Here is a 115,343-nt window from a genome sequence, read left to right as displayed (position 1 = left end):
GACCGGACCGGCCTGAGATGTCCCCGCCGGTCCAGGGGGAACTATGAGAACGCCCAGACCCAGTACCGCCGTGCTCGGGAGCGATCCCGGGACGGGCGGCGCCTCGTCCTCCGGGGACGGATGGATACGCAGGCTCTACGAAGAGCACCACGGCCCCCTGCTGCGCTATGTGTCGAGCCTCGTCCGGGGCGACCGACAGCGGGCCGAGGACTTCGTCCAAGAGACCCTGGTACGTGCCTGGCTGAACACCGGGAACCAACCCTCGGGCTGGTCACCTTCGCGGGCCTGGCTCATGAGGGTGGCGCACAACCTGGTGATCGACTGGTCCCGGCGCGAACGGGTGCACACCGAGATCCAGCACGAGAACACCCTGGACAAGCACGTCGAGCCCGTTGACCCGATGAGCCAGGCCGTCCAGCGCCGCTTCATGGTCCACGCCCTCTCCCGGCTCTCGCACCCGCACCGCGAGGTCCTCTTCTACGTCTACGTCCTCGGCTGCACCGGTACCGACGCCGCCGACGCCCTGGGGATCCCGCCGGGGACCGTCAAGTCCCGGACCCACCACGCGATACGGGAACTGCGCCGTCGGCACCGCGAACACGCCCTGGCGGCGGCATGACCGGCCCTGCCATGACCAGCGGCGCCATCACAGCCGCCGACCCGACGCAGGGCCTCGGTCCCGCGCAGGGCCGCCTCGGTCCCGCGCAGGGCGTCGATCCCACGCAAGGCCTCGATCCCACGCAGAGCCTCATCGTCGCGATCGGAAAGCCCAGCGACTCGATGCTCACGGGCATCATCGTCGCCGTCGTCGTCCTGATCCTGCTCTTCCTGCTGCTGCGGCACATGATCCGTAAGCGGGGTGGCTGGCGACGCTTCCGGCGCCGCGTCGGCCGGGAGCTGACCCTGACCCGGCAGGCCTTCGGCGAACCCCTGCGCGCCTACCGCCGCCACCGCCGAGGCGTACGCGCCCTGGCCCGGCAGCTCTCCGACCCACGGGGTGGTCTGCTCGTACGACGACTGTTCGACGCGGCGGCCGCCGCACTGGCCGACACCCCCGGCGCCGTACCGCACGCCGTGCGCCTGGAACCCGGACGGGCGTCCGTGCAGATCGCCGCCCGCCGACTGCCCGAGCCGCCCGCCCCCTGGGAAGCGGCCGCCGAGTCCGGACCGCAGCGCTGGGAACTGCCCCTGGACGACGAGGACGCGCTACCGCCGGGCCGCACCCGCGCCGGTGCGCACGTCCGGCCGCTGCCGGTCGCCGTCGGCATGGCGGACGACGCCTGTGTCCACCTCGATCTCGCCGCCGGGCCACGGGTGATCACCGTGGAGGGTGACACCGCCGCCCGGACCCGGCTGCTCCAGGCCCTCGCCGCCCAGTTGGACCGGCCCGGCAGCGGCGCCTCGGTCGTCGTCGCCGACGGGGTCCATCCGCAGCATCGGGGGGAGCGGCTCGACACGCTGCTGCGGGAACTGGAAACGGCCGTCGCCGAGCCCGCCGAGGGCCACGACCCCGATGAGTTCGGGGAGTCCGGGAGCGCCGCCACCACCGTGATCGTCTGCGCCGCCCCCGCGCCCGAGCAGGCTCGCAGACTGACCGTGCTCGCCGCCTCCGGTGCCCTGGTCTGTCTGGCGGACGGCCGCCTCGCAGGGCACACGTGGGCCCTCCGGGTCGACGGACGCGGCCGGGTGACCGCGCCCGAGTTGGAACTCGACGCCGACTCCGGTCCGCTGGGCCGCGCGGTCGTCGCCGCCGTCCGCGCCGACCGCCGTCGCCTGCGCCGCGAGTCGACGCCACGCCGGGGGACGTCCATGAGGGAAAGCCGGCCGGAGGAGGCCGAGGAGACCCGGGAGCTCCAAGAGACCCGGGAACTTCCGGAGACCCGGCTGTCCGACGAGACGGAGGCCCTCCGAGAACAGCCGACGGAGGTCACGGCCCCCGTCCGCACCACCACCGGCCCCGACCTTCTCGCCGAACCGGCCACGGCCGGCACCCGCACCACGGCGGCCTCTTCCGGTTCTTCCGGCACCGGGGAGGACTGAACGACGGCGGGAACGTCGTGGAGGGGAGCGACGCGGTCCGGCCGACCGGCAGGAGGACCCGCTGAACGGGAAGACGGCCGAAGAAGGGCCGGACCCGGACAGCGGGCCCCGAACCCCGAGAAGCGGGCCGGACCCCTCCCGACGGCCCCCGGCCTCCCGAGTGGGTCGGCCACGGCAACCGGCCCATCCCACCACCGCGCACCACTCCGAAAGCACCCCCCGAAGCCGGCCCGATCCCACTACTCCGAAAGCATCCGCCCGGAGCCCGGTCCGGTCCCCGCCACCGGCGTCCGGCCTCACCACCCCGCGCCACTTCGAAGCACCCGTCCCGATGCCACTCCGGCCCACCACCCGCCCGTACGCGCACCACCCTGAAGCACTGCGAAGCACCCCCAAGCCCCCACCCCCGAACCACCCGCAAGGGGAGACGTGAAACTCCTCATCACCACCGTCGCCGACGACGATGCCCGTGGCAGCCAGGACGTTCTGCTCACCGCGTCCGGCAGCACACCCGTCGAGGACGTCGCCGCTCATCTGGCCCAGTTGCGCGCCGGCGACCCGGACGGGCCCGGCGGCTCGCTGACCGCTCCGGGTCCTGCTCCCGCCTGTTACCTGGGCGACGAGCCCCTCGCCCCGGGCACCCCGCTGGCCGACACCCCTCTGATGGACGGCAGCGTCGTCGCCCTCGGCGCCCCGCAGGCCCCGGCCGTGACCGCGTACGGCCCCGAGCGTGACGCCATGCCGCAGCCGCACCGGCTGGACCACGCCCCGGTCGTCGAACTCCAGGTGGTGGGTGGCCCGGACGCCGGACGCGTGTATCCGCTCGGCCTCGGCACCCACGGCATCGGCCCCTCAGAGGACGCCGCAGTGCCCCTCGAGGGCCGAGGCCTGCCGGGCGAGGGCATCCGGGTGACCGTACGCCCGGACGGCTCGGCCATCGTGGAGCTCCGCGAGGGCGGACCGGCCCGGCTGTCCGTGCCGGAACCGCCGGAGCACCGGGGCAGGCCCGACACCCCGCTGCTGCCGCTCGTCGAGCAGGACGAGGACGAGGTGGTGGCGGAGCCTGAGGAGACCGACCGCGCGGTGCTCCCCGACGGGTGGCAGGTGTGGGCCGTCGGCGCCGAACTGTCCGTCGGCGAGTACCTGCTGCGGCTGGTCGAACCGACGCCCCGGGACGCCGCCGTGGTGCCGTCCGAGGGCGGAGGCGGCCTCGACTACAACCGGCCGCCGCGCATCCTGCCCCATCTGGCACCGGAGCGGTTCCGGCTGCCCGGCCCGCCCGACCCGCCGGGCCGCCGACCGATCCCGTTGCTGGTGGCGCTTGCGCCGATGGTGTTCGGCGTCTCGATGATGCTCTTCCTGAACTCGTACTTCTATCTCATCTTCATGTTCCTCTCGCCGGTGCTGATCGCCGCGAACTACGTCAGCGGACGGCGCCAGACGCGCAAGGACTACGAGGAGAAGTCCCGCATCTACCGGCAGCGCCGGGCCTCGCTGGAGGAGGACGTCCGCGAGAAGGTCGCCACCGAGCGGCGGCTGCGCACCGAGAGCGCGCCCGACCCCGCGGTGGCCGGACTGTGGGCGGTCGGCCCGGGCCGCAGGCTGTGGGAGCGGCGCCGAGGCGACCCGGACCACCTCGCCCTGCGCCTCGGCACGGCCCCGCAGCCGTCCCTGCTCGGCATCGACGACACGGCCCGTGAGGACAACCACACCTCCGTGCACTGGACCATCCCGGACGCCCCCGTCAGCGTCGACCTCGTCGACAGCGGAGTGGTCGGACTGGCCGGCGCTCCCGGACCGGTGCAGGCGCTGGCCCGCTGGATGACGGCCCAGGCCGCGATCCTGCATACCCCGCGCGACCTGCGCATCGTCGTGCTCACCGACAAGGGATCACGGGACTCCTGGCACTGGGCGCGCTGGCTGCCCCACTCCCGCGACGGCCTGCCCGGCACCCGGGGAGGCGCCGTCACCCTCATCGGCAACGACCCCGAGACGGTCGCCAACCGCGTCGCCGAACTGGTCTCCACCCTGCGCACCCGGCAGCGGGCCGCCGAGTCCACCATGAGCAAGGCACTGCTCAGCGAACCGGACGTCCTGGTGGTGATGGACGGCGCCCGGCGCCTGCGTGACGTACCGGGGGTGGTGTCGATCCTCAAGGAGGGCCCCGGCGTACGGATCTTCCCGCTCTGCCTGGACCAGGAGGAACGGCTGCTCCCGGAGGAGTGCACCGCCGTGGTCCGCCACGAGAACCACCGCCTCACCCTGCGCCGCACCGGGCTGCCCGACATCACCGACATCCGCCCGGACCTGGTCGAACCCGACTGGTGCGAGCGAGCGGCCCGGGGCATCGCCCCGATCCGGGACGTCACCCCGGACGCCTCCGAGGGCCTGCCCACCCGGGTGGGCCTGCTGCAACTCCTCGGCCTGCCGCAGCCGACCCCCGAACTGATCACCGCCCGCTGGTCGCAGCGCCCGGCGTCCACCGGCGTCCTGCTGGGCGCCGGCTACGACGGCCCGGTCGCCTTCGACCTGGTCAAGGACGGCCCGCACGGACTCGTCGCCGGCACCACCGGCTCCGGCAAGTCCGAACTGCTGCAGACGTTCGTGGCCTCCCTCGCCGCGATGAACCGGCCGGACGAACTCACCTTCGTCCTCGTCGACTACAAGGGCGGCAGCGCCTTCAAGGACTGCGTCGACCTGCCCCACACGCTCGGCATGGTCACCGACCTCGACAGCCACCTCGTGCAGCGCGCCCTCACCTCGCTGTCCGCCGAACTCACCCGCCGCGAGCACATCCTGGCCGAGGTCGGCGCCAAGGACCTGCCCGAGTACCAGGGCATGCGCCGCCGGAACCCCGAACTGGCGCCCGTACCCCGGCTGGTGATCATCATCGACGAGTTCGCCACCCTCTTCCGGGAGATCCCCGACTTCATCCCGGGTCTGGTGAGCATCGCCCAGCGCGGCCGTTCCCTCGGCATCCATCTGATCCTGGCCACCCAGCGCCCCGCCGGAGTGGTGAACGCCGACATCAGGGCCAACACCAACCTGCGCATCGCGCTCAGGGTCACGGACTCCTCGGAGAGCATGGACGTCATCGACACCAAGGACGCCGTCAGCATCTCCCCGGCCAACCCCGGTCGCGCACTCGCCCGCCTCGGCCACGGCACGGTCGTCCCCTTCCAGACCGCCTATGCCGGCACACCGAGGGCCGCCACGAAGCCGTCCGCCGAGGCAAAGGCCCGCCAGGAACGGCAGGCCGCCGAGGAATCCCGGATCTGGGGCACTCCGCTCAACTGGACCCGCCTCGGCCGTGCCCTCGGCCGCCCCGGCACCCCCGAGGGCGAGCAGCACACCGACCCGGCGGAGGACATGGCGTCCGAGGAGGTCCCCACCGACCTCAACACCCTGGTGGAGGCCCTCTCCGAGGCCGCCCGGCTCGCCGACTGCACCCCGCAGCCCAGCCCCTGGCTGCCCGCGCTCGGCCGGCACATCCTGATCGACGACCTGCCCCAGCCCGACGAACCCGGCGGCGCCCGACTGGCCCCGGTCTCCTGGGCCCTGTCGGACATCCCCGAGGCCCAGGCGCAGCTACCGGTCCGGCTGGACCTCGCCGAGTTCGGACACCTGTACGTCATCGGTATCCCCCGCTCCGGCCGCTCCCAGGTGCTGCGCACCATGGCCGGAGCACTGGCCCAGGCCCACTCCAGCGCCGACGTCCACCTCTACGGCATCGACTTCGCCGGTGGCGCGCTCACCGCGCTGGGCGTGCTCCCGCACACCGGTGCCGTGGTGCCCCGCGGTGACATCGAGCGGCTGGAGCGGCTCTTCGCGAGGCTCGACGCCGAGTTGGAGCGCCGTCAGGAACTGCTCACCGAGCACCACGCCGGCAACCTCACCGAGCTGCGCGACCTCGTAGCGGCCGGTACCCGCCCGGCCCACATCATGCTGTTCGTCGACGGCTGGGACGCGCTGATCGAGGCGGTCGCCGACCACAACGGCGGACGCCTGGTCGAGCAGGTCAACCGGCTGCTGCGAGAGGGCGCGGCAGCGGGCATCCACCTCGTCGCGACCTCGGAACGCGCCCTGCTGTCCGGCCGGGCCACCGCCCTCAACGACAACAAGCTGCTGCTGCGCCTGAACGACCGCACCGACTACCACGCCGTCGGCAAGCGTGCCCGCGACATCCCCGACCTCATCCAGCCCGGTCGGGGCTGGACCTCCGACAACGGCACCGAGATCCAGGTGGCCCTCCTCGCACCCGGCGCCACCGGCCAGGAACAGGCCGAGGCGCTGCGCAGGATCGGCGCCGAGGCCGCCGAGCGCGACACCGGGATCCCCGCAGGCCGCAGGCCGGCCGGGATCGGCACGCTGCCGGTGAAGGTGACCTTCACCGACGCCTACGACAAGGTCCCGGTCCCGTCGCGCCGGCCCATGTGGGGTCTGCTCGGCCTCGGCGGCGACGACGTGTCGCCCGTGGGCGTCGACTTCGCGGACACCTCACCGGCGTTCGCCGTCGTCGGCCCGCCCGGTTCCGGCCGCAGCACCACCCTGGCCTCGCTGGCGGTCTCGCTGCTGGCCTCCGGAACCCGACTCGTCATCCTCGCCCCGCGCGAGTCGCCGCTGCGTACCCTCGGGGCCCACCCCGGCGTACGGCTGATCACCGCGACGGAACCCACGGAGGAGGAGTTCACCGGGGCCCTGGAATCAGGCAGCGGACCCAAGGTCGTCATGGTGGACGACGCCGACCTGTTCGTCCTGCCGGACATCGACCAGAACCTTCGCTCCGTGTCCCAGTCCGGCAGGGACCGGGGGATGGGCATCGTCATCGCGGCGACCGCCGAGACCATGACGGGCGCGATGGGCTGGCTCGGCGCCCTCAAACGCCACCGCAAGGGCGTCCTGCTCGGCCCGCAGAGCATCCTGGAGGGCGACTACATCGGCGCCCGCCTGGCCCACGCCCACCTGCGCGGCCGCAAACCGGGCCGGGGCATCACCGTCGACCAGCGCACCGGCGAACTGATCAACGTGCAGATCCCGGAGACCGTGCTCGACGGCGACGGCGACGGCGACGGCGACGGCGCCGACACGACGGCCTGACTCCGGCCGACAGACCGCAGCGCCCGGGGACGAGGGCTCCCCGGGCGCTGCTTCGCTGCGGGACAGGGACCCGGGTGCCATCGGGGTCAGCGGGAGAGGTCGACCGAGAAGAGTTCGTTGTCGCCGGTGAGCGCGTAGGCGTGGCCGTCCGACACCATGGGGCTCGGGAGGCCGGCGTTCTCGACGGTTCTCGAGGCCGGGTGTTCCGAGGAGGCCCACCGCCGTGTACCGGATGCCGCGTCGAAGGCGAGGAGCCGGCCCTCCCCGTTCAGGACATGGAGCAGCCCCCCACTGACGGTGAGACCGCTGGTGAAGTCCTCCTCGTGCTCGGACCGCCACATCTGTCTGCCCGTCCGGCAGTCGGCGGCGAGGAGAGTGCCGGAGGGCGTCGCGACGTAGAACACGTCCTTGGACGTGGTGACCCGGGCCTGGGGTACGGGCTCGGGAAGCCTGACAGACTCCCACCCGAGATCGGGTCGGAACTGTGCTACGGCCACGAGATCGTTCAACGTCTTGTCGTAGGCGACGAAGTTCAGCACGCCCTTCGCCGTCACGCCGATCGGATTCCATCCCTCATTCGCATTGACGCTGTGTTTCCACAAGGCCTTCCCGCTGTGCGCGTCCTGGGCGGTTACCGCCGTACCCCGGTCGGTTGATCCGTACGAGTAGAAGGCGCTCGATGTGGCGCCGATGATTTCCGATCCGTTCGGCATCGTCCCTTCGCGGCTCCAGAGTTCTCTTCCGTCCCGAGCCTCGTAGCCGTGCGTTCGACCGTCGTCGTCCGCGGTCACCACCACCTCGCCGACGAGCACGGGATTGCCGTACGGCAGCGGCTTCTTCCACAACTGCTTTCCGTCGCCCTTGTCCAGGCCGACGAGTGTCTGTTCCTGCCCTGCAGTGGAGACCGCCAGGACGACGGCGGACGACACCCCGATGATGTGTGACGACCTCTGTGCCAGGGCGGATTTGTTGCGCCACACCGGTCGTCCCGAGTCCGGTGCCACCCTCAGCACCTGCCGTCCGGGCACGGCGCAGAACAGGGCTTCCTCCGCGAGGCTGCACGATGCCGCCCCGGCGTTGAAGGAGGAGGGTGCCAGAGGCCGCGTCCACTCCCCGCGGCCGGATGGTGACCACGGCAAGGATGCGGTGACCGCCGTGACGGTTGCGAGGGCCGCCCCGAGCACCGCGTACCTGCGCCGACGCAGGCTGCGACGTGGCCGTCGTTCGTGGAGCTGGGGCGCTGCGGGCGGTGCGGACGCTGCGGGAGATGCGGGCGCTGCGGGAGATGCGGGCGCTGCGGGAGGTGCGGGCGCTGCGGGCGGTGAAGAGGCGGCGAAGTCCGCGAACAGCGCGGTGAGTTGTGTCAGCAGGCTGTCCGCGGTGGGGCGGGCCTTGTGATCCACCACCAGGCATTGGGCCACGATGTCCCGCAGGGCATCGGGTACCTGGCGGAGGTCGGGTTCGCATTCCTGGATCTTCATCAGCACGACAAGCATGTCGGCGCAGCTCGCACGGAAGGGCTCACGGCCCGTCGCGGCGAAGACGACCGTCGACGCCCAGGCGAAGATGTCCACCGCCGGGGTGATCTCGCCCGGCTCCGCGGTTCCCCTGGCCGGAATCTGCTCGGGAGCCATGTAGAGGGGTGTACCGATGATCTCGCCGGTGCGGGTCAGTTGCGTCAGGCCCGGCGCCCAGGCGATTCCGAAGTCGACGATGCACGGCCCGTTGCCGGTCATCAGCACATTGTCCGGTTTGAGGTCCCGGTGCACCAGCCCGACCTTGTGGATGTCCTGCAGGGCCTCCGCTGTGCCCAGGGCCATGCGTAACAGGCTTTCTCCGGTCAGCGGTCCCTCCCGGACGACATCCGTCAGAGAGGGCGCCCGAACATAGGCGCTGGCCATCCAGGGACGCGGGGCCTCCGCGTCGGCGTCCAGGAACTGCGCCGTGTAGGGACTGCTCACCCGCCGGGCCAATTCGATTTCACGCGCGAACCGTTGACGAAATCGGGGGTCATCTGTTCGGTCGGCGTGGATGAGTTTGATGGCCACGGGCATTCCCGCAGGCGTACGAGCTTCGTAGACAACGCCCATCCCGCCTTTCCCGATCCTCCGCACCACGGAGTATTTGCCGATCGACGAGGGATCCCCGTAATTGCTCACGGCTTCAGGCTAATGCGTTTCTCCCGCTCGACGATCGGTGCGGTCACGCTCGGCTTCCTGGCATGGCGCCCTGCGTCCTCACCAGTTCGACACGGACCGCACCCGGCGACGGCTTGCAGGATGCCTGCCCGCGAACGGCCGGGGCGCGGGAGGCATCCGCCTCGGGGCATGCCGGAGCAGGGGCATCTCGGGAGCGCCTACCCTTGGGGCATGACCAGCAGCAGCGACCGGAGCCCGGCAGTGGACGTCCAAGAATCCAAGAGTTACGAAATCCGGACTTATGGATGTCAGATGAACGTCCACGACTCCGAACGGCTGTCCGGTCTCCTGGAGGACGCCGGCTATGTGCGCGCCCCCAAGGAGGCCGGCGAGGGCAACGCCGACGTCGTCGTCTTCAACACCTGCGCCGTACGCGAGAACGCCGACAACCGTCTCTACGGCAACCTCGGCCGCCTCGCCCCGATGAAGAACGCGCGCCCCGGCATGCAGATCGCCGTCGGCGGGTGTCTGGCGCAGAAGGACCGGGACACCATCGTCAAGAAGGCGCCCTGGGTCGACGTCGTCTTCGGCACGCACAACATCGGCAAGCTGCCCGTCCTGCTGGAGCGCGCCCGCATCCAGGACGAGGCCCAGGTGGAGATCGCCGAGTCGCTGGAGGCCTTCCCCTCCACGCTGCCGACCCGCCGCGAGAGCGCCTACGCCGCCTGGGTCTCGATCTCCGTCGGCTGCAACAACACCTGCACGTTCTGCATCGTCCCGGCCCTGCGCGGCAAGGAGAAGGACCGTCGCACCGGCGACATCCTCGCCGAGATCGAGGCCCTGGTCGCCGAGGGCGTCTCCGAGATCACCCTGCTCGGCCAGAACGTGAACGCATACGGCTCCGACATCGGCGACCGCGAGGCCTTCAGCAAGCTGCTGCGGGCCTGCGGCAAGATCGAGGGCCTGGAGCGGGTCCGCTTCACGTCTCCTCACCCCCGCGACTTCACCGACGACGTGATCGCGGCCATGGCCGAGACCCCGAACGTGATGCCGCAACTGCACATGCCGCTCCAGTCCGGCTCCGACACGGTCCTCAAGGCCATGCGCCGCTCGTACCGTCAGGAGCGCTACCTGGGGATCATCGAGAAGGTCCGTGCCTCCATCCCGCACGCGGCCATCACCACCGACATCATCGTGGGCTTCCCCGGCGAGACCGAGGAGGACTTCGAGCAGACGATGCACGTGGTCCGAGAGGCGCGCTTCACCCAGGCCTTCACCTTCCAGTACTCCAAGCGGCCCGGTACCCCCGCCGCGACCATGGAGGACCAGATCCCCAAGGAGGTCGTCCAGAAGCGCTACGAGCGCCTGGTCGCCCTCCAGGAGGAGATCTCCTGGGAGGAGAACAAGAAGCAGGTCGGCCGCACCCTGGAGCTGATGGTCGCCGAGGGCGAGGGCCGCAAGGACGGCGCCACGCACCGTCTCTCCGGCCGTGCCCCCGACAACCGCCTGGTCCACTTCACCAAGCCCGACCGGGAGGTCCGCCCCGGTGACGTCGTGACCGTCGAGATCACGTACGCCGCCCCGCACCACCTCCTCGCCGAGGGCGCCGTGCTCGACGTACGCCGCACGCGCGCGGGCGACGCCTGGGAGAAGCGGAACGCCGCCCCTGCGGAGAAGGCGGCGGGTGTGATGCTGGGGCTGCCGCAGATCGGGGTTCCGGAGCCGCTGCCGGTGGCGACGAGCGGTGGGTGCGGCGTCGGTCAGTAGCGGGTTCAGCTCGGTCGGCGGCGGTCGGCGGTCGGCGGTCGGCGGCGGTCGTCGGTGGTCGTTCGCGGGTTCGCGGGCTGGTGCGGGCCCCACGGATGTGGGGGTCCATCGCGCACTTGCCCGCGCCCCTCACGGGGGCGGCCGTTACTCTGCGGATCATGCTTGTAGCCGCCGCCGTGTGCCCCTGCCCTCCGCTGCTCGTGCCCGAGGTCGCCGCGGGGGCCACGCCTGAGCTGGATCCGGCGCGGGACGCCTGTGTGGACGCGCTCGGGGTGCTTGCCGCGGCTCGGCCCGATCGGCTGGTGGTCGTGGGCCCCGCCGGGCAGGACGGGGAGTATCCGGCGGGTTCACGGGGCTCCTTCCAGGGGTTCGGCGTTGACCTCGACGTCAGCCTGGGACGTGGGGCGGTGGATGCCGCGGACGCACGAGCCGTGCTCCCCGCCTCCCTCGCCGTCGCCGCCTGGCTGCTCGACCGCACCGACCGGGCCGACACCCCTGTGACGGGCCTCGGGGTGGGGGAACCGCTGGCCGCCGAGCGGTGTATCCAAAGCGGACGGGACATCGCCGGGTCCGCCGAGCGCGTCGCCCTGCTGGTGATGGGCGACGCCAGCGCATGCCGGACGTTGAAGGCCCCGGGATACCTGGACGACCGCGCGGCCGACTTCGACGCCTCGGTGGCGCGTGCGCTCGCCGGTGCCGATGTCGCCGCCCTGAAGGCGCTGGACGTCCGGCTGGCACACGAGCTGAAGGCCTCCGGTCGCGCCCCCTGGCAGGTCCTGGCGGGAGCTGCCGAGGACGCCGACCTGGACGGCAGCCTCCTGTACGACGACGCGCCGTACGGTGTGGGCTACCTCGTGGCCACCTGGTCGTAGACCGGACAGGCGGGTCGAACACGGCGGACGGCCGGGGAGCGCCAGGTGCTCCGCGGCCGTCCGTCGATGTGCAGGTGTTCAGGAAACCGGAGGCGGTGGTGTCGTGCCGCCGCCCGGTGTCGGGGGCGTGTGACCGCCGCCCGGTGTCGGGGGCGTGTGACCGCCGCCCGTGGGCGGGGGCGTCGTGCCTCCGTCGTCCTTGTGCGCGAGTCGGTCCATGGCGTGCTTCGCCTTGCCCGTGCCCGACTGGATCCTGTCGCTGTACTTCCCCTTGGTCCTCTTGTCGACCGCGTGAGCGGCCTTGTCGAGACCGTGCTGGATCCTGTCCTCGTGCTTGATCGCGAGGTGCGAGACCCTGTCCTTCGCCGGGGAGAGTCTGGATTTCAGATTACCCATCACGCCCATGGTTCACCTTCCCGCACGGGTCGGTCATTTGCGGGCGCTCTCACCGGCCTCGTTGTCGGCAGCCTGCTCGGCGGTCTGCTGCTTGGGGATTTCCACGTCGTCCGCCGCGTCGACGCCCTCGGCCGTCGTCCCGGCCGATTCGTCCGTGGCCTTCTCCTCGGCCTCGGGCTGGGCGGCCTCAACCGATCCCTTAGCCTCGTCCGACTCCTCCGCCTCCGTCTCGGCAGTCGACGCGGGTGCCGTCACGCCGGTCTCGTCCGCGTCCTTCGCCTTACGACGGAACAGTGAAAAAACGCCCATATCAACCTCAATGCTAATCATGCGGGTTAATTCCCGCGCTCTCCCGGAGCGTCCCATTGCGTCACCCGGGCCGCCGGTACTCGCATCCGGCGCTTCGGACTCGCAACACGCAACGACCCCGGACTGCTCGCGTCACGTCCCTCGTTCGGGAAGGCGCCCCGGCATTTGCGAGACTGGGGCGGTGAGTAGCGCAGTTCCCCCTCCGCGGGTCATCGCCGTCGTCGGACCGACCGCGGCCGGAAAGTCCGATCTGGGCGTCTTTCTGGCTCAGCGTCTCGGCGGCGAGGTCGTCAACGCCGATTCCATGCAGCTCTACCGGGGGATGGACATCGGCACCGCCAAGCTGACCCCCGCCGAGCGCGCCGGAATCCCGCACCACCTCCTGGACATCTGGGACGTCACGGTGACGGCCAGCGTCGCCGAGTACCAGCGCCTCGCCCGCGCGCGCATCGACGCCCTGCTCGCCGAGGGTCGCTGGCCGATCCTGGTGGGCGGCTCCGGGCTGTACGTCCGGGGAGCCGTCGACAACCTGGAGTTCCCCGGCACCGACCCCGAGGTCCGCGGCCGTCTGGAGGAGGAACTGACACTCCGCGGCTCCGGCGCGCTCCACGCCCGGCTGGCGGCCGCCGACCCGGAGGCCGCCCAGGCGATCCTGCCGAGCAACGGCCGCCGGATCGTCCGCGCCCTCGAAGTGATCGAGATCACCGGAAAGCCGTTCACGGCGAACCTTCCCGGCCATGACTCGGTCTACGACACCGTCCAGATCGGTGTCGACGTGACGCGCCCCGAGCTCGACGAGCGGATCACCCGCCGCGTCGACCGCATGTGGGACGCCGGACTGGTCGACGAAGTGCGCGCACTGGAGGCGAAGGGGTTGCGCGAGGGGCGTACGGCGTCACGTGCGCTCGGCTACCAGCAGGTCCTCGCCGCGCTGGCCGGGCAGTGCACCATGGACGTGGCGCGTGCCGAGACCGTACGTGCCACCAAGCGCTTCGCGCGCCGTCAGGATTCATGGTTCAGGCGCGACCCCCGGGTGCATTGGCTCAAGGGGGGCCTCGCCGACCTGACGGAACTCCCTCAACTCGCCATGGCCTTGGTCGAACGACCGGTCACAGCCTGATCACGTCATGGCATCGGGTCGCCCCGGCGGTCATCCCGGCCTGAGAAGGCGTGCCATCATCGAGCTTCGATCGACCAAGTGGAGTCCGAGTTGGGAGGGCGCGTGGCGATGGAGGCCGGCCCTCGCGACACCGCACAAGGCGCGCAGCGCGGCACCGCGGAGGACGCGGAGCAGCTGGTTACCGAGGGGTACACACTGGAGCCCGACGGAGGACCGCTGAGCCCCGACGGTCCTGAGGACCAGAGTCCCGATGGCGTGAGCGACGACGGACCGGAACCGGACGAGATGTCCGGGCCGGAGGTCGAGGTCGAGCTGCGCCCCCAGCGCAGGCTGCGGCTGTGGCAGCTCGCGCCCATCGTGGGTCTCGCCGCGGTCGGTTCCCTGATGTTCGCCTTCCCGCTCGCCTTCGAGTTCGGGGACGGCGGGGCCGTGGTCGCCATGCTCGGTCTGCTGATCTGCTCCACCGCGGCCGGCTGGGGCATGATGGCCGCCCGCCGCGTCGGTTACACGTGGCCCGGTCTTCCCCAGCGCGGCTCCGGCCGCCGCCCGGACTGGCGCCTCGTCCTCGCCTACGCCCTGGTCCTCGCCGCCGTGGCCTTTCTGGCGGTGTGGCGGGTGGCCCGCCTCCGCTGAGGTCCGGCGCCCACCGGTGTGTCGTGGTGACCCCGTACGATCGAGGAATGAGCACGCGGATCGCCTTCCTCAAGGGTCACGGCACCGAGAACGACTTCGTGATCGTCCCGGACCCCGAGAACGTCATCGACCTCCCCCCGGCCGCCGTCGTCGCCCTGTGCGACCGGCGTGCGGGCATCGGCGGTGACGGCCTGCTGCACGTCGTACGGTCCGCCGCGCACGCGGAGGCCGAGGAGCTGGCCGGCGAGGCGGAGTGGTTCATGGACTACCGCAACGGCGACGGGTCGATCGCCGAGATGTGCGGCAACGGCGTCCGGGTCTTCGCCCGCTACCTCGTGCACGCCGGTCACGCCACCGAGGGCGACCTCGCCGTGGCCACGCGCGGAGGTGTGAAGAAGGTCCACATCGACAAGGACGGTGACGTCACGGTCGGCATGGGCCGCGCACGCCTCCCCGAGGGTGATGTCACGGTGAGCGTGGGCGAGCACAACTGGCCCGCCCGCAACGTGAACATGGGCAACCCGCACGCGGTCGCCTTCGTCGGCGACCTCGCCGACGCCGGCGACCTGTACACGGCGCCCTCCTTCGGCCCCCCTTCCGCCTACCCGGACGGGGTGAACGTCGAGTTCGTCGTCGACCGCGGCCCCCGGCACGTGGCGATGCGCGTCCATGAGCGCGGCGCGGGCGAGACCCGCTCCTGCGGCACCGGCGCGTGCGCCGTCGCCGTGGCCGCCGCCCGCCGTGACGGCGCAGACCCGGCCGTCACGGGCATCCCCGCGACCTACACCGTCGACGTGCTCGGCGGCACGCTCGTCATCACCGAACGGCCCGACGGCGAGATCGAGATGACCGGTCCCGCGGTGATCGTCGCCGAGGGCGAGATCGAGGCCAAGTGGCTGGAAAACGTGGCACGTTGAGGTGTGGTAGGGCTTGATTTGGGGGTGTTCGGAGCGCGGATGACCCCTGCATCCAAGTCAACGGGCCGTTCGAAAGTGAGAATCCACGGCGTGTCTCGGGTGGGGTGACGCAAAACCGTAAACCTCCGAACCATCGCTCGAATGGGTGATCCGTTTCACGCTCGGCGAGAGGCGGTCGGACGGGCGTGGTGGGCTCGGTAGCATCAAGCACCGGCACGGACGGGGGAACGACACGATCCCCGAGCCGCCGCACGCCCTGGGGCACCCGTCCGCCGGTCCACGCAGCCGGAGGTGCCCATGAGCGCGGAGGCCACGAACCCCGCCGTATCGCCCGCCCCTGCGCCGCCCACAGCGCACCGCAGGAAGGGCCGACCTCGCATCGACCTGCGCCGTCTGGGCCGCGCCGCACTCCTGGGCCCGACGACCCGCGACCGGTTGCCCGACGCGATCAGCCATGTCGTCGAGGCCCACCGCGCCCACCATCCCGACGCCGACCTGGACCCGTTGCGCAGGGCGTACGTCCTCGCCGAGTCCTCGCACCGCGGTCAGATGCGCAAGAGCGGTGAGCCGTACATCACCCATCCCCTCGCGGTGACGCTGATCCTCGCCGAACTGGGCGCGGAGACGACGACCCTGACGGCCTCTCTCCTCCATGACACCGTCGAGGACACCGATGTGACCCTCGATCAGGTCCGCGACCAGTTCGGTGAGGAGGTGCGCTATCTCGTCGACGGTGTGACCAAGCTGGAGAAGGTCGACTACGGGGCCGCCGCCGAGTCCGAGACCTTCCGCAAGATGCTCGTCGCCACCGGCAACGACGTCCGCGTGATGTCGATCAAACTCGCCGACCGGCTGCACAACATGCGCACCCTCGGCGTGATGCGCCCCGAGAAGCAGGAACGCATCGCCAAGGTCACCCGCGACGTGCTGATCCCGCTCGCCGAACGGCTCGGCGTCCAGGCGCTCAAGACCGAGCTGGAGGACCTCGTCTTCGCGATCCTCCACCCCGAGGAGTACGCGACCACGCGCCGGCTCATCGCGGACAACGCGGCGCAGGAGAGCGACCCGCTCGCCGAGATCTCCGAAGAGGTCCGCGGCGTCCTGCGCGAGGCCGGCATCCAGGCCGAAGTCCTCATAAGGCCACGCCACTTCGTGTCCCTGCACCGGGTCTCCCGCAAACGCGGACGGCTGCGCGGCACCGACTTCGGACGGCTCCTGGTGCTCGTCAACGAGGACGCCGATTGCTACGCCGTCCTGGGCGAACTGCACACCTGCCTCACGCCCGTGGTCTCGGAGTTCAAGGACTTCATCGCCGTACCGAAGTTCAACCTGTACCAGTCGCTCCACACGGCCGTCGCGCGCGGCGACGGCCAGGTCGCCGAAGTCCTCATCCGCACACACCAGATGCACAAGGTCGCCGAGGCCGGAGTCGTGGCGCTGGGCAACCCGTACGCCTCTCCGCCGGAGGAACTGCCCGACGGCGAGCGGACCGGCGGCGAGGGCGAGCGCGTCGACCCCACCCGCCCCGGCTGGCTCTCCCGGCTCCTCGACTGGCAGGAGGCGGCCCCGGACGCGGACATGTTCTGGTCGACCCTGCGGGAGGACCTCGCCCAGGACCGTGAGATCACCGTGTTCCGGCCCGACGGAGGCACATTGGGGCTCCCCGAGGGCGCCAGTTGCGTGGACGCGGCGTACGCGCAGTACGGCGAGGACGCGCATGCCTGCATCGGGGCTCGCGTCAACGGCCGGCTGGCCACGCTGAGCACGGTGCTGAGGGACGGTGACACCGTCCAACTCCTCATGGGCCAGGACCCGGCCTCCGAACCCTCCCGGGAGTGGCTGGAGCACGCCCACACGCCCGCCGCCCGCATCGCCATCCAGCGCTGGCTCGCCACCCACCCCTCACCCGCCGCCGACGAGCACGAGGGGCACGAGGAGCGCGAGGGACGCGGGGGGCACGAGGGTGAACGCAAGGACGGGACACAGGCGCTCCGCCCCGCCCACGACGAGCCCGCCGCCTCCGGCACCGTGAACGCCGTGCTGGTCGTCGACCGGCCCGAGGCGACCGTACGCCTCGCCGGGTGTTGTACGCCCGTACCCCCCGACGAGGTCACCGGCTTCGCCGTCCGTGGGGGAGTGGTGACGGTTCACCGCGTCGAATGCGCCGCCGTGGCGCGGATGAAGGGTCTGGGGCGCTCGGAGATCGCCGTGCGCTGGGGGGACACCACCGAGTTCCGGGTCACCCTCGTCGCCGAGTCCTTCCAACGGCCCCATCTCCTCGCCGACCTCACCGAGGCCATCGCCCTCGAAGGCGTCGACATCGTCACCGCCACCGTAGAACCCCCGACCCAGCAGCGCGTCCGCCACACCTACACGCTGCAACTCCCGGACGCCGCCCAACTCCCCACCCTGATGCGGGCCATGCGGAACGTACCGGGTGTCTACGACGTCGGCCGCGCCCAGCACCAGACCACGTCCGCGCACTGACACCGGGAAACGGCCGCGCAGACAGCCCGCTGGCCGCCGGGTATGCGGTTCGACGGGTGGTGACGCAGGCGACTCGCCGGGCGTACGCACGCAGTTCGAGGGTGGCCGTAGCGGCGACCTGATGGGCGGCCGCACGCGGCTCACCAGCGGCGGCGCAGGCGGCTTGGCGGGGCGCGCGGTTCGAGGGGTGGTGGCTCAAGCCATCCGGTGGGTGGCCGGACGCGGCCGAAGGGCGGCCTGGGCGCGCGGTTCCACAGATGTTGGCGTGAGCACCCCGGTGGCGGCCGCAGCCAGCCCCATGGACGGCCACCCACCGTGGGCTTCCGCAACTCTGTGGGCTGTCGCGCACGCGGTTCGGCGGGGGCATCCACCGACGGCTCGGTTGGCCGCCGAGCACGTCATGTGACGGATGGCGGCACATGCAACCCGTGGGCGGTCGCCACCGGCACCTCGACAGGAGGCCGCACCCGGCTCGACGGGGGGCGCGCACGCGGCTTGCCGCGCGGCCACCGTGCGTGATGTCGGCGGGCGGCGGCGCAACGGTGGCGGCGCGTGCGTGATGTCGGCGGGCGCGCACGCGATCGGCGGACTGCCCGGCCGCGACGTCTGTGGGTGGGGCCGGGCAGTGACCACATCCCGAGGCCCCGGCGCCGACCTCGCGCGTGGGAGGGACACGGCAGACCGGGGGCCGCTCGTTCGGGTGGGGCCGCTGCGCGTCGGCCGCGCGGAGGGTGGGAGCACTGGTAGCCGTGGTGCATGTCGCTCACCCCACGCCCCAGGAGCCGTCGCGTCCAGACGGCGCTGCTCGCCTCCGCCGTCTCCGTGTGCCTGATCGCCGCGAGCGCTCCCTCACCCGCCGTGCCCCTCGGCGTCGGCGACCGGCTCTTCCCGCACCTCGGCAACCCGGGGTACGACGTGCAGTCGTACGACCTGGCCTTCACCTACCCCGGCAGCAACCGGGAGCCGCTCACGGCCGTCACCACGATCGACGCGCGCACCACCTCCCGCCTGAAACTCGTCAACCTCGACTTCACCCACGGCAAGGTGCGCTCCGTGGAGGTCGACGGAGATCCCGCCGCCTTCACGAGCGCCGGGGAGGATCTGGTCGTCACACCCCGGGAGCCGCTCGCCGAGGGCAGCCGGACGCGCATCACCGTGCGGCACACCAGCGACCCCGTCTACACCGGGGACGAGGAGGGCGGCTGGGTGCGGACCACGGACGGGCTCGCGATGGCCAATCAGGCCGACGCGGCCCACGTGGTCTTCCCTGGCAACGACCACCCCTCCGACAAGGCGATGTTCACCGTCCGCGTCACCGTCCCAGACGGCTACACGGCCGTCTCCAACGGCCTCGCCACCGGTACGGACCGCGCCCCCGGCACCACCACCTGGACGTACCGCACCCAGCACCCCATGGCCACCGAACTGGCCCAGATCTCCATCGGCCGCTCCGCCGTCCTCCACCGCACCGGACCGAACCGCCTGCCCGTACGGGACGTGGTCCCCGCCAAGGACCGCGAGAAGCTCGAACCCTGGCTCAAGAAGACCCCGGCCCAGATCGAGTGGATGGAGGACAAGGTCGGGCGCTACCCCTTCGAGACGTACGGGGTGCTGGTCGCCGAGGCGCAGACCGGGTTCGAGCTGGAGACCCAGACCCTTTCCCTCTTCGAGAGGAACCTGTTCACCCGCCCCGAGTACCCCAAGTGGTACGTCGAGTCGATCATGGTGCACGAGCTGGCCCACCAGTGGTTCGGCAACAGCGTCAGCCCCCGCACCTGGTCCGACCTGTGGCTCAACGAGGGACACGCCACCTGGTACGAGGCCCTGTACGCGGAGGAGACCGCCGGCAAGCCCCTGGCGGCGCGCATGAAGGCCGCCTACGGAGCCTCCGACCGCTGGCGCACCGCCGGGGGACCGCCGGCCGCGCCGAAGAAGCCCAAGGGGGGCCGGAAGATCGGCATCTTCCGGGCGAACGTCTACGACGGCGCGGCGCTCTTCCTGTACGCGCTCCGCCAGGAGATCGGCGCCCCCGCCTTCGCCCGGCTGCAACGGACCTGGGTCGCCGTCCACCGGGACGGCGTCGCCTCGACCGCCGACTTCCAGAAGCTCGCCTCCCAGATGGCCGGACGCGACCTCGGTGGCTTCTTCCACGCCTGGCTGTACCAGGAGAAGACCCCGCCCATGCCCGGCCATCCCGACTGGAAGCCGGTTCCGGATCCGGCTCCGGCGCGGGCCTCGTCCGAGCGATGACCGGGGGCCCTTACGGGTGTGACCCCGGTGGGGACGGGAAATAACCCGGGTGACGAGACGAGGCGTACCGTGCGACCATCTTCGAGTCGGCGACGGGAATCTCCCGGAAGCCCCGGGCGTTGTCGCCGATGACGAGTCGTGAACCGTCGTGATCCGTCACCTTTCGGTATCCCTTTCGACGTAAGGACCCAATGACCTCCTCTTCATCCCCTTCCCAGGCCGCACAGCGCGCCTTCGCGCAGAACACCCCCGAGGCTCTTCGGGCCGATGCCCTGATGGAAGAGGACGTCGCCTGGAGCTTCGAGATCGACGGAGAGCGGGACGGCGACCAGTTCGACCGCTCCGACCGCGCGGCCCTGCGCCGTGTCGCGGGCCTCTCCACCGAACTCGAGGACGTCACCGAGGTCGAGTACCGGCAGCTCCGCCTGGAGCGGGTCGTACTCGTCGGTGTCTGGACCACGGGGACCTCGCAGGACGCGGAGAACTCGCTGGCCGAGCTGGCTGCCCTCGCGGAGACCGCGGGCGCGCTCGTGCTCGACGGCGTGATCCAGCGCCGCGACAAGCCGGACGCGGCCACCTACATCGGTTCCGGCAAGGCCAACGAGCTGCGGGACATCGTTCTCGACTCGGGCGCGGACACCGTGATCTGCGATGGTGAGCTGAGCCCGGGCCAGCTCATCCACCTCGAAGACGTCGTCAAGGTCAAGGTCATCGACCGTACGGCCCTGATCCTCGACATCTTCGCCCAGCACGCCAAGTCCCGAGAGGGCAAGGCGCAGGTCGCGCTCGCGCAGATGCAGTACATGCTGCCGAGGCTGCGAGGCTGGGGTCAGTCGCTGTCCCGGCAGATGGGCGGCGGCAAGGGCGGCGGCCTCGCCACCCGTGGTCCCGGTGAGACCAAGATCGAGACGGACCGGCGTCGGATCCGCGAGAAGATGGCGAAGATGCGCCGGGAGATCGCGGAGATGAAGACCGGCCGCGAGATCAAGCGCCAGGAGCGCAGGCGGAACAAGGTGCCGTCGGTCGCCATCGCGGGCTACACCAACGCGGGCAAGTCGTCCCTGCTCAACCGCCTCACCGGCGCCGGTGTCCTGGTGGAGAACGCGCTCTTCGCGACCCTCGACCCGACCGTGCGCCGGGCCGAGACCCCGAGCGGGCGGCTGTACACGCTGGCGGACACCGTCGGCTTCGTACGCCACCTGCCGCACCACCTCGTCGAGGCGTTCCGCTCCACGATGGAGGAGGTCGGCGACTCCGACCTGATCCTGCACGTGGTCGACGGTTCGCACCCCGCGCCGGAGGAGCAGCTCGCCGCCGTGCGCGAGGTCATCCGTGACGTGGGCGCGACGGACGTGCCGGAGATCGTGGTCATCAACAAGGCGGACGCCGCCGACCCGCTGACGCTCCAGCGGCTGCTGCGGATCGAGAAGCGCTCCATCGCGGTCTCGGCCCGCTCCGGCCAGGGCATCGAGGAACTGCTCGCCCTGATCGACAACGAGCTGCCCCGCCCCTCGGTCGAGATCGAGGCGCTCGTGCCGTACACCCACGGCAAGCTCATCGCCCGTGCCCACACCGAGGGCGAGGTGATCTCCGAGGAACACACCCCGGAGGGCACCCTGCTCAAGGCCCGGGTGCACGAGGAACTGGCGGCGGACCTCGCTCCGTACGTCCCCACGGCTACGACGGCCTGACCGTCGCATCCGTACCCGAAGGCCCGCCCCCTCCGCCCGGCAGTTCCAGGCGGGGGCGGGCCTTCGGTCTGCACGGGCGCGCCCGCCCGAGCCGATGCGCACGGCCGTCTGGTTGCCGCGGCCGAACAGACAACCGGGTTCCGCATCGCGACCCGGCCGGCCATACACGACCGCTACCTGCTGACCATCCGGGACGGCAAGGCGGACTGCGTCCCGACCGGCCGGAAGCCAGACCTGTCCTGGACATCCGCGACCTGGGGTCCGTCTACCTCGGAGGCACTGCTCCGAGCACGGGGACCGCGCCCTTGGGTATGTGGACGAGGCCAGGCAACGTTGGGTCCTGGCAAGCAGTGGTGCTGGTGGAACGATGATCGTGCGATTGGACGAGGGGAGTCCGGGGTGGAGCAGCGGTTGAGCATCGCGGTGGCGCAGCCGAGGTGCACGGCCTACGACGTGACGGCCAACGCGGTGGCCCACGCGGCTGCCGTTCGGGCGGCGGACGCGCGAGTGGTGGTCTTCCCCGAGATGTCGCTGACGGGATACGAATTGGACGCGGCGCCGATCTCCCCCGACGATGAACGGCTGGCTCCGATCGTCGCCGCGTGCGCCGAAACCGGAACGCTCGCCCTGGTCGGCGCGCCCGTGCCAGGTCCGCACATCGGCATCCTGGCTGTCGACGGAGACGGCGTGCGCGTGGCGTACGGGAAGGTTCACCTGCACGGCAGTGAGGCCGTCGACTTCGTGCCCGGGCAGCCCGCCGTGATCGACGTGGACGGGGTGCGGCTGGGGCTCGCCGTCTGCCGCGACACGGGTATCCCCGCACATGCCGCGAGGACCGCAGCGCTGGGCATCGACGGATATGTGGCTGGAGTCGTCCACGCCGATCACGAGGCTGAGGTCCACGGCGAGCGCGCCCGCCGGGTCGCAGCCGACCACGGTGTGTGGGTCGCCATGGCGGCCTTCGCAGGTCCGACCGGTGGCGGCTTCGACCGCACGTCCGGCCGTTCTGGCATCTGGTCCGCCGACGGTGTACTGCTCGCGGAGGCGAGCCCCGCCCCTGATGAGGTTGCGCGGGCCGTTTTCAGCAAGTGAGTCCGAGTCCGACCGCGGAAACCGGGCTGACAGGCAGTCCTGTTGAGCAGCCGGGTGGGGTCATGTCGCGCTGGCCGAAGCCGTAGGCAACGACGGGGTTGGGCAGTGCGCGAGTTGCTGCCGGATGACGGCGCCGCGGGCGGGTGCGGCCGGAACGCCGATCTCCCAAGGCCAGGCCACCACCGTGGCCGCGGGCAATCACGGCGGAAGCCCGAACGCCATCGACGACGACATGCTGACCTTCACCGTGGTGCTCGAAGACAGGGGCGTCCTTGTAGGGGAGTCCGCGAAGAGGCGAGCGAGCCGATCAAGCCGAGGCGGACGCCGGCCAGCCGCTGCCGCGAGAGCGGCCCGCATCCGCCGACCGGCCTCCGAGGAGATCGACCTCCGCGAACGTCACAGGCCGAGCCATGCACCGGAACACAGAGATCTCATCCAGACCTCATGATCATTTTTAGCGGAACGGCTGTACCAACGTTCCCCGGCCGTGACCGTCAGCAGCGTCACCGTCATTGCCTGACTCATCTACGTGGCACTGGGACCATGGCCCTGGGGACGAGGTGATCGTCCCCAGGGCCATGGTCCCACCCACCCGCCCGGCCGGCCCGGCGGCCGGAGCGATCCTCGACGCATGCGAGCGCCGTGCGCGTCCTGGTCGACGGGGGCCCTGACACATCAGGTGCCTGACCCGGATACGCGCACGGCGCTCGCTCGGAACCCGCACGCCCTCCGACTGCCGCCCGTCCAGGGGCGGCACGACCACGGGTCAGCCCGGCGTCACTGCGACCCGAACTTGTCACTCACCGCCTGATACACACCCTCCGCCTCCTTGCCCAGCCGTGGGCCGGCCAGCCAGCCGGAGCTCGCCGGGCCGATGGAGGTGTTGGACACCAGTGCGGGCTCACCGTTCGCGCCGGTCGCCACCCAACCGCCGCCGGACGAACCGCCGGTCATGGTGCAGCCGATGCGGTACATCGTCGGGTCGGACTCGACGAGCGAGAACCGCCCCGGCTTGTCCGTGCACCGGTACATCGTCTCGCCGTCGTACGGAGCCCCCGCCGGGTACCCGGTCGCGGTGATGCTCTCCACCTGCGGCACGGCGGGCGCGTCGAAGTCCACCGGCAGTGCCGAACCGACCATCTCCTCGAGGGACCTGCCCCCGCTGCCCTCCTCGGGCGTCACATGGATCACCGCGAAGTCGTACGGCGCCCCGTCACCGCCCGTCTGGCCGCCCTGCTCGATCCACTGGTCCGACGTCTGTGCCCAGTCGGCCCACCAGACCCCGTACGGAGCGACCTGCTCCTTGGTGGCCGTCTCCAACTGGGACGCCGCCATCGCACCGTCGTTGTACGAGGGAACGAACGCGATGTTGCGGTACCAGCCGCCCGACTTGCCGGCGTGCACACAGTGGCCGGCGGTCCACACGAGGTTGGACCTGCCCGGGTTGGCCGGGTCCTGGACCACCGTCGCCGAGCACACCATCGTGCCCTCGGGTGCGTCGAAGAACACCTTGCCCGCCTCGGGCGCGCTCTCGTGGTACTTCGCCGACACCGCCTCCGCGTCGACGGACTCCGGCGTCGGGTCGGTCACCCCCTGGTCGCCGGTGAGGTCGCTCTCGTCGACCTCCTTCTCCGGTTCCTCGGCGTCCCGCATCCGGTCCGGGTTCCACAGGTCCTGGATGATCGGGTTGACGTAGTCCTCCGCCTCGCGGAGCCAGTCGTCCCTGTCCCAGTTCTTCCAGGCCCCGCCCCGCCACTTGTCGAGGTCGATCCCGTGTTCCTTGAGCCTGTCCTTGATGTCGTCCGGGATCCGGATCTTGCCGTCGCCCGCGCTGTCGCTGCCCTGAGCGGACGCCGACGCATCGGCGTTCGCCGTGGTGTCGCCCGAGCCGCACGCGGTGGCGGTCAACGACAGAACCGCGGCGAGGCCGACCGCGGCCAGAACGGGGGAGGTTCTCCTGTGCGTGCTCCTCCCACCACGAGCGGCGAAGAGCGGTCGTATGGGTCGCATGGTCTGGACTCCCCCTGGGGCGTAAGAAGAACTCTGTGCTGCCGACGCGGATCACGCACGGCACTTCACTTCTGCCTTTCGTACGTAGCGGTCGTACGCGTGGCTTGGTGAGGATCGGCGAGCCGCGTCCCTACGGAACGGCACCACACACTATGCGGTCGTTGTGGGGGACATCCGAGGGAACGGCAACGGTTTCGCTACGAGCATTCTGATCTGGCAATTCGTCCCGACGGCTGTCGATGCGACGTCCCCTCACTACCCCTCAGATCCCCACACGTCCGCTTTCGTCACACCGTCGTCGAACCGTGCGCCGAAGTCCCCACGCTCCTGCGCTCCCGCCTCGGCGCCCTCGACGACCGCATCGACACCCTCCAGCGCTCGCGCAGCGCCTTGCGTGCCTTCCTCACCACTGCCTCGCCGGCGCTCCCAACGGCAGGACGCCACCTACCGCACCCGGAGGACGTCCGCGACCACAGCCCTTCGTCGGCCACGGCCGGACCGTGGCCGGGAGCCGGTGTCCGTCCTGCCGCCGCCCCGGCGACGAGGGCTCCGGGGCGGCGACCCTGACGAGGGCTGAAGGACGCGGACAGGTGACTGGACGCGCCTTGCCGGAACCAAACCGATGTCTTCATCGGATGGCGAACACCGAGCGCCCGCACGTGTGTCGCACCCGCAACTGCTCCGTCACGGCAAGGATCTTCGTCTCACCCGCTTCCCCGTGCCCCTTGCGTCGTTGGTACGTACGGGGGACCCGCCGGTGCTCGGTGCCCTCCGTCAACTCGCCTCTGGACAGCGGGAGGAAGTGCAGTCGTGGCGGTGACCGAGTCTACGGCGACGCCGGTGGGGCAAAGGCCCGAGCGAGCCCGCTCGGGGTGTGAGGACGAGCGGGTGCGCACACGGGGGGATCGGGATGGGGCGCGCTCGGTGCACGCCGGGACCCTGCGGCGTCGGACCGTGCGAGAGTCGGCTGCTCGCACCTATGCGCGAGCTCTGCCCATCGTGCCGGTACGCGCTCGCGGGCTGACCATCGAGGGAGCCGACGGCCGCCGCTACCTCGACTGCCTGTCCGGCGCCGGCAGCCTCGCCCTCGGCCACAATCACCCCGTCGTCCTCGAAGCGATCCGCAAAGTCCTCGACTCGGGTGCCCCGATGCACGTCCTCGACCTCGACACCCCCGTCAAGGACGCCTTCACCACCGAACTGTTCCGCACCCTTCCGCCCGGCCTCGCGGACCGTGCTCGCGTCCGGTTCTGCGGGGCCACCGGCATGGACGCGCTCGAGGCCGCTTTCCAACTGGTCCGGTTGGCGACCGGCCGCACCGGAATGCTCGCGTTCACCAGCACCCACCACGGCATCACGGCGGGCGCACTCGACACGTCCGGAGGCACCCGCGACGGACGCGTGTCCCTCCTGCCGTATCCCCAGGACTACCGATGCCCGTTCGGTGTCGGCGGCGAACGCGGCGCCGAACTCGCCGCCCGCTGGGCCGAAGCCGTCCTCGGCGACACCACGTCCGGTGTACCGCTGCCCGCCGGCATGATCCTCGAACCCGTACAGGACGACGGCGGCGTCATCCCCGCCCCGGACGGCTGGCTGCGCCGGATGCGAGAACTCACCGCCTCCCGCTCGATCCCGCTGATCGCCGACGAGGCCCAGACCGGTGTGGGCCGCACAGGCCGCTTGTGGGCGGTGGAGCACAGCGGCGTCGTCCCCGATGTGATGGTCCTGTCCAAGGCCATCGGAGGCAGCCTCCCGCTGGCCGTCCTGGTCTACCGCGACGGCCTCGACACCTGGCAGCCCGGCGCCCACACGGGCTCCCACCGTGGCAACCAACTCGCCATGGCCGCCGGCACCGCCACCCTCGCCCACGTCCGTGAGAACGGCCTCGCTGAACGCGCCCGAACCCTCGGCGCCCACATGCTCGCCCAACTCCACTGCCTCACCGAGCGCTTCAGCTGCGTCGGTGACGTACGAGGGCGAGGGCTGATGATCGGCATCGAGATGGTCACCCCGGACGCACACCCTCCCCCCGACGACACGCGCCCACGCCCACCCGCTCCCTCCCTCGCCACCGCGGTCCAACGCGAGTGCCTCCGCCGCGGACTGATCGTTGAACTCGGAGGTAGCCACGCCGGTGTCGTACGCCTCCTGCCGCCCCTCACGATCACCGACGAACAGTCCGACGCCGTGCTCGACCGCCTGACGGACGCGGTCGCCTCCGTGGCCGCCACCGTGGTGTCGCGGGGCCCGAGAAGCCTGATGTCCGAGCGCGCCGAGGGCCACGGACGCTTGCCGGGCGGATGACCGCCGAGACAACCGGAGCAGCCGACCGGAACGGGTATCGCCCCATTCCCGAACCAGCCGCCCACCCCGGAGACGGCCCCAGCACGCCACCGCCCCGCACGCCTCCCGGCACCTCCCCCCGAAACCCGCGCCTAGCCTCCCCCACGAGCAACCCCAGGAACCGCCTTGAAGCCGCCGCCCGCCCCAGAGACACGCCCCCACGATCGCGAAGACCACGCGCACCATCACGAGACAGAAGCCCGAGCCCCACACGCACGGCGACCGCCCGATACCGAGCCACGTCATGAACGGGCCCATGCGGTCCCTCGGCAAGCCGACGGAACCCGGACCACCGAGCCGCTGCCCAGCCGGGCCACCGACGCCCCGCGCCACCCCGATCCGTACACGGCCGCCCAAGCGGCAACAGTCGAGAACCTGCTGCGTTGCTGGGTTCGCGAGCACAACCTCACCCCCCTGAACGAAGACACTCTTCACGTCCCTCTCCCCGCCACCGGCACGACCCTCCTCGCCCCGGTGCACTACCGGTCCGCGACCGGCTGGCACCGCTTCGGTCTCCCGCGCCTTGCCGGAACCCCGGACAGCGCACCCCCCGTCGACGCGGTGACCGTGGCGGCCCTGCTGGCCAGGGAGTCGGCCGCCCGGCCCGCCCAAGCGCCGGACACCCGCGAGCCCTCACCCACGGCACCACACATCCCCGCGCCCGACACCATGAGCCAGCCGGACCCACTCGACCAGCCGGACCCACTCGACCTGCTCTGCAGGGTCGCCGACTCCGCCCGACAAGTCGCCGTGTTCCTCACCGAGCACCGACCCGAGCCCGCCAACGATCCGGACCGTTTCCTAGCCGCCGAGCAGGCTCTCGTCCTCGGTCACCCCCTGCACCCCACCCCGAAGAGCCGGGAGGGGCTCTCCGAGACCGAAGCGCGGCTGTACGCGCCGGAGTTGCGCGGCTCCTTCCCCTTGCACTGGTTGGCGATCGCGCCTTCCGTTCTGTCGACCGACTCGGCATGGACCGAGCGCGGCCGTGTCATCCCCGCCGAACATCTGACCGCGAGGCTGGCCGGCACGGGTCTGTCGTTGCCCGACGGGCACGCCGCACTACCCCTGCACCCCTGGCAGATCCGAGAGGTCCGGCACCGCCCGGCCGTGGCCGCCCTCCTCGACGCCGGGCTGCTTCGGGACCTCGGCCCCCACGGGCCTCCCTGGCACCCCACGTCCTCCCTCCGTACCGTTCACCGCACGGGCGCCCCCGCGATGCTGAAACTCTCGCTGGGCCTGCGCATCACCAACTCCCGTCGCGAGAACCTCCGCAAGGAACTGCACCGCGGTGTCGAGGTCCACCGCCTGCTGCGCACCGGCCTGGCCATGCAGTGGCACGCGGCCCACCCAGGCTTCGACATCGTCCGCGATCCGGCCTGGCTGGCGGTCACAGCACCGGACGGCGCTCCCGTACCAGGCCTGGACGTGGTGATCCGCCACAACCCTTTCCGCCCGGCGGACGACGTCGCCTGTGTTGCCGGGCTAGTGTCTCCGCGGCCGTACGCCTCCGGCGAACGACAGGCGGACCGCCTCGGGGACGCGCGGCAGCGCTTCGCCCACCCATACCCGCGGCGCCCTGACGACCTCGTCCGAGAGCCTCAACACACGCCTCTCCACAACCTCCCTCCTCACGAGAGCCTCACCACGCGGTCGCGGCTCGCCGACCTCGTCATCCATCTCGCCGGACGGACCGGCCGACGCCCGGGCACTGTCGCCGTCGAGTGGTTCCTGCGCTACCTGGAGCAGGTTGTGCGGCCCGTCCTGTGGCTGGACAGCGAGGCGGGGATCGCTCTCGAAGCGCACCAGCAGAACACGCTCGTCCTGCTGGACTCCGAGGGGTGGCCCATGGGCGGCCGCTACCGCGACAACCAGGGCTACTACTTCCGCGAATCCCGCCGCGCGGACCTCGACGCCCGGCTGCCAGGCATCGGCGAGCACAGTGACACGTTCGTCTCCGACGAGGTCGCCGACGAGAGATTCGGCTACTACCTCGGCATCAACAACGTGCTCGGACTCATCGGTGCGTTCGGTTCCCAGCGCCTCGTCGACGAGCGCCTTCTGCTGGCCGCCTTCCGCCGTTTCCTCGTCGGTGTGGCTACCGGCCCCGCCCGCCTGACCACGCCCCTCCCGGCCCGCCTGCTCGACTCACCCGTCCTGCGCTGCAAGGCCAACCTGCTGACCCGCCTCCACGGCCTCGACGAACTCGTCGGCCCGGTGGACACCCAGTCCGTCTACGTCACCATCGCCAATCCCCTCCACCTCTGATCAGCCGCTCATCCCAGCCGCTCATCGCCCTGTCCAACCCGCCGTCCCGTACTCCGACTCCCTTCATCCCCGAGGCACATGACCTACCCGATCTCCTGAGAGGAGCGTCGCCATGCCTCCCACCGACGCGACCACCGACACCGGCACCGCCTCGACCCCGAGCAACGAGGACACGCTCGAACTGCGCCTGCCCGACGACTTCCTCGCTCTCATGGCCGAGGAGCGCTACTTGTGCGACAGCAGTGCCGAAGCCGGACGGGAGGCACCCTCCGCTCAGGGCGACCTGCTCGACCACCTCGCCGGCTGGGGGCCGGTCGATACCGCCGTGGGCACACTGCACCTCGTCCCCGTCCGCGTCGAACGGGACCTTCCACTACTCTCCCGCTGGATGAACGACTCCGCCGTGGCCTCCTACTGGAAGCTCGCCGGACCCGAAGAGGTGACCGGGGACCACCTCCGGTCCCAGCTCGACGGTGACGGCCGGAGCCTGCCCTGCCTCGGGCTGCTGGACGGCACCCCCAACAGCTATTGGGAGATCTACCGGGCAGACCTGGACCCCATCGCCCGCCACTACCCGGCCCGCCCGCACGACACCGGGATCCATCTCCTCATCGGCCCCGTGGCCGACCGGGGACGGGGTCTCGGCTCCACCCTGCTCCGCGCCGTCGCCGATCTCGTCCTCGACAGACGACCTTCCTGCGCCCGCGTCATCGCCGAACCCGACCTTCGCAACTTTCCCTCCGTCTCCGCTTTTCTGAGCGCCGGCTTCCGGTTCTCCGCCGAGGTCGACCTGCCCGACAAGCGGGCCGCCCTCATGGTCAGGGACAGGCTCCTGCGCGATCTGATGTAGATCCGATGTGGATCCGCTGTGACGCCGTCATTTCTGGTACACCGCCCGCGGCGGTCCGGTTCCCGGTAGGACCGACCCGATTTCGCACCCACGAGAATCAGCCGTCTCGGCGAGCCCTGCCGCACCCCCACCCCGCCCACCCTTGCCCCGTCGAAGAGAACCCGGTCTTGACCCCGTCCCTCATGCCCCACGCTTCCGCCTTGACCACCCGTTTGTCAGTGGTGAGTCGTAGGGTGGTCGCGCTATGACGAAGCCCTCACTCCACGAACTCCTGCACGCCGCCGTCACCGCTGTCGGCGGCACGGAGCGCCCCGGCCAGGTGACCATGGCCGAAGCCGTCGCGGAGGCGATCGACGACGGCTCCCATCTGCTCGTCCAGGCGGGCACCGGCACCGGAAAGTCGCTCGGCTACCTGGTGCCCGCGCTCGCCCAGGGGGAGCGGGTCGTCGTCGCGACGGCGACCCTGGCCCTCCAGAGGCAGCTCGTGGAGCGGGACCTGCCGAGAACGGTCGACGCGCTGCACCCCCTGCTCCGCCGCCGCCCCGAGTTCGCGATGCTCAAGGGCCGGTCCAACTACCTGTGCCTGCACCGCCTGAACGAAGGGGTACCGCAGGACGAGGAGGAGGGCCTCTTCGACCAGTTCGAGGCGGCCGCGCCCACCAGCAAGCTGGGCCAGGACCTGCTGCGACTGCGCGACTGGTCCCAGGAGACCGAGAACGGCGACCGGGACGACCTCACCCCGGGAGTGTCCGACCGAGCCTGGGCGCAGATCTCCGTGTCGTCCCGGGAATGCCTGGGCGCCACGAAGTGCGCGTACGGCGCCGAGTGCTTCGCCGAGATGGCCAGGGAACGGGCCAAGCTCTCCGATGTCGTCGTCACCAATCACGCGCTGCTCGCGATCGACGCCATCGAGGGCGCGCCCGTGCTCCCGCAGCACGAGGTGCTGATCGTCGACGAGGCCCATGAACTGGTCTCACGGGTGACCGGCGTCGCGACCGGCGAACTGACCCCGGGCCAGGTCAACCGCGCCGTGAAGCGGTCGGCGAAGCTGGTGAACGAGAAGGCCGCGGACCAGCTCCAGACAGCCGCCGAGGGCTTCGAGCGGATCATGGAGCTGGCCCTCCCCGGCCGCCTGGAGGAGATCCCCGAGGACCTGGCCTACGTCCTCATGGCACTGCGTGACGCCGCCCGTACGGTGATCTCCGCGATCGGCAGCACTCGCGACAAGTCCGTGCAGGACGAGGACGCCGTCCGGAAGCAGGCGCTGGCCGCCGTGGAGTCCGTGCACGACGTGGCGGAGCGGATCTCCAACGGATCCGAGTGGGACGTGGTCTGGTACGAGCGGCACGAACCCCGAGGCGGAGCCGCATATCGACACAGCGGCGCGTCCCTGCGCGTCGCCCCCATGTCCGTCTCCGGCCTCCTGAGGGAGAAGCTCTTCGCGGACCGTTCCGTCACCCTGACCTCGGCCACGCTCAAGCTCGGCGGCGACTTCAACGGTGTGGGGGCGTCGCTGGGCCTCGCACCCGAGGGCAGCCAGGGGGATGACCTCCCGCAGTGGAAGGGGGTGGACGTCGGATCGCAGTTCGACTACCCGAGGCAGGGCATCCTCTACGTCGCCAAGCACCTGTCGCGTCCCGCGCGCGACGGCGACCGGGCCGACATGCTGGACGAGCTCACGGAGCTGATCGAGGCGGCCGGCGGCCGTACGCTCGGCCTGTTCTCGTCGATGCGGGCCGCCCAACTGGCGGCGGAGGAGCTACGCGTCCGCATCCCGGAGTACCCGATCCTGCTCCAGGGCGAGGAGACGCTCGGCGAACTGATCAAGGGTTTCGCGGCCGACCCCAGGACCTGCCTCTTCGGCACGCTCTCGCTCTGGCAGGGCGTCGACGTGCCTGGGCCCAGTTGTCAGCTTGTCGTCATGGACAAGATTCCGTTCCCGCGCCCCGACGACCCTCTGATGAGCGCCCGCCAGAAGGCCGTCGAGGAGGCGGGCGGCAATGGCTTCATGGCCGTCGCCGCCACCCACGCGGCCTTGCTCATGGCACAGGGCGCAGGTCGCCTCGTTCGGGCGCAGGGGGACCGTGGCGTGGTCGCCGTACTGGATCAACGACTGGCGACCGCTCGGTACGGGAGTTATCTCAAGGCGTCACTGCCCGACTTCTGGTACACGACGGACCGTAACCAGGTCCGTAGGTCGCTCGCCGCGATCGACAAGGCGGCCAAGGACCTGGAAGAGGCCGAGACGGCGAAGGCATGAGGAACGGCCGTTGACCGGTCCCGCCCGGGGAGGCCAACGGCCGTTCTGCCACACCGGGCCCTGCGATCAGGCGGGGCCCCGGGACCAGAGCGTTGTCGCTCGTCGGACCCGGACAGGCCAGGGCCCCGGAACCGGCGCAGTGGATTCCGGGGCCCGGATCAGGGGCGGGGACGGTACGGGCAACCGTCCGCCGCGGGGCGTCAGACGCGGCGCAGGACCGCCACCACCTTGCCGAGGATGGTCGCGTCGTCACCCGGGATGGGCTCGTAGGCAGCGTTGTGCGGCAGCAGCCATACGTGGCCGTCCTCGCGCTTGAAGCGCTTGACCGTGGCCTCGCCGTCCAGCATGGCCGCCACGATGTCGCCGTTCTCGGCGACCGGCTGACGGCGGACCGTCACCCAGTCACCGTCGCAGATCGCGGCCTCGATCATGGAGTCACCGACGACCTTCAGGACGAAAAGCTCTCCGTCGCCCACCAGCTGGCGGGGGAGAGGGAACACATCCTCGACCGACTCCTCGGCGAGGATCGGGCCACCGGCGGCGATCCGGCCGACGAGCGGCACGTACGAAGCGGCCGGCTTTCCGGCGGTGTCCGTCGGCTGGGCCGAGGACTGGTCGGAGCCGCGGACCTCGTAGGCACGTGGGCGGTGCGGATCGCGGCGCAGGAAGCCCTTGCGCTCCAGGGCCATCAGCTGGTGCGCCACTGAGGACGTGCTGGACAGGCCGACCGCCTGACCGATCTCCCGCATCGACGGCGGGTATCCGCGCCGCTGCACCGAGTCCCTGATCACCTCGATGACCCGGCGCTGCCGGTCGGTGAGCCCGGAGCTGTCAGCCCTGATGCCTGGAGGTCGGCCGGGCAGGGCGCGCTTGGGCCCTTCATGGTTCGTGGCTTCGTTCATCGCATGCACCGGCTCGAGTCGGCTCTGGGAGCGGTCCTGGGCAGTGATGGTGGCACTGTCAGCGGTGGTGGTCACGTCGGCCCCTCTCGATGGTCTCCCGTGCAGCACAACGGTAGTTGCTTTCGAAAGGTTGCGCCAAACACACGTTCGAGTGAAAAACCGTGGATTACCGGACGTGGTCGGGGGTCTGGGTGTAGGGACTCTCGCGTCCGGCGGACAAAAGTGCTGATTGCTGTACTCTTCACCGCCGGGGTGACGGCCTTGTGGGCCGCTTCGCCGCGAGGCCCAGTCTGCCACCCGGTGCTTCGTTCGCCGGGGACCGCCCCCTTCCTCTGTGGCGCCTCACCGCATCCCCGTCCGTTCCGCGACGGTGTGGATGCGCTCCGCGACGGCGTCCCCCGCTGGCACATGCCAATACGGGGGCGACACGCGCGTCGTGGGCGGATTTACGAGCCAAGCCCTACATGTAGTGCTTGGATTGCCGTAACGGCCCAGAAGTTGTGGTGCCCCCGGTCCTCGGCTCCTTGGTCATCCCCTATGCTTGGGGCTGCTTCCGCGGGGCCCAAGTGGCCCGTGGGGCTATTGAGCCGTGCTGAAGAGGAGGGTTTGAGTTATGTACTGTCCCTTCTGCAGGCACCCCGACAGCCGTGTCGTCGACAGTCGTACGACGGACGACGGCACGTCGATCCGCAGGCGCCGCCAGTGTCCCGACTGCTCCCGTCGTTTCACGACGGTGGAGACGTGTTCGCTGATGGTGGTCAAGAGGTCCGGCGTGACCGAGCCCTTCAGTCGCACCAAGGTCATCAACGGCGTCCGCAAGGCATGCCAGGGACGGCCTGTCACCGAGGACGCTCTGGCCCAGCTCGGCCAACGGGTCGAGGAGGCGGTGCGCGCGACCGGAAGCGCCGAACTGACCACCCACGACGTGGGTCTGGCCATACTCGGCCCGTTGCAGGAGCTCGACCTCGTCGCCTACTTGCGGTTCGCCTCGGTCTACCGGGCGTTCGACTCGCTGGAGGACTTCGAGGCCGCCATCGCGGAACTCAGGGAAGAGCAGGAGAAGCGCCCCGGCGCGACCGACGAGGACGTCGACATCGCGGCCGCGGAGCGCTCGGGGAACGACCGCGGGTCCGGAGGGGCTGTTCAGGTCCTCGTGCCCGCCGACGCCGCCGACTGACGGCGGGCCGCACCGCCGGACCAGCGGGTCCGGGCGATCGGCGGCGATCCAGACCTGTCGCGGACGGCTGTGTCAGCCGGGTCGCGACACAAGACAGAACACCGTGCCACTGGAACAAAGTGGCACTTCAGGGCGTTTTCGCCCGTACAGGGAGGCGGCATGACAGAGACGGCGAGCGGTCCGGCACGGAGTTCCCGCGCCAAGGGCACCAAGGCGAGCAAGGGCCTGCGTATCGAGCGCATCCACACCACCCCCGGCGTGCACCCGTACGACGAGGTGGAATGGGCGCATCGTGACGTCGTCATGACCAACTGGCGCGACGGCTCGGTCAACTTCGAGCAGCGTGGCGTCGAGTTCCCCGAGTTCTGGTCGGTGAACGCGGTCAACATCGTCACCAGCAAGTACTTCCGCGGTGCCGTAGGCACCCCGCAGCGCGAGGTGAGCCTGCGGCAGCTCATCGACCGGATCGTGAAGACGTACCGGAAGGCCGGCGAGGACCACAAGTACTTCGCCTCGCCCGCCGACGCCGAGATCTTCGAGCACGAACTGGCGTACGCCCTCCTGCACCAGATCTTCAGCTTCAACAGCCCCGTCTGGTTCAACGTGGGCACCCCGCAGCCCCAGCAGGTCTCCGCCTGCTTCATCCTGGCCGTCGACGACTCCATGGAGTCGATCCTCGACTGGTACAAGGAAGAGGGCATGATCTTCAAGGGCGGCTCCGGCGCCGGCCTGAACCTCTCCCGCATCCGCTCCTCCAAGGAGCTGCTGTCCTCCGGTGGCAACGCCTCGGGTCCCGTCTCCTTCATGCGTGGCGCCGACGCCTCCGCAGGAACGATCAAGTCGGGCGGCGCCACCCGCCGCGCCGCCAAGATGGTCGTCCTCGACGTGGACCACCCGGACGTCGAGGACTTCATCGCCACCAAGGTGAAGGAAGAGGAGAAGATCCGAGCCCTGCGCGACGCGGGCTTCGACATGGACCTGGGTGGCGACGACATCACGTCCGTCCAGTACCAGAACGCCAACAACAGCGTCCGTGTGAACGACGAGTTCATGACGGCCGTGGAGAACGGCACCGAGTTCGGGCTCCGTGCCCGTATGACCGGCGAGATCATCGAGAAGGTCGACGCCAAGGCGCTGTTCCGCAAGCTCGCCGAGGCCGCGTGGGCCTGTGCCGACCCGGGCATCCAGTACGACGGTGTGATCAACAACTGGCACACCTGCCCCGAGTCCGGCCGCATCACCGCGTCCAACCCGTGCAGCGAGTACATGCACCTGGACAACACGTCCTGCAACCTCGCCTCGCTGAACCTGATGAAGTTCCTCAAGGACGACGGCCTCGGCCACCAGTCCTTCGAGGCCGAGCGCTTCGCCAAGGTCGTCGAGCTGGTCATCACCGCGATGGACATCTCCATCTGCTTCGCCGACTTCCCGACGCAGAAGATCGGCGAGAACACCCGCGCCTTCCGCCAGCTCGGCATCGGCTACGCCAACCTCGGCGCCCTGCTGATGGCGACCGGTCACGCGTACGACTCCGACGGCGGCCGCGCCCTCGCCGGGGCCATCACCTCCCTGATGACCGGTACGGCGTACAAGCGCTCCGCGGAACTGGCCGCGGTCGTCGGCCCCTACGACGGCTACGCCCGCAACGCCGACGCCCACAACCGCGTCATGAAGCAGCACTCCGACGCCAACGGCGTGGCCGTGCGCATGGACGACCTGGACACCCCGGTGTGGGCCGCCGCCACCGAGGCCTGGCAGGACGTGCTCCGCCTCGGCGAGAAGAACGGCTTCCGTAACTCGCAGGCGTCCGTGCTCGCGCCGACCGGCACCATCGGCCTCGCCATGTCCTGCGACACCACCGGTGTCGAGCCGGACCTGGCGCTGGTCAAGTTCAAGAAGCTGGTCGGCGGCGGCTCGATGCAGATCGTCAACGGCACGGTCCCGCAGGCCCTGCGCCGCCTGGGCTACCAGGAGGAGCAGATCGAGGCGATCGTCGCCCACATCGCCGACCACGGCAATGTGATCGACGCCCCCGGCCTGAAGCACGAGCACTACGAGGTGTTCGACTGCGCCATGGGCGAGCGCGCCATCTCCCCGATGGGCCACGTCCGCATGATGGCCGCGATCCAGCCGTGGATCTCCGGCGCCATCTCCAAGACGGTCAACATGCCGGAGACGGCGACCGTCCAGGAGGTCGAGGAGATCTACTTCGAGGCCTGGAAGCTCGGCGTCAAGGCGCTCGCGATCTACCGCGACAACTGCAAGGTCGGCCAGCCGCTCTCCGCCAAGACCAAGGAGGTGGAGAAGGCCGAGATCACCGAGAAGGCCGAGGAGACGATCCGGGCCACGGTCGAGAAGGTCGTCGAGTACCGCCCGGTCCGCAAGCGCCTCCCGAAGGGCCGTCCCGGCATCACCACGTCCTTCACCGTCGGCGGCGCCGAGGGCTACATGATCGCCAACTCCTACCCGGACGACGGCCTGGGTGAGGTCTTCCTGAAGATGTCCAAGCAGGGCTCGACCCTCGCGGGCATGATGGACGCCTTCTCGATCGCCGTCTCGGTGGGTCTGCAGTACGGCGTGCCGCTGGAGACGTACGTCTCGAAGTTCACGAACATGCGCTTCGAGCCGGCCGGTATGACGGACGATCCGGATGTGCGGATGGCGGCGTCGATCGTCGACTACATCTTCCGCCGTCTGGCGCTCGACTTCCTGCCCTTCGAGACCCGCTCCGCGCTCGGCATCCACTCCGCCGAGGAGCGTCAGCGTCACCTGGAGACCGGTTCGTACGAGCCGATCGAGGAGGAGGTCGACGTCGAGGGCCTCGCCCAGTCGGCGCCGCGCCAGTCCCTGAAGGCCGTGTCCGCCCCGAAGGCTGACGACGAGGCGGCCAAGCCCGCCCCGAAGCAGGCTCACACCAGCGCCGAACTGGTGGAGATGCAGTTGGGTATCCAGGCCGACGCCCCGCTGTGCTTCTCCTGCGGTACGAAGATGCAGCGGGCCGGTTCCTGCTACATCTGCGAGGGCTGCGGCTCGACGAGCGGCTGCAGCTGAGCATCGGGCGCCGCTGAGGCGTGAAGTACTGATCTTGCGGGGAGTCGCCGACGCGGCTCCCCGCACGGCTGCGCCCGGCGCCGGGAAAAGGCTTGCCGCACCTCGTGCCGTGCTGCGATGCTTCGGCGCATGATCAACAGAATCGAGCGCACCTGCCGCCGATGAGCGGGACGACCGGGACGGCGATTCCCGGATCCACGGCCCCGCTGTTCGAACACGCACTGCGGTTGCATCGGCGGACACCGGACGCACCGCTCCCGCGGGACGGCGAGCCGTACCCCGACGAGGCTCGCCGCAGGCGCCGGAAAGTGCCCGATCCGCCGCGCGACCGCAACCTCGTCGGTGTTGATGTCGCTCGCCTTCTCGACGCGCATTTCGCTGATCCGCATGCGGCGCCGAGAGACCTGACCGGCCGCTTCCGCGACGTTCACGTACCGATTCACCCCAGTGGGCATATCGCGGCGGCGGCCGGACGAGCCGGTGAGCGCGGCCGCGAGACCGGACGCTGGCTGGTCCGCCATGGAACCGAGACGTACGACGTCGTCGTCGGGCTGGCGCTGCTCGCGGCCGTCGGGACGGCACGCGACATCCCGCGCATCCAGACCGTCGGACTTCTCTCCTGCACCTTCGGCCCGCTCTCCGCCAACGCCCTCGAACGGCTGCCGCAGGGTGCCGACGCGCTCTTGTGGCTGGCCGAACGTGTGACCGGCTGGGGCCGGGTGTACGTGGTGGAGGCCCTGTGCCGGCTCGTCGAGGACCATCCCGCCGTGCGGTCCTGGCTGACCCGGAGGGCCGTCGACGGGGACGTGCTGAACGGGTACTTCGCGGGCAGGGTCGCGCAACTCGTCGGCCTGCACGAGGTCATGGCCCAGGACGACGTGCACGGCGACGTGGTCGACCACACGGGGCGAATCCTTCAGGAGATGTCCTGCTGCGAAGGCATGGGGCTGTCCCTCAAGCGATACCCGTACGCCTCGGTGGTCATGAAGGCTCATGCGCGGACGCTCGCCCGACTCGGGCCCTCGCCCGAGCGCTTCCTCGCTGTGGCGCTGCTCGTCCACAGCCTCGGCGACGCGGGCGACAGGCAGTCCGTGGGGCCGGTACACCTCTGGGAAACCGCGCGGAGCGACTACCTCGCGCTGCTCGATCGTGCGGACTGGTGCGAGGCGGCGAGGCAAGGACTCATGAAGGGGGACGAGCAGTCGGCATGGGCGGCTGACCTGGCGGGGGAACTCGATCTCCTGGCGTTCCGGATGGACTGAGGGGTGGCACGGTCGACAGCCGTGCCACCCCTCGGCGGTTTTTGGGCGCCCCGCGGGCGGTGCGTCAGGACTCGGGAGGACCGCCCATGACACGGGCGAAGGTCGCCGGGTCCTCGTCGTAGCCCTGGACGCCCGGGTGGAAGGTCCACTCACCCGTCGCGTCGCGGACGAACTCGGCGACCCTCGCGGCCGTGCAGCCGAGGACCCCGCCGAAGTCGTCCTCCGCCAGGACGGTGTAGTCCTCACGGATGCGAAGGCCGGGCTTGGTCACGTCGGCGAAGGTCTTCGGGCCGGATCCCTGCTGTATGGCCACACCGATGACGACGCGGCCGTACCGGCTGTCGAGGCGGTTCAGCTCGACCGTCATGACCTCGTCCCAGCCGAATCCCTGGCCGTTCTTGCTGTCGCGGTTGAGGGTGATGGTGCCGTCGGGCGAGCGGCTGTCGAAGTGCACCACATAGGCGGGACTGCCGCTCGGCTCGGCCGACAGGTAGGTCGCCGCGATGATGTCGAGATCCGTGGGCGACTGCCCGGCGGGGCTCGGGTCCCACTTCACCGACACCTCGACCTTGCGGATGCCCTTGTTGAGGCCGTTCAACAGAACTCTCCTCCCCGTTCTCCTGTGTGTGCGGGCCGAACTGCACGGCGGTCCGGGCCAGTTGCCCATCCTCGCATGTGCGCGGGGGCCCTCGCCCGGGTGTAACAGGTCGGAGAGTGACCGGCGCCACGCTCCGTGGCCTTACGATGGCGCGGTGCTGGTCAAGTGGATTCGCTGCACCGTGGTGGACCGCCGCGGTTTCGAACGGGGGCAGCGAAAGTGGGCGGGGCTACTGGGGGAGCCGGGATTCCGTGGACAGGGCGGGGGTTGGAGCCGGGCGCGGCCCGGGGTGGCGCACATCTTCTCCTTCTGGGAGAGCCGTGCCTTCTACGACTCCTTCATGGCGCGCTCCCACGACCGGCTCGCCGCCTCTCAGTCGGGTACCTACAAGGACCAGCAGGTCAAGCTCTTCGACCATCGCTTCGACGTGAAGACCGGGTTCGAGCCGCGCTTCGCGGACGCCGACCTGGTGCGGGTGGCCCACTGCCGTGTCCACGAGGAGCGTGCCGACCACTTCGCGCTGATGCAGGAGAAGGTCTGGAACCCCGCGATGGCCGGATCCCCGGGCATGCTCCGAGGGCTGTTCGGCGAGGCGCCGGGCCATGAGTTCATGATCCTCTCCATGTGGCTGTCGGCCGCCGAGCACGGCAAGTACCGCGTCGAACGCATCGAACGTCTTGCCCTGCGGGCCCAGCTCGAGGCTGATGTCGCCGCCCTGGCCGGTGACATCGTGGAACTGGAGCCGAGCTGGACGGTGTGATGTCCGGCCCGAGTGGGCCCGTAACCGGACGCGTCAACCTGGCCTCCCGATGTGCGGGACTTGTGTGACCTACGCCGTATGACACCCGGACGAGTGCTCGATCCGCCCTCGCCCCCTTTAGGGTTTTGGCATGGCACGACCACGGCGCATCCTCCTTGTCCGACACGGCGAGTCAACGGGCAATGTTGATGACACCGTGTACGAGCGCGAGCCCGACCACGCTCTCGCACTCACCGACCTCGGCTGGCAGCAGGCCGAGGAGACCGGTAAACGGATCCGCGACATCCTGGGACGCGAGCGCGTCAGCGTCTACGTCTCGCCGTACCGCCGTACGCATGAGACGTTCCAGGCGTTTCATCTCGACCCCGAGCAGGTGCGGGTGCGCGAGGAGCCCCGGCTGCGGGAGCAGGACTGGGGCAACTGGCAGGACCCCGACGAGGTACGGCTGCAGAAGGCCTACCGGGACGCGTACGGGCACTTCTTCTACCGATTCGCGCAAGGGGAGTCCGGCGCCGACGTCTACGACCGGGTGGGCGGCTTCCTGGAGAGCCTCTTCCGCAGCTTCGAGGACCCCGACCACCCGCCGAACGTCCTGCTGGTCACCCATGGGCTCGCCATGCGCCTGTTCTGCATGCGGTGGTTCCACTGGACGGTCGCGGAGTTCGAGTCGCTGTCGAACCCCGGGAACGCGGAGATGCGGATGCTCGTTCTCGGGGAGGACGGCAAGTACACACTCGACAGGCCGTTCGACCGCTGGCGAAACCCCGAATCGTACGGGGCCACCAGTTAGAGTGGCGGGGCGATGACCCCTGACTCCTCTTCCGACGGCCGCCTGAGGCGTGCCCTGGCCAGTCTGCGCGGACTCGCGGTGGGGGACGCGCTGGGCTCGCAGTACTTCGTGCCCGTGAACTACCCACTGCTCAAGCGCCGCGAGACCCCGCCCGGTCCCTGGCAATGGACCGACGACACCGAGATGGCCTGCTCCGTGGTGGCCGTCCTGGCGGCCCACCACCGAATCGACCAGGACGAGCTCGCCCGCTCCTTCGCCGTGCACCACGACTTCGACCGTGGCTACGGACCTGCTGTCAACCGCTTGTTGCGCCTGGTCCGCGAGGGCGGTGACTGGCGCGAGCTGGCCTCCGCGCTCTTCAACGGCCAGGGGTCCTGGGGCAACGGCGCGGCCATGCGTATCGCCCCGCTGGGCGCCTGGTACGCCGACGACCCCGAGCAGGCGACCCATCAGGCGGAGATCTCCGCCTACCCCACGCACCAGCACCGTGAGGCCGTCGTCGGCGCCATGGCCGTCGCCGCGGCCGCCGCCCTCGCGGCGGACCCCGCCGGACCGCCGAGTGCGGCGGCGCTGCTCGACGGCGTGATCGCGCTCGTGCCGAAGAGCGCCGTCGCCGCGGGACTGCGGCGCGCCCGTGACATGCTCGACTACGCCGACGCCGACACGGTCGCCGCCGTGCTGGGCTGCGGGCGGCGTACGACGGCGCACGACACAGTGCCGTTCGCGCTCTGGTCGGCGGCACGCGCCCTCGGCGACTACGAACGGGGCTTCTGGACGACGGCCCAGGTGGGCGGCGACGTCGACACGACCTGCGCCATCGTCGGGGGAGTGGTCGCATCGGGGGAGGCCGGGGCGCCTCCTGAGGCGTGGGCGGAGCAGACCGAGGGCTTTCCGGACTGGTTGCGGGTGGGATAGCCGACGGATGGGTCGTTTTCCGGGCCCGTCTGACCCAACCACCCCCACTGTCACAGGAGTGCCACAGTGTGCTCCGGGGCGGCCGGGTGTGCCCTCAGCCGCATAGCCTGTCCGCCACGCCGCCTGTTGATCATGACCGCGGCGACGAGGTACCGGCCACACGACCTCCGCCGCGGCTGCGCGTCGCACTCGGTGGGTGCTGGGCCGGTCGGGGGAGGGGGCCCATGTCCGAAGAACCGTCAGTACCCACAGGATCCGAGCGCGAAGGCTCGAAGCCCAGAGCGCGCGCCGCGAGTCACGAGGGCCGTTCCGGTACGGCGGCACCCACAGACGCCGTACCGGAACGCAAGGCGGGCGGCTCCGAGCCGATACCGGGCGGGCCTCCGCCCGCACCGCCCAGGCTGATCGACATCGGCCCGGACGATCCCGCGCCGATCCGCAGCGCCACCCTGTGGGCCGCCCTTGCGACAGGTCTGCTCAGCATGCTGCTGCTGGGCGAAGGACTGGCCGCCAACATACTCGTCGTCGCCGTGCCCGCCACGCTCGCCGTGTACGTCGCCGGGCGGCGGGAGGGCAGGCGCCCCCGCCCATGGGCGCTGGTCTGGGGCGGTGGCGGACTGGCACTGCTGACCGTTCCCGCGCTGCGGGCCGCCGAGTGGCCCACGTTCTTCGCCGTCGTCACCGCGCTCGCGGCGGGCTCGCTCGCGCTGCACGGCGGGCGGACCTGGCCCGGCGTGCTGCTCGGCCCCATCGGTGTGTTCACCTCACTGGTCACCGGGCCGGCCTGGGCCTGGCAGGGGTTGCGCGAACGGATGGACGGCGACCGGGGCCGCCTGGTGCCGCTGCTGCGCGCGGTGGTGGTGGCCGCGGTGCTGCTCCTCGTCTTCGGCACCCTCTTCGCCGGGGCGGACGCGGCCTTCGCGGACCTGCTCGCCGCCTTGGTGCCGGACGTCTCCGTGTCCGACGGCCCCTGGCGGATCCTGCTCTTCGCGTCGGGCCTGTTCGGGACCCTCGCGGCGGCTCGCACGGCGGCCGTGCCGACTCGCTGGGACCGGGTCCGGGTGCCTCCCGGACGCCCGCGCGGCCGCGCCGAGTGGGCGCTGCCGCTGGTCGGACTCGTCGCGCTCTTCGCCGTCTTCAACGCCGTCCAACTCGCCGTGCTCTTCGGGGGGTACGACGCCGTCCTGAAGGAGACCGGCCAGACATACGCCCAGTACGCGCGCCAGGGGTTCTGGCAACTGCTCATGGCCACGCTGCTCACCCTGCTGGTCATCGTGATCGCTCTGCGCCAGGCCCCGCGCACTCGAACGAGTGACCGGACGTTGGTACGGGGTGTCCTGGGAACCCTGTGCGCGCTGGCGCTCGTTGTCGTGGCATCCGCTGTACGGCGTATGGACATGTATGTGGAGGCCTATGGGCTGACGCGCCTGAGGATATCGGTGCTGACCGTGGAGCTCTGGCTCGGTCTGGTCATCGTGCTCATCATGGCCGCCGGGGTGTGGGGTGCCCGCTGGCTGCCGCGTGCCGTCGCGGCCAGTGCCGTCGCGGGAGTGCTCGCGTTCGGTCTCGTGTCGCCGGACGGGATGATCGCCGAGCGCAACGTCGAACGGTACGAGGCCACGGGGCGCTTCGACCTTCCCTACGCGGAGGGGCTGTCCGCCGATGCGGTACCCGCCCTGGACCGGCTGGAGGAGCCCATGCGGTCCTGCGCGCTGTGGGAGATCGAGGAAGAGCTGGACGAGCGGCGGCACATTCCCTGGTACGCCACGAGCTGGGGCGAGGCCGAGGCGAGGCGCATTCTGGACGAGCGGCCTCTGGTGCCCGGGGCGAGCGGGCCGGCGTGCGATGAGCTGGGGGCGGAGTTCTACCGCTGAGGAGTCACTGAGCTCCTGTGGACGGCCGGACCCGCACATCGGTTTCCCGGGCGTGGTCCGGCTGTCCGCGGTCGCGTCGGCGGTCGCCGGGTAGCCTCCGGCGGGTTCGGCCGTGCCGTCAGGCTCAGACGGCGGGTCCGGCCGTGCCGGAGAGCGCTTCCAGGTCGCTCTTGCGGACTCTGATCACCAACGCGGCGGTGGCCAGGGCGAGTACGGCCATCGCGACAGCCGGTATGAACGCCGTCGAGATGCCCTGGGAGAGCACTTCATGACTCCATGGGGCGGGGAGCTGTTGGGTTCTGGCGAACTCGGCCTTCTGTTCGTCCGTGGCCTGCGCCATGAAGAGCTGCACCTGCTTCTCCGCCTCGTCACGGCTGGCCGTGCCGAAGACCGTGGTGAGGATGGACAGGCCGAGCGAACCACCAACCTGCTGCGTGACGTTGAGCAGCCCGGACGCCGCACCCGCCTCGTGCGGCGCCACACCGGAGACGGCGGTCAGGGTGAGCGTCACGAAATTCAGTCCCATGCCGAAGCCGAACACCACCATCGGGCCGAGCACCCCGCTGAGGTACGAACTGTCGGGGCTGATGAAGGTCTGCCACACCAGGCCGAGCACGACGAATGTCGAGCCGACCACCATGAACGGCTTGGGTCCGAGCACCGGCAGGAAGCGCTGTGACAGACCGGCACCCGTGACGATAGCGACGGTCACCGGGAGGAAGGCCAGGCCGGCCTCGATCGGCGTGTACCGCAGCACGTTCTGCACGAACAGCACGATGAAGAAGAACATCCCGAACATGGCCGCGGCCAGGCTCAGCATGATCACATACGTGCCCGAGCGATTGCGGTCGGTGAACATCCTGAGCGGTGTGATGGGCTCCTTGGCACGGCTCTCGATGAAACCGAACGCCAGCAGCAGGATCACCGCCGCGGCGAAGGAGCCGATGGTGAGGCTGTCGCGCCAGCCCTCCTCCGCCGCGCGGATGAATCCGTAGACCAGTGAGGCCATACCGGCCGTCGACGTGAGGGCGCCCGTGATGTCGAACCGCCCCGGGTGTCGCTCCGATTCGCTGATGTACATCGGCGTGAGAACCGCGATCAGTACACCGATGGGCACATTGACGAACAGCACCCACCGCCAGTCGAGCCACTCGGTGAGCATGCCGCCGGCGAGCAGACCGATGGCGCCGCCACCGGCGGACACCGCGGCGAAGACGCCGAACGCCCGGTTCCGTTCAGGTCCTTCGGGGAATGTCGTGGTGATCAGGGCCAGTGAGGTCGGCGACGCGATCGCGCCCCCCACGCCCTGCAGGGCGCGCGCCGCCAGCAACTGCCAGGGCTCCTGTGCGAGACCGCCGAGCAGCGAGGCGAGCGTGAAGACGAGAATTCCGGTCATGAACACTCGACGGCGGCCGAGGATGTCGCCGGCCCGACCGCCCAGGAGCAGCAGACCGCCGAAGGTCAGCGTGTAGGCGCTGACGACCCACGTCAGGTCGGTGGTGCTGAATTCGAGAGCGTCTTGAATGTGCGGAAGCGCGATGTTCACAATCGTCGCGTCAAGTACCACCATGAGTTGGCAGGCCGCGATGACGGTGAGCGCTATGCCGGGGCGACCCTCCCTGCGGGCGGCTCCCGGCTTCTGATCCTGAATCAACGGAGAGGTTGTCACTTATGGGTCCCCCACAACTGCCTTAGTGAACGCCAGCGTTCACTGTCGCGCCCAACGGTAGTGAGTCCCCCTTAGTGAACGCAAGCGTTCACCGAAGTCGCCGCCGTGGCCCGCCTCGCCCCCTCGCTACCGCTTTTCCCACCCCCACCCCTCGGCTCAACGGAGAAACTCAGATGGTCACTTCGCGCTGGACGGCCGCTCCCGCTCGGACGGTCTCCCCGCGCCGGCGCGGCGCCGTGCTCGAGCGTGCGATCCTCGATGCCGCGCTGGAGCAACTCAGTACGGTCGGCTGGAGTGGCCTCACCATGGAGGGGGTCGCCGCGGGTGCTCAGACGGGCAAGGCGGCGGTCTACCGCCGTTGGCCCTCCAAGGAGGACCTCGTCGCGGACGCGCTCCGGGCCGGGCTGCCGCGCTTTGAGGAGGCGCCCGACTTGGGAAGCGTGCGCGAGGATCTGCTGGAGCTCTGCCGCCAGGCGCGCGAGGCCATGTTCTCGCGTCCCGGCTACGCCCTGCGCTCAGTGATTCACGAATGCGACACCATGCAGGCCGAGCGCTTCCATGGCGTGATCATCGGGGGTGTCGTGGAGCCGACGGTCAAGCTTCTGCGGGAGGTCGTGGAGCGGGGAATTCGCCGAGGTGAGGTGAGGCCGGACGCGGCCAACAGCTATGTCTTCGACGCGATTCCGGCCATGATGATGTACCGCTCGAAAATGTGCGGAAGCGAATGGAGTGAGCGGGACATCGAGGAGATGATCGACCAGCTGATGGTGCCGCTGCTGCGCCGACGGAACGTCTGAGTCCGGCCCGTGGCGGGGCTGAGGTCGCCCCGTGAAACCTGGGTGTCGCAGGGGGACGCGGGCGGCGTAGGCTAAGGGCGCCATGCCGTACGAACCACCTACTCACACCGTCGAGCGCTCCCTGCGTGCCACGACCGGAGCGAAGATCATTGCCGGTGTCGACGAGGTGGGGCGCGGAGCGTGGGCCGGTCCCGTCACCGTCTGCGCGGCGGTCACCGGACTGCGCCGACCGCCCGAGGGCCTCACCGACTCCAAGCTCCTGACGATCAAGCGCCGCGAGTCGCTCGCCGAGGAACTGCTGAAGTGGGTGACGTCGCACGCCCTTGGTCACGCCTCTCCGGAGGAGATCGACGACCTGGGCATGACGGCGGCGCTGCGGCTGGCCGCCGTCCGGGCCCTGGAAGCGCTTCCGGTGCGGCCGGACGCGGTCATCCTCGACGGCAAGCACGACTACCTCGGCTCGCCCTGGCGGGTCCGTACGGTGATCAAGGGCGACCAGTCCTGCGTCGCCGTGGCGGCGGCCTCGGTGATCGCCAAGGTTCAGCGCGACAAAATGATGGCCGAACTAGGTGTCGACCATGCAGACTTCGGTTTCGCGGCCAACGCCGGGTATCCGTCGCCTGTGCACAAGGCCGCGCTGGCGGAGCGGGGTCCCACCCCGTACCACCGGTTGTCGTGGGCGTATCTTGATGCGCTGCCCCAGTGGCGGCACCTCAAGAAGGCCCGCAATTGGGCGGACGGAAGCGTTCCGGAGATCGAGGGCCAGCTCGGCTTCGATTTCTGACGGATCCGTTCGCGCTCATGTGCCACCCGCCGACGCGAGTCGCACCGGCGTTTGATAAACATCAGCTCATGCCTCTCATTCCCGAGGAGCCTCAGATTCACGAGAGTGCCCAGGGCCCGCGTGCCACTCCGGCCAGCGGCCGGGTCGCGCCGACCCCCCGTCCCGTACCCGGTCCCCGTCCCGCGGCTCCGCCGCGTCCCGGTCGTCCGGGTCCTGCCCGGCCGGTGCTGGCCCAGCGCGCGGCGCACGCCGCGGCCAGGCCCGGGCCGTCCGCTCCCGCCGCCACCCCGCAGATCCAGCTGATCCCGGCTTCGGCCGAGGGCGCGCTGGACGCCGCCGAGGAAGCTGTCGACCTGCTGCTGGACTCTGGCCGAGCCCCCGGCGAAGTGCTGGTGATCACCACCGGCGAGTCGCATCCGTGGGCCGACCACGAGCTCTCCTTCGGCGAGGCCGCCTACTGGGCGCAGCACGACGCGGGCGACGACGTCTTCTACGCCGATGCCTCGGCCGCCGACCGGGCCGCGCCGCGTCCCGTGGTCGTGGTCGCCGTCAACGGTGGAACCGACGCCGTCACCGCCCAGGCGCTGCCCAAGGCCCTCGGCCGGGCCCGGACCCTGCTGATCGTGTGCGGCGACCCGCAGACGATCAACTCGGTGCTGGGCGCCGGAGTCTGAGCGACTGCGCAAGGCCCCGGTCGGCCCGCCAGGGCTCACCGGGGAGCCGTGCGCGCTCGGGCAGACGACCGGGGCACCACTACGGCCACACCCCGCGATGGGGCGCTTCGGCGTGCCGGCGGGGGTGATTCGGCGTGTCCGGGGGCGCGTTGTGCGGTCCGGGCGTTCGAGGGGCTTCGCGGCGGCGTCTGTGGGGCGGCGCCGCAGGGCTTGGCGGGTGCTGGGGGTGCGGGTCGGAGACGAGCGGCAGAGACGAGGGTGCGAGGGCTTGGCCTGAAGGCTGGGTCCAGCGCCGCACCCTCGCGATCGCAGCGCGGGTGCGGCCCTTGTATGAGGAGTGCCGGGATGCGGGACGGCTCAGCGTGCCGCTGCCCGGCGCAGTACCTCCGACGCGACACCGCCGGTGCGGGGCATGGGCGGCGGCACCATGGCCGTGGCGAAGGACTCGGCCGGTGAATCCGCGTGCGGCCGGCGTCCACCGCGGCCCTCGCCGAGGACCTGCCAGCCGTCACGTGTCAGTGTGATGTACGCCCCGCAGCGCAGGCCGTGCAGTGTGCAGGCGTCCCGGAGCCCCCACATCCACGCCCCGTCCTCCTCCGTCCAACGCGCGTCGCCGTCACGGCAGTAGAGCAACACGGCCGTACGCACCGGAGTGCGCCGACGCAGGTCGTGCGGAATGACTCGGCGCAGCTGGGCGAGGAGCGCGTTTCGGAACATCCAGCCGTCGGCCGGAGCCGCACGCCGGACGAACGAGGCACTCGCCCTCAACCGCTCGTCCGGATCCAGTACGGCGATGACCGCCGTCGCGGGCCGGGGCTGGTGCCGAGCGTGCAGCCCGCTGACGACCTCCCGGGGATTGCGCAGCAGCGGAATCCCGGCGGCGGCCCATTCCGCGGGCTCGAGCATCCGGTTGGCGGAAGCGGCGGACAGGTCGGCAGATGTCGACATGGAGGCCGCCGAGGACGGAGCGAATCCGAAGGTCACGATCCTCCCTTCGGCTACGCGCCCACACAGCGGGCGAGGGTCGGACTTGGGGGAGCGCACGCCGCAGCAGAAGCCCTACCGATTCACGGGTGGGCCGTGCGGGGAGCGGACTTCAATTCTTCCTGGCGAACTTGGTTGCGGCAACGAGCAATTGGGGCCACTGGCGGTTTTGTGGTGATCCACCGCTTATATCCCTGCGCAAGGGGCTCATCAGCAACGTCCAGGTGGCGCCCCGTCCACGTCCGGTTGACGGGCCGGTCACGCCCGGACGGCGAGAACGAGGGGCAACACCCCCTGTGCGCCCGCGCGCCGGAGCATGCGCGCTGCTACCGCGAGCGTCCAACCGGTCTCGGTGGCATCGTCGACGAGGAGCACGGGACCGCCTGCCTCCTCGAGGGCGACGGCCAACTCGGGCGGCACGGTCAGCGCCCCGTCCAGCGCCTTCAGCCGCTGTGCGCTGTTGCTACGGGTCACCTGGGAAACAGTGCCCGTGTACGCCAGCGATCCCAGCAGGGGAAGACGGCCGATCTCGGCGATCCGCGCACCCAGCGAGCCGATCAACTGCGGGCGGGAGCGGGACGCCATGATGACCACACCCACCGGTCGGGGCGGGGCGTCGGGCTGCCCGGAGGCCCAACCGCCAGGGCCCTTCGCCCAGTCGGCCAGCACAGTGACCACGGCCTTCGCCACATCGTCGGGGACCGGTCCGTCCGGTGCCTGCGGCGCGAGCATCGGCCGGAGCCGGTTGCCCCAGCCGATGTCCGACAGCCGTCCCAGCGCCCGCCCCGGAGCGGCCTGTTCACCGGCCGGAATACGTCCCTTCAGATTGACCCCCACCGCCGGCAGACCCGTCGGCCACATCTTGCGGGGCTCGACCTCCGCGCCCGCCCGCCCCAACTCGCCGCGTGCCGCGTCGAGCGCAGCCGTGGAGACGGAGTCCATGAACCTGGGCTTCGTACAGGTGTCGCACCGCCCGCAGGGGGCGGCGTCCTCGTCGTCCAACTGCCGTCGCAGGAACTCCATCCGGCAGCCCCGCGTCGAGACGTAGTCGCGCATGGCCTGCTGCTCGGTCGCGCGCTGCTTGGCCACCCAGGCATAGCGCTCGGTGTCGTAGTCCCAGGGGGCACCCGTGGAGACCCAGCCGCCCTGGACACGTCGGACCGCGCCGTCCACGTCCAGGACCTTCAGCATCGTCTCCAGCCGGGAGCGGCGCAGCTCCACCAGGGGTTCGAGGGCGGGGAGCGACAGCGGGCGCTCGGCGTGCGCGAGGACGTCCAGGGTGCGGCGCACCTGCTCCTGCGGAGGGAAGGCGACCGAGGCGAAGTACTCCCAGATCGCCTGGTCCTCCTTGCCTGGCAACAGCAGCACCTCGGCATGCTCGACACCACGGCCGGCGCGACCCACCTGCTGGTAGTAGGCGATCGGCGAGGACGGTGAGCCCAGATGCACCACGAAACCCAGGTCGGGCTTGTCGAAGCCCATGCCCAGCGCCGAGGTGGCGACCAGGGCCTTGACCCGGTTGGCGAGCAGGTCCTCCTCGGCCTGCTGCCGGTCCGCGTTCTCCGTCTTGCCGGTGTACGACGACACGGTGTGCCCGCACTGGCGCAGGAACGCGGTGACCTCCTCCGCGGCGGCCACCGTGAGCGTGTAGATGATCCCGGAGCCCGGCAACTCGTCCAAGTGATCGGCGAGCCAGGCCATCCGGTGGGCGGCGTCCGGAAGTTCGAGCACTGCGAGGCTCAGGCTCTCCCTGTCCAGGGGCCCGCGCAGGATCAGCGCGTCCGAGCCGCCGCCGGTGCCCAGTTGCTCGGCCACGTCGGCCGTCACGCGCGCGTTGGCCGTCGCGGTGGTGGCGAGTACCGGCACACCGGGCGGGAGGTCGGCCAGCATCGTGCGCAACCGGCGGTAGTCGGGGCGGAAGTCGTGTCCCCAGTCCGAGATGCAGTGCGCCTCGTCGACCACGAGCAGGCCGGTCGCGGCCGCCAGCTCGGGCAGGACCTGATCGCGGAACTCCGGGTTGTTGAGTCGCTCGGGGCTGACCAGGAGGACGTCGACCGTGCCCGCGGTGACCTCCTGGCGGATCGTGTCCCACTCCTCCGTGTTCGAGGAGTTGATGGTCCGCGCATGGATGCCGGCGCGGGCGGCCGCCTCCACCTGGTTGCGCATCAGGGCAAGGAGCGGGGAGACGATGACCGTGGGGCCGGCGCCCCGCCCGCGCAGCAGCGCGGTCGCGACGAAGTACACCGCGGACTTGCCCCAGCCCGTGCGCTGCACGACCAGGGCTCTGCGTTTGTTGGCCACCAGTGCCTCGATGGCGTGCCACTGGTCCTCGCGCAGCCGTGCCATGCCCGCCGTGGCGCCGACGAGGCGGGCGAGCACGGCATCGGCGGCCGTACGCAGATCTTGGCGGTTCGTGGTGGGCAGGTCTTCGTCGCTCATGGCCCCATGCAACCCGATGCCTCGGACATCGCGCGAACGGACGGGTCGACCTGTGAACAGCTTCTGACGTGATCACGATCGGACTTATCCACAGGCCAAAGCGGAATCTTGAGATCCGCGAGATGGTCGCCGCATGACGAATCACAGCGAAGCGGCCGGGACCTCCGGCAACGGTGACATCAGCGGGCAGACCGGATGCGGGGGGAGCCGCGGGCCGTCCGCCTACCTGGGGCACAGCGCGGTCGCAGTACCTCCCGGGGGCCAGCAGGTCACCCTCCGCACACCGGGCGAGCTCGCCGATGCCCTGCCGTACCTCCTCGGGTACCGCCCCGAGGACAGCATCGTCCTCGTCGCACTCCATGACCGCGACGCCGGCGGAAGGTTCGGTGGGCGCGCACGACTCGGCATCCCGGCCCAGACGGACGACTGGCCGTCCGTGGCCCATCAACTGGCCCACGGACTGGTGACAGGAAGCGAGCGCCGGGGCGCCAAGCCGGAGAGCATGGTCGCCTTCCTCTGCCAGGACCCGGCGAGCGGTGAGTCGCCACGAGACGTCATGGAACGCCTGCGGCCACTCGCCCAACTGCTGCGCAGGGCCTGCGGCACCCTCGACGTCCCGGTCGTCGAGGCCTTGTGCGTCTCCGGCAATCGATTCTGGTCCTATTGCTGCCCCGGCAACGGATGTTGCTCACCCGAGGGGGAGGCGATGGGGCTGCCCGGTACCTCCGTGCTGGCCGCCGCCGCGACCTACGCCGGCCTTCAGGTGCGCGGCACCCTGAAGGAGCTTCGGGGGCGGCTCATGCCCTGGGAGACAGCGGCCGCGCTGCAGCAGGAAGAGGCACTCGACGCCGCCCAGTCCGCTCTCGTCCCCCGCATCCTGGACGCGGAGAGCCGCGCGGACGTGGCCGAGGAGACGCTCGCCGTGGCGCGACGCGTCATGGGCCGCCTGACGGACACCCCGACCCTGTCGGGCACGCTGGACGCGGACCTCCGCGACGACGAACTCCTCGAGCACGACGACGCGGCCACCCTGATCCTCGGACTCCAGGACCGCGCTACCCGTGACCGTGCCGCCGAGTGGATGGAGGGCGACGAAGCAGGCCCGGCACTCCGTCTCTGGCGCGCCCTGGCCCGCCGCTGCGTCGGCCCCTACGGCGAGCACGCCGCCGCCCCACTCACACTCGTCGGCTGGGTCGCCTGGTCCTCAGGAGATGAACTCGAAGCCCGCGAAGCCCTGGCCATGGCTCTCTCCGCAGACCCCGACTACCTCTTCGCCCGTCTTCTCCACCAGGCCTGCAACGAAGGGCTCGACCCCGAGTCCATTCGCCGCTGTCTGCGCGCGGAGCGCAAGGGACGTGACCTGACGGCGGACCGTACGGAAACCGCTGCCGCCACCGAACCGACCCCTTCCGAACAGCCTCCCGGTGCGAAGCCGCCCTCGGACCAGCCCTGCGTCGCCACCGGCCCCCGACGCCGTCGCAGGCCCCGCCCAGAGGGCAGTCCCGACGCCCGTGCCACCCGGCGGTCCCCCGGCGCGGCCCATCCGCGCCGCTCACGTTCCACCGAAGGCGGTTCGCCCGTCGGTCGGCGGCAAGCACGTGCGGCCGACGGAGGGAATGACAGGACACGCGCCCGCCGTGGCGCTGGAGGGCAGGCCACGGAAGGAGAGACGTGAGCGAGGAGCAGGGCGTTCAGGTGCGCCCGGAACCGAGGCGGACCGTTCTCGTGCGCCCCAGGCCTGGCCTGTGCAGGCGACAGGGTGCGTCCCCAGCGGTGGGGCACCCGCGAGCCGCCCCGGTATGCCATCAGGTCGGCTCGCCGGGACGCAGGCGTGACCCGGAGCAGAGCCGTTCCGTTCACCTGTGTGGCGGTACCCGGGGCTCCGCCTCGCCGCCCTACCACCCTGTCCCTCTCCGGCTCCCCACCTGGTGCCGGGCGCACCACACGCGCGCCGAACACAGAAGAAGCCGCCCCATGCCCCTGCCCTCCACACCCGACGCCTACGACGACATCCCCACCTCCAGCAGGCTCACCCAGCCCTCCGCCCGGACTCGTGGGGAAGGCGTCGGCGCTCCACGGACGGACCTCCGCAGCCCGGCGGCGTCGCGCCCGACGGGCTCACGCACAGGAAGTCCCGGCGGCCCGGCGTCCCCCGCGACCCGCACGGGCGGCTCTCCAGGGCTGCCGTACCCACGGATCGGAGGCCGCCTCTCGCCCTCACAGGCACTGCCCGGCGCCGGGGGCCCGCGCCGCCCCGTGGAGCTGCCGCCGGCCCACACCACGCTGATCTGCGTCGCGCTGCCAGGTCTCGCGATCTCGACGGAGGCGGGTCAGCTCACCGGGCGCGGACTGGAGGGCTTCTACCGCGAGGGACGGCGCATGCTCTCGCGTTGCCAGGTACGGGTGGCAGGGCGGGAGCCGCTCGCCGTGCAGGCAAGGATGGTCACGGCCGACCGAGCCCGCTTCATGGGCACGCTGCGCACGACCGCCGACGCCGGACCGGACCCCGATGTCATGGTCGAACGCACGCGGTACGCGGACGGCACCGAGCGCATCACCCTGCGCAGCACGGCCCGCCGCCCGCTGCGCCTTCCCGTCGAGGTGTTCCTGGGGACGGATCTGGCGGAACTGGGCGCCGTCGCCTCCGGCCGCGCCGGTCCGGAACTGCCGGCGAGCGTCCATGACTCCGGCCTCCGGTGGTCCTGCATGGACGCGCACTCGACCGTGACCGCCACCCCGCCGCCCGCCGACGCGCTGGCTTCCGCAGGACTACTGCGTTGGGAGCTGGAACTCCTGCCCGGCGGCACCCGGAGCGTGGAGTTGCGAGTACGTCCGGACGGCGCGCGGCCCGTCAGACCAGTGGGACGGGGCGCCACGAGCCCCCTCTCTCAGCCTCGGGCCGCGTGTGACGACCCGACGGCGGAGGCGTTGCTGCAGACCTGTCTGCAGGACCTCGAAGCATTGCTGCTGCGTGACCCGGCGAACCCGTCCGACAGTCACCTCGCGGCGGGCGCGCCCTGGCGCTGTGGGATGGCTCCGGCCGACGCACTTGTCGCGGCCCGCATGACACTGCCGCTCGGCACGCGCCTCGCCGTAGGCACCCTGCGCACCCTCGCCCGCACCCAGATCACGGCCCCCGAACCACAGTCCGGCATGATCCCGGGGCCCAGACGAGACGCGGGCCCCCATCTGCCGCCGGGCTGCACCGGCACCGAGGCGACCCTCCTGTTCCCCGTCCTCCTCTCGGAGGCCCGGCGATGGGGACTGTCCGAGGCGGCGACCGAGGAACTGCTGCCTGCCGCCGAGCGCTGCCTGCGGTGGCTGCGGAGCGCCGTCGCAGACGATGCCTACCTGCCCGACCCGGGCCCCGGCGGACCACTGCGCTGCGAGACCCAGGCACACGCGCACCGGGCCGCGCTGCTGGGCGCCGACCTTCTCGACGCGTACGGCCGACCGGGCGGGGCGGAGTTGCGTGACTGGGCGAGAGAGCTGCGGACCCGGTTCGTGGCGGACTTCTGGGTCGAGGACCGGGGCGGCGGCAGACCTGCGGCAGCCCGGACCGCGGACGGTCGCCTCGTGCCACACCTGGGCGCCGGCGCCGCCCACCTTCTCGACACCGGGCTGCTAGGAGCGGGGGAGCGGGCCCCGGGACTTCTCGACAAGGTACGGACCGAGCAGCTCGCAAGGCTGCTCGGCGGGCCCGCCATGGACTCGGGGTGGGGGCTGCGGAGCCTGGGAGCGAAGGAAGCGGCGTACAACCCGTTCGGGCATCGCAGTGGTGCTGTGCGGGTGCAGGAGACGGCTGTCGCGGTCGCGGGGCTGGCGGGTGCCGGATACGAGAAGGAGGCGACTTCGCTGCTGCGGGGGGTGCTGGCGGCGGCGGAGAGCTTCGGGCACCGGCTGCCTGAGATGTACGCGGGGGAGCAGCGCAACGCGGGTAGCGCCCCGCTGCCGCACCCCGCGGCCTGCAGACCGGCCGCGACGGCGGCGGCCGCGGGGGTCCTGCTGCTCACCACCCTCGTCGGGATCCGTCCCGACGCTCCCGCCGGGACGGTGACGTTGCGGCCGGTGAGCAGTGCGCCGCTGGGCGAGATCGGCCTGACGGGACTGCGGGTTGCGGGCGCCCCGTTCGCCGTACGCGTCAGTCGGCTGGGACTGGCCATGGTCGAGGAGGCGGCCGACGGACTGCAGTTGGGAGTGTGACGCCGAGTGACGGGCGAGGGGACGGTCGACGGTGCCGCATCCATGAGGTCGGTGCGGTCGCCTCGGGAATCGGTACCGGACAAGAATGGATCAAGTGGGGAAGCGGCTGGCGAAGGGAGTGTTTATCGTCAGGCAGACGACTATGATCGCGGCATGCCCTACGACCCGTCGGACTACCCGCCCTTCGCCGTCACCGTGGACCTGGTCGTGCTGACCGTCCGTCGCCACGCACTCTGCGCGTTGACGGTTCGGCGGGGCGAACAGCCGTTCAAGGGGCGGTGGGCATTGCCCGGCGGTTTCGTACGGCCTGACGAGGACCTCTCGCAGGCCGCGGCACGGGAGCTGGCCGAGGAGACCGGGCTGACCGCCCATGAACCGTCCGAGCCGGCACAGGACAACGGTGCGCACCTGGAACAGTTGGCGACCTACGGTGACCCCAAGCGCGACCCGCGCATGAGAGTCGTCAGCGTCGCCCACCTCGCCCTCGCCCCCGACCTGCCCGCGCCCCGGCCGGGCGGTGACGCCAACAGCGCGCGCTGGGCCCCCGTAGAGGAGCTGCTGGAGCGAGGTGGCTACGGGCGGGACGGCGAGCCGGTGGCGCCGCTGGCCTTCGACCACGCGCAGATCCTCGCGGACGGGGTGGAGCGTGCCCGTTCCAAGATCGAGTACTCCTCGCTGGCCACGGCCTTCTGTCCACCGGAGTTCACGGTCGGCGAGCTGCGCCGTGTCTATGAGGCGGTGTGGGGCGTGGCGCTGGATCCACGCAACTTCCACCGCAAGGTGACGGGTACGCCGGGCTTCCTGGTACCCACCGGCGGCACCACCACGCGGCAGGGCGGCCGCCCAGCTCAGCTCTTCCGCGCAGGCGGCGCCACCCTCCTCAACCCGCCGATGCTGCGCCCCGAGGTCTGACACCGCGAAGAGAGGAGGGTCCCCTCCAAGCCGCGTCCGGAAGCCTCGGTCGGGTGGCCACAGGCCGCCGCCGTGGTGGGATGTGCGCGCGAACACATGCCAGGGCCCGCCCGCTGCCGACGCGTGGCTTGCCCGGTGGTTACGGGGCCCCTTAGAAGTCGCCCTCGAAGTGAGCCCTGAGGTACCCGAAAAAGCGGACATACCACGCTATCTTGCTTCGGGTGATCCAGGCCATCGGATTGACCAGCGTCCCCCGCAAGGAGTTTCCGCCCGCCGTCGACGACGTGTCCTTCGAGGCGCACTCCGGCCGCGTCACCGCACTCCTCGGCACCCCGGGAGCGGGCAAGTCGACAGCGCTGAAGCTCATGCTCGAACTCCAACGGGGCCGCGGAGTCACCTATTTCAGAGGCCGCCCCCTGCACCGCATCGCCCACCCCGCACGGGAAGTCGGTGTGCTGCTCGGCGATGTGCCCGGGCACCCGGCCCGCACGGTCCGCGGACATCTGCGCATGCTGTGCGCTGCCGCGGCGCTGCCAGGGCGGCGCGCCGACGAAGTCCTGGAGGTCGTGGGCCTGATCGGTCTGCGCGACGCACGGCTGAACACGCTGTCCCGGGGCATGGAACGCCGCCTCGGCCTGGCCTGTGCCCTGCTGACCGACCCGCACACCCTCGTCCTGGACGACCCCACCAACGGGTTGGCCGTCCGCGAAGCCCGGTGGCTGCACGGGGTCATGCGGGCGCACGCCGAACAGGGTGGCACGGTCCTCTTCACGACCGGCGAAGCCAAGGAGGCCGCGCGGACCGCCGACCGGGTCCTCACCCTGGAAAGGGGCAGACTCGTCGCCGATCAGGAGGTGGCCGACTTCGCCCGCACCCGGCTCCGGCCCAGGGTCGCCGTCCGCACCCCCCACGCCGCCCGGCTCGGAGCGCTGCTCACCAAGGAGGCCCGGACCGCACGGCGTTCCGTGGAGATCGTGCGGGAGGGGGGCAACCGGCTCTCGGTGTACGGAAGCACATGCGCCGAGATCGGTGAGACCGCGTTCCGGCACGGCGTCCTCGTACACCAACTCGCGGACGAGATCGGAGACATGGGGCCCACACAGCCGCACGGGTCGCCGCCGCTCGCCGAAGGGGTCCTCGTGCCGGGCGAGAGCGTTCATGACGCGGCCCGAGACGCTCGGATGCCGGGCGAGAGGGAGCAGGCGTCCGCCGATGGCAAGCAGCCGTCCGCCGTCGAGGAACAGCCGTCCGTCGCCGGACAGCGGACTCCGGCCGACGACTCACCAGAGGCTGACGTCCCGCAGCGCGTGGACTCTGCCCCTCGTGCCGGAACGCACATCGACCTCGACCTGCGCACTGATGCCGACCCGCAAGTCGACCCAGCCCTCCGCGCCGGGGCCCACGTCGACCTCGACCCGCACACTCGTGCCGACTCGCACACTCGTGCCGACCCGCACGTCGACTCCCGCCCTCGTGCGTCCCAAGCCGCCCCCGAGACGCCCACCCACCCGGCACCACGTCGGGCCTCGCTTCCCGACCCGGGTCCGCTGCCTCCGCTGCCGCCGCCGATCACCGTGCGGTCGGCACCGAGCCCGCTGAGGCCGGTGCGCTACGAGTTGCGCAGGGCCGGCGGGGTCGGCACGGCGTATGTCACGGCTGCCGCTGTGCTGGTCACGTCCGCTCTGCTGGCCCTGTTCCTGGCCAGGGTCGGGCACACCCCGCAGCCACGGCTGCTGGCCGCGTGGCCGAGGGAGCTGCCGCTGCCGCCGGCCGCCATCGGAGCAGGGCTGCTCGGTGCGGCCGCCTTCGGCGACGAGTTCCGCCACCCCGCCCTGGCCGCGGACCGAGGCACCGTCCCCCGTCGGCTGGGACTGCTCGCCGCGAAGCTCCTGGTGGCCGCGGCCACCGCGCTCCTGCTCGCCGTCCTCACCGTCGGCTGCGACCTCGAGGTGCTCTACCTCGTCTATGGACCGGAACTCATCTCGGTTCCCGCCGACTGGCTTTCGCTCGGCGCGAGTTGGGCGGGTCTCGTCGTGGGGTGCGCCTGGGCGGGAGTGCTCGCGGCCGGGGTCTTCCGGTCCACGTCCGCCGGACTCGCGGCCGTGGTCGCCGTGCCGCTGCTCGTCGTACCCCTGGTGCAGAAGGCACTGGAGGGGCCTGCCGTGCGGAACGCGGTCGGGTTCCCGATGCGGTTGCGCGAGTTGGTGCTGATGCAGTGGCCGTTCGGTGGAGAGCGTTATCTGGAGGCCGTGGCACGCGCGATCGTCCAACCCGAGGGCGGAGCGCTTCTGTTGTCGCTGACCGCGCTGCTGGGTGCCTACCTCCTCGCCAACCTGCGCGGCCGGGTCCGGTGATGATCGTCCTCATCCTTTCGTGCTCACCGTCCGTGCCCTTCCATCGACGCAATGCGCGCAACTCCTCGTAGAACGCCCATTTCTTTCCGATAAGGCGTCAATTGCGACGGGGTGAGCGATCACCCTTTCGTGTGCTTTTCACCAAAGACCTCAAGGGAGTTGAGAACGCAGCCGACAAAGGATGCGTGAGTACCCTTGCGCACACCATGATGACCGCCGCCCGCTCCGCCGACTCCGGCCTCGCAGGACCGGGCGAACTCGACCGCTACCCCTACGCCGAGCACCCCGGAGTCGACCGCGTCGGCCTCCCCGCCTGGGACGGCGCGGACCCCGAGCTGGGGCGCGTGGGCCGACGCGCCGCCGGGAGCCGCGGACGCGGGCTGCACGGCCAACTCGTCCAACAACTCGGCCAGATGATCGTCTCGGGCGACCTGGGCGCCGACCGCCCCCTCGTGCCCGAGGAGATCGGCCAGCGGTTCGAGGTCTCCCGTACCGTCGTCCGTGAATCCCTGCGCGTCCTGGAGGCGAAGGGCCTGGTCAGCGCGCGTCCGAACGTGGGCACCCGTGTACGTCCGGTCAGCGACTGGAACCTGCTCGACCCGGACATCATCGAGTGGCGGGCCTTCGGGCCGCAGCGCGACGACCAGCGGCGCGAGCTCAGCGAACTGCGCTGGACGATCGAGCCGCTCGCCGCCCGCCTCGCTGCCGGACACGGCCGTGCTGACGTCCAGCAGCGCCTAGGCGACATGGTCGAGCTCATGGGCCACGCAATGGCGCAGGGCGATCCGCTGACGTTCTCGCGCGCGGACACCGAGTTCCACTCGCTGCTCATCCAGCTCGCGGGCAACCGCATGCTGGAGCACCTCTCCGGGATCGTCTCGGCGGCCCTGCAGGTGTCCGGCGGCCCGGCCACCGGCTGTGACCGGCCGGGCGAGGCGACGCTGGTGCACCACGCCCGGATCGTCGACGCCCTCGCCACGGGCGACGGAGGGGCGGCCGAGGCGGCCATGCGGCAACTGCTCACGGTCCATCCCGAGGTGGAGCGTGTGGTGCCCGCGCCGCGCGAGCACTGAGCGTCTGAGGTCGAGGCCAGGGCGGCCAGGCCGGGGAGGTGGACACCTCCTCATGGTTTCGCTCGACCGGCGAACGCGTGCCGCCGGACCCCATCGGATCCTCCTGGGATTCGGCGGGGCCCGGCGGCCCGACCGACGAGGATGCCGTTCGTCGAGCAGCGGTCGGCCCGTCCCTGAAGGGCGCCCCAATGAGGGGCGACACCTGTAGCGGACGGTTCGCTGTGAGCGACGGCCTGCTGTGAGAGGACGGCTCGCTGTGAGCGGACGGCCCTGCTGTGAGCGGACCGCCCGCTGTGAGGGGACGCGTCGTGCGATGGGGCGCCTCGCTGTGAAGCTGTGAAGGGGTGGCTCGTTCGCTCGGAATGACTTGCTTCGCGGGCGCGGCCCCGCCGGGCGACTCGCTGCGCAAGCGCCCCTTCCGGGCGGGCGGCTCGCCCCGACGAGGGGCTTGGCGCCGCGGGTGGGAGCGATGATCCCCACGTGACGGACTGCCCCGGAAAGGGCGGCGGCTCCCGGTGAGGACAGTGATCCGCATTGAGGAGTTCGTTCGGGAATCGTCCGGGTACCCGCCTAAGGAGTACCGGTTGTGGCCTTGATCGAATACCTCTGACAGTATCTGACCGCTTTTGCGCGCTTACGGGGTGTGACTCGGGCCACGCAGATTGGGCGTAACGCTCGTGGGAACAGCGCGATGACCTAAGAGGTGACAGCCGCGGAGGGAATACGGACGCCGTTCACGGCGCTGTGCATCTTCCCGGCCCCCGCCCGCACCGTCGGCCCATCCCAAGCCGGTGGTCGGCTCCTGTCCGCAGTGGACGGGGCCGGAAGCCGTTTTCCAACGTTCCGAGAGGTTGTTCGTGTCGGCCAGCACATCCCGTACGCTCCCGCCGGAGATCGCCGAGTCCGTCTCTGTCATGGCGCTCATTGAGCGGGGAAAGGCTGAGGGGCAGATCGCCGGCGACGATGTGCGTCGGGCCTTCGAAGCTGACCAGATTCCGGCCACTCAGTGGAAGAACGTACTGCGCAGCCTCAACCAGATCCTCGAGGAAGAGGGTGTGACGCTGATGGTCAGTGCCGCGGAGCCCAAGCGCACCCGAAAGAGCGTCGCAGCGAAGAGTCCGGCCAAGCGCACCGCCACCAAGACGGTCGCGGCGAAGACGGTGACCACCAAGAAGGCCACCGCCGCAGCCGCCCCCGCGGTGCCCGCGGCCGAAGCCTCCGCCGAGGACGCACCCGCCAAGAAGGTCGCCGCGAAGAAGGCGACCGCCAAGAAGGCGGCCCCTGCCAAGAAGACCGTCGCCGCCAAGAAGACGGCGGCCAAGAAGACCACCGCCAAGAAGGACGACGTCGAGCTGATCGACGAAGAGGTCCTTGAGGAAACCCCCGGCGGCAAGCCCGGCGAGGAGCCCGAGGGCACCGAGAGCGCCGGTTTCGTACTCTCCGACGAGGACGAGGACGACGCGCCCGCCCAGCAGGTCGCCGCCGCCGGTGCCACCGCCGACCCGGTCAAGGACTACCTCAAGCAGATCGGCAAGGTCCCGCTGCTCAACGCCGAGCAGGAGGTCGAGCTCGCCAAGCGCATCGAGGCCGGTCTGTTCGCCGAGGACAAGCTGGCCAACGCCGACAAGCTCGCCCCCAAGCTCAAGCGCGAGCTGGAGATCATCGCCGAGGACGGCCGCCGCGCCAAGAACCACCTCCTGGAGGCCAACCTCCGCCTGGTGGTCTCCCTGGCCAAGCGCTACACCGGCCGCGGCATGCTCTTCCTGGACCTCATCCAAGAGGGCAACCTCGGTCTGATCCGCGCGGTCGAGAAGTTCGACTACACCAAGGGCTACAAGTTCTCCACGTACGCCACCTGGTGGATCCGTCAGGCGATCACCCGCGCCATGGCCGACCAGGCCCGCACCATCCGTATCCCGGTGCACATGGTGGAGGTCATCAACAAGCTCGCGCGCGTCCAGCGTCAGATGCTCCAGGACCTGGGCCGCGAGCCCACCCCGGAGGAACTGGCCAAGGAGCTCGACATGACCCCGGAGAAGGTCATCGAGGTCCAGAAGTACGGCCGCGAGCCCATCTCCCTGCACACCCCGCTGGGCGAGGACGGCGACAGCGAGTTCGGCGACCTCATCGAGGACTCCGAGGCCGTCGTCCCGGCCGACGCGGTCAGCTTCACGCTCCTCCAGGAGCAGCTCCACTCCGTCCTCGACACGCTCTCCGAGCGTGAGGCGGGCGTCGTCTCCATGCGCTTCGGTCTCACCGACGGTCAGCCGAAGACCCTCGACGAGATCGGTAAGGTGTACGGCGTCACGCGTGAGCGCATCCGCCAGATCGAGTCCAAGACGATGTCGAAGCTGCGCCACCCGTCCCGCTCGCAGGTGCTGCGCGACTACCTGGACTAGGCAGCACGTCTCCGACCGCGCGATCGGTCCTCGAGGCCCGGTTCCCCCGCAGGGGGGCCGGGTCTTCGGCGTCTGCGCGGCATGCGGGAGCCCAACGGGTAGATCACTCTGGGTGTGCCATCCACGTCCCAGAGTGAGGAGCGCGCATGCGTCCATCCTTCGCCCGCCTGTTGGCCCTCGTGGCCGCCGCGGCCGTCATACCGCTGGCCGCACCGCCACCGGCGACGGCCGAGGTCGTCATTGGCGGTCATCCGGTCGAGATCTCCCAGGCGCCCTGGACGGTGGCACTGTCCAGCCGTGACCGGTTCGGGGGTACGCGGGCCGGACAGTTCTGCGGCGGTGTCGTGGTCGGCCGCTCGACGGTCCTCACGGCGGCCCACTGTCTCGGTGAGGACGTGCTGGGCGGCCCTCCGGAACGGCTTCCCGACCTGAGGGTCATCGCGGGGCGCGCCGAGCTGCAGTCCACCGAAGGTGCGGAGATCCCGGTGAGCCGCACCCGGGTCAACCCGGAGTACGACCCCCGGACGAACGCCGGGGACTTCGCCCTGGTCACCCTCGCCTCGCCTCTGCCCAAGAGCTCAGTGATCGAGGTGGCGGGGGCCGGTGACTCGGCGTACGTGCCCGGCAGCCCGGCCGCGGTCTACGGCTGGGGGGACACCAGCGGAGCCGGCGACTACGCGCGGAGTCTGCGGGCCGTGCCGGTGAAGGTGCTGGCCGACGCCGTCTGTGAGAGGGCCTATCCGGGGAGTGCGGAAGGCAGATATCTGCCTGGCTCCATGGTATGCGCCGGAAGGCAGAACGGCGGCCGGGACGCCTGTCAGGGGGACAGTGGAGGCCCGCTGGTCGCCCGCGGGAGGCTGATCGGGCTTGTGTCATGGGGCAGCGGCTGCGGGCTCGCCGGGAGCCCAGGTGTGTACACCAGGGGCTCGTACGTGGCCCGGGTGCTGGCGGAGAGCCGCTGAGGCGAGACCGGGCGCCGTGCGCGTGGTCATGCCATGTCGTGTTGCGGTACGAGAGCGGGCGGCCACCCCTGTGTACGGGGGTGGCCGCCCGGTCACCGGCCTCGAGCCGGTGGCGGCTCGTCGTGGGTGCGAAGCGTCAGCGCTCGTCCTCTTCTGCAGTCGCGGGAGCGGCCGTGAGCCGCTCCGTCTCGTCCTGTATCTCCGCGGCGATCTTCTTGAGCTCCGGCTCGAACTTGCGGCCGTGGTGGGCGCAGAACAGCAGCTCTCCACCGCTCAGCAGGACGACGCGCAGGTAGGCCTGGGCGCCGCAGCGGTCGCATCGATCAGCGGCCGTCAGCGGGGTCGCGGGGGTCAGAACAGTAGTCACGTCGCCTCTTCTCTAGCTCGACGAGCTGTCGTACCAGGGTCAACATCCAACCAGGCCGAAAACGTTCCCGCTCGCGGCTTTAACTCGAAAAAATCTTTCCGGGCCGGCTGTCTGCTGCCGGTTGGCGGCGAATGAGCCGTAGTGCGTGTCTTCGTGTCGTACGGGTTCGCGCTGTCTGTCGGTGGTTCTTCGGGTGGTTCTGGTGGTTTCTTTCGGTTGTACGGTCCTCCCGGCTGGGTTGCCGGTTGTTCATGAGGACGTGCCCGGAGCCTAAATGGTTCATGCCTGGAAGGGAACGTGATATGTACTTCACCCCATCGAGGGATCGAACGTGTATGCGACTCTGGACTACTCTGAGTTTCGGACGAGGGTGGCGTTACAACGGCTCTACCAGGCCTCGGTACCCTCGGACCGGCAACAGAGCCCGGCTCTTTACCCACAAGGGCCTCACCTGAAATTCAGCGAGGAGCGAACCGCGTGACCGCCGATACGTCCGTGCCGTCCACAGCGCTGCTGACCGGAGCAGACCGGGACGGTTCCAACTACACCGCGCGGCACCTGCTCGTCCTCGAGGGGCTCGAGGCCGTGCGGAAGCGCCCCGGTATGTACATCGGCTCGACGGACAGTCGCGGCCTGATGCACTGCCTCTGGGAGATCATCGACAACTCCGTGGACGAGGCCCTCGGGGGCTACTGTGACCACATCGAGGTGATCCTTCACGACGACGCCTCCGTCGAGGTGCGGGACAACGGCCGCGGCATCCCGGTCGACGTCGAGCCCAAGACCGGTCTCTCCGGCGTCGAGGTCGTCATGACCAAGCTGCACGCCGGCGGAAAGTTCGGCGGCGGCTCCTACGCGGCCTCCGGCGGTCTTCACGGCGTGGGCGCCTCCGTGGTGAACGCGCTCTCCGCCCGTCTGGACGTCGAGGTCGACCGCAGCGGCAGCACGCACGCCATCAGTTTCCGGCGCGGTGTGCCCGGCGCTTTCGCCGGCAACGGCCCGGACGCCAAGTTCGAGACCGGCGGCCTGCGCAAGGGCAAGCGGATCCCGAAGACCCGCACCGGCACCCGTGTGCGCTACTGGGCCGACCGCCAGATCTTCCTCAAGGACGCCAAGCTCTCGCTGGAGAACCTGCACCAGCGCGCCCGCCAGACCGCTTTCCTCGTGCCCGGTCTGACGATTGTCGTCCGTGACGAGTTCGGCCTCGGCGAGGGCGGCAGCAAGGGCGAGGAGTCGTTCCGCTTCGATGGCGGCATCAGTGAGTTCTGCGAGTACCTGGCCTCCGACAAGCCGGTCTGCGATGTCCTCCGCTTCTCCGGTCAGGGCACCTTCAGGGAGACCGTTCCCGTCCTGGACGACCATGGCCAGATGACGCCTACCCAGGTGACTCGCGAGCTCGGTGTAGACGTGGCCATGCGCTGGGGCACCGGCTACGACACGACCCTCAAGTCGTTCGTGAACATCATCGCCACCCCCAAGGGCGGTACCCATGTCGCCGGCTTCGAGCAGGCCGTGGCGAGCACCATGAACGAGGTGCTGCGCGCCAAGAAGATGCTGCGTGTCGCCGAGGACGACATCGTCAAGGACGACGCGCTCGAAGGCCTCACCGCCGTCGTCACCGTGCGTCTCGCCGAGCCGCAGTTCGAGGGCCAGACCAAGGAGGTCCTGGGCACCTCGGCGGCCCGCCGCATCGTGGCGCAGGTGATCTCCAAGGAACTCAAGGCGTTTCTGACCTCCACCAAGCGGGACGCCGCCGCACAGGCCCGAGTGGTCATGGAGAAGGCCGTCGCGGCCGCCCGTACGCGTATCGCCGCCCGTCAGCACAAGGACGCGCAGCGCCGCAAGACGGCTCTGGAGTCCTCGTCCCTGCCCGCCAAGCTCGCCGACTGCCGCAGCGACGACGTGGAGCGCAGCGAGCTGTTCATCGTCGAGGGAGACTCGGCGCTCGGTACGGCGAAGCTCGCGCGGAACTCCGAGTTCCAGGCGCTGCTGCCGATTCGCGGCAAGATCCTCAACGTCCAGAAGTCGTCTGTGACGGACATGCTGAAGAACGCCGAGTGCGGCGCGATCATCCAGGTCATAGGGGCCGGGTCCGGGCGTACGTTCGACATTGACGCGGCTCGCTACGGCAAGATCATCATGATGACCGACGCCGATGTGGACGGCTCGCACATCCGCTGTCTGCTGCTCACGCTCTTCCAGCGCTACATGCGGCCCATGGTCGAGGCGGGGCGGGTCTTCGCCGCGGTGCCGCCGCTGCACCGGATCGAGCTGGTCCAGCCCAAGAGGGGGCAGGACAAGTACGTCTACACGTACTCGGACCGGGAGCTGCGCGACAAGTTGCTGGAGTTCCAGAGCAAGGGCGTGCGGTACAAGGACTCCATCCAGCGCTACAAGGGTCTCGGCGAGATGGACGCGGACCAACTGGCCGAGACGACGATGGATCCTCGGCACCGGACGCTGCGGCGGATCAACCTGTCGGACCTGGAGGCCGCCGAGCAGGTGTTTGATCTGCTCATGGGGAACGACGTCGCGCCGCGCAAGGAGTTCATCTCCAGCTCGGCGGCGACGCTGGACCGGTCGCGCATCGACGCGTAGTCGCTGCGCTGGGCTCGGGCGGGCGGGCGCGCTGCGGTTCGGTAGGCGGGTCGGGGCGGTCGGTGGTGTCCGCCCTCGGAACGGCACGGAATCGGTTGGCTGGGAGGCTGGAGGTGTTGACGCGCCAACCGCTGCGGGCGGACACGCCCCTTCTTGCCGTAGGCGACAGAACCGTCATCGGGGGTGCGTTCGGCCCATAGGCGAAATCCGGGTTCTCTGTCTTTCGCCTCGAGTGGGGGAGGCCCGCCGGGGTTTCACCTGATGGGGTGAAGAATCGGGAAGAGGTGCGTCGGGGGTCTTTCCGTTCTGTCCATGCTGGGGCATGCAGTCAAGCACCGGCCGTCCCCGCCGTCGCGGGGGTGGTTCTGAGAGCCCGGTTGAGCAGCACGAGGGGCACGGCCTCGCCAGCGCGGACGTGCGGTTCGACGATCCCTGGTACGACGCGTTGGCCTCCGGCTGGGGGGAGTTGGACGGCACGGGGGGGCCGGCGTCGGCCGTGGTCGATGCGCGGGACGGCCGGGGCGCTGCGGATGTCTATCTGCAGGTCCAGCGGAGCGCGGCCTTCCGGGAAGTGCGCGGTCGGTACCGCAGGTTCGTGATCCCGGGCGTCGCCCTCTTCTTCAGCTGGTACGTGGGGTACGTGGTGACGGCGACCACCGCTCCGGGACTGATGGCGCGGCCGGTGGTGGGCGCGGTGAACGTGGCGCTGCTGGCAGGGCTCGGGCAGTTCCTCACGACGTTCCTGTTCACCTGGGCATACGCGCGGCACGCGCGGCTGCGGCGGGACCGGGCGGCGCTCGATCTGCGCTGGGACACCCAGGAGTTGACACGCGGCGTCCGAGGGAGCGAGCGGTGACCGCCGACCACCAGACGCTGGCGCTCCTGCTCTTCAGCGTCTTCGTTGCGGTCACCTTGGGGATCACCACGTGGGTCAGCCGCAACAGGCATGGCTCGGCGGAGGAGTTCTATGCCGGTGGTCGGCTGTTCTCGCCGATGGAGAATGGTTTTGCCATCGCGGGTGACTACATGTCCGCCGCTTCCTTCCTAGGGATCTCCGGACTCATCGCGCTCTTCGGGTACGACGGGCTGCTGTACTCGGTGGGCTTCCTCGTCGCCTGGCTCGTGGTGCTGTTCCTGGTGGCCGAACTCGTGCGCAACTGCGGGAGGTTCACGCTCGCCGACGTGGTGGCGGCGCGGATGAGCGAACGCCCGGTGCGGATCGCCGCGGGAACTTCCTCGGTGGCCGTGTCCGTTCTGTATCTGGTCGCGCAGATGGTCGGGGCGGGCACACTTGTCGCGCTGCTGCTGGGAGGCGAGGGCGAGGCGGCGCAGGCCTGGACGGTCATCGGGGTCGGCGCGCTCATGGTCGTCTATGTCTCGTTGGGAGGGATGCGGGCCACCACCTGGATCCAGATCGTGAAGGCCGTCCTGCTGATGGGCGGGGCGATCGCGTTGACCGTGCTCGTACTGGTGCGCTTCCGCGGGGACTTCGACGAACTGCTGCGGACGGCTGCCGCGCGCAGCGGACACGGCGACGCGTTCCTCGCGCCCGGATTGAAGTACGGCGGGGACTGGATCGCGAGCCTCGACTTCATCAGTCTCGGACTCGCCCTGGTCCTGGGCACGGCCGGGCTGCCGCACATCCTGTCGCGTTTCTACACGGTGCCCACCGCGCGGGCCGCACGCCGCTCGGTAGTCTGGTCGATCGGCCTCATCGGAGGCTTCTACCTGATGACGATCGTGCTGGGCTTCGGAGCGGCGGCGATCGTGGGACCTGACACCGTACGGAGGTCCAACGCGGCCGGGAACACGGCGGTGCCGCTGCTGGCCCTCGACCTCGGCGGTGGCGCGGACTCCACTGGCGGAACGGTTCTGTTCGCGGTCGTCGCCGCCATCGCCTTCGCCACGATCCTCGCGGTCGTCGCCGGCATCACCCTCGCCTCGTCGGCGTCCGTCGCCCATGACCTGTACGCGTCGCTGCGGCGCGGGCGGTCCGCACCGCGCGGCGAGGTGGCCGTCGCACGGACCGCCGCCGTCGCCATCGGCATGGTCGCCATCGCGCTGGGGCTGCTCGCCCGTGACCTGAACGTGGCGTTCCTCGTCGGTCTGGCCTTCGCCGTCGCCGCCTCCGCCAATCTCCCCGTGCTGCTGTACTCGCTGTTCTGGCGGGGCTTCACCACACGCGGCGCGGTGTGGTCCGTGTACGGCGGACTGGTGCCCTCCGTGGTTCTTGTGGTGCTCTCGCCGGTGGTCTCGGGGAGTCCCGAGTCGCTGTTCCCCGGTGTCGACTTCCAGTACTTCCCCCTGCAGAACCCGGGCGTGGTCTCCATTCCCCTGGGTTTCCTCGCGGGCTGGCTCGGGACCCTCGCCTCCTCCGAGCCGCCGGACGAGGCGAAGCACGCGGAGACCGAGGTGCGGTCGCTGACGGGGGCCGGGGCGGTGTGAGGGCCGGGGCGCGTTCAGCGGCGTACGGCTTTCAGGGGGGCGTTTCCGGGCCTCTCGGAAGCGTCTCGGGGGCGCGTCCAGCGTGCCTCAGGGGCGGGTGGCCCACTCGTAACGGTGTTCGGGGCGGCCCGCGTCGCCGTACTTGAGGGTCAGCCGGGCTCGTCCCGTTCGTTCCAGTAGCTTGAGATAGCGCTGTGCGGTCTGGCGGCTCAGGCCCGTGCGGTCGGCGATCTCCTGGGCGGACAGCGCGCCCTCGGCGGTCATCAGGACACGGCGTACGAGTTCGGTGGTGGTGGCGGAGTGCCCCTTGGGCAGGTCCGGTTCACCGCCGGCCGAGAGCGCGCCGAAGATCCGGTCCACCTCGGCCTGTTCGGCTTCACCGCCTCCGTCCAGAGTGCGGCGCAGCTCCGCGTACGCCTCCAGCTTGGATCGCAGGCCGGCGAACGCGAACGGCTTGACCAGGTACTGCAGCGCGCCGTGGCGCATCGCCGCCTGGACCGTCGTGACGTCCCGGGCCGCCGTCACCATGATCACGTCGGTCTGGTGACCCCGTCGGCGCATCTCCTGGACGACCAGGAGGCCCGTGTCGTCCGGCAGATAGTGGTCCAGGAGAACCAGGTCCACGTGCGGCAGCGCCTCCAACTGGTGCAGTGCGTCGGCCGCGTTGTGGGCCACGCCGGCGACATGGAAGCCGGCGACCTTCTCCACGTAGGCGGCGTTGACGCGGGCGACTCTCGTGTCGTCGTCCACGACCAGGACCTCGATCATCGCGACTCCTTCTCGGCGGCTGTGATGGCGGCCTCGGGCTCCTGCTCGGGACCCGGCCGTCCGTCGCGGCCGACCGTCGGCTCCCCCTGTCGAGCCGGCCTGTCGTCGGGTGCCGTAGAGGTAAGCGTCGGTGCGATGGTTTGCGTCACCAGCCCCGGCTCCGTCAGGGCGTCGGGGAGGATCACGGTGAACTCCGCGCCGCCACCCTCCGCCTCGGTGACCTGGGCGCTGCCGCCCTGCCGTTCGGCGAGGCGACGCACGAGGGAGAGCCCGATGCCACGCTCTCGGTGCGCGGGTGGCGTCTTGGTCGACCAGCCGTCCGTGAAGATCAACTCCCGCTTGTCGGGCGGAACCCCGGGTCCGGTGTCGCGTACCCGGAGGATCGCCGTACGGCCCTCGGCACGCAGCTCGACCTCCACGCGCGCGTGCGGTGTGCCCGCGACGGCGTCCAGGGCGTTGTCGACGAGGTTGCCGACGACGGTGACCAGCCCGCGGGGGTCGACCAGCCGGTCCGGGAGCATCGTGGCGCCCGCGATCGACAGGGCCACCCCGCGCTCGGCCGCCACGGTCGCCTTGCCGACCAGGACCGCGGCCAGCAGCGGATCGTGGATCTTCTCGGTGACCTGCTCGGCGGTCGCCCGGTGGTCACCGACCACTTCGCCGACGAACTCCACGGCCTCGTCGTACATCTCCAGTTCGAGCAGGCCGAGGAGGGTGTGCATCCGGTTGGCGTGCTCGTGGTCCTGGGCGCGCAGGGCGTCTGTCAGCCCGCGTGTGGAGTCGAGTTCGCGGCCGAGCTGTTCCAGTTCGGTGCGGTCGCGCAAGGTGGCGACCGCGCCCCCGTCGTCGGTGGGCATCCGGTTGGCGACCAGCACGCGCTGACCGCGCACCGTCAGTAGGTCGGTGCCCGTCACCCGGCCGGCCAGCACCTCGGTCGTACGGCCGGGGCCGAGGGCGTCGTCGAGCGACCTGCCGACCGCCTCGTCGCCGATCCCGAGCAGGCGCTGCGCCTCGTCGTTCAGAAGGCGTACGCGGCCGGCGCGGTCCAGCGCGACCACGCCCTCCCGGATGCCGTGCAGCATCGCCTCACGCTCCGCCAGTAGCCCCGCGATGTCGGAGAATGCAAGGTCGCGGGTCTGCCGGTGAACACGGCGCGAGATCAGGTACGCGGCCAGCGCCCCGACGGCCATGGCCCCGCCGGCATACGCGAGCAGCCCGGGGATCGCGTGGATCAGCCGGGCGCGCACGTTGTCGTACTCGATGCCCACCGAGACGGCGCCCACGATCTTCCCCTCGGCGTCGCGCAGCGGCACTTTGCCGCGGGCGGAGCGTCCCAGTGTGCCCGAGTCGATCTCCATGACCTCGTTCCCGGCCAGTGCGCGGCGCGGGTCCGTAGAGACCTTCCCGCCGATCTCCGCCGGGTCGGTGTGCGACCAGCGCACCCCGTGGGTGTCCATCACGACCACGTACTCGGCCCCGCTGGCCTTCCGGATGCGCTCTGCCTCGACCTGCACCGGGCCGTTCACAGACGGTTTCGACGACATCAGGTCCGCCGCGATCTGCGGCTGCGCCGCCGTGGTCTGCGCTATCGCCAGGGCCCGGCGCATTGCCTGGTCGTCCAACTGGTCGCTGAGCGGCGCGAGAAACAGCCCGGTCGCGAGGACGGCGACACCGGCGGCGATCGCCACCTGCATCAGCAGGACCTGCGAGAACACTCGCCGCGGCATACCGAGACGCAGGCGGCGTGCGGGGGGAGTGGGGCTCATACCCATGACGGTACGTGGGCGGAGCGGGCTGGACGTAGTGGGGTGTGGCGCGGATCTCAGCCGTGCGGTGTTTGCGGGGCGGGGCTCCGGTGGGCGTGGGTCGGCCGACGGCCGGCCGTCGGTGACGGCCGTGACCTGGCTAGCCCGCCGACGCCGCCGGTGACAGCTCTCGTACGGCCACGACGTCCATCCGGGCCGGAGCGCCCAGCGGGGAGCCGCAGCTTTCCGGGCGGGGCGGTCGGGCGGTGCCCTGGACGACCGTGACGTTCCATAGACGGCCGTCCAGGTGCGCGACGGTCACCTCCCGGCTCGGGCCCGTGCCCGACGTACCGACCACCGTGAGCACGTCGGCGGCCTCCTCGCCGGTGGCCGTACGCACCGCGAGTTCGGCCGCCTGGCCGGGGCGTTCCCAGGCGGAGCTTCCCCGGCACCCTTCGATGACGACCCGTCCTTCCCGTACGCCCTGCAGGACTTCCTTGACGTGGTGGGCCTCGGCGCGGCCGTACACGTATCCGAAAGGCAGGACGAGCAGAGTGGGGGAGAAGCGGTGACCGCCCAGATGGGTGACCTCCCAGGTGCCCTGGACCCCGGAGGCGGCCAGTTCGGCGGCGAGAGGGCGGCCCAGCAGGGCACAGCAGCGGTCGCGCTTGCCGTTGGTGCAGACGAGCGCCAGGGGGGCGCCGGTGTGGGGCCCGCCATCCAGAACCGCCTCGAAAGTGCCATGCTCACCCTTGCCGAGGGCGGTGAAGTCGAGATCGAGCAGCCGTTCGGGGGTGGATGTCGTGGCGCTGTGCAGCCAGACGTTGCCCGGCACGGTGTGGGCCACGTACACCTGGCGCTCGCGAACCTCCCGGCAGTCCGCGTGACGGCCGGGGCGCCGGATGAGCGCCACGCGTACGCCGGTGCCCTCCGCCGCGGCTTCGAGGGCGTCGCCGAGTAGGGGGTCCAGATGGCTCGAAGTGAGCGCCTGGACGCCCCAGGGTCCTGGCTGTTCCAGCAGCAGCCATGTCCTCGCCGTGGCGGCGGTCCCCGCGAGAGGCTCGTCGAGGTGTCGGGACGCGGAGGTGCACGTACTCACAGAGGTGAGCCTAACCTGAGTTGTGCCCGAGTGGCTTCCGGTGGGGCCCGAAGGGGCGAGCTGGTGGTTTCGGGGGCGACCCCGGGACCGCACGGTGAGGCAGGGGTATCGGATCCGAGGCCGGAAAAGATCATGGTGTCTCGGGCGGTGCACGTAGGCTCTGGTGCGCGCGGTCGACCGGTGGCGCGCCGGGCACGCGCCCGAGAGGTCGGACGAAGGGGACGTTCCGCCGTGACAGATGCTCGTGAGGAAGAAGTCCTGGCCCGGATCGCCAAAGGGCTGGTCTACACCGAGTCGGAAGCGGCCTTCCAGGCCCCTCGGCGTCGCACCGGGCAGATTTTCGAGTACAACCACACCCCACCGAGCGAGACGCGGAAGCGTCGAGCGCTGCTCGTCGCGATCTTCGGCTCGCTCGGTGAACGAACGGTGCTGCTACCGCCGTTCCATGCCGGGTTCGGCAGCAACGTCCACATCGGCGACGACTTCTTCGGGAACGTGAACCTGACGTTCGTCGACGACGTGGACATCCGCATAGGCAACGGTGTGATGCTCGCGCCCAGCGTGACGCTGACCACGACGGGACACCCGGTGCACCCTTCCCGACGAGCCGACTTCGGACGGTTCTCGGAACCGATCGTGATCGAGGACAAGGTGTGGATCGGCAGCAACGCGGTGGTCCTGCCCGGCGTTCGCATCGGATACGGGTCGGTCATCGGCGCCGGCAGCGTCGTCAGCCGCAGCATCCCCCCGATGACCGTCGCGGTCGGAACCCCTTGCCGTGTGGTCCGCCCCATCACGGACGAGGACCTCATCACACGCACCGCAGAGCTCTAAGCGCGGGTGCTCACGTCCGAGCCCGGCATGAGCACCCGGAGCGCGGGTGCTTCGTCCGAGCCCGGCATGAGCACCCCGAGCGCGGGTGCTCACTCCGGGAGTGGGCGAGGGGGCCGCGCCCCCACGTACTGGCCGCTCGGGCGCATCCGCAGCGGAAGCTCCCCGTACTCCTCCAGGGCGTGGGCGATCCAGCCCGCCGTGCGGGCCACGGCGAAGACGGTCTCGCCGGCTGTGGAGGACATGCCGAAGGAGACCGTGAGCACGGCGAGGGCCAGGTCGACATTGGCGTGCAGGGGCGTGTGGCGGGCGGTGGTCGCGACGATGTCGCGCGCGGCGGCGAGGGCCGGTGCGGCCTGGGGGACGTCCTCCAGGAGCGCGAACAGGGCACGTGCGCGCGGATCCTCGCCCGGGTAGAGGCGGTGGCCGAGCCCCGGGATGCTGCGGCCGGCACGCAGTTCGTCCGCGATCACGGGGGCCGCGTCGCCGAGCTCCAGCACGTCGCTGAGCAGCCGGTGCGCGAGGCCGCCGGCAGCGCCGTGCAAGGGGCCCTCGAGGGCGCCGAGTCCGGCCGAGACGGCCGCGTACGCGTGGGCGCGGGCCGACGCGGCGACGCGGACCGCGAGGGTGGAGGCGGCCAGATCGTGGTCGACCAGCAGTCCGAGCGCCCCGTCCAGTGCGCGCAGTGACGCCTCGTCCGGGGTGCGGACGCTGAGCCGGGCCCAGAGGCGCTGGGCGAGCGGTCCCGAGTCGCGGTGGGAGCGCTGGATTGGTGGCAGGGCGGTGACGAGGGTGGGGATGAGGGTGCGCGCGGTGCCGAGGACGGCCTCGTCCGAGAGGTCGAAGCGCAGTGGGTCCGTCGCCGAGGCGGCGATCGCGGCCACCCGTAGCCGGTCGAGCGGACCGCTGTGCTCCGGTAGCGCGTCGACCGCGCGCCGGGCGGCAGTGGCGAACGCCTTCGGGGCGGTGAAGGCGGCGCCGGGTCGCAGCTCGCCCGTCCACAGCCACTCGGCGACTTCCTCGTAGGAGTACCGAGCGGCGAGTTCCGTCGCGTCGACCCCGCGGAAGTAGTAGCGGTCCCGCTCGATCAGGGTGAGCCGGGTGGGGACGGCGAACTCTCCGGCCGTGGCCGGACTCCCGGCGCTCTCCCGCCTGTTGCGCCGTGCGAGCGCCGCCACCTCATCGGCGTCGAAGGTGCTGCCGCGCCCTCCGGGATCACGTCGGCTGCTCAGTTGCCCACGGCTCACGTACGCGTACACGGTCTCGGGCTTCACGCCGAGCAACTCGGCGGTCTCCCGGGTGCTGAGCCGTCGGTCGCCTCGCTCATTCATGGAGGTCACCGTACCCATCTCTGGATCACATTGATTCAATCAATATTGACAGAAATCAAGTCAACCATGGACAGTCGAATCAAGTGCAAGGCAGTCCGATCAAGTTCACGGAGGAGACATGTACGCCAACCGGGCCACGGCCACCCCCGTCGACGTGCCGCGAGGACTCGCGGGTGTCGTCGTCACCGACACCTCATTGGGTGATGTCAGAGGGCAGGAGGGCTTCTACCACTACCGCCAGTACTCGGCCGTCGACCTCGCGCAGACCCGTGACTTCGAGGACGTCTGGCATCTGATGGTCCACGGCGAACTGCCGGACTCGGACCAGCGGACCGCGTTCGCCGATCTGGTCCGACCCCTGCGTCGACTGCCCGACGGGGTACGCGCCGTCCTGCCCGCGATCGCCGAGGCCAGTGCCCGCTCCGGACCGCTGTCCGGCCTTCGGACGGCCCTGTCGCTGTTCGGTGCCGCCAAGGGCTTCCGGCCCGTGTACGACCTCGACGCCGGTCAGCGTCGCGCGGAGGCGCTGGCCGCCTCGGCGGCCGTCCCCACCCTGCTCACGGCGCTGTACCGACTGGGCCAGGGGCTGGATCCGGTCGAGCCGCGGGACGACCTGCCCTATGCCGCGAACTACCTCTACATGGTGACCGGTTCGGAACCGGACCCCCTGCGGGCGCGGGCGATCGAGCAATACTTGATCTCGACCATTGATCACGGATTCAATGCGTCAACCTTCACGGCCCGCGTCATCACGTCGACCGGCGCGGACGTGGCGGCGTGCCTCGTGGGTGCCGTGGGCGCGCTCTCCGGGCCCCTCCACGGTGGTGCCCCGAGTCGCGCCCTGGACACCCTCGATGCCATCGGCACTCCTGGCCGCATCGACCCCTGGATCCGCGAACGGGTCCTCGCCGGCGACCGCATCATGGGCTTCGGTCATCCCGTCTACCGCACGGAGGACCCTCGCTCCCGCATGCTGCGCGGTATCGCGGAGCGGTTCGGCGGCCCTCGGGTCGCCTTCGCGGTGGAGGTGGAACGCCAGGTCGAGTCGATCCTCGCCGAGCTCAAGCCCGGTCGGGCACTGCACACCAACGTCGAGTTCTACGCCGGGGTCGTCATGGAACTCTGCGGTCTGCCCCGCGAGATGTTCACGCCCACCTTCGCGGCCGCCCGGACCGTCGGCTGGAGCGCGAACATCCTCGAACAGGCTGAGGACTCGAAGATCATCCGCCCGGCGGCACGCTATGTGGGGCCGGGGGCACCGGTGGCGGTTCCCGTGGCTGCATGACCGGCTTCGGCTCGAACGGCGAAAGCGGGCTCGGGCTCGAAACGGCGGGTTCCGGCTCGGGCTCCGTACCGGACCCGACCCGGGGCGCGCTGCCCCGCTGTCGCGGACGGCGGCGCGAGGGGCCCGCGCTGTAGTGCAGGCGAGCCCCCGTGTCAGGATCAGGCGTCGGGGATATCCGACTTTGCCCGGATGAGGGTCTCGCGGCTGATGACCACGATCCTCTCGTAGTCAGCGCGCGATGCGTCAGCGGGAAGCTCGGGGTCGAGTTTCTCGGTCTGATCGGTCCCGATCACTGCGAAGTTGCCATCCTGCAGCTCGAAGATGTCTGGGCACGTCTGCCCCGTGGCGCTGCCCCTCTCGCGGGGGGACGCACCGATGCGGCGCATGATTCTCAACGGGATTCGATCCTTGGGCTGTGAGTAGTGATATGAGCGGGGCCAACTTAGCCTCAAGCAGCCGCCTGATGCGCATGCGTCGAGGACGCGATGGAGTGAAGCCAGGCACAGGGGTCGCGATGCGCGGTGCGAGCGCCGTAGGGGATGAGGCCTCACTCGGCGGGCGGCTCGCCCACCACCCACCACTCGTCCGTGTGCGCTTCCTCCAGGTCGCGGATGAGGGCGTCGACCATCTTGCCGATCTCCGACTCGTCCGAGCCCTCCTTCAAACTCGACCGGTGGTGACGCGTGGCTGACCAGTAGTCCCGCATCAGCGTGCTCTGGAAGATGCCGCGGAGGTGCCCGTACAACTCCGACCGGGTGAAGACGCCCACCCGGTAGCCCTGCAGGACGTGGGCGTAGACGAGGTTGGCGAAGAGGTACTGCCGTTGTCTGTCCGTTGACAGTTCCTCCTCGTAGGCGTTCAGCACGGGAAGCAGTGTCGGGTCGGAGGCCGCCTTCATGACCAGTTCGTAGTGGTGCCGCTGGTAGGCGATCAGCGCCGCGCGCTGCTCCGTCTCGTGTTCCAGCCGTTCCAGTCGTCGCAGTACGGCGTTGTGGCGCCGCTCCACGACGAACGCGCCCAGCGCTCCCGCCGCGAAGGCGAGACCGGCTGCCGCGGCCGGACCGAGTCCGCGAGTCCCAAGATTCTGTGTGGCCATGTCAACCCCCGGTTCAGGCGGGCGTCCGCCGGCCGTCGGGTTCGGGTCGACAGGGTGGGGACCGGCGAGCGGTGGGCGGCGCTTGCCGTCTCCCAGTGTCTCCCAGTGTCGCCGAGCGGCGTTGCTCGGCCGGGAGGCGGAGAGGAGGCGCACGGAGGGATGCGCGGGTCGCGCGGACCGGCGCCATGCCCGACGTGTGCCCCACGGGCGCCGCTGACCATCGTCCATTCGGCGGGGCGCTCGCCCCCGCTCGTATCCTGGTGCGGCAGGCAATGGACGTGGGAGAGCTGCGGTGTTCCGGTGGGAACCGGTTCATGAGCGGCCCTCGCGGTGCCCGGCCATGCGCCGGCGCACACAACGGTGTGAGAGAGGGCGTGTGTTGAGCCGGTCGTCGGGTCCGACCCAGAGTTCACGTACGAGTTCAGCTCAAGGGTCGTCATCTGGTCAGGGGCTGAGGTCTGGTCAGGGGCCGAGTTCCGGCCGGGGTGCGACTGCCGGTCCGGGGCCGAGTTCCGGCCGGGGTGCGACTGCCGGTCCGGCACCGAGTCCTGGAGCGGGCCCGGGAGCCACGGGGGCGCACAGCTCGCAGATTCCCGTCGTCATCCTCGCCGGGTTCCTCGGTTCCGGGAAGACCACGCTGCTCAATCACCTTCTCCACCGCAGCGGCGGCAGCCGTATCGGTGCGATCGTCAATGACTTCGGCGCGATCGAGATCGACGCGATGGCCGTGGCCGGGGCACTCGGGGACTCCACGGTCTCGCTCGGCAACGGGTGTCTGTGCTGCGCCGTCGACGTCAGTGAGCTGGATGCCTACCTGGAGCGGCTCGCCGAGCCCTCCTCCGGGATCGACGTCATCGTCATCGAGGCCAGTGGGCTCGCCGAGCCGCAGGAACTCGTGCGGATGGTGCTCGCCAGTGAGAACCCTCGGGTGGTGTACGGCGGGCTCGTCGAGGTCGTCGACGCTGCTGAGTTCCGGGAGACCCGGCAGCGGCACCCCGAGATCGACCGGCATCTCGCCCTCGCCGACCTCGTCGTCGTGAACAAGCTCGACCGGGCCGAGGACGAGGAGCGTGTCCTGTCGCTAGTCCGTTCGCTCAGTGACCGCGCGGCCGTCGTGCCCGCCACCTACGGGCGGGTCGATCCCGAGTTCCTCTTCGACTGCCGGCCCTCCGAGGAGCGCATCGGCCAGCTCTCCTTCGACGACCTTAACCGGCACGACCACGACGGGGACGGCGGAGACGCTCACGACGCTCACGCCGGGCACCTGCACACCGGCTACGACAGCGTCGCCTTCGTCTCCGATGTGCCGGTCGCCCCGAGGCGGCTCATGGAGTTCCTCGACGGGAGGTCGGAAGGGCTGTACCGGATCAAGGGGTACGTCGACTTCGGGCCGTACGACGTCCGCAACCGTTACGCCGTGCATGCCGTTGGACGGTTCCTGCGCTTCTACCCCGAGCCGTGGCCGGACGGTGAGCAGCCCCGGCTCACCCAGCTGGTGCTCATCGGGGCGGGGATCGACGCCGCCGCCCTCTCCAAGGAGTTGGAGGCGTGCAAGGACGAAGCCCCACACGCCGATGAGCACGGTATGTGGGGCGTCCTGCGCTACGTACCGGAGGCGCAGACCGAGGAGACCGGCCGGCACGAGGAGCCCGAGGGCCTCCCGGCCCCCTACGACGGCCTCTGAAGCGTCCGATCTCATACGGGCTCCGCCGCCACCTACGACGTCACATCGGCCCAGCCGCCTGCGACATCACACCGGCCCCGCCACCGACCACACCGTCTTGCCCAGGGACACGCCCGAGCCGTCGCGGCGCGGGTCGATCTCGGGGAGCTCGGCCGGGGTGCCGTTCTTCTGGGCGGCGCGGGCCGGGACCGGGCCCGCCCAGGCGACGGACAGGCAGTCCTCGCCCTTGAGGAACCGCTGGCAGCGGACACCGCCCGTGGCGCGGCCCTTGCGGGGGTACTGGTCGAACGGGGTGAGCTTGGCGGTCGTCTGGACCGAGTCGTCGAGAGTGCCCCGCGAGCCCGCCACCGTGAAGACGACCGCGTCCGCCGCCGGGTCCACCGCCGTGAACGAGATGACCTTCGCGCCCTCCGCGACCTTGATACCGGCCATACCGCCGGCCGCCCGGCCCTGCGGACGAACCTGGGAGGCCTGGTAACGCAGCAGTTGGGCGTCGTCCGTGATGAAGACCAGGTCCTCCTCGCCCGTGCGCAACTCGACGGCGCCGGCGATCCGGTCGCCCTCCTTGAGCGTGATGACCTCCAGCTCCTCCTTGTTGGACGGGTAGTCGGGGACCACGCGCTTGACGACACCCTGCTCGGTGCCGATGGCCAGGCCCGGCGACGACTCGTCGAGCGTCGTCAGACACACGAGCGTCTCGCCGTCCTGGAGGGAGAGGAACTCCGCGAGCGGGGCGCCGCCCGAGAGGTTGGGCGCCGCCGCCGTGTCCGGCAGTTGGGGCAGGTCGATCACGTTCAGGCGCAGCAGGCGTCCGGAGGAGGTCACCGCGCCCACCTCGCCGCGCGCCGTCGCCGGGACCGCCGAGACGATCACGTCGTGCTTGGTGCGCTTGACGTCCTCGCCCTCCGTGAAAGGCTCTCCGTTCGCCGTACGGGCCAGCAGACCCGTCGAGGACAGCAGCACCCGGCACGGGTCGTCCGCCACCTGGAGCGGAACGGTGGCCACCTGGGTGCCCGAGGACTCCAGCAGCACCGTACGGCGGTCGGTGCCGAACTTCTTGGCCACCGCGGCCAGTTCACCGGAGACCAGCTTGCGCAGCTCCGCGTCCGACTCCAGGATGCGGGTCAGCTCCGCGATCTCGGCGTTGAGGCGGTCTTTCTCGGACTCCAGCTCGATACGGTCGAACTTGGTGAGGCGGCGCAGCGGTGTGTCGAGGATGTACTGCGTCTGGATGTCCGACAGGGAGAAGCGCTCGATCAGACGCTCCTTGGCCTGCGCGGAGTTCTCGCTGGAGCGGATCAGCCGGATGACCTCGTCGATGTCGACCAGCGCGGTGAGCAGGCCCTCGACCAGGTGAAGCCGGTCGCGCTTCTTGCCGCGACGGAACTCCGAGCGGCGCCGGACGACCTCGAAGCGGTGGTCGAGGTAGACCTCCAGCAGCTCCTTGAGGCCCAGGGTGAGGGGCTGGCCGTCGACCAGGGCCACGTTGTTGATGCCGAAGGACTCCTCCATCGGTGTCAGCTTGTAGAGCTGCTCCAGGACCGCCTCCGGCACGAAGCCGTTCTTGATCTCGATGACGAGACGCAGGCCGTGCTGGCGGTCGGTGAGGTCCTTGACGTCGGCGATGCCCTGCAGCTTCTTCGAGCCGACCAGGTCCTTGATCTTGGCGATCACCTTCTCCGGACCGACGGTGAAGGGCAGTTCGGTGACGACCAGGCCCTTGCGGCGGGCCGTCACGTTCTCCACGGCCACCGTGGCGCGGATCTTGAAGGTGCCGCGACCCGTCTCGTACGCGTCCCTGATGCCGGAGAGACCGACGATCCGGCCGCCGGTCGGCAGGTCCGGTCCCGGGACGTGCCTCATCAGCGTGTCCAGGTCGGCGTTCGGGTGTCTGATGAGGTGGCGGGCGGCCGCGATGACCTCGCCCAGGTTGTGCGGCGGCATGTTGGTGGCCATACCGACGGCGATGCCGGACGCGCCGTTGACCAGCAGGTTCGGGAAGGCAGCGGGCAGCGCGGCCGGCTCCTGCTCCTGGCCGTCGTAGTTGGGCGCGAAGTCGACCGTGTTCTCGTCGATCGACTCGGTCATCAGACTCGTGGCGTCGGCCATCCGGCACTCGGTGTACCGCATGGCCGCCGGCGGGTCGTCGTTGCCCAGTGAGCCGAAGTTGCCGTGGCCGTCGACCAGGGGGAGCCGCATGGAGAAGGGCTGGGCGAGGCGCACCAGGGCGTCGTAGATCGAGGAGTCGCCGTGCGGGTGCAACTTACCCATGACCTCGCCGACGACGCGGGCGCACTTCACATAGCCGCGCTCGGGGCGCAGGCCCATCTCGTTCATCTGGTAGACGATCCGGCGGTGCACCGGCTTCAGACCGTCACGGGCGTCCGGCAGGGCTCGGGAGTAGATGACCGAGTACGCGTACTCCAGGAAGGAGCCCTGCATCTCGTCGACGACGTCGATGTCGAGGATCTTCTCCTCGTACGCGTCGTCGGGCGGCGGGGTCTTCGTGCTGCGGCGGGCCATCGCTGCCGGCTCCTTCTGTGTTCTGGTCGCTCGCCTGTGGGGCGCGCCCCTTCGGCTCACTCGTGCTGAGGCGTGAACGGACTCTGACGCGGACCATTGTGGACTGCCGCACCGACAACGCGGACACGGCCCGGTTCCGACCGCCGGGTACGGGGCCACGGGCAGCCGCGTCGACAGCGTGCGCCGACTTTAACCATCGAACGCCCGGCCGCAACCCCGGGTCTCGCTCTCGGCGTACCTCGCCCGGGAACTTCTCCGGGGGTTCGAGCGCTTGCATACAGTGGCAGGACCGGCAGGACAAACGCGGTTTTCACCAACCGCTCTCGCCATCGAAGGGACGTACATGCCCATGGGTCACACGGCCACAGCCGAGGCCGGCTCCGAAGGCCTGACAGTGAAGGAGCACCGCCTGGCCAACGGCCTGCGCGTGGTGCTCTCCGAGGACCACCTGACCCCCGTCGCCGCGGTGTGCCTCTGGTACGACGTCGGCTCGCGCCACGAGGTCGAGGGCCGTACGGGCCTCGCCCACCTCTTCGAGCACCTGATGTTCCAGGGCTCGGGCCAGGTGCAGGGCAACGGGCACTTCGAGCTGGTGCAGGGCGCCGGCGGTTCGCTGAACGGCACGACGAGCTGGGAGCGCACCAACTACTTCGAGACCATGCCCGCCCACCAGCTGGAGCTCGCGCTGTGGCTGGAGGCCGACCGCATGGGCAGCCTGCTGGTCGCGCTCGACCAGAAGAACCTGGACAACCAGCGGGACGTCGTCAAGAACGAGCGCCGCCAGCGGTACGACAACGTGCCCTACGGCACCGTCTTCGAGAAGATCTTCCGCCTGGCCTACCCGGAGGGCCACCCCTACCGGCACACCCCCATCGGCTCGATGGAGGACCTGTCGGCGGCCAGCCTGGAGGACGCCCGCCAGTTCTTCCGCACCTACTACGCGCCGAACAACGCCGTCCTCTCGGTCGTCGGCGACATCGACCCGGACCAGACGCTCGCGTGGATCGAGAAGTACTTCGGCTCCATCCCGTCGTACGACGGCAAGCCCGAGCCGCGTGACGGCACGCTCCCCGACATCATCGGCGAGCAGCTGCGCGAGGTCGTCGAGGAGAACGTGCCCGCGCGCGCGTTGATGGCCGCCTACCGACTGCCGGAGGACGGCACGCGCGCGTGCGACGCGGCCGACCTGGCGCTCACGATCCTCGGCGGCGGCGAGTCCTCCCGCCTCTACAACCGGCTCGTACGCCGTGACCGCACGGCCGTGACGGCCGGCTTCGGCCTGCTGCGCCTGGCCGGCGCCCCCTCCATGGCCTGGATGGACGTGAAGACCTCCGGCGACGTCGAGGTGCCGGTGATCGAGGCCGCCGTCGACGAGGAGCTGGCCCGGTTCGCCGCCGAGGGGCCCTCGACGGAGGAGATGGAGCGCGCCCAGGCCCAGTTGGAGCGCGAGTGGCTGGACCGGCTCGGCACGGTCGCGGGTCGTGCCGACGAACTGTGCCGCTTCGCGGTCCTCTTCGGCGACCCGAAGCTTGCCCTCACCGCCGTCGACCGTGTCCTGGAGGTGACCGCCGAGGAGGTCCAGGAGATCGCCAAGGCGCGTCTGAGGCCCGACAACCGCGCGGTGCTCGTCTATGAGCCCGTCGCCGACGAAGAGGACGGCGAAGAGGACGCCGCCGCGGCTCAGGCCGACGAAACCACCGACGAGAACGAGGAGTCGGCGAAGTGACCGAGCTCGCGACCATGGACTTCCACCCACAGCCCCAGGCCGGCGAGGCCAGGCCCTGGGCGTTCCCGGCGCCCGAGCGCTCCACCCTGGACAACGGCCTGACCGTGCTGCGCTGCCACCGTCCCGGCCAGCAGGTCGTCGCCGTCGAGGTGCTCCTGGACGCGCCCCTGGACGCCGAGCCCGCCGGCCTGGACGGCGTGGCCACCATCATGACCAGGGCCTTCTCCGAGGGGACCGACAAGCACTCCGCCGAGGAGTTCGCCGCAGAGCTGGAGCGGTGCGGTGCCACCCTCGACTCGCACGCCGACCACCCCGGCGTACGCCTCTCCCTCGAAGTGCCCGTGTCGCGGCTGGCGAAGGCGCTCGGCCTGCTCGCCGACGCCCTCAGGGCACCCGCGTTCGACGACAGCGAGATCGAGCGGCTCGTGGCCAACCGGCTCGACGAGATCCCGCACGAGACCGCCAACCCGGGCCGCCGGGCCGCCAAGGAGCTGTCCAAGCGGCTGTTCCCGGCCGACTCACGCATGTCACGCCCCCGCCAGGGCACCGAGGAGACCGTTCAGGGCATCGACTCCGCGGCCGTACGCGCCTTCTACGAGAAGCACGTACGCCCCGCGACGGCCACCGCCGTGGTCGTCGGCGACCTCACCGGCGTCGACCTCGACGCCCTGCTCGGCGAGACCCTGGGCGCCTGGACCGGCTCCCCGGCCAAGCCGCGCCCCGTGCCGTCGGTGACCGCCGACGACACCGGACGGGTGATCATCGTGGACCGGCCCGGCTCCGTCCAGACACAGCTGCTCATCGGCCGGGTGGGCGCCGACCGCCACGACCGGGTCTGGCCGGCCCAGGTGCTCGGCACCTACTGCCTGGGCGGCACCCTCACCTCCCGCCTGGACCGCGTTCTGCGCGAGGAGAAGGGCTACACCTACGGGGTGCGCGCCTTCGGCCAGGTGCTGCGCTCCGCGCCCGACGGCTCGGGCATCGCGATGCTCGCCATCAGCGGCTCCGTCGACACGCCCAACACCGGGCCGGCGCTCGAGGACCTGTGGACGGTGCTGCGCACCCTCGCCGCCGAGGGCCTGACCGACGCCGAACGAGACATCGCCGTTCAGAACCTCGTCGGGGTCGCCCCGCTCAAGTTCGAGACGGCCGCGGCCGTGGCGAGCACGCTGGCCGACCAGGTCGAGCAGTACCTGCCGGACGACTACCAGTCGACGCTGTACCGCCAACTCGCCGCCACGGGCACGGTGGAGGCCACCGCGGCCGCGGTGAGCGCCTTCCCGGTGGACCGTCTGGTGACCGTCCTCGTCGGTGACGCCGCGCAGATCGAGGAGCCGGTGAGGGCCCTCGGCATCGGCGAAGTCACCGTCGTACCGGCCGAGTAGAACGCCGAGCGGAACCTGGCCGCGAGCACGCGGGTTATGGGGCCCTGGTGACGAAAGAGTCACCAGGGCCCTCGTTTGTCCGTATTGATGGCGGAGGGCGCACGTCTGCCCTGTGGCGTACGCCTCAAAACCCGTGATGCGTTTGTTATTTCGCAGACGGCCCGCTTAGCGTCGGTCCGGCTGTTCGTCAGCAGTTCGCCGCAGCCGCGGCACCGGACAGTCATCGCCGAGTCCCCGCATGGCGCGAGCCAGGGGAGCCGGGGACCCACCGCAGTCCCTGGGGTGAATCGGGTGCCCTTCGCGGAGCGACGCGAAACGGGGGGCAGCCGTAGGAGACCTTCCTGCTCCGAACCCGTCAGCTAACCCGGTAGGCGAGAGGGAAGGAAAGGACCAGCCACTTCATGGCGTTCACCCGCGCCCCCGGGAAGCACCGCCGCCCCGGCCGTGCGAAGCGCGCGACCACGAGGAACGTGGGCGTCGCCGCTCTCACCACCACCGGTGTCATCGGCACCCTGGCCGCCCCCGCGCTCGCCGCGGAGGAGCCCACCGCCGAGCAGACCGGCCTGAACCAGATCATCACCCTCGGCGACACGGTCGCCGACCAGGTCGACGCCCAGGCCGCGGCCCAGCAGCAGGCCGCCGAGGTGGCCGAGGTCAAGAAGAAGGCGCAGGAGGAGGCCCGCAAGGCCGCCGCCGAGAAGGCCGAGCAGGAACGTGCCGCCGCCAAGGAGCGCGAGGAGATCAAGGCCCGCGCCGCCCGTGCCGCCGAGCGCGAGCGCCTCAACTCCTATGTGGCCCCCATCAGCGGCTCCTACATCTCCACCGGCTACAAGGCCGGCGGGGCCGTCTGGTCCTCCGGCAGCCACACGGGCGTCGACTTCCACGCCGCCTCCGGCACCGCCGTCCTCGCGGTCGGCTCCGGCACCGTCGTAGAGGCGGGCTGGGGTGGCGCGTACGGCAACAACATCGTCATCAAGATGAACGACGGCACCTACACCCAGTACGGCCACCTGTCGTCCATCGGCGTCTCCGTCGGCCAGACGGTCACCCCCGGCCAGCAGATCGGCCTCTCTGGTGCGACCGGCAACGTCACCGGCGCGCATCTGCACTTCGAGGCCCGTATGACGGCCGAGTACGGCTCGGACATCGACCCCGCCGCCTATCTGCGCTCGCACGGCGTGAACGTCTGACGCGTCGCTCAGTTCCTCGCGGGAGGCCCCGGCTCACGAGCCGGGGCTTTCCTCGTTGTGCGTACTCCGCCGTGGCTCCTGTCGCGAGTGACACACGTCGGAGTGAGGCACGTCGGAGTGAGGCACGTCCTGAGCGGCGCGCCTCCTGTCCAAAAAATATCCATGGATTCCGGCCCGCCATCGGAAATTCCGGCTCTCTGCAATAGAGTCGCTGGAACACACGTCAATCATCGACGTTTCACGGGGATTAAGGCGGAGGTCGGTCATGCGTATTCCGGCGCACTCGGTATGCACGGCTATTCGCGACGACATCGTCGCGGGTGTCTACGAGCGCGGCAGCCGCCTCACCGAGGAACTGCTCGCCCGCCGGTACGGCGTCAGCCGGGTCCCCGTACGCGAGGCGCTGCGTACGCTGGAGGCCGAAGGGTTCGTGGTGACCCGCCGGCACGCGGGCGCGTGTGTGGCCGAGCCGACCGAGCAGGAGGCCGCGGACCTGCTGGAGATGCGGATGCTGCTGGAGCCGCTCGGTGCCGCCCGCGCCGCCCAGCGCCGCACGGAGGCGCATCTCAAGGTGTTGCGCGGCCTGGTGAGGCTGGGGCAGGAGCGGGCCAGGAGGGGCAACAGCGAGGATCTGCGCTCGCTGGGCGGCTGGTTCCACGAGACGCTCGCACAGGCGTCCGGCAGCCCCGCGCTGACCTCGACCCTCGCCCAGTTGCGGCACAAGATCGCCTGGATGTACGCGGTCGAGGCGCCGGCCAACCCCGCGGAGTCCTGGGCGGAGCACGGCGGCATCGTGGACGCGGTCGCGCGCGGCGACAGCGAGCGGGCCAGGACGATCACCGCGCTGCACACCGAGCGCGCCACCGCCGCACACCGGCTCCGCTTTCCCGCCGGGCCGGGCGGGGCGGAGCGACCCGATCGTGTGAGGACTTCGCAACACCCCGTAAACATGCCGAGCCTGCGACATTAACACGAGAGCCGTATACAAAGAGAGCAGAAATTCGAGGGGCATTTTTCCGCTGCCCGCAGAACGAAAAGGAGAAGGGCCCGCCCGGTAATTCGGACGAGCCCTTCGAGTGTGTGCGGGAGGCCTTTCAGGCCTTACGGGTTTCCCGCTTTCGTCGCCGGTTCGCTCAGACCGTCTCGGGGAGCTCCTCGAGCCCCTCGGCCACGAGCTTCGCCAAACGGTCCAGCGCGATGTCCGCCCCCTCGGCGTCGGAGGCGAGCACGATCTCCTCGCCGCCCTGGGCGCCCAGGCCCAGGACCGCCAGCATGGAGGCCGCGTTGACGGGGTTGCCGTCGGCCTTGGCGATCGTCACGGGGATACCGGAGGCCGTGGCGGCCCGGACGAAGATGGATGCGGGGCGGGCGTGGAGGCCCTCGGCCCAGCCGACGTTGACGCGGCGCTCAGCCATGTGATGCTGCCCTTCAGGTGTCTCGGGTGCTGCAGAGAGGTCTAGACCGGTTGTCTAGACCAGTTTCCCATATGGGGCGACGCACCGGAACGGGCCCACGGCCTGACCACGAACCGGCTGTCGCGCTTGTGTTGTGCTTCTGTTGTGCCTCCCCAGACTGCCCCGCGCCGCTGTCGGACGCGAGCCGTACTCTGGGGCTCATGCAGACCTCGTCGGACCGGCACGAGTACCCCGCCCACTGGGAGGCCGACGTGGTGCTGCGCGACGGCGGCACCGCACGCATCAGGCCCATCACCGTTGATGACGCCGAGCGTCTCGTCAGCTTCTACGAGCAGGTCTCGGACGAGTCGAAGTACTACCGCTTCTTCGCGCCGTACCCTCGCCTGTCCGCCAAGGACGTCCACCGCTTCACGCACCACGACTTCGTGGACCGGGTGGGGCTCGCCGCCACCGTCGGCGGTGAGTTCATCGCCACCGTACGCTACGACCGGATCGGCGCCGACGGAATGCCCGCGTCCGCACCGGCCGACGAGGCCGAGGTCGCCTTCCTCGTCCAGGACGCCCACCAGGGCAGAGGCGTCGCCTCCGCCCTTCTTGAACACATCGCCGCGGTCGCCCGCGAACGCGGCATCAGACGCTTCGCCGCCGAGGTGCTGCCGGCCAACACCAAGATGATCAAAGTCTTCACCGACGCCGGGTACCAGCAGAAGCGCAGCTTCGAGGACGGCGTCGTACGCCTGGAGTTCGACCTGGAGCCCACAGACCGCTCCGTCGCCGTGCAGCGCGCACGGGAGCAGCGCGCCGAGGCCCGGTCCGTCCAGCGGCTGCTCGCCCCCGGCTCGGTCGCCGTCGTCGGCGCCGGGCGCGCACCGGGCGGCGTCGGCCGCGGCGTCCTCGCCAACCTCCTGGGCGCGGGCTTCACCGGACGGCTGTACGCGGTGAACAAGGCCCTCGGCGAGGACGAGAAGGAACTCGGCGGGGTCCCCGCCCACCGCTCGGTCACCGACATCGAGGGCCCCGTCGACCTAGCGGTCGTCGCGGTCCCGGCGGCCCATGTCCCCGAGGTCGTCGCCGAGTGCGGGGAGCACGGCGTGCAGGGGCTCGTGGTCGTCTCCGCCGGGTACGCCGAGAGCGGACCCGAGGGGCGCGAGCGCCAGCGTGAACTGGTGCGCCAGGCGCGCACGTACGGCATGCGCATCATCGGGCCGAACGCCTTCGGGATCATCAACACCGCCCCCGACGTACGGCTCAACGCCTCCCTCGCCCCGCAGACGCCGCGCTCCGGGCGCATCGGCCTCTTCGCCCAGTCCGGCGCCATCGGGATCGCCTTGCTGTCGCGGCTGCACCGGCGCGGGGGAGGGGTCACCGGAGTCACGGGCGTCTCCACCTTCGTGTCGTCCGGGAACCGCGCGGACGTCTCCGGGAACGACGTTCTCCAGTACTGGTACGAGGACCCCGACACCGATGTCGTCCTGATGTACCTGGAGTCCATCGGCAACCCGCGCAAGTTCACCCGCCTCGCCCGGCGCACGGCGGCGGTCAAGCCGCTCGTGGTGGTGCAGGGGGCGCGCCACGGGTCCGCGCCCCAGGGGCATGCCGTGCGCGCCACCCGGCTGCCCCACACCACCGTGTCCGCGCTGCTGCGCCAGGCCGGGGTGATCCGTGTCGACACGATCACCGAACTGGTCGACGCGGGGCTGTTGCTGGCCCGGCAGCCGCTGCCGGCGGGGCCCCGGGTGGCGATCCTGGGGAACTCCGAGTCGCTGGGGATGCTCACGTACGACGCGTGTCTCTCCGAGGGATTGAGACCGTTGCCCCCGCTGGACCTCACGACCGGGGCGACGGCGCGGGACTTCCACGCGGCGCTGTCGCGGGCCTTGGCCGACGACTCGTGCGACGCGGTGGTGGTGACGGCGATACCGGCGCTGGGGGAGGCGTCGCCGGGTGATGCGGAACTGGCCGAGGCGCTGCGGTCGGCGGCCACCGCGAACCCCGCGAAGCCGGTGCTGGTCGTGCATGTGGAGCTGGGCGGGTTGGCGGAGGCGTTGTCGGCCGCGGCCGTCACGGCGCCCCAGGCCGGCGAGAAGCCCCTCGCCACCACAGGCGGTGCCCGCCCGTTCCGCCCTGCGGAACGACTGCCCACCGAGGGAGCCGAGGCGTCTACGGCGTCCCGTGCGGGGGGAGCCCACGTCTCCACGGCGTCCCGCACCGGGGGAACGGACGCGTCCACGGCGTCCCGCACCGAAGGAAGCGGTGCCTCCACGGCGCCCCCCGCCCGGGGAGCCGAAAGCCCCACGTCCCCCCCTTACGAGGCCCACCTCATCCCCGCCTACCCCGCCGCCGAGCGGGCCGTCCGCGCGCTCTCGGAAGCGGTGCGGCACGCCCAGTGGCGGCGTGAGGCGGCCGATCCGGGGCGGGTGCCCGAGTACGAGGACATCGACGAGAGAGGGGCGGCGGCGCAGATCGACGCGCTGCTGGTCAAGAACGAGGGGCTGAGCCTCGGGGCGGCGGCGACGGGCGCGCTGCTGGCGCGGTACGGCATCAGGGTGCGGGAGGCGCGGCCCGCGCCGACGCCCGACGAGGCCGTGGCGGCGGCCGAGGCCATCGGCTATCCCGTGGCGCTCAAGACCACCGCCCCTCACCTACGGCACCGGGCCGACCTCGGCGGCGTACGGCTCGATCTGGCGGACGAGGAGCAACTGCGGCGGGCCTACGCGGAGTTGACCACGCTGTTCGGGGGACCGGAGGAGCTGCGCCCGGTCGTTCAGGGCATGGCCCCGCGCGGGGTCGACACGATCGTACGGACGGTGGTCGACCCGGCGGCCGGAGCGGTGCTTTCGTTCGGGCTGGCCGGGCCCGCGTCGCAGTTGCTCGGCGACATGGCCCACCGCCTGATTCCGGCCACCGAACGGGACGCGGCCTCACTGGTGCGATCGATCCGGACGGCGCCGCTCCTCTTCGGCTGGCGGGGCTCCGCGCCCGTCGACACGGAAGCGCTGGAGGAGCTGCTGCTGCGGGTCTCCCGCCTGGTCGACGATCACCCGGAGGTCGTGGCGGTCTCCCTGGAGCCCGTCGTCGTCGCCCCGCACGGCCTGAGCGTGCTCGGCGCCACCGTACGGCTCGCGCGCCCGCCCGCCCGCGACGACCTCGGCCCGCGCACCCTCCCCGTGTACTGACGTGTACTGACGTGTACTGAGGGGACGCCGCTCCTCGGGGCCGAAGGCGGCGCACGGGTTGTGTACGCACGGCGCGCGGCGCCGTGCGTTGATCCGTCCACGACAGAACCGGGGCGGCAGAGCGGTCCCTCGCAGTCAGTGCGCCACCGTAGGATGGACGTCATGGCCAAGACCAGTACGACGACCCAGGGGCTGCGTGCGGCGATCGAGCGCAGCGGCTACTACCCGGCCCTCGTGGCCGAGGCGGTGGAGGCCGCTGTCGGTGGCGAGGCCATCAAGTCGTACCTGGTCCACCAGGAGACGACGTTCGACGCGAACGAGGTGCGGCGGCATGTCACCGTCCTCGTCCTCACGGGCAACCGCTTCATCGTGAGCCACACCGACGAGCAGGCCGCGGACACCACCTCGCCGACGCCGTACGCCACGACGTCCACCGAGTCGGTGAAGCTCGGCCGGATCTCGTCCGTCGTCCTCAGCCGGGTCGTCGCCAACCCCGAGTCCTACACACCGGGCACCCTCCCCCGTGAAGTCGTCCTGACCATCGGCTGGGGCGCCGTCTCCCGCATCGACCTGGAGCCCGCCGCCTGCGGCGACCCCAACTGCGAGGCGGACCACGGGTACACGGGCAGCTCGACGGCGGACGACCTCAGCCTGCGTGTCAGCGAGGCCGGGGACGGCCCCGAGACCGTACGCCAGGCCCTCGCCTTCGCGCAGTCCCTCTCCGAGGCGACCGCGGACCCCGCCCGCTGATGGCGCTGCCCACCTGGGACGACCCGGAGCCCCTGGCCGTCCGCTCCGCGCCCGTCCCCGAGTACGGCGCCGGTTCGCTCGCCGACCTCCTGCCCACCCTCGCGGCGGGCATGGAGGTCCCGGGGACGATCGCGTCGATAGCGGAACTGACGGCGGCCGACCGTAACTGTGTGTTCCTGATCGACGGACTGGGCTGGGAGCAACTGAGGGCGCACCCGGACGAGGCGCCCTTCATGACGACGCTGCTGGCGTCCTCGCGCGGTGGCACCGGCCGCCCCATCACCGCCGGCTACCCTGCCACCACCGCGACCTCCCTAGCCTCCGTCGGCACCGGCCTGCCGCCGGGCGCCCACGGACTGCCCGGCTATACGGTCCGCAACCCCGAGACCGAGGAGCTGATGAATCAGCTCCGCTGGCAGCCGTGGACGTCCCCGCGCGTGTGGCAGCCGTATCCCACGCTCTTCCAGCTCGCCGACGCGGCCGGTGTGCACACCGCCCAGGTCACCTCACCGGCCTTCCAGAACACCCCCCTCACCCAGATCGCGCTGAGCGGCGGCACCTTCCACGGCCGTCTCTCCGGCGACGACCGCATGGACGTGGCCGCCGAGCAACTGGCCGCCGGAGACCGTTCGTTGATCTACACGTACTACTCCGAGCTGGACGGCGCCGGGCACCGCTTCGGCATCGACTCGGACGCCTGGCGCGGCCAGCTCATGTACGTAGACCGGCTGGTCCAGCGCCTCGCGGAGCAACTCCCCCCGCGCAGCGCCCTGTACGTCACCGCCGACCACGGCATGATCGACATCCCGTTCGACGAACAACACCGCATCGATTTCGACGAGGACTGGGAACTGCGCGCCGGGGTCGCCCTCCTGGGCGGCGAGGGCCGCGCCCGCCATGTCTACGCGGTGCCGGGTGCTGAGTCGGACGTCCTGACCTGTTGGCGCGAGGTCCTCGGCGAGCAGTTCTGGATCGCTTCCCGTGACGAGGCGATCGAGGCGGGCTGGTTCGGACCGCACATCGACGAACGGGTGTACGCGCGCCTCGGCGATGTGATCGCGGCCGCCCGCGACGACGTCCTGATCATCGCCTCCGAGCGGGAGCCCAAGGAGTCGTTGATGGTCGGCAACCACGGTTCGATGACACCGGTGGAACAGCTGGTCCCCCTCCTCGAAGTACGCTCCTGAAGCGCGTCCTGCCCCGCCCGCCAGCCCGTTCCGCCGGTCCCGTCGCCCTCCCCGCCCTCCTCACCGAAAGGTGCTCAACTCAACATGCCCGAGCTGGTGTTCTTCTCCGGAACCATGGACTGCGGGAAGTCGACGCTGGCTCTCCAGATAGAGCACAACCGTTCGGCGCGCGGCCTCCAGGGCATGATCTTCACACGGGACGACCGCGCGGGCGAGGGCAAGCTGTCGTCGCGGCTGGGCCTGGTCACGGACGCCGTGGAGGTCGAGGACGGTCAGGACCTCTACGCCTACCTCGTGGACCACCTCTCCCAGGGCCGTCGCGCGGACTATGTGATCGCCGACGAGGCGCAGTTCCTCGCCCCCGAGCAGATCGACCAACTCGCCCGCGTGGTGGACGACCTGGGTCTGGACGTCTACGCCTTCGGCATCACCACCGACTTCCGCTCCAAGCTCTTCCCCGGCTCCCAGCGCCTAGTCGAGCTGGCCGACCGCGTCGAGGTCCTCCAGGTCGAGGCCCTCTGCTGGTGCGGAGCCCGCGCCACCCACAACGCCCGCACCATAGGCGGTCAGATGGTCGTCGAGGGTGCCCAGGTCGTCGTCGGCGACGTCAACCAGTCCGACGACATCGGCTACGAGGTTCTCTGCCGCCGCCACCACCGCCGCCGGATGACCGCCGCCACGGCCCACGCGAGCGCCCTCTCCCCGGACGTCCTGCCGGTCGAGACGGTCTGATCCCGTTCCGGAGGCGAAGCGGTTCGGCGCTGCGCCTCCCCCTGTCGGTGCTCGAGAACCCTCCGGGGCGCGTCACCGACGCTTCAGCCGATGCGAGCCCCCGCGCCGCCGACCCGGACGCGCGGGTCGCCCGCGCGCAGCGTCACCGTGAGCTCACCGGGGCGGCCCAGGTCCTCGCCCTGGTACAGGGTGAGGACGGCGTCCTCGGGGACCAGGCCCAGTGCACGGGCATACGCACCGAACGCGGCGGCCGCGGCCCCGGTCGCCGGGTCCTCGACGACGCCGCCGACGGGGAACGGGTCACGGACATGGAAGAGGCTGGCCGACTCCCGCCACACCAACTGGACGGTGGTCAGGTCCAGGCGGTGCATCAGGGCTTCCAGGCGCGCGAAGTCGTACGCGAGGTCCGCGAGGCGGGCGCGGGTCGCCGCCGCGAGGACGAGATGGCGGGCGCCGGCGAACGCGATGCGAGGCGGGAAGGCCGGATCGAGGTCGGCGGCCGGCCAGCCGATCGCGGCGAGCGCCTCCGCGAGATCGGCGCCGGCGATCTCCTCGATGTGCGGCTCGACGCTGGTGAGCGTGGCCCTGACCGTCCCGCCCTCCTCGGTCACCTCCACCGGCACGGTGCCGGCGCGCGTCGCGAACACCAGCTCCCCGGGGCCGATCCGCTCGGCGAGCGCAACGGCGGTCGCGACGGTGGCATGCCCGCAGAACGGCACCTCGGCCTTGGGACTGAAGTAGCGGATGCCGTACGCCCGCTCCTTCCGGCCTTCGAGGTCCTCCGGGGGCGCGGTCAGGAACGCTGACTCCGAGTATCCGAGGTCGGCGGCGATGGCCAGCATGTCACCGTCGTCCAGGCCGGTGGCGTCCAGGACGACCCCGGCGGGGTTTCCGCCGTCGGGGTCACTGGAGAAGGCGGTGTAGCGCAGCACCTCGGGCCGCGGCGCGTTCGTCGTCATGGTCGCCGCAACATGGGCCGGGCCACGGCTATTCCGGCTCGGAAGCCCCGAGGCCAGAGGCCGCGTCGCGGACCCGCCGGCCAACCCCTACGTGGTGTCGGTCTGGGGGCCCGCCGGTACTCGGCCTCGGCCAGCGCTCCACTCGCCCAGAGCGGGACCAGCCGGGGGATCTCGGTCACCGGCTCCCTGCCGTTCAGAGCGCAGGCCGGGCTTGGCCAGGGAGTCGGCGGCCTCGTTGAGCGGGTTGCCGACGTTGGCCTTCTCGTGGACGAAGGTCAGGTTGGGTGTGTACTCCGCGTACATCTGCGGCTCGACGAGGCTGGGCCGCGGCCCCGCGAGCGCAGCCGGGTTTTGCAGCCGTCCGGTATCCGGTCGCCGCCGTTCTGCCATTCGTGCAGGAGGGCGAGGGCGTCGAGACTGTCGACGCGGAGTTCGGCGGACCGGCCGGGGTGCGCCGCGAAGACGTGCCGCAATCCCCAGTACACGGCCGAGGGACGGGGCGGGCGGCCCGGCTTCGGTCGCCCGCCCCGTCCCGGGGTCCGCCGCGTCCCCCCACGAGCGCGGCGGCGTGTGCGGCGACCGGTCAGCCGACCTTGGTCCACTTCTGGCAGCCGTTGGTTTCGAAGTACTCGCCCTTGTTGACCGTCACGCGGCCTTGGCCCTGGAGGTTGGCGTTGGCGATGATCGCATCGAACTCCCCGGAGGCGTCCTTGGTGCGGGCCCAGTAGCAGTTCTCGATGATGCTGTCCTTGTCGGGCCCGGCGGTCTTGTAGGTGCCGGCCCGCATGTCCTCGCCGACGAGGTACTGGCCGTCTCCCTCCACCGTGGTGGCCGGTCCGGGCTTCTCGGCCGGCTTCGGCGTGACCGTGACCTTCTCCGTGACGGTCACGGCGGGCTCGGGCTCACCGCCGCCAGGGGCGGCCGCGGTCTTGGTGACGGTGACCGCCGGGGCGGGAGCGGCGGAGCCGTCCGTACCGCCGGAGTCCCCGTCGCCGCCGATGCCGACGCCGACCATGAGCGCGACGAACGCGGTCGCGCCGTGGGTGAGCCATGCCTTGCGGCGCGACGGCTTCGGTCTCGTCGGCTGCCCGAAGGCGGGCTGTCCGAAGGCGGGCTGCCCGCCACCGGCGGGCGGGAAGGGCGGTACGGCGTTCCCGGGTCCGCCCGGTCCGCCCGGCCCGACCGGTGTACCGCCGGGGCCGGGGAACTGCGGGTTGTTGGGCGGTATCGAGGGCGTGTGGCTCATCGCGGTGATCCTCTGGTCGGCGTCGTGGCACTGGGCCATCACAAGGTGCCTGCCGCTTCGCACCATGAGTTTGGAAACCGCTGATAACCCGTATTATCAGGCAGACTGCGTGCGTCTATCCGGGGTGGCGGTAGATTGCTGACGCCTGCCCCGCCGAAGGGGCGGACCGCGAACCGCGAAGGCGGGGACGCCGGCCTCAACGGCCCAAGGGGAGAGGGGGGAAGCACGTCCGATGGCGGAGCACATGGCCTCGCACACGGCCTCGCACATGGCCTCGAAGACGCCTCCCATCCTGCCCGAAACGTCGGCCTGGCGGATCACATACGCCGAGATCGCCGCCCTTGCCCAGGTCAAGAGACCGGTCCCCACCACGTGGGCCCGCCGCCACCCCGACTTCCCCGCCCCCGTCGCCCAGGAGGACGGGCGTCCCCTGTTCGACGCGCGTGCCGTCGTCGACTGGCTCGCCTCGACCGGCCGCGGCAACACCGGCGCCCGTCGACTCCGTGCCGAGCTCGCTCTGCACACCCTGGCCGCCTGGCGCACCCCGTCGCTGCCCGCGTCCGTCCTGATCGGCGCGTTGACCTCCCTGGTCTGCCTGCACCAGCAACTCGACGCCCCCGTCGCCGACGGCTGCCCCTGGGCCACCGTCCTGGACAGGGCCGCCGACCTCGACCCCGACGACCGCTTCCTCGTCTCCGAACTGCGCGCCCTGCCCGACCCCGACCACACCGGCCCGGCCCTCGCCGCCCTCGCCGACGAACTGATCGACGCCGCCTACAACCCCGCCGAGGCCTTCGACTGGATCCTCCAGGCCCGCCCCCGCCTTGGCTCCCGCGACCTCGCCGCCGACGAACCCGCCCCGGCCGTCGTCCGCGCCCTCGCCGCCCTCTCCGGCGTCGACACTCTCGACGAGGGCTCGGTGATCGCCGTCCCGCACGCCCGCACCGGCGACCTCCTGGCCGCCCTCCACGACCACGCCGCCGACGACTCCGGCCACCTCTACCTCGCCGCCGACCCGGACCCGGCCCGCGTACGCCTCGTACGACGGCGGATGCTGGTCCGCGGGGTGTACGAGTTCCGGCTCGACGTCGTCGACGGCGAGGAACTGACCGCCGACGAATGGGGTGACCCGAACCTCCTCGTCTGCGCCCTCCCCTACGAGGCCGCCGAGACCCGCGACCCGAAGACCGTCCTGGAACAGGTCGCTGCCCTCACCGACTACCTCGACACCGGCTCCACCGCCGTCGTCCTCGGCCCCGCCGACGTCCTCACCGGCCCGCTCACCCGGCACGGCGACGCCGACCGCCTGCGCCGCTCCTTCCTGAAGCCCGGTTTGCTCAAGGCGGCGATCGGCCTGCCCGACGGCGTGTACGGCTTCCGCCCCGGCTACCGTACGGCGGTCTGGGTCCTCGCCCGCGTCCCCGAGGACCGGCGCACCGGTCTCGTCCTCCTGGCCGACTACTCCGCCCAGCCGCTCACCGAGCCCGTTCTCGATACCCTCGCCGAGGACATCGCCATCTGGCGTGCCGCGCGCTGGAAGCCTGACCCGCGCCACGAACCGCGCCATGCCGCCCTCGTCCACGGCACCGACCTGGACGACCACCCCGGCGCCGCGTTCACTCCGCAGCACCGCACGCTCGCGTCCCGCCACACGCGGACGGTCGTCGAACGCCCGGTGGTCATCGCGGACTTGGAGCGCCGCCTGAGTGAGCTTCAGGAGCGTGCGCGTACGGGCGAACTCCGGCTGCACGCCCAGGCGGAACCGCGACCCGAGAACCAGCCGGTACGCCATACGTCCGTCGCCCGCCTCCTGCGCACCCGCCGCCTGCGCCGCCGCCCCGGCCACCGCTTCGCCCTCGAACACCTCACCCCCGAGGGCCACTACACCGTCCTCACCCCCGAGGAGATCCTCGGCACGGCCCGCATCGGCGGTCGCCGCATCGACCGGGGCATCTTTCTCACGGCCTACGGGCATGCCCAGTTCACCGAGCCCGGTGACCTCGTCGTCACGGCCCACCCGCACTTCGGCGTCCACGTCGACACGGAGGGCATCTCGCTGGTAGCGGCCCCGGCCCGCATCCTGCGGGTGCACCCGGACGCCGATCCGCCCGTACGACCCCGGGTGCTGGCCGCGCTTCTGCGCGCCGCTGCCGCCGAGCACGCCCGTACCAGCGGCGCTGTGCGCGCCTCCCGCCGTATCGAGGACCTGGTCGTCCCCGACCTGAGCCGCGCGGAGGCCGACCTCTACGAGGCCGTCCTCGCCGAGATCGACGGACGTGCGGCGCTGTTGCGCGAGCAGACCGCCGCGCTCGACGACCTCACCCGAGTGATGGCGGCCGGCATGGCCGACGGCACGCTCACCATCCGGCAACTCCCGCACACCGACGCCGATATCGACACCCACTGAAGGAGACGGTCCACCCGATGCCTCCACGCCAGAAGAAGCCCGCCGACCAGGCGGAGCTGTTCAGCGCCTCCACCGCCAAGGAGATCCAGGACATCCTCTGGAAGGCGGCGGACAAGCTGCGCGGCTCCATCGACGCTGCCCAGTACAAGGAGTTCGTCCTTGGGCTGATCTTCCTGAAGTACGTCTCGGACGCCTTCGACGAGCGGCGTACCGAGCTGGCCAAGGAACTCATGGAGGAGGGCATCGCCGAGGACCGCCTCAACGACTTCCTTGAAGACCGCGACGAGTACACCGGCGCGCACGTCTTCTGGGTACCGGAGACCGCCCGCTGGTCCTGGATCGCCACCCACGCCAAGGCCCAGGGCGTCGGCAAGCTCCTGGACGAGGCGATGGACGCCATCATGCGGGAGAACGCCTCCCTGACCGGTGTCCTCCCCAAGATCTTCAACCAGGACCGCGTCGACCAGAAGCGCCTCGGTGAACTCGTCGACCTCATCAGCGACGCGCGTTTCGGCGGCAGCGGGGACAAGCCGGCGCAGGATCTGCTGGGCGAGGTGTACGAGTACTTCCTCGGCAACTTCGCGCGGGCTGAGGGCAAGCGGGGCGGCGAGTTCTACACGCCTAGCTCGGTCGTCCGGCTGATCGTCGAGATCCTGGAGCCGTACGAGGGGCGGGTCTACGACCCGGCGTGCGGGTCGGGCGGCATGTTCGTGCAGGCGGCGAAGTTCATCGAGGCGCACCAGGGGCGCGGCCACAAGTCCGACATCGCCGTCTACGGCCAGGAGCTGAACGAGCGCACCTGGCGGCTCGCCAAGATGAACCTCGCCATCCACGGCATCGACGGCAACCTCGCCGCCCGCTGGGGCGACACCTTCGCCGACGACAAGCACCCGGACCTCAAGGCCGACTTCGTGATGGCCAACCCTCCCTTCAACATCAAGGACTGGGCGAGGGACGAGAGCGACCCACGCTGGAAGTACGGGGTTCCGCCGAAGAAGAACGCCAACTACGCCTGGCTGCAGCACATGCTCTCCAGGCTGGGAGAGAAGGGCACAGCGGGCATCGTCCTGGCCAACGGCTCCATGAACTCCCAGTCCGGCGGTGAGGGCGAGATCCGGCAGGCCCTGATCGAGGCCGATCTGGTGGCGTGCATGGTATCGCTGCCAACCCAGCTGTTCCGTACGACGCAGATCCCGGCGTGCCTGTGGTTCCTGGCCAAGGACAAGTCCCCGCAGGGCGCCCGGAGGTTGGAGGACCGGCGGGGCGAGATCCTGTTCATCGACGCCCGGGAGATGGGCGAGATGATCGACCGGACAGAGCGCGCCTTCTCGGAAGAGGACCTCCGCAAGATCGCCGACACGTATCACGCATGGCGTGGCACGACGTCGGCGCGTGAGGCAGGGCTGACCTACGAGGACGTGCCGGGTTACTGCTACTCGGCCGACCTGGAGAAGGTCCGGGAGCACGGGTGCGTGCTGACGCCGGCGAGGTATGTGGGGGCCGCCCAGGCAGAGGAAGAGGACGCGGAGGGTGTCGGCGAGCAGATCAGCAAGCTGACGAAGGAGCTGTTCGGGCTGTTCGACGAGTCGGCGACGCTGGAGAAGACGATTCGTGAACAGTTGGAGGCGATCGATGTCTGAGTGGCCTACGGTCCGTTTCGAGGAGATCCTCAGCAGCCCGCTGCGAAACGGCGTCAGCTATCCATCCAGGATGCGCGGCCAAGGCATCCCGATGGTCAACATGCGGGAGATCTTCGCGTACGACATCATTCGGGACCAGGAATGTGAACTGGTTCCGTTGAAGGAGCGTGAACTGGGCAACTTCCTCCTTGCCGAAGGCGATCTTCTGTTCGCGCGTCAATCCCTGACCTATGAGGGTGCCGGCAGGTGCGTGTTCGTGGCCGCTTCGGAGGGGCCTCGTACCTGGGAAAGCCATCTCATTCGCGCACGGATCTCCAGGGAGCTTGCCGACCCGCGCTTCATCTACTATTACTTCAGGTCGGCGAAAGGCCGGCGAAACATCGAAACAATCATCAATCAAGTTGCTGCGGCAGGCATCAGGGGAAGCGACCTCAAACAGCTTCAGGTGCCCGTCCCCCCGCTTTCCGAGCAGGAGAAGGTCTCCGCCTTGCTCGGGGCTCTGGATGACAAGATCGTCGTCAACGAGCGCATCGCGACCACCTCGCGTGAACTCGGCCTTGCTCTCTTCGCTCAAGCGGTCGCGGAGGACGGGGGCATGGAGGTCGATGTCGAATCCGTGTCGTGCGCTCTCACTCGAGGCGTCGCACCGAAGTATTCCGAATCACCGGACGACTTGGTGGTGCTGAACCAGAAATGCATCCGAGGCGGACGCGTGAGTCTCACCCCCGCACGTCGCACGCTTCGAGGCAAGGTGAAGGATCCGAAGCTGCTCGTGAGAAACGACGTCCTGGTGAATTCGACCGGTGTCGGAACGCTCGGCCGAGTTGCACGTTGGACTTCCGACGAGGCCGTGACAGTCGACTCGCACGTCACCATTGTGAGGTTCGACGAGGCCCAGGTGGACCCCGTCTGCGCAGGCTTCGCCATGTTCCGCGCACAACCCGAGATCGAGGCGATGGGGGAGGGCAGCACTGGCCAGACGGAGCTTCGGCGTACTCAACTGGGTGAGCTGGAAATCACTCTCCCCAGCAAAGAGCGGCAGCGCGAGCTTCGCCCCAAGCTCGACTTCCTCGAAGCGCGGGCTGATCAGGCTCTGAACGAGTCCCAGGCCCTCGCCACCCTCCGCGACACCCTCCTTTCTCAACTCATGTCCGGCCGCCTCCGCGTCAAGGACGCCGAGACGATGGTTGAGGACGCCACATGACGACGCACCACGACGGAAACGAGCCCGACGACAGAACCCACCGCCGCCCCACCGAAGCCGACTGGGAGGTGCTCGCCCTCGACGAGCTGGCCGAGTTGGCCTGGCTACCGGCCTCCGGGAACGAGTTCGCGCCCGGGTCCGGGCACCGGAAGTCCTGGGACGACCTGATCCTCTACCCGGACCTCCAGGAAGCGATCGAGCGCCTGAACCCGGATCTGCCGCCGGACGCCGCCCGGGAGGCCCTGACGGCCGCCGTCACCCCCGGCTCGCAGGACACGTACGAGGAGAACCGGGCCGCCCACCACCACCTCACCACCGGCATTCGTTCCGTCACCTACACCGACTCGTTCGGCGCCGAGCACAACCCCACCATCCGCCTCGTCGACCTGGCCGACCCGGACGCGAACACGTACCGCGCCCTGAACCAGGTCACCGTCATCGACGGCGACAAGAACCGCCGTTTCGACGTCGTCCTGTATGCCAACGGCCTCCCTCTCGCCGTCGTCGAACTGAAGCGCGCAGGCGACGAGGACGCCACGCTCCAGACGGCCCACGCCCAAGTGGCCCGGTATGTACAGGAGCTCCCGACCGCCTTCCGCTACAACACCGTCGTCCTGCTCTCCGACGGCATAAGCGCGAAGTACGGCACCCCGTTCACCCCGTACGAGCACTTCGCCCCCTGGAACACGGACGAGTTCGGCGCCCGAGTCGACCCGCTGACCGCCGACGGCTTCTCGGAGTCGGGGCAGAACCTGGCGCTCCACGGCCTGTTCACCCAGTCCCGCTTCCTCGAACTGGTCCACTCCTTCATCAACTTCGTCCCGTCGAGGCGGATGAAGCGCATCGCCAAGCCGCACCAGTACCACGCGGTCACCCGCGCCGCCGAAGCCGTCCGCACGGCCTCGGCCAGCGACGGCAAGGCCGGCGTCGTCTGGCACACCCAGGGCTCCGGCAAGTCGGAGGAGATGGTCCTGACCACCACCCTGGTGATGCGGGACCCGGCCCTGCTGAACCCCACGGTCGTCGTCGTCACCGACCGCACGGACCTCGACGACCAGCTGTACTCGACGTTCCAGGAGAGCGAGATCCTCCCGGAGTCGCCCCGCCAAATCCTCACCCGCGCCGAATTGCGCGAGGAGCTCGCGGCGAAGAGGACGGGAGGGATCCTCTTCACGACGCTCCAAAAGTTCGGCAAGACCAAGGAGGAAAGGGAGTCGGGCACCGACCACCCGATGCTCTCCGACCGCCGGAACATCGTCGTGATCGTCGACGAGGCCCACCGCAGCCACTACGACGACCTCAACGGCCTCGCCCGCCACCTGCGCGACGCGCTCCCGCACGCCACGCTGCTCGCCTTCACCGGCACGCCGATCTCGGAGGCCGACCGCAACACCCGCGAGGTGTTCGGCGACTACATCGACGTCTACGACCTCAAGCGCGCCGCCGACGACGGTGCGACCGTGAAGGTCTACCACGAGGGCCGCGTGATCCAGCTCGTCCTGGACCGCGACGTCGACCCGACCACCATCGACGAAGAAGCCGACCGCATCACCGACGGCCTCGACGACACCGAGCGCCGCCGCGTCGAGCAGGCCGTGGCGACGATGAACGCGATGTACGGCGCCCCGGCCCGGATAAGGGACCTGGCCGCCGACCTGGTGGAGCACTGGGAGGTCCGCCGGGAACGGATGAAACCGTTCGTCGGCGCCTCCGAGTCGGGCGGAGCGCCCGGCAAGGCGATGGTGGTGTGCGCGACCCGCGAGATCTGCGTGCGCGTCTACGACGCCCTGCGCGAGCTGCGCCCCGAGTGGCACAGCGACGAGTTCGAGAAGGGCGCGATGAAGATCGTCTTCTCGTCGAACTCCCGCAAGGACTCCGAGGCCCTGCTCGCCCACGCGCTGACCGACAGCCGTCGCAAGACGGTCATCAACCGGGCCAAGGACCCCGACGACGAGCTGGAGCTGCTCATCGTCAACAACATGCTCCTGACCGGCTTCGACGCCCCGCCGATCCACACCATGTACCTGGACCGGCCGCTCAAGGGCGCCAACCTGATGCAGGCCCTGGCTCGCGTCAACCGCCGCTTCCGAGGCAAGGAGGACGGCCTCCTCGTCGGCTACGCACCCCTGACCGAAAACCTCCAGAAGGCCATCGCCGAGTACACCGAGGCCGATCAGCGCGACCGCACCCTCGGCCAGAACGTCGAACGCGCACTGGACGAGCTGCGCAACGAGTACGACGTCCTCACCGGCATCCTGCGCGGCTTCGCCTGGGAACCCCTGCTCGACAAGCCCGGCCCCAAGGCCTTCGTCGACGCGGCCCTGAGAACCGCCAACTACCTGCGCGACCCCCGAACCAAGGGCAACAACCCCGACCTGCTCGACGACCCGCGCCAGACCCTGGGCCGCCGCTTCCGCGACCACGCCTACCGCCTGGAACGCTTCTGGGCGCTGGCCGGCAGCTCGAAGGAGGTGGGAAACCGCTTCTCGGACCGCCCGGCGTGGAAGCGGCACATCCAGTTCTTCGTCGAGGTCCGCGCCTACATGGCCAAGCTCGACGCCATGGAACGCGAGGCGCGCGGCCTCCCCGTGGCCCGCGACGTCGAGCTGTACCTCTCCCAGCTCACGTCCTCCGTGGTCGAGACGGGCGGAGTGACGGACCTGTTCGCCGAAGCCGGGCTGGAGACCGCCGACCTCACCCACCTGACGGACGCGCTCGTCGCCCAGCTCCAGCAGAGCGACACCCCGCACCTGGCGGCCGAGGCGCTGCGGCGGCTCGTCGAGCGGAAGATGCGCGAAGTCACCCGGCACAACATCGTCCGGCAGACCACGTTCTCCGAGCGCCTCCAGGATCTGATGGTGCGCTACATGCGCCAGCAGTACACCAGCGCCGAACTCATCGCCAAACTGGTCGAGATGGCCAAGGAGGTCGCCGCCGACGCCCGCCGCGGCGAGAAGTTCGACCCGCCCCTGAACTGGCGCGAACTCGCCTTCTACGACGCCGTCGCCGACCACGGCACGGCCCGCTCGCTCATGGGCGACGATGTCCTGGCGGGCATCGCCCGCGAACTGGTCACCGAGGTCCGTCGTCAGCTCAAGCCCGACTGGATCGCCCGCGAGTCCGTCCGCGCCCGCCTGCGCAGCACCATCAAGCGCCTCCTGGCCCGCAACAACTACCCGCCGGACCAGCAGAAGGAGGCCATCGACCTGGTCCTCCGCCAGATGGAACACTTCGCCAACGAGTGGTCCCAGAACGGGGGCGCGGAGGAATGAGAGTGCGGAACAAGACCGACGGAACGCCGCATGCCCTTCTCAGAGGGGCGCTTCGCCCGTCGTGTCAAACCGTCTCACCTGCGGAGCATGATTCGTGCGGTGGCATTCGACGTGGGCGAGTGTCTTGTTGACGAGACCCGGGAGTACGGGACATGGGCGGACTGGCTGGGGGTGCCACGGCACACCTTCGCGGCGATGCTCGGGGCGGTCATCGCGCAGGGGCGCGACTATCGCGAGACGTTCAGGAGTTCCAGCCCGGGTTCGCCCTGACCGAGGAGCGGGAGAAGCGCGCGGCTGCCGGGAAGTCGGAGTGGTTCGGCGAGGATGATCTCTACCCGGACGTCCGGCCCACCCTGGCTGCCCTCCGTGAAGCAGGGCTGTGGGTTGGCATCGCCCGAAATCAGACCGTGCGGGCCGGCGGTCTGCTGCGCGGGCTGGACCTTCCCCTTCTGCTTCGTCGTCATCGACGACCTCGTGCCCCGGTGGGCAGAACCCGTGCCAGACTCTACGGTTCGCATAGGTTCGCTTAGCTGATCAGAGACGCTGAGGTGTCGTCGGCCTGGCGTACGCGGCACAACTCGGTGGCGGCCGCCGTGCGAGTCAGGAAAGCTCGTGCCATGGTCTCGACTTTGCAGAACGTGGCGATCGACTGCGCTGACCCCTACGAGCTGGCCCGGTTCTGGAGCAGGGTGACGGGCCGTCCGCTGCATCCGGAGGACAGGCCAGGGGACCGGGAGACCCAGGTGCTGCTGGCTGAGGGACCGATCCTGCACTTCAACCAGGTGCCCGAGTCCAAGGCGGCCAAGAACCGTCTCCACCTGTGCCTGCGCCCCGAGACCTCGCGTGAGGGGGAGGTGGAACGGCTGCTGGGTCTTGGCGCCACTTTCGTCACCGATCACCGGAATCCCGACGGCTCTGGCTGGGTGATCCTCGCCGACCCCGAGGGCAACGAGTTCTGTGTCCTCCGCAGCGAGGCCGAGCGAGCCGCGACGGCCCCCTGACCGGGCTCAGCGCTCCACACGTTCCCTGCGCACGAGCGCGGACACCGCACCTTCGGGGTCCGCCACCGTCGCCACGCGGCCCCGGGGGGTGTCGTGGGGCGGTTTGACGACGTGTCCGCCCAGTTCGATGACGCGGTTGACCGCTTCGTCGGTGTCGGTGACCTCGAAGTACGTCAGCCAGTGCGGGCCCCGGTCGCGGGGCAGGGCGCTGCCGACGCCGTGGATGCCGGCGACGGGTCTGCCCTCGATGTGGAGGGTGACGTAGTCGAGGTCCGTGGAGACCAGCCGCTCCTCCTCGTAGCCGAAGGCGGTCTCGTAGAACTTGGCGACCAGCGAGCTGTCCACGGTGAGGAGTTCGTCCCAGGCCGGTGTGCCGGGGATGCCCGTGATATCCGCGCCCAGGTGCTCCGCCCCCTGCCAGATGCCGAAGACGGCGCCCGCGGGATCGGAGGCGATCGCCAGGCGGCCCGCGTCACCGGCGTCCAGCGGCCCCACGCCGACGGTGCCGCCGCAGTGCCGTACGGTCGCCGCCGTCAGGTCCACGTCGTCCGAGGCGAAGTACGGCGTCCAGGCGATCGGCAGATGGCGGTCGGGCGGCAACTGGCCGATGCCCGCCACCTGATGGCCGTCCAGCAGCGCCCGCACATAGGGGCCGAGCTGCCGGGGGCCGGGCTGGAACTCCCAGCCGAACAGCGCCCCGTAGAACTCCTGGGTCGTGGCCATCCCGTGCACCATCAGACTCACCCAGCAAGGCGTGCCCGGTGGACGCGCCGTACCGTTCAGGCCGGTCGACCCCCGTGCGTCGGTCATCGTCACTCTCTCCTCGGCCCCTCGCGGCGGCCGTGTCCGTCCGCCCTCCGTGCGCGTGTACCGCGTCCACGCGCGATCACGCCCCGTGCCGATGCTCGCACTACCGGTGGTGCGACGGGCCCACGCCGCACCACCGCGCGACATGTCCGTACGCGAGGACGTCCGGCCGTCCCCATCGGTCGCTGTCCCGTCGCCGCCGTGCGGCCGCCGTCGGTTGCACGGCACGTGCTCGGTCCCGTACGCGTCGTGACCGGAACCGCCCGGCGGGCAGAGTAGCCGGAGCTGGACGAGGCGGCCACCCCGTGGGCGAGGATGGGGTCATGAACGCCATCATCTCCGCCACCGACCTCGCGAGCGAGCTGGCGGGAGGGGACCCACCGGTCCTCCTCGACGTCCGCTGGCAGTTGGGCGGCCCGAACCTGCGCCCCGAGTACGAGGAGGCGCACCTCCCAGGAGCCGTCTTCGTCGATCTGGACGCCGAACTCGCCGGCCCGGCGGGCCCCGCCGGGCGTCACCCGCTACCCGACCCGGAGGCCTTCGGGACGGCGATGAGGGCGGCCGGGGTCTCCGCCGACCGTGCCGTCGTCGTCTACGACGGCGGGCTCAACTGGGCCGCAGCGCGCGCCTGGTGGCTGCTCCGCTGGGCGGGCCACCCCTCGGTCCGGGTCCTGGACGGCGGTCTGGCGGCCTGGGAGGGCCCGCTGACGTCCGAGATCCCGGAGCCCGCCCCCGGCTCCTTCACACCCACCCCGGGCGCGCTGCCCCTGCTGGACGCGGACGGCGCCGCCGCGCTGGCCCGCACCGGGCTGCTGCTGGACGCGCGCGCCGCCGAGCGCTACCGCGGCGATGTGGAGCCCATCGATCCGGTCGGCGGCCACATCCCGGGCGCGGTGTCGGCTCCCACCACGGAGAACGTGGCCGAATCCGGCCGCTTCCGGTCCGCCGCCGAACTCGCCGACCGCTTCAAGGGACTCGGGGCCACCCCCGACGCAGAGGTGGGTGTCTACTGCGGCTCAGGCGTCTCCGGCGCCCACGAGGTACTGGCGCTGGCCGTCGCCGGCATTCCGGCAGCCCTGTACGTCGGCTCGTGGTCGGAGTGGTCCCGGGACGGCAGCCGCCCCGTGGCCACCGGGCCCGACCCGCGCTGACCGGCCACTGACGGCACGCCGCGGGGCCCGCGTCTGAACGACGCGGGCCCCACACACGTATGAATGACCGATCCTGCACTGAAGAGAAACGGATCTGCGTGAACGAGCGATCCCACTCCCCACCGATCTAGTCCCGTCACTCCTGTTTCTTGCGTCGTGTACCGAACACGATCTCGTCCCAGCTCGGCACCGCCGCGCGACGGCCCGGCCGGACGCCGTCGGCCTCGGCCTGGCGGTCGGTGGCGCCGATCAGCCGGTCGCGGTGGCCGTTGACCGACCGTGGCATGAGGATGTCCGCGTAGGCGGAACCGGCCCCGGCCGAGGCAGCGGGCGCCGCCGACTCCTCCTCCGGGATCTCCTCGACGGGCTCGTCCTGCGGTTCGGCGGAAGGCAGTTCGGGCACGACCAGGTCGCCCCGGTAGCTGGGGACGGCCTCCAGGATGCTCGTGAGCGAGTCGCGCTCGCCCACGATCTCCTCGTCGGTCTCGGCGGGAGCGGGCAGGACGGGACGTTCCGCCTGGCGGTCCAGGGGGCGGTCACGGGGCAGTCGCGCGATCCTCGGCACGAACGGGAAGCTCGGCTCGGGCGTCCCGAGGTCGTCGGACTCGCCGATCAGCGAGCGCGCCTCGTCGTCGACGGCCTGGACGAGCCGCCGCGGCGGGTCGTACGTCCAGCTCGCCGAGTGCGGTTCACCCGCGACGCAGTACACCAACAGGACTTCCCAGGTGCCGTCGTCGCGGCGCCACGAGTCCCACTGGACGGTGTCCTTCTCGGCGCCACGGATCAACAGCCGTTCCTGCACGGCCTCGCCGAGCTGGGGACCGGCGGCGTTCTCACCGGGGCGACGGACCGGGGTCTTGCGCGCCCGCTCGGCCATGAAGGCGCGCTCGGCAAGTACGGGACCCTCGAACCGGCGGACCCGGTCGACGGGGATGCCCGCGAGCTGCGCGACCTCCTCGGCCGTGGCACCCGCGCGTATACGCGCCTGGATGTCACGGGGGCGGAGATGGCTCTCCACCTCGATCTCGATCTGACCGAGGCGGGGACGGTCGCCGCGCACGGCGGCACGCAGCCGTTCGTCGATCGGTAGCGTGTACTCCGTGGAATCGGCAGCCTTCAGCACCAGCCGTGTGCCGTCATTGGAGACGGCCACGACACGCAGTTCGGGCATGGGGACCTCCCGGGTGGTGCCTGCCGACGTCACGTGCGTCGCTGCTTCCGCTAGTCGAGTGTGGCCTGCCCGGGTGCAGCCTGCCACAACCTTGCCGAGTTGCCCGGCGTGTCGGGCGCGAGCCCGAGGCCGCCGTTATGGCACGGTTACCTATTCGCAACGCTAAGTGACGAACCTCATCACCCTGTGCAACGATCCCCCTCCCGGCGGTCCTCGAAGGCCCCGGACACCCTGGCGGGAGTCCGGACCCAGGGCTCGCAACAGTACTCCATTCGGGCCACTTGCGTGGATCGGCACGCCGCTCGACTTCCGCCGGAAGACGTCAATCAGCCGCCGGAACAGACCTTTTCGCGGCCCTGGGGGAGACCCGCTTCACGAGATCACCAGAACCGGCCGTCCGGCTAGGCCCCGAGCACCCGGCGCAAGTAGTCGTTCTGGAAACGCCGATGGGGGTCGAGCCGGTCACGCAGCGCGGTGAACTCGCCGAAGCGCGGATAGACCTTGGAGAAGTAGTCCGTGTCCCGTGTGTGCACCTTGCCCCAGTGCGGCCGACCCTCGTGCGCGGTGAAGATCCGCTCGGCGGCGGTGAAGTACGCCTGATAGGGCGTGCCCTTGAACATGTGGACGGCGACGTACGCGCTCTCGCGGCCGGAGGCGGTGGAGAGCGCGATGTCGTCGGCCGGGGCGGTGCGCACCTCGACGGGAAAGCTCACCCGGAGCCTCGACCGGTCGACCATCGCCTTGAGTTCACGCAGTGTGTCCACCACGGCCTCGCGCGGCACCGCGAACTCCATCTCCACGAAGCGCACCCGGCGGGGGGAGGTGAAGACCTTGTAGGGAATGTCGGTGTAGGTCCGCGCGGACAGGGCCCGGCTCGAAATCTGCGCGATCGTCGGGATGGTGGCGGGGACGGCCTGGCCCACCCAGTTGGCCACGTGGAAGACGCCGTTGGAGAGGAACTCGTCCTCGAACCAGCTGTTCAGCTGGGGTACGGGCTTCTCGGGACCCGCGCTTCGGTTGTTGCGCTTGGTGTTGGTGTTGCCGGTGTGCGGGAACCAGTAGAACTCGAAGTGCTCGTTCTCCGCGTGCAGTTCGTCGAACTCGGCCAGCACCTTCTCGAACGGCATCGGTTCCTCTCGCGCCGTCAGCAGGAAGATCGGCTCCACCGCGAAGGTGACCGCGGTGACGATGCCGAGAGCGCCGATGCCTACGCGGGCGGCCGCGAAGACGTCCGGGTTCTCCGTGGCGGAACAGGTGAGCACCGAGCCGTCGGCGGTGACGAGTTCGAGTCCCCGGATCTGGGCGGCGATCGAGGCGGAGTCACGGCCGGTGCCATGCGTGCCCGTGCTGATCGCGCCGGAGACCGTCTGCTCCATGATGTCGCCCATGTTCGTGAGCGAGAGCCCCTCGCGCGCGAGCGCCATGTTGAGGCGCTTGAGCGGGGTGCCGGCGGCCACCGTGACGGTCATGGCCTTGCGGTCGATCTTGCGTATGCCCGTCAACAGTTGAGGGCGTATCAACACGCCGTCCGTCGCGGCGGTGGCGGTGAAGGAGTGGCCCGTGCCGATCGCCTTCACCCTGAGGTCGTCCTCGGCGGCCTTCCGTACGGCCGCGGCGAGTTCCTCCACGGTGGCAGGGGTGACCTCCCGTACGGGCCGGGCGGTGACGTTCCCCGCCCAGTTACGCCACGTGCCGTTCTTGCCGATCACTGTGGTGCTCATGGGGCCCTCCCCGCTCTGGTGCCGGCCTGCGCAGCCGGCGGTACCCAAGGAAACCGACCGCGACCGCGACGGCCCCGGACACCGCCGGAACCCCGTACCCGGCCTTCGCCCCGGCTGCGTCGATCACCCAGCCGGACACGGAGGAGCCCAGCGCGACCCCGACCGCGAGCCCGGTGCTCACCCAGGTCATGCCCTCGGTCAGTTGCGCGCGTGGTACGTGCTCCTCGATCAGGGCCATGGTCGTGATCATCGTGGGTGCGATGGACAGGCCGGCGACGAAGAGCGCCACGGCCAGAAACGGCAAGTTTCCGACCAGTAGGAGGGGGATCATACTCACGGCCATGCCGCACACGCCCAGCAACCACCGAAGCTCCGCCGCTCCCGAGAAACGCAGTAGCCCGAAGACGATGCCCGCGAGGCAGGAACCGGCCGCGTAGATCGCCAGGACGACGCTCGCGGCGGCCTTGTGACCCCGCTCCTCGGCGAAGGCCACGGTGACCACGTCGACTGCCCCGAAGATCGCCCCGGTCGCCACGAAGGTGGCCACCAGGACCCGCAGTCCCGCCGAGCGCAGCGCAGACCTGCCCTTGCCGTCGCGCTCGCGGGGGTGCGGTGCCGGTTCGGTGGCGAGTTGCTCGGTCAGCCAGAAGACGCCGGCCGCGAGGAAGCAGGCGGCGAGCAGCGGTCCGGCCTCGGGGAACCACGCCGTGGACAGCCCGATGGAGATGATCGGCCCGAAGATGAAGCAGACCTCGTCGACGACCGACTCGAAGGAGTACGCGGTGTGCAGCTGAGGGGTGCCCCGGTACAGGGCCGCCCAGCGCGCCCGGGTCATCGCCCCGAGGCTCGGCACACAGCCGATGCCGGCCGAGCAGACGTACAACACCCAGTCCGGCCAGCCGTAGTGCGCGGCGAACAGCAGCCCCGCCGACGCGGCCAGCGCGACCAGGGTCGCCGGGCGCAGTACCCGCCGCTGTCCGTACTGGTCCACCAGGCGTGAGATCTGCGGGCCGAGCACGGCGGCGGACAGCGCCAGGGTCGCCGAGAGCGCGCCGGCCAGGCCGTACCGCCCGGTGATCTGGGAGATCATGGTGACCACGCCGATGCCCATCATGGACAGCGGCATCCGGCCGAGGAGACCCGCGGCGGTGAAGCCCTTGGTGCCGGGGGCGGCGAAAAGGGCGGTGTAGGGGCTGGGCACGGGGGCTCCGGTCGTTCCGGGAATCGCAGGGATCAGTTTCTCGTAAGGTGCGAAATATGCCGTTACAGCTTACGAGTGAGGTAACCCTAAGCGATCCTCGGGGATGGGCCGGGATCCCGCCTGTCGGTGCCGGGTGGCAGGATCGGAGACATGCCACACGCGCACGACGCCACCCCCTACGACGCCCTGCTCCTGCTCTCCTTCGGCGGCCCGGAAGGCCCGGACGACGTGGTCCCGTTCCTGGAGAACGTGACGCGGGGTCGCGGCATCCCCAAGGAGCGCCTCAAGGAAGTCGGGCAGCACTACTTCCTGTTCGGTGGGGTCAGCCCCATCAACGACCAGAACCGCGCCCTGCTCGACGCCCTCCGCAAGGATTTCGCGGAGCACGGCCTGGACCTGCCGGTCTACTGGGGCAACCGCAACTGGGCGCCCTATCTGACCGACACCCTGCGCGAGATGGTCGCCGACGAGCGCCGCCGCATCCTGGTCCTCGCCACCAGCGCTTACGCCTCGTACTCGGGGTGCCGTCAGTACCGCGAGAACCTCGCCGACTCGCTCGCCGCCCTGGAGGCCGAGGGTCTGGAGCCGCCGAGGATCGACAAGATCCGGCACTACTTCAACCACCCCGGCTTCCTGGAGCCGATGATCGACGGCGTCGTGGAGTCGCTCGCCGACCTCCCCGAGGACGTCCGCGACGGCGCGCACCTCGCCTTCTGCACCCACTCCATCCCGAATGCCTCCGCGGACACCTCCGGCCCGGTCGAGGAGCACGGGGACGGCGGCGCGTACGTCGCGGAGCACCTGGACGTCTCGAAGCTCATCGCCGACGCCGTGCGCGAGCGGACGGGCGTCGAGCACCCCTGGCAGCTCGTCTACCAGTCCCGCTCCGGCGCCCCGCACATCCCATGGCTGGAGCCGGACATCTGCGACCACCTGGAGGAGCGGCACGCGGCCGGGGTCCCGGCCGTGGTGATGGCGCCCATCGGGTTCGTCTCCGACCACATGGAGGTCCTGTACGACCTCGACACCGAGGCCATGGCCAAGGGCGAGGAACTGGGCCTGCCGGTGCGGCGCTCGGCCACCGTGGGCGCCGATCCCCGGTTCGCCGCCGCCATCCGTGACCTGATCCTGGAACGCGCGGCGGTCGAGCGCGGCCAGGACGACGTCACGCCCTGCGCCCTCGGCGCGCTCGGCGCGAGCCACAATCTGTGCCCGGTCGGCTGCTGCCCGGCCCGCGCCCCCCAGCCCGCCGCCGCGGGCGCCGACAGCCCTTACGCGTGAGGAGCACCGTGACCGACCAGCCGAAGCACCCGGACGGGTTGCAGGCCGAACTGCTGGAGATCGCCCTGGAAGCCGCCCGCCGCGCCGGAGTCTTCCTGCGCGACGGCCGGCCCGACGATCTCGGGGTGGCCGCCACCAAGTCCAGCGCGGTCGACGTCGTCACCGAGATGGACATCGCCTCCGAGAAGCTGATCACCGGCCTGCTGGCCGAGCGCAGGCCGCACGACGGCGTGCTCGGCGAGGAGGGCGCCAGCGTGGAGGGCACCAGTGGCGTCCAGTGGGTGATCGACCCCCTCGACGGCACCGTCAACTACCTGTACGGACTGCCGAGTTGGGCCGTGTCCATCGGCGTCCGGGTGGACGGCGAGACGGTCGTCGGAGTGGTTTACGCCCCAGTGCGCGGCGAGACCTTCCGGGCCGTCCTGGGCGAGGGCGCGTATGTGAACGACCGCCCCGCCCGTGTGCGCCCCGCACCCGAGCCGGGACTTGCCCTGGTGGGCACCGGCTTCGGCTACCGCGCCGAGCGGCGGGCCAAGCAGGCCGACGTACTGCGCGAGCTGATCCCCGAGGTAAGGGACATCCGGCGAGGGGGCTCTGCGGCCATAGACCTGTGCGACGTGGCCGTGGGCCGTCTGGACGCGTACTACGAGCGGGGTCTGAACGTCTGGGACTACGCCGCGGGCGACCTCATCGCCCGGGAGGCGGGCGCCCTGACCGGTGGCCGCCCCGGAGAGCCCCTCTCACCGGACCTGACCGTCGCGGCCCCAGCCGGTCTCTTCGAGCGCCTCCAGGGCCGCCTGGAGGCGCTGGGCGCCTGGCACGACTGACGGGCCCCGTCGCACAGGGCCGACACACAGGGCCGACACACAGCGGGACCCCCGCCTGGATCTGCCGGGGGTCCCGCTGTCATGCGTAGGGGCTGTCGAGTCAGACGCTGTACGCGCCGACCTCCACGCCGTGGTCGGCGGCGAGGCGGTGCAGATCGTCGAGCTCGCCCTGCTCGACCTCGACGAGGAAGTCGTCGCCCTCGTCGAGAGCCCTGGTCAGGTCGGACTCGGTCGCCCTTATGCGCTGCAGAAGTCCTGAGGTGAATGCGTCCATGCTGCGCCCCCTCGTCCTGGGTCGTGGGTCGGTGGCACGGGGGTGTGCCGTTCGGAAGGGGCGATCACGTCTCCTGTGGATGCCCAACGCCGCCTGGCCGGGCGGCGACGGTGCCGGACACCCACACCCACTCTGCGGAAAGCGGATGGCTGCGTACCGCATGGTGGTGCGGCACAAGCAGAGCGTGATCGCGGGGTGTAAAGCCGTCCTCCCCCCGGTCTCTCGGACGGAAACCTCAACCGGAAGAAAAAATCCCGTATTCCCGCCCGTAGCCCCCCGGCCTTCCTGCCCCGAGGTCGCCTTACAGCCGACTTACGGCCGAAAAAGGCAGGATGGAGGTCACACACCCACGAACACCCTGCCCGTGTGCGCCTCCCACGCGCTACGCGGGTGGACAGCGGAAGGACAAGCGACGTGCGCGTACTCGTCGTCGAGGACGAGCAGCTGCTCGCCGATGCGGTGGCCACCGGACTGCGCCGGGAGGCCATGGCCGTCGACGTCGTGTACGACGGTGCGGCCGCCCTGGAACGCATCGGCGTCAACGACTACGACGTGGTCGTCCTCGACCGCGACCTCCCCCTCGTCCACGGCGACGACGTCTGCCGCAAGCTCGTCGAGCTGGGCCTGCCCACACGGGTGCTGATGCTCACCGCCTCCGGAGACGTCAGCGACCGTGTCGAGGGCCTGGAGATCGGCGCCGACGACTATCTGCCCAAGCCGTTCGCGTTCAGCGAGCTCATCGCGCGCGTACGGGCCCTGGGCCGGCGTACGAGCGTGCCGCTGCCGCCGGTCCTGGAGCGCGCCGGCATCAAGCTCGACCCCAACCGCCGCGAGGTCTTCCGCGACGGCAAGGAGGTCCAGCTCGCGCCCAAGGAGTTCGCGGTCCTGGAGGTGCTGATGCGCAGTGAGGGCGCCGTCGTCTCGGCGGAGCAGCTCCTGGAGAAGGCCTGGGACGAGAACACCGACCCGTTCACCAACGTGGTGCGCGTCACGGTCATGACCCTGCGTCGCAAGCTCGGCGAGCCACCGGTCATCGTCACCGTCCCCGGCTCCGGCTACCGGATCTGATCCGCCGTGGCCACGACTCCCGCGCCCCCGCAGGCGCCTCCGAAACCCACCTGGGACCCCAGGCGATCGCAGACCCCCTTCCCCTGGCTGCGCCCCACCATCCGCATAAGGCTCACGCTGCTGTACGGCGGCATGTTCCTGATCGCCGGGATCCTGTTGCTGTCGATCATCTACCTGCTGGCCGCCCAGGCGATCACCACGGGCAACCAACCACTGTTCAAAATCGTCGGCGGCACCGACATCAGTGTCTCCAGCGAGAAGTGCCCGGCGGTCAACGCCGACTCGACCAATCTGACGCCGCTCAACGACTTCAACGCGGCGATCGCCGACTGCATCGACGACCAGCGCCAAGTCGCGCTCGACACCCTGCTCAGCCGCTCCCTGCTGGCGCTGCTCGGGCTCGCGGTGATCGCCTTCGCCTTCGGCTACGCGATGGCGGGCCGGGTGCTCGCGCCGCTCGGCCGGATCACACGCACCGCGCGTGCGGTGGCCGGCTCGGACCTCTCCCGCCGGATCGAGCTGGACGGCCCGGACGACGAGCTGAAGGAGCTGGCGGACACCTTCGACGACATGCTGGAACGGCTGCAGCGGGCCTTCACGGCCCAGCAGCGGTTCGTCGGCAACGCCTCGCACGAGCTGAGAACACCGCTCGCGATCAACCGCACGCTGCTGGAAGTGCATCTGTCCGATCCGCACGCGCCGGCCGAACTGCAGCAGCTCGGCAAGACCCTGCTTGCCACCAACGAGCGCAGCGAGCAGCTCGTCGAGGGTCTGCTGCTGCTCGCCCGCAGCGACAACCAGATCGTCGAGCGCAAGCCCGTGGACCTCGCCGAGGTCGCCTCCCAGGCGATCGACCAGGTGCGGTCCGAGGCGGACGCCAAGGAGGTGGAGATCCGGGGCGGGCGGGCCCCTGCGGTCGTCCAGGGCAACGGCGTGCTGCTGGAGCGGATCGCCCTGAACCTCGTCCAGAACGCCGTCCGGTACAACGTGCAGGGCGCCGGAGGCTGGGTAGAGGTCACCACGGAGCTGCAGCACGGTCAGGCGGTGCTGGTCGTCACGAACACCGGACCCGTGGTCCCGGCGTACGAGATCGACAACCTCTTCGAGCCGTTCCGCAGGCTGCGCACGGAGCGCACGGGCAGCGACAAGGGCGTGGGTCTCGGCCTGTCCATCGTCCGGTCCGTGGCCCGGGCGCACGGCGGCCACATCGCCGCCCAGCCGCGTGAGGGAGGCGGGCTCGTGATGCGGGTGACCCTACCCGTCTGAGAAAATGACCCGCGGTTCCGGGGCATGTTCGCTTTACGCGGAATTTTCCGGACCGCTGATCGAAACGGTCGCGCGCGATTGATGTGTGATCGATCACAGAGGCGATTTTCCAGCCATCTACTGAGCGTGATCATGGACCTGTCGGTTAGCCGGGAAAATCCGGGTTTTCAGGGGTTGAGATCACGGGAAGTACATGCTGAGGCCCCTTTGATATGCAGGCTCAGGACCGTGTACGGTCCCGTTCGCCATCCAAGCCGATCACTCATGAGGAGTCCGGTTGGGTGTCGATTGAGTAACAGACCTTGATGTGAGGCAAAATCTCCGCCTCAGGTCGGGCACAAGTCCGGCCTCTCACGCGTTACGTGCGCTGGAGACACCGCAGACACCCAGAGGGGGAG

83 protein-coding genes, 1 pseudogene and 1 riboswitch are annotated in these 115,343 nt (G+C 70.5%); of the genes and pseudogenes, 58 read left to right on the top strand and 26 right to left on the bottom strand.

The features are described 5' to 3' along the window. Positions 1–43: 43 nt before the first annotated feature. The 3 genes from ACFY9I_RS24805 to ACFY9I_RS24795 all read left to right on the top strand — a co-directional run bounded on the left by ACFY9I_RS24805 (position 44) and on the right by ACFY9I_RS24795 (position 7,137). The gene (locus ACFY9I_RS24805) at positions 44–619 is read left to right on the top strand and encodes a sigma-70 family RNA polymerase sigma factor (RefSeq protein WP_391005112.1); all 576 of its coding nucleotides are present in this window, start codon (positions 44–46) and stop codon (positions 617–619) included. Then, a complete protein-coding gene (locus ACFY9I_RS24800; RefSeq protein ID WP_391005110.1) occupies positions 616–2,040 on the top strand; it encodes a hypothetical protein in 1,425 nt (474 codons plus the stop codon). Before ACFY9I_RS24805 ends, ACFY9I_RS24800 begins: the two co-directional genes overlap by 4 nt. A 429-nt stretch (positions 2,041–2,469) precedes the next feature. Further along, positions 2,470–7,137, top strand: a complete 4,668-nt coding sequence (locus tag ACFY9I_RS24795) for an FtsK/SpoIIIE domain-containing protein (RefSeq protein ID WP_391005108.1) — start codon at positions 2,470–2,472, stop codon at positions 7,135–7,137. Positions 7,138–7,223: 86 nt separating this feature from the next. Here the strand turns inward: ACFY9I_RS24795 and ACFY9I_RS24790 are convergent, their stop codons facing one another. Further along, a complete protein-coding gene (locus ACFY9I_RS24790) occupies positions 7,224–9,251 on the bottom strand; it encodes a PQQ-binding-like beta-propeller repeat protein (protein WP_391005195.1) in 2,028 nt (675 codons plus the stop codon). 255 nt (positions 9,252–9,506) lie between these two features. Between ACFY9I_RS24790 and miaB the strand changes: the two genes are divergently transcribed. Then, the gene (gene miaB, locus ACFY9I_RS24785) at positions 9,507–11,042 is read left to right on the top strand and encodes a tRNA (N6-isopentenyl adenosine(37)-C2)-methylthiotransferase MiaB (protein ID WP_391005106.1); all 1,536 of its coding nucleotides are present in this window, start codon (positions 9,507–9,509) and stop codon (positions 11,040–11,042) included. 158 nt (positions 11,043–11,200) lie between these two features. Next, a complete protein-coding gene (locus tag ACFY9I_RS24780) occupies positions 11,201–11,914 on the top strand; it encodes a class III extradiol dioxygenase subunit B-like domain-containing protein (RefSeq protein WP_391005104.1) in 714 nt (237 codons plus the stop codon). A 78-nt stretch (positions 11,915–11,992) separates the two neighbouring features. Here the strand turns inward: ACFY9I_RS24780 and ACFY9I_RS24775 are convergent, their stop codons facing one another. After that, entirely contained in the window at positions 11,993–12,319 is a 327-nt protein-coding gene (locus ACFY9I_RS24775) for an Rv0909 family putative TA system antitoxin (RefSeq protein WP_391005102.1), read from the bottom strand. A 24-nt stretch (positions 12,320–12,343) separates the two neighbouring features. Continuing rightward, positions 12,344–12,619: a hypothetical protein gene (locus ACFY9I_RS24770; protein ID WP_391005100.1), complete on the bottom strand. Its 276-nt coding sequence runs from the start codon at positions 12,617–12,619 to the stop codon at positions 12,344–12,346. Positions 12,620–12,800: 181 nt separating this feature from the next. Between ACFY9I_RS24770 and miaA the strand changes: the two genes are divergently transcribed. The 7 genes from miaA to ACFY9I_RS24735 all read left to right on the top strand — a co-directional run bounded on the left by miaA (position 12,801) and on the right by ACFY9I_RS24735 (position 22,809). Continuing rightward, positions 12,801–13,739 (top strand): tRNA (adenosine(37)-N6)-dimethylallyltransferase MiaA, encoded by a 939-nt coding sequence (miaA, locus tag ACFY9I_RS24765; RefSeq protein ID WP_391005098.1) that lies wholly within the window; start codon positions 12,801–12,803, stop codon positions 13,737–13,739. A gap of 102 nt (positions 13,740–13,841) precedes the next feature. Then, positions 13,842–14,372 carry a hypothetical protein gene (locus tag ACFY9I_RS24760; protein WP_391005096.1) on the top strand — a complete coding sequence of 177 codons (531 nt, stop codon included), beginning with the start codon at positions 13,842–13,844 and terminating at the stop codon, positions 14,370–14,372. Between the two features lie 47 nt (positions 14,373–14,419). Continuing rightward, the gene (dapF, locus tag ACFY9I_RS24755; RefSeq protein ID WP_391005094.1) at positions 14,420–15,289 is read left to right on the top strand and encodes a diaminopimelate epimerase; all 870 of its coding nucleotides are present in this window, start codon (positions 14,420–14,422) and stop codon (positions 15,287–15,289) included. Between the two features lie 297 nt (positions 15,290–15,586). Then, positions 15,587–17,776 (top strand): HD domain-containing protein, encoded by a 2,190-nt coding sequence (locus tag ACFY9I_RS24750; RefSeq protein ID WP_391005092.1) that lies wholly within the window; start codon positions 15,587–15,589, stop codon positions 17,774–17,776. Between the two features lie 756 nt (positions 17,777–18,532). Continuing rightward, positions 18,533–20,026 carry a M1 family aminopeptidase gene (locus tag ACFY9I_RS24745; RefSeq protein WP_391005091.1) on the top strand — a complete coding sequence of 498 codons (1,494 nt, stop codon included), beginning with the start codon at positions 18,533–18,535 and terminating at the stop codon, positions 20,024–20,026. Between the two features lie 191 nt (positions 20,027–20,217). Further along, positions 20,218–21,717, top strand: a complete 1,500-nt coding sequence (gene hflX / locus ACFY9I_RS24740; RefSeq protein ID WP_391005090.1) for a GTPase HflX — start codon at positions 20,218–20,220, stop codon at positions 21,715–21,717. 399 nt (positions 21,718–22,116) lie between these two features. Continuing rightward, complete coding sequence (locus tag ACFY9I_RS24735) at positions 22,117–22,809, top strand: nitrilase-related carbon-nitrogen hydrolase (protein ID WP_391005088.1); 693 nt, start codon at positions 22,117–22,119, stop codon at positions 22,807–22,809. A gap of 777 nt (positions 22,810–23,586) precedes the next feature. Here the strand turns inward: ACFY9I_RS24735 and ACFY9I_RS24730 are convergent. Further along, positions 23,587–24,819, bottom strand: coding sequence for a trypsin-like serine peptidase (locus ACFY9I_RS24730; protein WP_391005086.1), 1,233 nt, complete (start codon positions 24,817–24,819; stop codon positions 23,587–23,589). An 810-nt stretch (positions 24,820–25,629) separates the two neighbouring features. Between ACFY9I_RS24730 and ACFY9I_RS24725 the strand changes: the two genes are divergently transcribed. The 4 genes from ACFY9I_RS24725 (at position 25,630) to ACFY9I_RS24710 (ending at position 32,537) form a co-directional block, all read left to right on the top strand. Next, complete coding sequence (locus ACFY9I_RS24725; RefSeq protein WP_391005084.1) at positions 25,630–27,123, top strand: diaminobutyrate--2-oxoglutarate transaminase family protein; 1,494 nt, start codon at positions 25,630–25,632, stop codon at positions 27,121–27,123. A gap of 165 nt (positions 27,124–27,288) precedes the next feature. Next, entirely contained in the window at positions 27,289–29,427 is a 2,139-nt protein-coding gene (locus ACFY9I_RS24720) for an IucA/IucC family protein (protein WP_391005082.1), read from the top strand. A 112-nt stretch (positions 29,428–29,539) separates the two neighbouring features. Next, positions 29,540–30,277 (top strand): GNAT family N-acetyltransferase, encoded by a 738-nt coding sequence (locus ACFY9I_RS24715; protein WP_391005080.1) that lies wholly within the window; start codon positions 29,540–29,542, stop codon positions 30,275–30,277. 244 nt (positions 30,278–30,521) lie between these two features. Then, positions 30,522–32,537, top strand: coding sequence for a helicase C-terminal domain-containing protein (locus tag ACFY9I_RS24710; protein WP_391005078.1), 2,016 nt, complete (start codon positions 30,522–30,524; stop codon positions 32,535–32,537). A 200-nt stretch (positions 32,538–32,737) separates the two neighbouring features. Here ACFY9I_RS24710 and lexA read toward each other — a convergent pair whose 3' ends face one another. Next, positions 32,738–33,514, bottom strand: a complete 777-nt coding sequence (lexA, locus tag ACFY9I_RS24705) for a transcriptional repressor LexA (protein WP_020114122.1) — start codon at positions 33,512–33,514, stop codon at positions 32,738–32,740. A 538-nt stretch (positions 33,515–34,052) separates the two neighbouring features. On the opposite strand from lexA, the gene nrdR reads away from it, so the two are divergent. The 3 genes from nrdR (at position 34,053) to ACFY9I_RS24690 (ending at position 38,929) form a co-directional block, all read left to right on the top strand. Further along, entirely contained in the window at positions 34,053–34,616 is a 564-nt protein-coding gene (nrdR, locus tag ACFY9I_RS24700) for a transcriptional regulator NrdR (protein WP_391005076.1), read from the top strand. A 159-nt stretch (positions 34,617–34,775) separates the two neighbouring features. Continuing rightward, positions 34,776–37,667 carry a vitamin B12-dependent ribonucleotide reductase gene (locus ACFY9I_RS24695; protein WP_391005074.1) on the top strand — a complete coding sequence of 964 codons (2,892 nt, stop codon included), beginning with the start codon at positions 34,776–34,778 and terminating at the stop codon, positions 37,665–37,667. A gap of 161 nt (positions 37,668–37,828) precedes the next feature. Further along, entirely contained in the window at positions 37,829–38,929 is a 1,101-nt protein-coding gene (locus ACFY9I_RS24690) for a hypothetical protein (protein WP_391005072.1), read from the top strand. A gap of 64 nt (positions 38,930–38,993) precedes the next feature. On the opposite strand, the gene ACFY9I_RS24685 is transcribed toward ACFY9I_RS24690, so the two are convergent. Further along, positions 38,994–39,527, bottom strand: a complete 534-nt coding sequence (locus ACFY9I_RS24685; protein ID WP_391005070.1) for a TerD family protein — start codon at positions 39,525–39,527, stop codon at positions 38,994–38,996. A 154-nt stretch (positions 39,528–39,681) separates the two neighbouring features. Here ACFY9I_RS24685 and ACFY9I_RS24680 point away from each other — a divergent pair, with 154 nt between their 5' ends. From ACFY9I_RS24680 to ACFY9I_RS24665, 4 genes are all read left to right on the top strand, one after another. After that, positions 39,682–40,287, top strand: coding sequence for a DUF4937 domain-containing protein (locus ACFY9I_RS24680; protein WP_391005068.1), 606 nt, complete (start codon positions 39,682–39,684; stop codon positions 40,285–40,287). Positions 40,288–40,417: 130 nt separating this feature from the next. Then, positions 40,418–41,077 carry a histidine phosphatase family protein gene (locus ACFY9I_RS24675; protein ID WP_391005066.1) on the top strand — a complete coding sequence of 220 codons (660 nt, stop codon included), beginning with the start codon at positions 40,418–40,420 and terminating at the stop codon, positions 41,075–41,077. Between the two features lie 12 nt (positions 41,078–41,089). Next, positions 41,090–41,992 carry an ADP-ribosylglycohydrolase family protein gene (locus ACFY9I_RS24670; protein WP_391005064.1) on the top strand — a complete coding sequence of 301 codons (903 nt, stop codon included), beginning with the start codon at positions 41,090–41,092 and terminating at the stop codon, positions 41,990–41,992. Positions 41,993–42,216: 224 nt separating this feature from the next. Beyond that, positions 42,217–43,866 carry a DUF4153 domain-containing protein gene (locus ACFY9I_RS24665; protein WP_391005062.1) on the top strand — a complete coding sequence of 550 codons (1,650 nt, stop codon included), beginning with the start codon at positions 42,217–42,219 and terminating at the stop codon, positions 43,864–43,866. Positions 43,867–43,990: 124 nt separating this feature from the next. On the opposite strand, the gene ACFY9I_RS24660 is transcribed toward ACFY9I_RS24665, so the two are convergent. Beyond that, on the bottom strand, positions 43,991–45,535 hold the full coding sequence (locus ACFY9I_RS24660; protein ID WP_391005060.1) for a DHA2 family efflux MFS transporter permease subunit: 1,545 nt from the start codon (positions 45,533–45,535) through the stop codon (positions 43,991–43,993). Positions 45,536–45,708: 173 nt separating this feature from the next. Between ACFY9I_RS24660 and ACFY9I_RS24655 the strand changes: the two genes are divergently transcribed. The 3 genes from ACFY9I_RS24655 to ACFY9I_RS24645 all read left to right on the top strand — a co-directional run bounded on the left by ACFY9I_RS24655 (position 45,709) and on the right by ACFY9I_RS24645 (position 47,790). Beyond that, positions 45,709–46,332 (top strand): TetR/AcrR family transcriptional regulator C-terminal ligand-binding domain-containing protein, encoded by a 624-nt coding sequence (locus tag ACFY9I_RS24655; RefSeq protein WP_391005058.1) that lies wholly within the window; start codon positions 45,709–45,711, stop codon positions 46,330–46,332. Positions 46,333–46,414: 82 nt separating this feature from the next. Further along, positions 46,415–47,116, top strand: a complete 702-nt coding sequence (locus ACFY9I_RS24650) for a ribonuclease HII (protein WP_391005056.1) — start codon at positions 46,415–46,417, stop codon at positions 47,114–47,116. Positions 47,117–47,184: 68 nt separating this feature from the next. Further along, positions 47,185–47,790: a hypothetical protein gene (locus ACFY9I_RS24645; protein WP_391005054.1), complete on the top strand. Its 606-nt coding sequence runs from the start codon at positions 47,185–47,187 to the stop codon at positions 47,788–47,790. 357 nt (positions 47,791–48,147) lie between these two features. On the opposite strand, the gene ACFY9I_RS24640 is transcribed toward ACFY9I_RS24645, so the two are convergent. Together ACFY9I_RS24640 and ACFY9I_RS24635 are read right to left on the bottom strand one after the other, a co-directional pair. Next, positions 48,148–48,774: a hypothetical protein gene (locus ACFY9I_RS24640; protein ID WP_391005052.1), complete on the bottom strand. Its 627-nt coding sequence runs from the start codon at positions 48,772–48,774 to the stop codon at positions 48,148–48,150. 258 nt (positions 48,775–49,032) lie between these two features. Beyond that, positions 49,033–51,213: a RecQ family ATP-dependent DNA helicase gene (locus tag ACFY9I_RS24635; RefSeq protein WP_391005051.1), complete on the bottom strand. Its 2,181-nt coding sequence runs from the start codon at positions 51,211–51,213 to the stop codon at positions 49,033–49,035. 133 nt (positions 51,214–51,346) lie between these two features. Here ACFY9I_RS24635 and ACFY9I_RS24630 point away from each other — a divergent pair, with 133 nt between their 5' ends. The 7 genes from ACFY9I_RS24630 to ACFY9I_RS24600 all read left to right on the top strand — a co-directional run bounded on the left by ACFY9I_RS24630 (position 51,347) and on the right by ACFY9I_RS24600 (position 63,116). After that, complete coding sequence (locus tag ACFY9I_RS24630) at positions 51,347–52,888, top strand: DUF4192 family protein (protein ID WP_391005050.1); 1,542 nt, start codon at positions 51,347–51,349, stop codon at positions 52,886–52,888. A gap of 299 nt (positions 52,889–53,187) precedes the next feature. Beyond that, positions 53,188–55,416, top strand: a complete 2,229-nt coding sequence (locus ACFY9I_RS24625; RefSeq protein WP_391005049.1) for a glycogen debranching N-terminal domain-containing protein — start codon at positions 53,188–53,190, stop codon at positions 55,414–55,416. 153 nt (positions 55,417–55,569) lie between these two features. Further along, the gene (locus ACFY9I_RS24620) at positions 55,570–56,328 is read left to right on the top strand and encodes an NUDIX domain-containing protein (RefSeq protein ID WP_391005048.1); all 759 of its coding nucleotides are present in this window, start codon (positions 55,570–55,572) and stop codon (positions 56,326–56,328) included. A 221-nt stretch (positions 56,329–56,549) separates the two neighbouring features. Next, on the top strand, positions 56,550–58,682 hold the full coding sequence (locus ACFY9I_RS24615) for an ATP-binding cassette domain-containing protein (RefSeq protein ID WP_391005046.1): 2,133 nt from the start codon (positions 56,550–56,552) through the stop codon (positions 58,680–58,682). A 185-nt stretch (positions 58,683–58,867) separates the two neighbouring features. Beyond that, positions 58,868–59,755, top strand: a complete 888-nt coding sequence (locus tag ACFY9I_RS24610) for an FCD domain-containing protein (protein WP_391005044.1) — start codon at positions 58,868–58,870, stop codon at positions 59,753–59,755. A gap of 857 nt (positions 59,756–60,612) precedes the next feature. Continuing rightward, positions 60,613–62,154, top strand: a complete 1,542-nt coding sequence (locus ACFY9I_RS24605) for an RNA polymerase sigma factor (protein ID WP_391005042.1) — start codon at positions 60,613–60,615, stop codon at positions 62,152–62,154. A gap of 146 nt (positions 62,155–62,300) precedes the next feature. Next, the gene (locus ACFY9I_RS24600; RefSeq protein ID WP_391005040.1) at positions 62,301–63,116 is read left to right on the top strand and encodes a trypsin-like serine protease; all 816 of its coding nucleotides are present in this window, start codon (positions 62,301–62,303) and stop codon (positions 63,114–63,116) included. 136 nt (positions 63,117–63,252) lie between these two features. Here the strand turns inward: ACFY9I_RS24600 and ACFY9I_RS24595 are convergent, their stop codons facing one another. Then, entirely contained in the window at positions 63,253–63,483 is a 231-nt protein-coding gene (locus tag ACFY9I_RS24595) for a hypothetical protein (RefSeq protein ID WP_013000244.1), read from the bottom strand. Between the two features lie 477 nt (positions 63,484–63,960). Here ACFY9I_RS24595 and ACFY9I_RS24590 point away from each other — a divergent pair, with 477 nt between their 5' ends. The 3 genes from ACFY9I_RS24590 (at position 63,961) to ACFY9I_RS24580 (ending at position 68,526) form a co-directional block, all read left to right on the top strand. Then, the gene (locus tag ACFY9I_RS24590; protein WP_391005038.1) at positions 63,961–66,081 is read left to right on the top strand and encodes a DNA gyrase subunit B; all 2,121 of its coding nucleotides are present in this window, start codon (positions 63,961–63,963) and stop codon (positions 66,079–66,081) included. A 322-nt stretch (positions 66,082–66,403) separates the two neighbouring features. Continuing rightward, the gene (locus ACFY9I_RS24585; protein WP_391005037.1) at positions 66,404–66,937 is read left to right on the top strand and encodes a DUF485 domain-containing protein; all 534 of its coding nucleotides are present in this window, start codon (positions 66,404–66,406) and stop codon (positions 66,935–66,937) included. Next, entirely contained in the window at positions 66,934–68,526 is a 1,593-nt protein-coding gene (locus ACFY9I_RS24580; RefSeq protein ID WP_391005035.1) for a cation acetate symporter, read from the top strand. Before ACFY9I_RS24585 ends, ACFY9I_RS24580 begins: the two co-directional genes overlap by 4 nt. A gap of 87 nt (positions 68,527–68,613) precedes the next feature. Here ACFY9I_RS24580 and ACFY9I_RS24575 read toward each other — a convergent pair whose 3' ends face one another. The 3 genes from ACFY9I_RS24575 to ACFY9I_RS24565 form a co-directional block, all read right to left on the bottom strand. Continuing rightward, a complete protein-coding gene (locus ACFY9I_RS24575; protein WP_391005033.1) occupies positions 68,614–69,294 on the bottom strand; it encodes a response regulator in 681 nt (226 codons plus the stop codon). Beyond that, complete coding sequence (locus ACFY9I_RS24570; RefSeq protein ID WP_391005031.1) at positions 69,291–71,060, bottom strand: ATP-binding protein; 1,770 nt, start codon at positions 71,058–71,060, stop codon at positions 69,291–69,293. The genes ACFY9I_RS24575 and ACFY9I_RS24570 overlap by 4 nt, the downstream gene beginning before the upstream one ends. Before the next feature lie 139 nt (positions 71,061–71,199). Beyond that, entirely contained in the window at positions 71,200–72,138 is a 939-nt protein-coding gene (locus ACFY9I_RS24565; protein WP_391005029.1) for a sucrase ferredoxin, read from the bottom strand. Positions 72,139–72,369: 231 nt separating this feature from the next. On the opposite strand from ACFY9I_RS24565, the gene ACFY9I_RS24560 reads away from it, so the two are divergent. Further along, on the top strand, positions 72,370–72,972 hold the full coding sequence (locus tag ACFY9I_RS24560) for a DapH/DapD/GlmU-related protein (protein WP_391005027.1): 603 nt from the start codon (positions 72,370–72,372) through the stop codon (positions 72,970–72,972). 89 nt (positions 72,973–73,061) lie between these two features. Here ACFY9I_RS24560 and ACFY9I_RS24555 read toward each other — a convergent pair whose 3' ends face one another. Further along, the gene (locus ACFY9I_RS24555; protein ID WP_391005025.1) at positions 73,062–74,300 is read right to left on the bottom strand and encodes a citrate/2-methylcitrate synthase; all 1,239 of its coding nucleotides are present in this window, start codon (positions 74,298–74,300) and stop codon (positions 73,062–73,064) included. Positions 74,301–74,418: 118 nt separating this feature from the next. Here ACFY9I_RS24555 and ACFY9I_RS24550 point away from each other — a divergent pair, with 118 nt between their 5' ends. Beyond that, positions 74,419–75,585 carry a citrate synthase gene (locus ACFY9I_RS24550; RefSeq protein WP_391005023.1) on the top strand — a complete coding sequence of 389 codons (1,167 nt, stop codon included), beginning with the start codon at positions 74,419–74,421 and terminating at the stop codon, positions 75,583–75,585. A 158-nt stretch (positions 75,586–75,743) separates the two neighbouring features. Here ACFY9I_RS24550 and ACFY9I_RS24545 read toward each other — a convergent pair whose 3' ends face one another. Together ACFY9I_RS24545 and ACFY9I_RS24540 are read right to left on the bottom strand one after the other, a co-directional pair. Continuing rightward, a complete protein-coding gene (locus tag ACFY9I_RS24545) occupies positions 75,744–75,971 on the bottom strand; it encodes a hypothetical protein (RefSeq protein WP_391005021.1) in 228 nt (75 codons plus the stop codon). Between the two features lie 161 nt (positions 75,972–76,132). Further along, complete coding sequence (locus tag ACFY9I_RS24540; RefSeq protein ID WP_391005019.1) at positions 76,133–76,681, bottom strand: DUF6082 family protein; 549 nt, start codon at positions 76,679–76,681, stop codon at positions 76,133–76,135. Positions 76,682–77,270: 589 nt separating this feature from the next. Here ACFY9I_RS24540 and ACFY9I_RS24535 point away from each other — a divergent pair. Further along, positions 77,271–78,365, top strand: coding sequence for a GTP-binding protein (locus ACFY9I_RS24535; RefSeq protein WP_391005193.1), 1,095 nt, complete (start codon positions 77,271–77,273; stop codon positions 78,363–78,365). Positions 78,366–78,431: 66 nt separating this feature from the next. On the opposite strand, the gene ACFY9I_RS24530 is transcribed toward ACFY9I_RS24535, so the two are convergent. After that, positions 78,432–80,888, bottom strand: coding sequence for a DNA topoisomerase (ATP-hydrolyzing) (locus ACFY9I_RS24530; RefSeq protein ID WP_391005017.1), 2,457 nt, complete (start codon positions 80,886–80,888; stop codon positions 78,432–78,434). Between the two features lie 349 nt (positions 80,889–81,237). On the opposite strand from ACFY9I_RS24530, the gene ACFY9I_RS24525 reads away from it, so the two are divergent. The 4 genes from ACFY9I_RS24525 (at position 81,238) to ACFY9I_RS24510 (ending at position 86,159) form a co-directional block, all read left to right on the top strand. Continuing rightward, positions 81,238–82,614 (top strand): insulinase family protein, encoded by a 1,377-nt coding sequence (locus ACFY9I_RS24525; RefSeq protein ID WP_391005191.1) that lies wholly within the window; start codon positions 81,238–81,240, stop codon positions 82,612–82,614. Then, positions 82,611–83,999: an insulinase family protein gene (locus tag ACFY9I_RS24520; RefSeq protein WP_391005016.1), complete on the top strand. Its 1,389-nt coding sequence runs from the start codon at positions 82,611–82,613 to the stop codon at positions 83,997–83,999. Before ACFY9I_RS24525 ends, ACFY9I_RS24520 begins: the two co-directional genes overlap by 4 nt. A 214-nt stretch (positions 84,000–84,213) precedes the next feature. Further along, positions 84,214–84,388: riboswitch (cyclic di-AMP (ydaO/yuaA leader) on the top strand. Positions 84,389–84,400: 12 nt separating this feature from the next. Beyond that, positions 84,401–85,189: a peptidoglycan DD-metalloendopeptidase family protein gene (locus ACFY9I_RS24515; protein ID WP_391005014.1), complete on the top strand. Its 789-nt coding sequence runs from the start codon at positions 84,401–84,403 to the stop codon at positions 85,187–85,189. Between the two features lie 265 nt (positions 85,190–85,454). Further along, on the top strand, positions 85,455–86,159 hold the full coding sequence (locus tag ACFY9I_RS24510; protein ID WP_391005012.1) for an FCD domain-containing protein: 705 nt from the start codon (positions 85,455–85,457) through the stop codon (positions 86,157–86,159). Between the two features lie 163 nt (positions 86,160–86,322). On the opposite strand, the gene ACFY9I_RS24505 is transcribed toward ACFY9I_RS24510, so the two are convergent. Next, positions 86,323–86,604, bottom strand: a complete 282-nt coding sequence (locus ACFY9I_RS24505) for an HPr family phosphocarrier protein (protein WP_391005010.1) — start codon at positions 86,602–86,604, stop codon at positions 86,323–86,325. A 200-nt stretch (positions 86,605–86,804) separates the two neighbouring features. Between ACFY9I_RS24505 and ACFY9I_RS24500 the strand changes: the two genes are divergently transcribed. From ACFY9I_RS24500 to ACFY9I_RS24485, 4 genes are all read left to right on the top strand, one after another. Continuing rightward, positions 86,805–89,780 carry a GNAT family N-acetyltransferase gene (locus ACFY9I_RS24500; RefSeq protein ID WP_391005008.1) on the top strand — a complete coding sequence of 992 codons (2,976 nt, stop codon included), beginning with the start codon at positions 86,805–86,807 and terminating at the stop codon, positions 89,778–89,780. A 162-nt stretch (positions 89,781–89,942) separates the two neighbouring features. Beyond that, positions 89,943–90,530: a DUF5998 family protein gene (locus tag ACFY9I_RS24495; protein ID WP_391005006.1), complete on the top strand. Its 588-nt coding sequence runs from the start codon at positions 89,943–89,945 to the stop codon at positions 90,528–90,530. Further along, complete coding sequence (locus tag ACFY9I_RS24490; RefSeq protein WP_391005004.1) at positions 90,530–91,717, top strand: alkaline phosphatase family protein; 1,188 nt, start codon at positions 90,530–90,532, stop codon at positions 91,715–91,717. The genes ACFY9I_RS24495 and ACFY9I_RS24490 overlap by 1 nt, the downstream gene beginning before the upstream one ends. Positions 91,718–91,801: 84 nt before the next feature. Next, the gene (locus ACFY9I_RS24485) at positions 91,802–92,449 is read left to right on the top strand and encodes a thymidine kinase (protein ID WP_391005002.1); all 648 of its coding nucleotides are present in this window, start codon (positions 91,802–91,804) and stop codon (positions 92,447–92,449) included. A gap of 83 nt (positions 92,450–92,532) precedes the next feature. Here ACFY9I_RS24485 and ACFY9I_RS24480 read toward each other — a convergent pair whose 3' ends face one another. The 3 genes from ACFY9I_RS24480 to ACFY9I_RS24470 form a co-directional block, all read right to left on the bottom strand. Continuing rightward, complete coding sequence (locus ACFY9I_RS24480; protein ID WP_391005000.1) at positions 92,533–93,408, bottom strand: PhzF family phenazine biosynthesis isomerase; 876 nt, start codon at positions 93,406–93,408, stop codon at positions 92,533–92,535. Positions 93,409–93,495: 87 nt separating this feature from the next. Beyond that, positions 93,496–93,798, bottom strand: coding sequence for a hypothetical protein (locus tag ACFY9I_RS24475; protein WP_391004998.1), 303 nt, complete (start codon positions 93,796–93,798; stop codon positions 93,496–93,498). A gap of 193 nt (positions 93,799–93,991) precedes the next feature. Then, positions 93,992–94,654: a hypothetical protein gene (locus ACFY9I_RS24470; protein WP_391004996.1), complete on the bottom strand. Its 663-nt coding sequence runs from the start codon at positions 94,652–94,654 to the stop codon at positions 93,992–93,994. Positions 94,655–94,886: 232 nt separating this feature from the next. Here ACFY9I_RS24470 and ACFY9I_RS24465 point away from each other — a divergent pair, with 232 nt between their 5' ends. From ACFY9I_RS24465 to ACFY9I_RS24440, 6 genes and pseudogenes are all read left to right on the top strand, one after another. After that, positions 94,887–97,061 (top strand): hypothetical protein, encoded by a 2,175-nt coding sequence (locus tag ACFY9I_RS24465; protein ID WP_391004994.1) that lies wholly within the window; start codon positions 94,887–94,889, stop codon positions 97,059–97,061. Between the two features lie 17 nt (positions 97,062–97,078). Further along, positions 97,079–98,701 (top strand): N-6 DNA methylase, encoded by a 1,623-nt coding sequence (locus ACFY9I_RS24460; RefSeq protein WP_391004992.1) that lies wholly within the window; start codon positions 97,079–97,081, stop codon positions 98,699–98,701. Further along, entirely contained in the window at positions 98,694–99,905 is a 1,212-nt protein-coding gene (locus ACFY9I_RS24455; RefSeq protein WP_391004991.1) for a restriction endonuclease subunit S, read from the top strand. The genes ACFY9I_RS24460 and ACFY9I_RS24455 overlap by 8 nt, the downstream gene beginning before the upstream one ends. Next, positions 99,902–103,177: an HsdR family type I site-specific deoxyribonuclease gene (locus ACFY9I_RS24450; protein WP_391004989.1), complete on the top strand. Its 3,276-nt coding sequence runs from the start codon at positions 99,902–99,904 to the stop codon at positions 103,175–103,177. The genes ACFY9I_RS24455 and ACFY9I_RS24450 overlap by 4 nt, the downstream gene beginning before the upstream one ends. 87 nt (positions 103,178–103,264) lie before the next feature. Beyond that, a pseudogene (locus tag ACFY9I_RS24445) lies at positions 103,265–103,614 on the top strand (haloacid dehalogenase); the annotation flags it as partial. A gap of 180 nt (positions 103,615–103,794) precedes the next feature. Then, positions 103,795–104,178, top strand: a complete 384-nt coding sequence (locus ACFY9I_RS24440) for a VOC family protein (RefSeq protein WP_391004987.1) — start codon at positions 103,795–103,797, stop codon at positions 104,176–104,178. A 6-nt stretch (positions 104,179–104,184) separates the two neighbouring features. On the opposite strand, the gene ACFY9I_RS24435 is transcribed toward ACFY9I_RS24440, so the two are convergent. Continuing rightward, positions 104,185–104,988, bottom strand: coding sequence for a VOC family protein (locus ACFY9I_RS24435; RefSeq protein WP_391004985.1), 804 nt, complete (start codon positions 104,986–104,988; stop codon positions 104,185–104,187). 320 nt (positions 104,989–105,308) lie between these two features. On the opposite strand from ACFY9I_RS24435, the gene ACFY9I_RS24430 reads away from it, so the two are divergent. After that, entirely contained in the window at positions 105,309–106,136 is an 828-nt protein-coding gene (locus tag ACFY9I_RS24430) for a rhodanese-like domain-containing protein (protein WP_391004983.1), read from the top strand. Positions 106,137–106,272: 136 nt separating this feature from the next. Here the strand turns inward: ACFY9I_RS24430 and sepH are convergent, their stop codons facing one another. From sepH to ACFY9I_RS24415, 3 genes are all read right to left on the bottom strand, one after another. Continuing rightward, positions 106,273–107,307, bottom strand: coding sequence for a septation protein SepH (sepH, locus tag ACFY9I_RS24425; protein WP_391004981.1), 1,035 nt, complete (start codon positions 107,305–107,307; stop codon positions 106,273–106,275). A 401-nt stretch (positions 107,308–107,708) separates the two neighbouring features. Then, the gene (locus ACFY9I_RS24420) at positions 107,709–109,028 is read right to left on the bottom strand and encodes a D-arabinono-1,4-lactone oxidase (protein ID WP_391004979.1); all 1,320 of its coding nucleotides are present in this window, start codon (positions 109,026–109,028) and stop codon (positions 107,709–107,711) included. Next, positions 108,988–110,229, bottom strand: a complete 1,242-nt coding sequence (locus ACFY9I_RS24415) for an MFS transporter (RefSeq protein WP_391004977.1) — start codon at positions 110,227–110,229, stop codon at positions 108,988–108,990. Before ACFY9I_RS24415 ends, ACFY9I_RS24420 begins: the two co-directional genes overlap by 41 nt. A gap of 150 nt (positions 110,230–110,379) precedes the next feature. Between ACFY9I_RS24415 and ACFY9I_RS24410 the strand changes: the two genes are divergently transcribed. Beyond that, complete coding sequence (locus ACFY9I_RS24410) at positions 110,380–111,510, top strand: ferrochelatase (RefSeq protein ID WP_391004975.1); 1,131 nt, start codon at positions 110,380–110,382, stop codon at positions 111,508–111,510. Between the two features lie 8 nt (positions 111,511–111,518). Beyond that, entirely contained in the window at positions 111,519–112,337 is an 819-nt protein-coding gene (locus tag ACFY9I_RS24405) for an inositol monophosphatase family protein (RefSeq protein WP_391004973.1), read from the top strand. Between the two features lie 100 nt (positions 112,338–112,437). Here the strand turns inward: ACFY9I_RS24405 and ACFY9I_RS24400 are convergent, their stop codons facing one another. Next, complete coding sequence (locus ACFY9I_RS24400; protein WP_391004971.1) at positions 112,438–112,611, bottom strand: hypothetical protein; 174 nt, start codon at positions 112,609–112,611, stop codon at positions 112,438–112,440. 414 nt (positions 112,612–113,025) lie between these two features. Here ACFY9I_RS24400 and ACFY9I_RS24395 point away from each other — a divergent pair, with 414 nt between their 5' ends. Further along, positions 113,026–113,679: a response regulator transcription factor gene (locus ACFY9I_RS24395; RefSeq protein ID WP_009340866.1), complete on the top strand. Its 654-nt coding sequence runs from the start codon at positions 113,026–113,028 to the stop codon at positions 113,677–113,679. Between the two features lie 6 nt (positions 113,680–113,685). Then, positions 113,686–114,945, top strand: a complete 1,260-nt coding sequence (locus tag ACFY9I_RS24390; RefSeq protein ID WP_391004969.1) for an ATP-binding protein — start codon at positions 113,686–113,688, stop codon at positions 114,943–114,945. The last annotated feature ends 398 nt before the right edge of the window (positions 114,946–115,343 follow it).

Origin of the sequence: Streptomyces sp. NPDC012510, from assembly GCF_042955065.1 — a bacterium.
Classification (GTDB): domain Bacteria; phylum Actinomycetota; class Actinomycetes; order Streptomycetales; family Streptomycetaceae; genus Streptomyces.
The sequence above is the reverse complement of the archived record's forward strand: the minus strand, read 5'-3'. Positions and strand labels throughout refer to the sequence as shown.

Coding starts and splice junctions, on each gene's coding strand:
- ACFY9I_RS24545 (WP_391005021.1), bottom strand. CDS start 75,971: ATGCGCCGCATCGGTGCGTCCCCCCGCGAGAGGGGCAGCGCCACGGGG.
- ACFY9I_RS24475 (WP_391004998.1), bottom strand. CDS start 93,798: ATGGCAGAACGGCGGCGACCGGATACCGGACGGCTGCAAAACCCGGCT.
- ACFY9I_RS24480 (WP_391005000.1), bottom strand. CDS start 93,408: ATGACGACGAACGCGCCGCGGCCCGAGGTGCTGCGCTACACCGCCTTC.
- ACFY9I_RS24430 (WP_391004983.1), top strand. CDS start 105,309: ATGAACGCCATCATCTCCGCCACCGACCTCGCGAGCGAGCTGGCGGGA.
- ACFY9I_RS24645 (WP_391005054.1), top strand. CDS start 47,185: ATGCCTCTCATTCCCGAGGAGCCTCAGATTCACGAGAGTGCCCAGGGC.
- ACFY9I_RS24460 (WP_391004992.1), top strand. CDS start 97,079: ATGCCTCCACGCCAGAAGAAGCCCGCCGACCAGGCGGAGCTGTTCAGC.
- ACFY9I_RS24620 (WP_391005048.1), top strand. CDS start 55,570: ATGCCCTACGACCCGTCGGACTACCCGCCCTTCGCCGTCACCGTGGAC.
- ACFY9I_RS24655 (WP_391005058.1), top strand. CDS start 45,709: ATGGTCACTTCGCGCTGGACGGCCGCTCCCGCTCGGACGGTCTCCCCG.
- ACFY9I_RS24500 (WP_391005008.1), top strand. CDS start 86,805: ATGCAGACCTCGTCGGACCGGCACGAGTACCCCGCCCACTGGGAGGCC.
- ACFY9I_RS24555 (WP_391005025.1), bottom strand. CDS start 74,300: ATGAATGAGCGAGGCGACCGACGGCTCAGCACCCGGGAGACCGCCGAG.
- ACFY9I_RS24805 (WP_391005112.1), top strand. CDS start 44: ATGAGAACGCCCAGACCCAGTACCGCCGTGCTCGGGAGCGATCCCGGG.
- ACFY9I_RS24715 (WP_391005080.1), top strand. CDS start 29,540: ATGCCTCCCACCGACGCGACCACCGACACCGGCACCGCCTCGACCCCG.
- ACFY9I_RS24510 (WP_391005012.1), top strand. CDS start 85,455: ATGCGTATTCCGGCGCACTCGGTATGCACGGCTATTCGCGACGACATC.
- ACFY9I_RS24485 (WP_391005002.1), top strand. CDS start 91,802: ATGCCCGAGCTGGTGTTCTTCTCCGGAACCATGGACTGCGGGAAGTCG.
- ACFY9I_RS24530 (WP_391005017.1), bottom strand. CDS start 80,888: ATGGCCCGCCGCAGCACGAAGACCCCGCCGCCCGACGACGCGTACGAG.
- ACFY9I_RS24730 (WP_391005086.1), bottom strand. CDS start 24,819: ATGCGACCCATACGACCGCTCTTCGCCGCTCGTGGTGGGAGGAGCACG.
- ACFY9I_RS24450 (WP_391004989.1), top strand. CDS start 99,902: ATGACGACGCACCACGACGGAAACGAGCCCGACGACAGAACCCACCGC.
- ACFY9I_RS24525 (WP_391005191.1), top strand. CDS start 81,238: ATGGGTCACACGGCCACAGCCGAGGCCGGCTCCGAAGGCCTGACAGTG.
- ACFY9I_RS24550 (WP_391005023.1), top strand. CDS start 74,419: ATGTACGCCAACCGGGCCACGGCCACCCCCGTCGACGTGCCGCGAGGA.
- sepH (WP_391004981.1), bottom strand. CDS start 107,307: ATGCCCGAACTGCGTGTCGTGGCCGTCTCCAATGACGGCACACGGCTG.
- ACFY9I_RS24625 (WP_391005049.1), top strand. CDS start 53,188: ATGCCCCTGCCCTCCACACCCGACGCCTACGACGACATCCCCACCTCC.
- nrdR (WP_391005076.1), top strand. CDS start 34,053: ATGTACTGTCCCTTCTGCAGGCACCCCGACAGCCGTGTCGTCGACAGT.
- hflX (WP_391005090.1), top strand. CDS start 20,218: ATGACCTCCTCTTCATCCCCTTCCCAGGCCGCACAGCGCGCCTTCGCG.
- ACFY9I_RS24470 (WP_391004996.1), bottom strand. CDS start 94,654: ATGAGCCACACGCCCTCGATACCGCCCAACAACCCGCAGTTCCCCGGC.
- ACFY9I_RS24695 (WP_391005074.1), top strand. CDS start 34,776: ATGACAGAGACGGCGAGCGGTCCGGCACGGAGTTCCCGCGCCAAGGGC.
- ACFY9I_RS24490 (WP_391005004.1), top strand. CDS start 90,530: ATGGCGCTGCCCACCTGGGACGACCCGGAGCCCCTGGCCGTCCGCTCC.
- ACFY9I_RS24435 (WP_391004985.1), bottom strand. CDS start 104,988: ATGACCGACGCACGGGGGTCGACCGGCCTGAACGGTACGGCGCGTCCA.
- ACFY9I_RS24515 (WP_391005014.1), top strand. CDS start 84,401: ATGGCGTTCACCCGCGCCCCCGGGAAGCACCGCCGCCCCGGCCGTGCG.
- ACFY9I_RS24780 (WP_391005104.1), top strand. CDS start 11,201: ATGCTTGTAGCCGCCGCCGTGTGCCCCTGCCCTCCGCTGCTCGTGCCC.
- ACFY9I_RS24635 (WP_391005051.1), bottom strand. CDS start 51,213: ATGAGCGACGAAGACCTGCCCACCACGAACCGCCAAGATCTGCGTACG.
- ACFY9I_RS24410 (WP_391004975.1), top strand. CDS start 110,380: ATGCCACACGCGCACGACGCCACCCCCTACGACGCCCTGCTCCTGCTC.
- ACFY9I_RS24745 (WP_391005091.1), top strand. CDS start 18,533: ATGTCGCTCACCCCACGCCCCAGGAGCCGTCGCGTCCAGACGGCGCTG.
- ACFY9I_RS24400 (WP_391004971.1), bottom strand. CDS start 112,611: ATGGACGCATTCACCTCAGGACTTCTGCAGCGCATAAGGGCGACCGAG.
- ACFY9I_RS24465 (WP_391004994.1), top strand. CDS start 94,887: ATGGCGGAGCACATGGCCTCGCACACGGCCTCGCACATGGCCTCGAAG.
- ACFY9I_RS24575 (WP_391005033.1), bottom strand. CDS start 69,294: ATGATCGAGGTCCTGGTCGTGGACGACGACACGAGAGTCGCCCGCGTC.
- ACFY9I_RS24800 (WP_391005110.1), top strand. CDS start 616: ATGACCGGCCCTGCCATGACCAGCGGCGCCATCACAGCCGCCGACCCG.
- ACFY9I_RS24650 (WP_391005056.1), top strand. CDS start 46,415: ATGCCGTACGAACCACCTACTCACACCGTCGAGCGCTCCCTGCGTGCC.
- ACFY9I_RS24750 (WP_391005092.1), top strand. CDS start 15,587: ATGAGCGCGGAGGCCACGAACCCCGCCGTATCGCCCGCCCCTGCGCCG.
- ACFY9I_RS24690 (WP_391005072.1), top strand. CDS start 37,829: ATGAGCGGGACGACCGGGACGGCGATTCCCGGATCCACGGCCCCGCTG.
- ACFY9I_RS24670 (WP_391005064.1), top strand. CDS start 41,090: ATGACCCCTGACTCCTCTTCCGACGGCCGCCTGAGGCGTGCCCTGGCC.
- ACFY9I_RS24585 (WP_391005037.1), top strand. CDS start 66,404: ATGCAGTCAAGCACCGGCCGTCCCCGCCGTCGCGGGGGTGGTTCTGAG.
- ACFY9I_RS24675 (WP_391005066.1), top strand. CDS start 40,418: ATGGCACGACCACGGCGCATCCTCCTTGTCCGACACGGCGAGTCAACG.
- ACFY9I_RS24710 (WP_391005078.1), top strand. CDS start 30,522: ATGACGAAGCCCTCACTCCACGAACTCCTGCACGCCGCCGTCACCGCT.
- ACFY9I_RS24570 (WP_391005031.1), bottom strand. CDS start 71,060: ATGAGCCCCACTCCCCCCGCACGCCGCCTGCGTCTCGGTATGCCGCGG.
- ACFY9I_RS24630 (WP_391005050.1), top strand. CDS start 51,347: ATGACGAATCACAGCGAAGCGGCCGGGACCTCCGGCAACGGTGACATC.
- miaB (WP_391005106.1), top strand. CDS start 9,507: ATGACCAGCAGCAGCGACCGGAGCCCGGCAGTGGACGTCCAAGAATCC.
- ACFY9I_RS24420 (WP_391004979.1), bottom strand. CDS start 109,028: ATGAGCACCACAGTGATCGGCAAGAACGGCACGTGGCGTAACTGGGCG.
- ACFY9I_RS24540 (WP_391005019.1), bottom strand. CDS start 76,681: ATGGCCACACAGAATCTTGGGACTCGCGGACTCGGTCCGGCCGCGGCA.
- ACFY9I_RS24600 (WP_391005040.1), top strand. CDS start 62,301: ATGCGTCCATCCTTCGCCCGCCTGTTGGCCCTCGTGGCCGCCGCGGCC.
- ACFY9I_RS24775 (WP_391005102.1), bottom strand. CDS start 12,319: ATGGGCGTGATGGGTAATCTGAAATCCAGACTCTCCCCGGCGAAGGAC.
- ACFY9I_RS24505 (WP_391005010.1), bottom strand. CDS start 86,604: ATGGCTGAGCGCCGCGTCAACGTCGGCTGGGCCGAGGGCCTCCACGCC.
- ACFY9I_RS24440 (WP_391004987.1), top strand. CDS start 103,795: ATGGTCTCGACTTTGCAGAACGTGGCGATCGACTGCGCTGACCCCTAC.
- ACFY9I_RS24665 (WP_391005062.1), top strand. CDS start 42,217: ATGTCCGAAGAACCGTCAGTACCCACAGGATCCGAGCGCGAAGGCTCG.
- ACFY9I_RS24455 (WP_391004991.1), top strand. CDS start 98,694: ATGTCTGAGTGGCCTACGGTCCGTTTCGAGGAGATCCTCAGCAGCCCG.
- ACFY9I_RS24770 (WP_391005100.1), bottom strand. CDS start 12,619: ATGGGCGTTTTTTCACTGTTCCGTCGTAAGGCGAAGGACGCGGACGAG.
- ACFY9I_RS24495 (WP_391005006.1), top strand. CDS start 89,943: ATGGCCAAGACCAGTACGACGACCCAGGGGCTGCGTGCGGCGATCGAG.
- dapF (WP_391005094.1), top strand. CDS start 14,420: ATGAGCACGCGGATCGCCTTCCTCAAGGGTCACGGCACCGAGAACGAC.